Raw genomic sequence first — 94,506 nt, 5'->3', positions numbered from 1 at the left:
CCGCCGCAGGACGCCGGCCTGTCGGATGCCCTCGGGTCCATTGGCGCCGAACCAAAGGGGGGGAGGTCACCGCCGTCCTAACCGTTGCCCGGTGCGCAGCCGGTTCCCGCAAGAGCGATGGGCAGAGTATGGGGGAGGGATGAGAGGGTGGGGATAAGCGAGGTGAAAGATTTTATGGGAAGTGAATGGGAACAAGAGGTTGGACAGTAGCTGAGCGGCATCCAATTCACATTCTGAGGCGCTTTTACACTGCCGCGATGTCACGGAATGGATCCCGGACATTCCTTACTCGCTTCGCTCGAAAGCGAATTCCGGGATGACGAGCGAGCATATGACGCTCGCTCCAACGAGGCGAAACCCGAACACAGCGTCATCCCGGAAGCAAGCCGAACGAAGTGACAGCGATGCTGTCCGGGATCCATTCCGTTACGGAGAGGTAGTGTGCGGGCAGGGCACAAAGTTTCTGCCGCATTTTCAGAAATGGGATGAGTGCCCGTATCCAGCCAGATCGTCTACGTGCTTTACGCCGCGGCCTCGGCCGAATTGGAGCCGATGTAGTTGCGGATCGTTTCGATGATCCGGTCCTGGTCGGATTCGCTGAGATAGGGGTGCATCGGCAGGCACAGGATGCGCTCGGGCAGCGTTTCGGATACGGCAAGGCCGGTCGGCGTCCGCGGATAGTTGCGGTAGGCGACCTGTGCATGCAGCGGCTTCACATAGTAGATGACCGAGGGAATACCCTTTTCCGTCAAATGCGCCTTGAGGCCATCGCGCTTCGGCGTCTCGATGGCATATTGCGCCCAGGCCGAGCGGCTGCCGGACAGGTTTGCCGATGCCTTGACGATGTCGCCCAGACCCTCTGCATAGCGACCGGCAACCTTCTGGCGCGCGACCATCTCGTCTTCGAGGATAGCGAGCTTCTCGATCAGGATTGCCGCCTGCAAGGTGTCGAGGCGCGAATTGATGCCGACATGGACGTTGTCGTATTGCGTCTCGCCCTTGCCGTGGAAGGCGAAGGAACGCAGCTTTTCGGCCAACGCGCCATCATTGGTGAACATGGCGCCGCCGTCGCCGTAGCAACCGAGCGGCTTGGCCGGATAGAAGCTGGTGCCGGCGACATGGCCGAACGCGCCGCACATGCGGCCTTCGCTGGAACCGCCGATCGACTGGGCGGCGTCTTCGATGACCAAAAGGTTTTCGCGCTTGGCGATGGCCATGATCGCCTCGTAGTCGGCGGACAGTCCGAACAGGTCGACCGGGATGATCGCCTTGGGCTTCAACCGGCCCTCGGCCTTGACCATGGCGATTGCCGCCTCGAGGCTGGCGATATCAATGTTGTAGGTGTCGGCGTCGACATCCACGAACACCGGCTCGGCCTTGGCCAGCGCAACCACTTCGGCAGTCGCCGCAAAGGTGAAGCTCGGCACGAAGACCGCATCGCCCGGGCCTACGCCATTGGCATAGAGCGGCAAAAGCAGCGCATCGGTGCCGTTGGCGCAGGCAACGACGTGCTTGGTGCCGACATAGGCGGCGAGCTTGCTTTCAAATTCGGCGACTTCCGGGCCGAGGATGTAGCGGCCCTCGTTCACGACCTTGTCGATTGCCGCCTTCAGCCTGTCACGGATGCGTTCGCGCTGAGCGCCGAGATCGATAAACTGCATGTCTGTTCCAACGGTATGAGCCAGAGATTGGCGTGCTGGTATCAGAGTTGACGGAACCGGAAAAGCGGCAGGCCCGGCCCGCCGTTTGGCCAAGCCTGTCCGATGTTACTTCTATGTGGCGGAATTTGGCTCGCAAACGCCCGCAAATCCAAGGCCGCAGCCTATCGGCCGATAGCTTGCCGGCTCAATGCTGCAGTGCCGAAATATAAAGTGATCAAAGGGTTGCGGCGGAATGTCAGGCGATTTCGTGCCGCCATGGGGGATTGGCACCGGCGCGAGAGACGGTGACGGCTGCGGCCTTTGCGCCGAGGCTCAAGGCCTTGTGGACAGCTTCTTGCGACAGGCTGGCGACTTTAGCCTTTGTCAAAAGGCCCTGCTCATGCAGCGAGGCCAGCACACCGCCATTGAAGGTGTCGCCCGCGCCGACCGTATCGACCACCTTCACCTTGTCGGGAACGACGGTGACGGCACCGGCACTGGTGTAGCCGACGGCACCTTCGCCGCCATGGGTGACAACGATGAGTTTGGGGCCGCGATCAAGCCAGCGATGCACGACCTCTTCACGCGAGCCCGGTTCTCCGAACCAGTCGAGATCCTCGTCGGAGACCTTCACGATGTCGGCCATCGTCATCATGGCGCGAATGCGCTGCTGATGCTTTTCGCGGTCCGGAATGAAGTTCGGGCGGATGTTCGGGTCGAGCATCATCACGCGGCGGCCTTGCTCGCGGCGCATGAATTCCTCGTAGGCCGCTCCGGCCGGTTCGGAGATCAGGCTGATCGCCCCGAACAGCATCGCCTCGACTTCGTCGCCAAGCTTGGGCAAATCCGCCGCCGTCAGCATGCGGCCGGCGGTGTTTTCGTCGTAGAACACATAGGTTGCATGGCCGTCCTTCAGGTGGACGAAGGCGAGCGTCGTTGGGCGAGGGGAGGTGTGGGCGTAGCCGCAATCGACCTTGCTCTCGCCGAGCACCTTCTTCAACTGGATGCCGAAAAGGTCGGACGACAGGCCGGAAAAGAAGCCGGCTGGCGCGCCGAGCCGCCCGAGCGCAATCGCCGTGTTGAACACAGCGCCGCCGGCATAGGGCGCGAAGGCGGGCTCGCCGAGCGTCGTCTCGCGCGGCAACATGTCGATCAGCGCCTCGCCGCAGCAAAGGATCATGCCCTGTCGGTCCCTTGCGGATAGATGACGCCCTTGCGGATGATGATGTTGGCGTAGAGGCGCGGTTCGCTGGTGGCGACCATCGCATGTGCGGCGCGGGCGCGGGCGTAGAATTCGGCACCTTGCATCGCGACAAGCTTGCGGCCAGGCGCGCGCCTGGCGCAGACGGCCGCCATCTCGTCATGCACGGGATCGACCAGCTTGGGGTCGCCCTTGACCGAGGAACGGAACAGCGCGTCGGGTACGAAATCGTCCACCGGCAGGACGGTGAGGATGGCGTCCAGGACCGGTATGAGATCGAGGCCGTCGGCGCGGATCAGCCGGGTCGCTTCCTGTTCGGCCGGATAGTTGCCATCGACGATGGCGATCTCGTCGCCATGGCCCATGGCGCGTAGCACGGCCAGCAACTCCGGCCCGAGCACGGGCGGTATTCCAATCAGCATTATCAGGTTCCCCCGGCAATCATGGTTGGCCGAATGAGAAATCGCTCCGACAGGGGCAGGCTGGCGGCGCCGAGTGCGCGCGCGTGCACGCCGACGGTCCCTTCGTGGACCTTGGGGACGGTGAGGCCCTCCGCGTCGATGCCGCCAATCGTCTTGCGCACGGCATCGACCAGCTTTCCCCGAACGGAGACCGGCATCCAGCCGTCGATGACGGCGGCCTCGAAGTCGATGACGGACGTGGCCGAGATGATGGCATGCGCCAGCGCGTCGGCGGAGCGGATGATCCAGCCGTCAAGCGTCGGGCCGAGTTCGCCCCAGTCTTCCGGCGAGATCCACAGATGTGGGGCCTCGATGCCTTGGGCATTGAGTTCCTTTTCGAGCACCGCGACCGAAGCGATGTCGATGAGCTGCGCCTGTTTGCCGCCGGGGCCGGAAACCAGCATGGAGCCGAGCGCGCCGGCATTGCCGGTGGGGCCGCTGTAGAGGCGTCCGTCCAGCACGACCCCGCCGCCGGCAAAGGCGCCGATGTAGAAATAGACGAAGTCGCGCAGGCCGCTGGACTGGCCGAACACGAGTTCTGCCCCGCAGGCCGAGGTGGCGTCGTTTTGCAGGTAGACGGGAAAGTCGCACAGTGCCTGCACATCGGTGCGCACATCGCGGTGACGCCATTCATCCATGATTTGGCGCGGCGCACCGGCGGTGTCGACCCAGTTCCACAGTTCGAACGGCATGGCGATGCCGAGGCCGGCAATGCGCTTCTCCCGCCCGGCGTCGAGGCTGGCCCGCAGCTTTTCCATGCCGGAAGCGACGAAGGCCACCGTCTCGCGCGGCGTCGGGTAACGGTAGGAAAGCTGCTCGGCCGCGCGCACCTTGCCGAGGAAATCGATCAGCACGAGTTCGGCGCTGCGCCGCCCGATCTTCAGGCCGATGAAGTAAGCGCCGTCAGGATTAAGCGCCATCGGGATTGAGGGCTGGCCGATCTTGCCGCGCTGGGGGGCCTGCCGCAAAAGCAGGCCGTCATCCTCAAGCTCGCGCATGATGACGGAAACCGTCTGCGCCGACAGCCCCGTCATGCGGGCGATATCGGATTTGGCGAGGCTGCCATGCTGGCGCACGAGCGAGAGCACGAGCCGCTCATTGTGGTCTCGCATCCCGCTCTGATTTGTGCCGCGATGAAATCGGCTTTCGGCCGGTTCAGGCGGGCTGTGCTTTGCAGTGCCGGTTTCCACCGAGCTCCTCCGCCAATCCCTCGCGTCCTTTTGCCAGAATGTGTGATGGACGCAACAGAGTCAATAATAAATAAGAGTGATTTAATTATTGACTCTTGTAAAGCCGTGGTGTTTGTTTTGTGCGAGGGCGCTGCCGGGAAGCATTGCATGCGCTCGCGTCAAGGCACCGGTATGAGCTGGCGCCGAATTGTTTTCTGGGAGGTTTCTTATGAGAATGTCTGCGTTCAGGACTGCACTGTTTTGCGCGTCTGCGTTTGGGCTCGTTGCTCTGGCTGCGCCTGCCTCGGCAGCCGATGTCAGCGCTTGCCTGATCACCAAGACCGACACCAACCCCTTCTTCGTCAAGATGAAGGAAGGTGCCGAAGCGAAGGCTAAGGAACTCGGCGTCAACTTGAAGGCCTATGCCGGCAAGATCGACGGCGACAGCGAAAGCCAGGTTGCCGCGATTGAAAGCTGCATCGCCGATGGCGCCAAGGGCATTCTGCTCACCGCGTCCGACACGGCTGGCATCGTGCCTGCGGTGAAGAAGGCGCGCGACGCCGGCATTCTGGTCATCGCACTGGATACGCCGCTTGAGCCGGCGGACGCTGCCGATGCGACATTTGCGACCGACAACCTTCTGGCCGGCGAGCTGATCGGCAAATGGGCCGCCGCCACCTTGGGCGACGCTGCCAAGGACGCCAAGATCGCCTTCCTCGACCTTACGCCTTCGCAGCCGACCGTGGACGTGCTGCGCGATCAGGGCTTCATGAAGGGCTTCGGCATCGACACCAAGGACATCAACAAGATCGGTGACGAGGATGATGCCCGCATCGTTGGCCACGACGTGACCAACGGCAACGAGGAAGGCGGCCGCAAGGCGATGGAAAACCTTCTCCAGAAGGATCCGTCGATCAACGTCGTTCACACGATCAACGAGCCGGCCGCTGCCGGCGCCTATGAGGCGCTCAAGGCCGTCGGCATGGAAAAGAACGTGCTGATCGTCTCGGTCGACGGCGGCTGCCCGGGCGTCAAGAACGTCGAGGCCGGCATCATCGGCGCGACCTCGCAGCAATATCCGCTGCTGATGGCGTCGCTCGGCATCGAGGCGATCAAGAAGTTCGCCGACTCCGGTGAGAAGCCGAAGAACACCGAAGGCAAGGCGTTCGTGGATACCGGCGTGGCGCTGGTTACGGCCAAGCCTGCTGCCGGTGTTGACTCCATCGACGTCGCGAAGGGCACCGAACTCTGCTGGGGTTGATATGACCCCTGCTTAGGCAGAGTATCGACCAGAGAGAGCGGTCTCGGCCGCTCTCTCGCATGTCGGTAGGCAGCAACTCCAGGGAGGAGAGGGCCGGATGACTGACGCTTCGGCGCAGCGCGCGCAGCCACAGGAATTTGAAAAGGTTCTGACCGGTAGCGATACCTCGGTCGCGAAGTTCGATGCGCATGAGCGGTCGGGGATCGAGAAGGTGCAGCACTTCCTGCATTCCAGTCCTGCGGCGGTTCCCCTTATCGTCCTGATAGTTTCGCTGCTGGTTTTCGCTTTTGTCATCGGCGGCAAGTTCTTTTCCGCCTTTTCGATGACGCTGATCCTGCAGCAGGTGGCGATTGTCGGCATCATCGGTGCCGCGCAGACGCTTGTTATCCTCACGGCCGGCATCGACCTGTCGGTCGGCGCGATCATGGTGTTGTCTTCGGTGGTGATGGGACAATTCACCTTCCGCTACGGGCTTCCCGCGCCGATCTCCATTCTTTGCGGCTTTGCCGTGGGCGCGGCTTGCGGCTTCCTCAACGGATGGCTTGTGGCGCGCATGAAGCTGCCGCCGTTCATCGTGACGCTCGGCACCTGGCAGATCATACTGGCGACCAATTTCCTCTATTCGGCGAACGAGACCATCCGCGCGCAGGACATCGAGACGCAGGCGCCGATCCTTCAATTTTTCGGCCAGAATTTGCGGCTGGGCAACGCCGTCTTCACCTATGGCGTCATCGCCATGGTGCTGCTCGTGCTGCTGCTCTGGTACGTACTTAATCACACGGCATGGGGCCGTCACGTCTATGCGGTCGGTGACGACCCGGACGCTGCCGAACTCTCCGGCGTCAACGTCAGCCGCATGCTGATTTCCGTTTATGTGCTTGCCGGGCTGATTTGCGCCCTGGCAGGTTGGGCTTTGATCGGCCGCATTGGCTCTGTGTCGCCGACCTCCGGCCAATTCGCCAATATAGAATCGATTACGGCCGTGGTGATCGGCGGCATCTCGCTGTTCGGAGGGCGCGGGTCGATCCTCGGCATGTTGTTCGGTGCATTGATCGTCGGTGTCTTCTCATTGGGGCTGAGGCTGATCGGCACCGACCCGCAATGGACCTATCTGTTGATCGGCGTGCTTATCATCGTTGCGGTCGCGGTTGACCAGTGGATCAGGAAGGTGGCTGGCTGATGGCACAGGAACCCATTCTAACCGGTCGCGGACTGGTCAAGCGCTACGGACGCGTGACCGCCTTGGACAATGCCGACTTCGATCTCTACCCCGGCGAAATTCTGGCGGTAATCGGCGACAACGGCGCGGGAAAGTCCTCGCTCATCAAGGCGATTTCCGGCGCTGTTACGCCCGATGAGGGTGAAATCAGGCTGGATGGCCAGGTGATTTCGTTCAAGTCGCCGATGGAAGCGCGCAATGCCGGCATAGAGACCGTCTACCAGAACCTGGCTCTTTCGCCGGCACTCTCGATTGCCGACAACATGTTCCTTGGCCGCGAAATCCGCCGCCCCGGTTTCATGGGGCAGTGGCTGAGGATGCTTGACCGGCCGGCGATGGAAAAGCGGGCGCGTGAAAAGCTGACGGAACTTGGCCTGATGACGATCCAGAACATCAGCCAGGCGGTGGAAACGCTGTCCGGTGGCCAGCGTCAGGGCGTGGCGGTGGCACGTGCCGCCGCCTTCGGGTCCAAGGTGGTCATCATGGACGAGCCGACGGCGGCACTTGGCGTCAAGGAATCGCGCCGCGTTTTGGAACTCATCCTCGACGTCAAAAAGCGCGGGCTGCCGATCGTGCTCATCTCGCACAACATGCCGCACGTCTTCGAGGTTGCGGATCGAATCCACATCCACCGGTTGGGCCGGCGGCTGACGGTCATCGATCCGAAGCAATACACCATGTCCGACGCCGTGGCCTTCATGACAGGCGCAAAGGCGCCTCCGGAAACGGCACTTGCGGCCTGATCTGGCAAAAATGCAGTGGAAGGCTTGCGTTTTTGGCAGAACTAAATCGATTGAATAATTGCGCGCGCCGATTAATAGTGGCGATGGAGTAGAGGCCGACAGCACAACCGGTGCTGGCGGAACGAATTCCAGGCGTCGAGAGGTGATATGACGCAAGTTATGACAGCCGAAGTTCCTGCACCGCTGCCGATTGACGCCGACCCCGCCACTCTTGCCGGGGAAGTTCTGAACGCGCTGAAGTATCGCCTGGGCAAGGACACCACCGTTGCCACGCAATACGACTGGCTAACAGCCTCGATCAAGGTCGTGCGGGACCGCATCGTCGATCACTGGATCAGCGGCACCAAGGAAGCCTACGACCAGAAGGAAAAGCGCGTCTATTACCTGTCGCTCGAATTCCTGATCGGGCGTTTGATGCGCGACGCCTTTTCCAATCTCGGTCTGATGGACAATATGCGCGCGGCGCTGTCCTCGCTTGGCGTGGACCTCGACGTCATCGCCGCGCTCGAGCCGGATGCAGCCCTTGGCAATGGCGGCCTCGGCCGTCTTGCGGCCTGCTTCATGGAATCGATGGCCAGCGTCGGCATACCGGCGCACGGCTACGGCATACGCTACGCCAACGGCATGTTCCGGCAGGAAATCCAGGACGGCTGGCAGGTGGAACTGCCCGAGACGTGGCTGGACCACGGGAACCCCTGGGAATTCGAGCGCCGCGAGCGCTCGTTCGAAGTGGGCTTCGGCGGCTCGGTTGAATCGGTGACCTCGCGCGATGGCCGCCTGGAGCGCCATGTCTGGAAGCCGACCGAACATGTCTTGGCCGTTGCCTACGACACGCCTGTGGTGGGCTGGCGGGCAAACCGCGTCAACACGCTGAGGCTGTGGGCCGGCATGCCCGTCGATCCGATCCTGCTCGACCGCTTCAATGCCGGTGACCACATCGGCGCGCTGGCCGAAAGCAACAAGGCAGATGCCCTGTCGCGCGTGCTTTATCCGGCCGATTCCCACAAGGAAGGCCAGGAACTCAGGCTGCGGCAGGAGTATTTCTTTTCCACCGCGTCGTTGCAGGACATCTTGCAGCGGCACCTCAGCCAGTATGGCGACCTGAAGTCGCTGCCCGACAAGGCTGCGATCCACCTCAACGACACCCATCCGGCCATTGCCGTTCCCGAGTTGATGCGCCTGCTGATGGACGTGCATGGCATCGACTTCGATCAGGCGTGGGACATCACCAAGCGCACCTTTGCCTACACCAATCACACGCTGTTGCCGGAAGCGCTGGAAAGCTGGCCGGTGCCGCTGTTCGAGCGGCTTTTGCCGCGCCATATGCAGATCATCTATGCCATCAATGCGCAGGTTCTGCTGGAAGCCCGCGCCAGCAACCGCTTCTCCGGCGAGCAGGTCGCTGCGATCTCGTTGATCCAGGAAAACGGCGAGCGCCGCGTGCGCATGGGCAACCTGGCCTTCGTCGGCTCGCATTCGATCAACGGCGTTTCCGCACTGCATACGGACCTGATGAAGGAAACCGTCTTTGCCGACCTGCATCGGCTCTACCCGGACCGCATCAACAACAAGACCAACGGCATCACGCCCCGGCGCTGGCTGATCCAGTGCAATCCGGACCTGACGGCCCTTGCCCGCGAGGCGATCGGCGACCGGTTCCTAGACGACATCGAATCGATCCGGGATCTAGACGCCTTTGCGCAGGATGCGGCTTTCCGAGAGAAATTCGCCGGCGTGAAGCGCCTGAACAAGGCACGGCTGGCCAATCTGGTTGGTGAACGCCTTGGCATAAGGATCGATCCGTCGGCCCTGTTCGACATCCAGATCAAGCGCATTCATGAATACAAGCGCCAGCTTCTCAATGTGCTCGAGGCCGTCGCGCTCTACGACCAGATCAGGTCGCACCCCGAGCGCGATTGGATGCCAAGGGTCAAGTTCTTCGGCGGCAAGGCCGCGCCCAGTTACCACAACGCCAAGCTGATCATTAAGCTCATCAACGACGTTGCGCGGGTCATAAATCACGATCCGTCGGTGCGCGGGCTGCTCAAGATGGTGTTCGTGCCGAACTACAATGTCAGCACCGCCGAAATCATGATGCCGGCCGCCGACCTGTCAGAGCAGATTTCGACCGCCGGTATGGAAGCGTCGGGCACCGGCAACATGAAGTTCGCGCTGAACGGGGCGCTGACCATCGGCACGCTGGACGGCGCCAATGTCGAGATCAAGGAACAGGTCGGCGACGACAATATCTTTATTTTCGGGCTCAAGGCCAACGAGGTCGCTGAGCGCCGCGCCAGCGGTTATGCGCCGCGTTCGGTGATCGATGCGTCGCCGGAATTGCGGCAGGCGGTGGCGGCCATCGCCTCGGGCGTCTTTTCGCCAGACGATCCGCAGCGCTACCACGCCTTGATGGACGACCTCTACAACACCGACTGGTTCATGGTTGCCGCTGATTTCGATGCTTATGCAGCCACGCAGCGCGAGGTGGACGGCGTCTGGCGCAATGGCCCCGACTGGTACGCCAGAGCGATCCACAATGTTGCGCGTGTCGGCTGGTTCTCGTCCGACCGAACGATCCGCCAATACGCCAAAGACATCTGGAACGTGCCTGCTTGATGTGATTGCATTGACCGGTGGCCAGGGTCACTCCGCGGGCCACCAGGGAGGAACAGTTTGACCAAGGGGCCGCGCGCGACGACAGCGCCAAGCGAGCCGGAAGGGATGGCCGCCGCAAGTGACGTCGCGGCGATTGTCGCCGGAACGCATGGCAACCCGTTCGCGGTGCTTGGCGTCCAGCAGGCGGGAAAGTCTCTCTTTGCCTGCTGTTTCCTGCCCGGTGCGGATGAGGTCACCGCCTATACCTTGGCGGGAAAAAAGGCCGGGGAAATGGCCCGGCGCGATGGCGCAGGCTTCTTCGAAGGCAAGCTTGGCATCCGCAAGCGCCAGCCGCTGCGCTATCATGCACGCAACGCCGGCGGCGACTGGTGGGTGACCGACCCTTATTCGTTCGGCCCGGTGCTTGGCCCGATGGACGACTACTACATCGCCGAGGGCTCGCATCTTCGCCTGTTCGACAAGCTGGGCGCGCACGAGATCGAGCACGAAGGGGCAAGAGGCATTCATTTCGCCGTCTGGGCTCCGAATGCAAGGCGCGTTTCGGTGGTCGGTGACTTCAACGATTGGGACGGCCGCCGGCATTCGATGCGTGACCGTCAGGACACCGGCATCTGGGAAATCTTCGTGCCGGATATCGGTGCCGGCAGGCCGTACAAATACGAAATCATCGACAAGAAGGGCGTGCGGCTGCCGCTGAAGGCCGATCCGTTTGCTTTCAAGTCGGAACTGCGGCCGGCGACCGCATCGGTGACGGCGTCGCCGTTTTCGCACCAATGGGGCGACGAAGCGCATCGTTCGTTCTGGCGAAAGGCCGACCAGCGGCGCGAAGCGATTTCCATCTACGAGGTTCATGCCGGATCCTGGCAGCGGCGCGACGATGGCACCTTCCTGTCGTGGGATGAACTGGCCGACCGCCTGATCCCCTATGCGGTGGACACAGGCTTTACCCATATCGAATTCCTGCCGATTTCCGAGCATCCCTATGATCCGTCATGGGGTTACCAGACGACCGGGCTCTATGCGCCGACGGCGCGCTTCGGCGATCCCGACGGGTTCGCGCGGTTTGTCGATGGCGCGCACAGGGCCGGGGTGGGCGTCATCCTCGACTGGGTTCCCGCGCATTTCCCGGTCGACGAACACGGGTTGGCGAAGTTCGACGGCACCGCGCTCTACGAACACGCCGACCCGCGCAAGGGATTCCATCCGGACTGGAACACGCTGATCTACAATTTCGGCCGCCGCGAAGTGGCGTCGTTCCTGGTCAACAACGCCCTGTTCTGGGCGGAGAAATATCACGTCGACGGACTGCGCGTGGATGCCGTGGCCTCGATGCTCTACCTCGATTATTCGCGCAAGGAAGGCGAGTGGATCCCGAACGAAAAGGGCGGGCGCGAGAACCTTGAGGCGGTAGCCTTCCTGCAGAAGATGAACAAGGAACTCTACGGCCATCATCCCGGCGTCATGACCATTGCCGAGGAATCGACGTCGTGGCCGAAGGTGTCGCAACCCGTTCATGAAGGCGGCCTTGGCTTCGGTTTCAAGTGGAACATGGGCTTCATGCACGACACGCTGGAGTATTTCTCCAAGGAGCCCGTGCACCGCAAGTACCATCACAACGAGCTGACCTTCGGCCTGATGTACGCCTTCAGCGAGAACTTCGTGCTGCCGCTTTCCCACGACGAGGTGGTGCATGGCAAAGGCACGCTGCTTTCCAAGATGGCCGGCGACGACTGGCAGAAGTTTGCGACGCTGCGGGCCTACTACGCCTTCATGTGGGGCTATCCGGGCAAGAAGCTTTTGTTCATGGGGCAGGAATTTGCACAGCGGCGCGAATGGAGCGAGGAGCGCTCGCTGGACTGGGGCCTGCTCGACCATGCGCCGCACAGGGGCGTGCGGCAGGTGGTGCGCGACCTGAACTATCTTTACCGGTCGCGGCCGGCACTCCATGCGCGCGACTGCGAGCCGGAAGGCTTCTCGTGGCTGATCGTCGACGACAGTGAAAACTCGGTCTTTGCCTGGCTGCGCAAGGCGCCCGGCGGAAATCCGATTGCGGTCATCTCCAATTTTACGCCGGTGCCGCGCGAGAACTATCGCGTGCCGCTGCCGCGTGCGGGAACATGGCGCGAAATCATCAACACGGATGCGGCCGATTACGGCGGCACGGGCGTTGGCAACGGCGGCGCGGTGAGGGCGGTTGGCGAGCGCGATGGCGCTTCGGCAACCATGGTCCTTCCCCCGCTGGCAACGATCATGCTTGAGTTCATTTCAGACTGAGTGGTCTTGGGAGGGTGTAAATGGTGGAGACGAAGCGAACCCAACCTTTGGCGCGTGACGCCATGGCCTATGTGTTGGCGGGCGGTCGCGGCAGCCGGCTGAAGGAACTGACGGACCGGCGCGCCAAGCCGGCGGTCTATTTCGGCGGCAAGACGCGCATCATCGACTTCGCGCTGTCCAATGCGCTGAATTCCGGCATTCGCCGCCTTGGCGTCGCGACCCAGTACAAGGCGCACTCGCTGATCCGCCACTTGCAGCGCGGCTGGAACTTCCTGCGCCCCGAACGCAACGAGAGCTTCGATATCCTGCCGGCCAGCCAGCGCGTTTCAGAGACGCAGTGGTATGAAGGCACGGCCGACGCCGTCTACCAGAACATCGACATCATCGAGAGCTATGGGCCTGAGTTCATGGTGATCCTGGCCGGCGACCACATCTACAAGATGGACTACGAACTGATGCTGCGCCAGCACGTCGATGCCGGCGCGGACGTCACGGTCGGTTGCCTGGAAGTGCCGCGCATGGAAGCGACCGGCTTTGGCGTGATGCATGTCGACAAGAAGGACAACATCATTTCCTTCATCGAAAAGCCGTCCGATCCGCCGGGCATTCCCGACAAGCCGGACCATGCGCTGGCCTCGATGGGCATCTATGTCTTCCGCACCAAGTTCCTGATGGATCTGCTGCGCAAGGACGCGGCCGACCCGAATTCCAGCCGCGATTTCGGCAAGGACATCATTCCCCAGATCGTGAAGGACGGTAAGGCGGTGGCCCACCGCTTCGCCAAGTCCTGCGTGCGCTCCAGCATGGAAAGCGAGCCTTATTGGCGCGATGTCGGCACCATCGATGCCTACTGGGAAGCCAATATCGATCTTACCGATGTTACGCCCGAACTTGACCTCTACGACCGCGACTGGCCGATCTGGACCTATGCCGAATTGAAGCCGCCAGCAAAATTCGTGCACGACGAGGACGGCCGGCGCGGCATGGCGGTTTCCTCGCTGGTGTCGGGCGATTGCATCGTCTCGGGCGCTTCGTTGAAGCGCAGCCTGATCTTCACCGGCGCGCGCATCAATTCCTATTCGACGCTCGATCATGTCGTGATGCTGCCGGACTGCGTGGTTGGCCGCAATGCGCGGCTGACCAATGTGGTGATCGATCACGGCGTCCAGATACCTGAAGGGCTGGTCGTGGGCGAAGATCCGGTGCTCGACGCCAAGCGCTTCCGTGTCTCCGAACGCGGCATCTGCCTGATCACGCAGCCGATGATCGACAAGCTGGGACTGTAGGCGCATGCAGGTTCTCTCGGTCACGCCGGAGATTTTCCCGTTGGTCAAGACCGGCGGGCTTGCCGACGTGACCGGGGCATTGCCCATCGCGCTGGCCGGCAAGGGCATTGCCATGCGTTCGCTCGTGCCCGGCTATCCGGCGGTGATGGCCGCGTTCAAGAAGGCGAAGCCCGTCCTTCAATATCCGGACCTTCATGGCGGCAAGGCTGGCGTCTACGCTGCCAAGGTTGGCGAACTTGACCTGTTCGTCATCGACGCGCCGCATCTGTTCGACCGCCCCGGCGGACCCTATGGCGACGCGACCGGCGCGGATTGGCCGGACAACTGGCGGCGGTTCGCAGCACTTGGTCGCATCGGCGGCGACATAGCTGCGGGCGCGATCAAGGGCTATCAGCCCGACATCGTGCACGCCCATGACTGGCAGGCGGCGATGACGCTGGCCTACATGCGCTACGGCAAGGCGGCGGGTATTCCGTCGCTCATCACGGTGCACAACCTTGCCTTTCAGGGTCGGTTCGGTGCCGATATTTTCAGCGGCCTTGGCCTGCCCGCCGAGGCGATGGCAGTCGATGGCGTCGAATACTATGGCGGTGTTGGCTTCCTGAAGGCCGGATTGCAGGCGGCTTGGGCGATCACGACGGTGAGCCCGACCTATGCCCAGGAAATCCGCACGCCGGAATTCGGCATGGGGCTGGACGGACTGATCAACATGCGCGCGGCCGACCTTTACGGCATCGCCAACGGCATCGATATCGATATCTGGGATCCGGCGACCGACAGGCAACTGGCTGCGGCTTATTCGGCCAAGACGCTGAAAGCGCGTAAGGCCAACAAGGTAGCGGTGGAGGAACGGTTCTCGCTTGAAAGCGATGCCGGTCCGATCATTTGCGTGGTCAGCCGTCTCACATGGCAAAAGGGCATCGACACCTTGGCGGCCGCTCTAGACGGCATCGTCGCTAGAGGCGCGAGGCTGGCGATACTCGGTTCCGGCGATGCCGCTTTGGAAGGCGCATTGCTGGCAGCGGCGGCGCGTCATCGCGGACGGGTGGGTGTCGTCGTCGGCTATGACGAGAAGCTTTCCCATCTGATGCAGGGCGGTTGCGACGCCATCGTCATTCCGTCCCGGTTCGAACCGTGCGGACTGACGCAGCTTTACGGCTTGCGCTACGGCTGCGTGCCTCTCGTTGCCCGCACCGGCGGGCTGGCTGACACGATCATCGATGCCAATGATGCCGCGCTTGCAGCGGGCGTTGCGACCGGCTTCCAGTTCGAACCGGATAACGCGGGGTCGTTGTTGTACGCGGTCCATCGGATGGTCGAAGCCTATGGCAATTCGTCGGTATGGACCACGATCCAGCGGCAAGGCATGAAGGCCGACGTGTCGTGGGATCGAAGTGCTGCCAGATACGTTGATCTCTATCGCATGCTCATGTCCAAGAAGGCTGACTGACCGATGATACGCACCGTCGCCACCAAACCTTATGACGACCAGAAGCCGGGCACGTCAGGCCTGCGCAAGAAGGTGCCGGTGTTCCAGCAGGAGCACTATGCGGAGAATTTCATCCAGTCGATCTTTGATGCCCTGGATGGTTTCGAAGGCAAGACGCTGGTGCTCGGCGGCGATGGCCGTTTCTACAATCGCGAGGTCATCCAGAAGGTGATCGGCATTGCTGCCGGCAACGGGTTCGGCAAGGTGATGGTCGGGCAGGGCGGTATCCTGTCGACGCCTGCCGCATCCAACGTGATCCGCAAGTACAAGGCCTTCGGCGGCATCATCCTGTCGGCCAGCCATAATCCGGGCGGCCCGCACGAGGATTTCGGCATCAAGTACAATGCCGAAAATGGCGGGCCGGCTCCTGAAAAAATCACCGACGCGATCTTCGCCAAGTCGAAGGCGATCAGAGAGTACAAGATCGCCGACGTAGGTGAGATCGACATCGACAAGATCGGCGCGGTAAAGGCCGGCGGCATGACCGTGGAGGTCATCGACCCGGTGAAAGACTACGCCGAGCTGATGGAAAGCCTATTCGATTTCAATGCCTTGCGAAAGCTTTTTGAATCAGGTTTCCGGATGCGTTTCGATGCCATGCACGCCGTTACGGGTCCATATGGCAAGGAAATCCTGGAGCGTCGTCTGGGCGCTGCAGACGGCACTTGCCGCAACTTCAAGCCGCTGCCGGACTTCGGCGGTCATCACCCTGACCCGAACCTCGTTCACGCCAAGCATCTCTATGACGAGATGATGAGCGCGGATGCGCCGGACTTCGGCGCGGCTTCGGACGGCGACGGCGACCGCAACCTGATCATCGGCAAGGGCATATTCGTTACGCCCTCGGATTCGGTCGCTATGCTTGCCGCCAACGCCACCGTGGCTCCCGGTTACAGGAAGGGCCTGGCCGGCATCGCACGCTCCATGCCGACCAGCGGCGCCGCCGACCGCGTTGCGGAAAAGCTGGGCGTCGGCATCTACGAAACGCCGACCGGCTGGAAATTCTTCGGCAACCTGCTCGATGCCGGCATGGCGACGATCTGCGGCGAGGAAAGCGCGGGCACCGGCTCCAACCATGTGCGCGAGAAGGACGGGCTTTGGGCGGTGCTGTTGTGGCTTTCCATCATCGCCGCGCGCGGCGAAAGCGTGAAGGAGATTGTGGAGAAGCACTGGGCCACCTATGGCCGCAACTATTATTCGCGTCACGATTACGAGGAGGTCGAGACCGAGCGCGCCAATGCGCTGGTGTCGGAACTGCGCGGCAAGCTGGCCTCGATGCCCGGAACCAAGGTGCGTGGTCTGACCGTCGAGAAGGCCGATGACTTCGCTTATCACGATCCGGTTGACGGCTCGGTCAGCGAGCATCAGGGCATCCGCGTGCTTTTCGAAGGCGGCTCGCGTGTCGTCTTTCGCCTGTCGGGCACCGGCACCAGCGGGGCGACGCTGCGCGTTTACATCGAGCGCTACGAACCCGACCCGTCAAAGCACGGCATGGAGACACAGGCAGCACTTGCCGACCTGATTGCCGCCGCCGATGACATCGCCGGAATCCGCAGCCATACCGGCCGCGACAAGCCGAGTGTCATCACCTGACCAATACGACCTACTCGGATAAATCCCCGCGTTTCGGCAGCCTTGTCCAGCAAGGCGGCGTGCGCTTTGCCGCGTGGTCCGGCGCTGCCGAGCGGATATGGGTTTCGCTCTTCGATCAGCAGGGCAAGCTCGAAACCGACAGGCTGGAACTGACGCCGGAAGGCGATGGCGCGTTCGCGCGGTTTGTGGGCGGCTTGCGGGAAGGTGCGCGCTACGGCCTTCGCGCTGACGGTCCCTATGCCCCCGAAGGCGGGCTCTGGTTCGACCCGGACAAATTGCTGGTCGATCCTTATGCAGTCGAGATCGATCGCCCCTATGCCTACGATACGCGCCTGACGGCGAGCGAGCGTGGCGTCGATACGGCGGTGCTGGTGCCGAAGGCGGTTGTGCGCGAACGCACGTCTGAAATCGCGCCCGCGCCGCCGCTTTTTCGACCGGGCGGCCTCATCTATGAAGTGTCGGTGCGCGCCTTCACCATGCGGCATCCTGATATTCCGGCTCACGATCGCGGCACGCTCCGCGCGCTCGCCCATCCCGCGATAATCGATCACCTTACCCGGCTCGGCGTGTCAGCCGTCGAACTGATGCCGATTACCGCCTGGATTGACGAGCGGCATTTGCCGCCGCTCGGGCTGGCCAATGGCTGGGGCTACAATCCGGTCACCTTCATGGCGCTCGACCCACGTCTTGCGCCGGGTGGATTGGCCGACCTTCGACACGCGGTTGCCGCCCTTCACGGTGCTGGCATCGGTGTCGTTCTCGATGTTGTCTTCAACCACACTGGCGAGAGCGATGCCCTTGGGACGTTGCTGTCGCTGCGTGGGCTCGACAGCCGGGCCTACTTCCGACACGCAGCGGATGGCCAGCTCATCAACGACACCGGCACCGGCAATACGGTCAATTGCCTGCATGCCATCGTGCAGGAACTCGTCCTGGACAGCCTGCGCCATTTCGTGCGCGAAGCGGGCGTCGATGGTTTCCGCTTCGACCTCGCGCCGGTGCTGGGTCGTATCGAAACCGGCTTCGATGCCGATGCTCCGCTGCTGCGGGCAATCCGCTCCGACGCTTTGCTCGGCAGTCGCATCCTGATTGCGGAGCCGTGGGACATTGGTCCGGGCGGCTATCAGCTCGGCAATTTCCGGCCGCCGTTTCTTGAATGGAACGACCGTTATCGCGACGACGTGCGGCGCTTCTGGCGCGGCGATGCCGGCACGTTGGGAGCGCTCGCGACCCGGCTCGCCGGCTCTTCGGACGTGTTTGCCAAAGCGGGTGCGAGTGAAAGCCGGACGGTCAATTTCATCGCGGCGCATGACGGCATGACGCTGGCCGATCTGGTTTCGTATCGACAGAAGCACAATGAGGCGAATGGCGAAGGCAACCGCGACGGCCACGACGACAATCTGTCGTGGAACAATGGCGTGGAAGGGGCAGCGACGGACCCTGAAGTTGCGCTGCGCCGCAAGGCCGATGTCGGCGCGCTTCTGGCGACGTTGTTTGCTTCGCGCGGCACGATCATGCTGACGGCGGGCGACGAGTTCGGGCGCAGCCAGCATGGCAACAACAACGCCTATGCGCAGGACAATGATTTGACGTGGCTCGATTGGTCGAGCCGCGACACGGAGATGGAGCGCTATGTTGCCGCTCTCTCCAGATTGCGGCGATCCGTTCCAGCCTTGAGCGAAACCGGCTTCCTGAGCGGTCATCCGGCAGTTGCTGATGTACCTGACGTCGAATGGCTGACCGAGGCGGGGACACCCATGCAGGAACATGAGTGGCGCGATGGGCGGCGTCTGGCCATGGTTCTGGCGACGGGAAAGCCGGGCGGCGGGCGGTTGGCGGTTGTCGTGAATGGCAACGACCAACCCGCCAAATTCGCGCTACCGGGGCGCGATGGCTTCAGTTGGACGGCTGCGCTCGAAGGCGGTGCGGCTGTGGACTCGCAACCGCTGGCGGGGCGAAGCGTGGCCTTCATGATCGAAAGAAAAGATGCATCCGATGGCGAACAGTGAACCGGCTTCATGGTGGCGTGGCTGCGCCATCTACCAGATTTATCCGCGCTCCTTCCAGGACACCACGGGCGACGGCAGTGGCGATCTGGCGGGCATTGCAGAACGGCTTGGCCATGTTGCCTCGCTCGGGGTCGATGCGATCTGGCTATCCCCGTTCTTCAAGTCGCCGATGGCCGACATGGGCTACGACGTGTCGGATTACTGCGCCGTCGATCCGATGTTCGGCGGCATCGAGGACTTCGACGCCGTTGTCGCGGAGGCCCATCGGCTCGGCCTCAAGGTAATCATCGATCAGGTGCTGGCGCACTCGTCCGACAAGCACCCGTGGTTCGTCGAGAGCCGCGCGAGTTGGGGCAACCCGAAGGCGGACTGGTATGTCTGGGCCGACGCCATGCCTGACGGAACGGCTCCCAACAATTGGCTATCGGTGTTTGGCGGGCCGGCGTGGGAATGGGATTCGACGCGTCGGCAATACTACCTGCACAATTTCCTGGCCTCGCAGCCAGCGCTCAACTTCCACAATCCGGAGGTGCAGGACGCGCTTCTGGACAGCGTGCGCTTCTGGCTCGATCGCGGCGTGGACGGCTTCCGGCTGGATACGGTCAACTACTACTTCCAGGATCGGCGCTTGCGCAGCAATCCGCCTCTCGCGACCAGTCCTGTCGACAAGGATGCCGAGGCGAATCCCTACCTTTATCAATGGCATCTGTTCGACAAGACCCGGCCCGAAAACATCGACTTCCTCAAGCGGTTTCGCGCACTGCTGGATCAGTATGACAACCGCGCCAGCGTTGGCGAAATCGGCGACGAGGACCGTTCGCTGGAAACGCTCGCCGCCTATACGTCGGGCGGCGACAAGCTCCATATGTGCTACACGTTCGATCTGCTCGGTCCCAAATTCTCGGCTGCCCATGTGCGCGAATGCGTGGAGGCTTTCGAACTGGCGGCGCCTGATGGCTGGCCATGCTGGGCCTTTTCCAACCACGATGTCGTGCGCCATGTGACGCGCTGGGCTAAGCCGGGGAGCGATCCGTCCGTTCTCGCCAAGTTTTCGATAGAGATGCTCTGTTGCCTGCGCGGCTCGATTTGCCTCTATCAAGGCGAGGAACTGGGACTGGAGGAAGCCGAACTGGCATTCGAGGATTTGCGCGATCCCTACGGCATCCGCTTCTGGCCGGGCTTCAAGGGACGTGATGGCGCGAGGACTCCCATGGTGTGGCAGCGCGATGAAGACAATGCCGGCTTCACAACGGGCAAGCCGTGGCTCCCGATTCCGGCTGGCCATCGGGTCAAGGCGGTGGATGTCCAGCAAGTCGATACGAACTCGATCCTACAGCACTACCGCGCGGCGCTCGCGCTGCGCAAAAATCACGCCGCGCTGAGGTCGGGCTCTATTCGTTTCCTTGATGCCGGAGACGATGTGCTTGCCTTCATCCGCGAAGGTGACGGCGAAAAGCTTCTCTGCGCGTTCAATTTCAGCGCTTCGGCGGCAAGTTGGACGCTGCCGAAGTTTTTGGGTGCTGTTACGGCGTTGGATTTCGCAGGCGCTAGCGCGACAGTGGACGGGAACAGACTGAAGCTTGCCGGTCTGTCAGCCTTCATCGGCACGATCGGCTGACGGCACGCCTCACTGCACCAGCACGGACCGGCCACAGCTTGCGCCGGTCACGCGGACATCGGCCTGGCCAAGGCTGACGCCGAGAAGGCCGAGAACGGAGTTGAGCAGCGTATCGACCGGTTCGGCGACACCGCTCAGCGTTTTCACCACTGCCGGTTTCACCGTGCCGAGCAGGCTGGTTACGTCGAGGCTGAGCCCGGCTGCGTTTACCGAAAGGGAAAGGTTGGAGACGAGCGATGTCGTAAGCGATTTTGCTGCATCGCGCGTCGAGACGGTCTTGACCTTCTTGCCGTCTATGTCGCTCCGGCTGAAGGTCAGGTTCTGCGGGGCCATGTTTTCAATGGCCACGAATGCCTGTCCCTTGATCTTCAGGAGATCGAGCGAAAGCAGGAGCAGCTTGATGCTGGCTTCCGCGATGGTGGCCTCGTGAAACGACTGCGGCCGCGTGAAGTCGGCAAAGCCGCTGGCATCGCTTTCGGCCAGCCTGAGGGAAGCAATGCCCGGCTGGGCAGCGACTGTTACCTTCATGCTGTCGGGCCGACCGGTTGGGCAACTGATGTCGGCAAGCCTCACCTCGGCATGCGCCACTTCAATGTGAAGCGGAAGCCTGACCGACAACAGCTTGATCCCTCCGCCAAGCGCCGAGGTGCCCGGACTGACGGTGGCGGTCAGCTTGATGCGCGTCTGGGCAGTGCGCACGACCGTGCCTGCTTCGCCGACCGCCAGCCAGGGTGAGAATTGCTCCGGTTCGCCTATGGCAAGGTCCAAGGTGACCGCCGACAGTCCCGGTATGGTCGCGGCAAGATCGACCTCGACCTGATGCGAACCGTTGGCAAGGGCGGCACCAGCGGTCAGCATGCTGAGCGCGTTCGCGGCCACGGTCAGGCCAGCGGGCTTCTGTCCGAGGCCGAGATTGCCGACTGGGCCGAGATCCACCAGATGCTTCAAAGGAACCTTGACCGTGTTGCCCGCGCCTGCCGCGATTGCCTGCAATGCCAGTTTGCTGGGACGATCCAGCCCCGGAACATTGGCCATGGCGCTTGCGATCTGGCCGATGGTGGCTTCGGACGCGAGCACGTCCGAATAGGTGCCTCCGGTCACATGCAACTGGGTGGCCAGTGCGTCGATGAAGGAGAGCACATCGATGTCCGCCGAGACGAGCGCGTTGTAGTCCATGACGTCGAGCTTGATGTTGCCGCCGACAAGCGCGCCCAATATGGCGTTGGCGATACCGCCGTCGAGTTTCAAAAGCCGCGATCCTACTGAAAAGGCAGCTTCAGCCTTGGCGCTGGCAATTGCCGTGGTGCCGAGAACCGGCGGCGCCATGATCGCGGTGCCGAAATAGAGATGGCCGATCTTGCGCATGGAAACTTTGACGGCGTTGTACGGTTGTTTCCCCGCCTCGAACCTTCCCGACGCGGCGACTGCCCCGTTGGCGGCATATCTTCCACGCAAAACTTCGACCACTGCTTGTCCTGACGACGGTTGGGTCGAACCTCCTGAACCAAGAAGGGTGACCGCGCCCATGCCATTGTCTGCGAAGGTGGCGAGCACGGCGGCGTCGGCCTTGTTGATGTTTGCAGCGGCTGTGATCGCAGCCAGGTCAACCAGCGACTGCGCGGCGCGGCGTTCGGTGTAGAGCGCGCCTTCGTCCACCGCAAAGGCGGTCAAGGTGATGGCAACCGGGGCGAAAAGCGCGGTCATCACGGCAAAATTGGCGTGCCTGCTGGATATTAGCTGCCGCCAGGATTCTCGTAGGCTCAACGTGATTTGTCGGTGCATCACAGGCCTCCGATCCTGATGGTGGACGCCCGCTCGATGGTCGTGTCCGGCATGACGAGACCATTGAACAGGCCCCAGATTGGCAGGCTGCTGGCGTCGTAGCTGAGCGAAACGACGAACTGGCTGCCGTCATTGGTGCTGTCATTTGCTTCGACCACCAGCTTGTGGGGATCGACGAAGGGATACTTGCCCGCATTGCGGTCGATGTATTCGGTGACCAGCGCCTCGCGTTCCGATGCCGACAGGCCCGCTATTGCGGTTCGCGCCGCGTCGGCCGCGAGTTGCTGGATGGAATGGCTTGCTCCGAAATAAATTCCATATGCAACCATTCCGAGCAGAACCAGAATGAGGATCGGCGAAAGGATTGCGAATTCAACGGCCGCTGTCGCTGAGCGATCATGCTGGAAATGGGAGATGCGAGCATTTGAAACGGCAGTGCGTAGCATGTTCAGACGCTATGCGGGCAGGTCCGTAAAAATCGCAAAGCAGAAATACAACCTTGAGTAGCATTCAAGTTGTGGCGGCTCCATGCCGCTTATGTCGGAGCGCGAGATTTCCCCCGCATCACGCAGCGTCATGCATGACTTTGTTGAAATAGGATTTGCGCGTGTCTAGTCTCCCCTCCACCAGCGACGGGAATGGGAGCCCGTCGCCTGCTTACGGAAACCGGACAATCCGGTTCCGGGGCACCAGTGTTCGAGAGGCGCTGTTTTATGCGCGCCAAAAGGGAGAGCTTCATGTTCAAGGGAATGCTAAAGGCGACTGTGTTCGCCACAACGATGGCTTTGGCCACTGGCGCGTTCTACACGCCCGCCTTCGCGGAAGTCGTCTACAACCGCGGAAATTCCGCCGACCCGGAATCGCTCGATCCTCACAAGACATCGACGGTTTATGAAGCACACATCCTGCGCGACCTGTTCGAAGGCCTTGTCATGCAGGACAAGGATTCGAACCTGATTCCGGGTGCAGCCGAGAGCTGGACCGTTTCCGACGACGGTACCGTCTACACCTTCAAGCTGCGCAAGGGTGGGGTCTGGTCGGATGGCAGCCCCGTTACCGCCGACGACTTCGTCTATGCGTTCCGCCGTCTTGAAGACCCCACGACCGGTGCCGAATACGCATCAATGCTCTACGTGGTGAAGAATGGCGAAGCGGTCAACACGGGCAAGGCTAAGCCGGAAGAACTCGGCGTCAAGGCCGTGGACCCGGAAACCTTCGAGGTCACGCTCAATGCGCCGACGCCTTATTTCCTTGAGATGCTGACGCACCAGTCGAGCTATCCGGTCAACAAGGCGGCAATCGAAAAGCTTGGCGCCGACTGGATCAAGCCCGGAAACCTGGTGTCGAACGGCGCTTATACGCTGGCCGAATTTGTTCCCAACGATCACATCAAGCTTGTCAAGAATCCCAAGTTCCACGACGCCGACAACGTCAAGATCGATACGGTCAACTATATCCCGACCGAGGACCGCTCCACGGCCATCAAGCGCTTCGAAGCCGGCGAACTGGACTCCAACGACGACATTCCGACCGAACAGATGGCCGAACTGAAGGCAAAATTCGGCGACCAGCTCCGTATCGGGCCATATCTCGGCACCTACTACTATTCGATCAAGACCGACAAAGCCCCGTGGGACAATGTCGAATTGCGCAACGCCATCTCGATGGCCATCGACCGCGATTTCATAGCTGAGAAGGTTTGGCAAAACTCCATGTTGCCGGGCTACTCGATGGTTCCTCCCGGTATCGAAGGCTATACCTCTGCAATGGCCAAGTTCGCCGACATGTCGCAGATCGACCGCGAGGACGAGGCGAAAAAGGTGCTTGAGAAGCTTGGCTACACGCCGGAAAAGCCGCTCAAGATGGAAATCCGCTACAACACCTCGGAAAACCACAAGAACACGGCTGTCGCCATTCAGGAGCAGTTGAAGCCGCTTGGCGTCGAGGTGACCTTGCTCAATACCGACACCAAGACGCACTATTCCTTCCTGGAACAGAAGGGCGATTATGACGTCGCCCGCGCTGGCTGGATTGCGGACTACAAGGATCCGGAAACCTTCCTCGGCATTTCGCGCAAGGCGAGCGGCAACAACTATTCGAACTTCAACAATCCAAAGTTCGAGGAATTGATGGACAAGGCGGCTGCGGCCGGTGGCAATCCAGCGGAACGCATGAAGGACCTGTCGGAAGCCGAGCGCGTGCTGATTGACGATGTCGGCCAGATTCCGATCCTGTATTACTCCTACAAGAACCTCGTTTCGCCGAAGATTCACGGCTTCGACGAAAACGTCATGGACGTTCATCCGACTCGCTTCATCAGCAAGGACTGACGGGACTGGAGCCGCCGTTTCTGAAGAAGCGGCGGCTCATTCCTTGCAAGTGAGGAGGGCCGGTTGTGCTGCTCTATGTATTGAGGCGGTTGCTGACCGCCATACCCACGCTGTTCGTCATCGTGACGCTGGCATTCTTCCTGATCCGCGTGGCTCCGGGAGGGCCGTTCAATCAGGAGAGGGGACTAAGCCCGGAGATCAAGGCCAATCTGGAAGCCCAATTTGGACTGAATGATCCGTTGTGGCTGCAATACGGCAACTACCTCAAAAATCTGCTGCACGGCAATTTCGGTCCTAGTTACAATCTGCCCGACTTCACCGTCGGCGAGTTGTTCGCCAAGGGCTTGCCGATTTCGGTTCAACTCGGCGCGTCCGCATTGATCCTTGCCCTGATATTGGGAACGCTGCTGGGAACCGTTGCGGCGCTGAACCAGAACAAATGGGGCGACTATTCGGTGATTGCGCTGGCAACCGCCGGCAGCACCATTCCGACCTTCGTCATTGCGCCCATAATCCAGCTCGTTTTCGGGTTGAGCTGGAAGCTGCTGCCAATCGGCGGCTGGGGCGACGGCGCGCTGCTCAACAAGATCGGGCCGGTGCTGACGCTCGCGCTGCCGCAGATCGCCATCGTGGCGCGCCTGATGCGCGGCTCGATGATCGAATCGCTGCGTTCTCACCACATCAGGACGGCGCGCGCGCTGGGGCTCTCCGACTGGTCAGTGGTGGTGCGGCATGCTTTGCGCGGGGCGGTTTTGCCGATCATTTCCTTTACCGGTCCGGCGGCGGCAGCATTGTTGACGGGCTCGATCATCGTCGAGACGATCTTCGCCATACCCGGTATCGGCCGCTATTTCGTCGATGCGGCGCTCAATCGCGACTATACGCTGGTGATGGGTACGGTTGTGGTGATTGCCCTGTTCACGATCGTCTTCAACCTGATCGTGGACATCATGTACGCCGTGGTCGATCCGAGGGTCCGCTATGACTGATGCCGTCATGGCCGCGCCGGTAGCCGGACGATCCTTGTGGGGCGACGCGTGGGCGCGGCTCAAGGCCAACCGCGCCGCAATGTTCAGCCTGTACTACCTCATCGCCATGGCGGTGGTCTGCGTTGTCGGGCCCTATTTCGTTCCGCACCAATATACGACCATCTACGCCGACTATGTGCGCACTGCGCCCAGCCTTTCCTCCTATCCGAAAGCCGACATGATCGAAACGGCGCTGGCCGAGGCGGTCAAGCGCATGCGCGTCGATGTGAAGGAATGGCACCAGGAGGGTGAACGCGTATTCGTCACCGTCGCCTCGTCAAAGGCGGTCGATGAGCGCAATGCGCGCTATCTCGACCGGTCCGACACCTTTGACGACGCCAAGGTGGAGGGCAAATCCGCCGATGGCCTGGAAATGACCATGAGCGCGTCGGTCAAGCAGCAGTATTTCTTTTTTGGCACCGACAATACCGGCCGCGACATGCTTTCGCGCACTTTGATGGCGGGCCGCATCTCGCTCGCCATCGGCCTTTTGGCGGGTTTTGTGGCCGTCACCATCGGCGTCGTCTACGGAGCGACTGCCGGCTTCGTCGGCGGCAAGACCGACGAGGTGATGATGCGCATCGTGGACGTGCTCTATTCGCTGCCGTTCATTTTCTTCGTCATCATGCTGGTGGTGTTTTTCGGCCGAAACTTCGTGCTGATGTTCCTGGCCGTGGGAGCCGTGCTGTGGCTGGACATGGCGCGCATCGTGCGCGGCCAGGCGCTGTCGATAAGGCGTCAGGAATATGTGCAGGCGGCAGAAGCGCTCGGCGTGCGCACGCGCGGCATCCTGATGCGCCACGTGATCCCGAACCTGCTTGGTCCGGTCGTCATCTACATGACGTTGCTCGTGCCGCAGGTCATCATCCTTGAGAGCTTCCTGTCGTTCCTTGGACTGGGCGTGCAGGAGCCGATGACGAGTTGGGGCGTGCTGATCTCGGTCGGCGCCAAGAACATCGGCACGGCAAACTGGCTGCTCTTGTTTCCGGCATTCTTCCTTGTTTCAACGCTGTTTGCGCTGAATTTTGTCGGCGACGGCCTGCGCGATGCCCTCGACCCGAAGGAACGTTGACATGGCGAGTGGCGAGAAAATCCTCGAGGTGAAGGACCTGCGGGTGCGGTTTCGCACGCTGGACGGCGTGGTCGAGGCGGTGAAGGGGATAAACATTCACGTCGACGCTGGCGAGACGGTGGCGGTCGTCGGCGAGTCCGGCTCCGGCAAGAGCCAGACCATGATGGCGGCAATGAACCTGCTTGCCTCGAATGGCGAGGCATCCGGCGTCGTGGACTATCGCGGACGCAACCTGCTCACGCTGAGCAAATCGGAGCTGAACAAGGTTCGCGGCCGCAAGATCAGCATGATCTTCCAGGAGCCGATGACGTCGCTTGATCCTCTGTATTCGATCGGCAGCCAGTTGATCGAGCCGATCCGCCATCATAGGGGCTTGAGCGTTCCGGAAGCCCACAAGGAGGCGCTGCGCCTGCTGAAACTGGTGCAGATTCCCGATCCGGAACGGCGCATGAAATCCTATCCGCACGAGATGTCGGGCGGCCAGCGCCAGCGCGTCATGATTGCCATGGCGCTGGCAAACGATCCCGATATTCTCATTGCTGATGAACCCACGACTGCGCTCGACGTAACCATCCAGGCGCAAATCCTGATGCTGCTGGCGGAATTGCAGCGCAAGCTCGGCATGGCGATTGTCTTCATCACGCATGATCTCGGCATTGTCCGGCGGTTCGCCGACCGGGTCTATGTGATGCGCAGCGGCGAGGTGATCGAGGAAGGCGAAGCGGAGGCTCTCTTCGCCAATCCGCAGCACAGCTATACGCAGATGCTGCTGGCGGCCGAGCCCACCGGTTCCAAATCTGCGCCTTTGCCGAACGCACCGGTGCTGCTCGAAGGGCGCAATGTCGAAGTTGCGTTCAGGATCGGCGGCGGCTTTCTTGGTGGGCCGCCTTTGATGCTGCGTGCCGTCGACCATATTTCCGTGCGGCTGAAGGAAAACCAGACCATCGGCATCGTCGGCGAATCGGGTTCGGGCAAATCGACTTTGGGCCGCGCGCTGCTGAGGCTGTTGCCAAGCGACGGCGTCATTCGCTTTGGCGAGCACGATATTTCAAGCGCCGACCGGCAGGCCATGCGGCCGCTGCGCCGCGAACTGCAACTGGTGTTCCAGGACCCGTTCGGCTCGCTGTCGCCGCGCATGACCATCGGGCAGGTCGTGACCGAAGGCCTACTGGTTCACGAACCGGATATCAGCGCCAAGGAGCGCGACCAACGAGCGGTCGCGGCGCTGAAGGAAGTCGGCCTCGATCCGGACACGAGAAACCGCTATCCGCACGAGTTTTCCGGCGGCCAGCGGCAGCGCATCGCCATTGCGCGCGCCATGATCCTCAAGCCGAAGGTGGTGGTGCTGGATGAGCCGACTTCGGCGCTCGACCGGTCAGTGCAAAAGCAGATTGTCGACCTGCTGCGCAAACTGCAGGCGAGCCACAACCTGTCGTATCTCTTCATCAGCCATGATCTTGCGGTGGTGAGGGCCATGGCCGACTACATCATCGTCATGAAGCAGGGAAAGATCGTGGAGGAAGGGCCGACAGAGGAAATTTTCAGCAGCCCGCGCGATATCTACACGCAGACGCTGATGGCTGCTGCGGTTGATTCCACGCGCTTTCGGCTGAGCGCCTGAGGCGATCCGGAAAGCGCAGATTTTTCAGGGAATTGTTCTGGTCGGAGTGGCAGGATTTGAACCTGCGACCCCATCGTCCCGAACGGGGGAGGCGGCCAGCAAAGGCGCTGATTTCCGGCGTTTCCTATTTCGATGAAGTGCCATTGTTCACGTTTGTTTCTGGCTTTTCTGTGGGGTTTCTGTGGGGAGAGGCCGGTTTGTTCCCCGTCCGTTTGGCGGCAAGAGGAACGACGTTTTTCGGAAGTCGCCGCGTGTTGGCCTTCGACGTGATCGCCTCGGCAGCGTCGGCCTGATAATCGGGATGATGGTGGCCGTAAGTCGCTATCAGCACGTCGACTGTCATGCCAAGGAAACCCGCTGCCGACCATACATCCGCGCCCTGCTGCATCAACCAAGTCGCGGCGGTATGCCGGAAGATGTGGGGCGTCACGTCCTCGCCAAGGCCTGCTTCCGTGCGGACGCGGCGGAAGGCCTTCTTGATCGACTGGACTGGCTTGCCGTTCCACTCGACGACGAAGTCATGGGCAATCATGCGGCCGAGGTTTTTGCTCTTGCCGCGGTTCTTCGTCTTGATTTCCAGCGGTGTGCGCGCCCAGCGGCGCAGGTGGGCAACAAGCCGATCCGGCAGCTTGACGGGCGGTTGGCGTTTCTTGGTTTCCCGCACGCCCTGTGCCCGGCGATAGAACACACCGCGATCGAGATCGACATGGCCGCGACCTTCAGTGGGCTTCATGGCCGCGTTGCAGATCGCGGCCGAGCGGGTGCCTGTGTAGAGCGCGACGAGGATGAAGCGGGCAATGTGCCTGCCGGTGCGGCGATCGCTGTCCTGCCCCTTCCATTTCTGCTTCATGCGCCATGCTGACCACAGCAGGCGAGCGGCTTCGTCGCGGGTCAGCCAGCGCTCACGAGCCTCCGGCTTGCCCGGCAGGGTGATAGCCGGCGCCGAGGTGACATAGCCTTCCTTGTGGTAGTAGTTCACTGCCGCGCGCAGGTCTTCCAGTTGGCGCCGCGCGGCCGCTCCATTGCCGCGAGCCTCTGCATAGTCGCGGCAGAGCTTGCCGTTGATATCGCCGAGCGTGCGTTCGCCGAACCACTCGAGGATGGAAACAAGGCGCGCGCCTGTCTCGCTCGGCTTGGCGTGGGTGGGGGCAACGTCCTTCAGGTAGACGTTGACCGCGTCGGCTATCTCAACGGAATCGGGGTCGCGGCCGCGCTCTCTGGCCGGCTGGTATTTTTCGTTGATGTAGGCTGCGAGTGCTTTTTCAGCGCGTTCGCGGTCGCCAGAGCCGCCGCAAGCGCTGATGAAGGTTGCCCCGTCGCGGATGAACCACCCGGCCTTGCTGCGCAGGGAACCGTCCGATTTCCGGCTTTCGTCGCGCCAGACGAGCCTCGCCCCTTTCGCAGTCCTCGGCATAATTCCCTCATTTCGGCAATCGCGGCCAAGGTGACGTATTCCTTGCCGGCAATCAACTCCGTCACCAATCGACCAGCGTCGCGCTCCTTGCGCAAGCCGGGTGCGCCCATCGATCCATCCGGAAACGCGATCTGCGCTGCAATTTCAAGCCGCAGCGGCGTCGCATCGGTGTAGTTGTCCGGCAGTTTCACGGTTTCACCTTCCGGATGGCGTTGCCGCTGGTGACGGTGCGGCGACCCTCCGAGAACTCGATCAGGATGGAATTGAAGTTCTTCGGCGCAGGCTGGCCGAATACGACGATTCTTGCAGGCGAGGGCGGCATGCGCCTGCTGCGCGCGAGGATCCGGCACGGCCAACCTTTGCGGCCGTCCCGATCCCAGCGGTAGATGTAGGGCTGTGTTGTTGCTTCCTCGACCAGTAAAACATTGGTGTTTATCGTGACGTTGGCAACAGAGAAGCCTTGCGGAGGCGTGATCAAAGGATGAGTGTGAGGTTCCGACGCGCCATTGGGGGACGCGTCGGAACACCAATCCCCAAGTGACCAAGACACAAGGAGACTGTTTGAAATGGCAGAGCAGAAGGGCGGAGGGGGCTCCTCGACTGGAAAGTCGTCAAATCGGCCAGGAACGGGTTCGGTCAAGAGTGAGACTGCGAATACAACCCGATCGCATGGCAACCAGCCGCCGCCGAGCAGCGGGGGTAAGAAAGGAAAATAGCAATGACTGAGATGATGCAGGTTGAGGACGCTGATGAACGCGTCTTCAAACTTCGTCATATGGCGCTGCGCAATGCGCTGTACCATTTGGCCAGGAGACGGTTCCTTGATGGGATCAACCGCTTCTTCAACCTGATCATCATCTTGGGTGGTACGGGTGCTGCAGCAGAAATCACACGTGGCAGCGGGATCGCCTCGCTTGTGTTGGGTGGTGTAATTGCGCTGACGGGAGCCTTGCAGTTGGTCTTCGACTACACCGGGCGCGCCAGGATGCACGAAATCCTGCAACGCCGATATTTCAATTTGATGGCGGACATAGAGTGCGCTGTAGAGCCGTCTCCCGAAGAATGCGCGCGCTGGTACAGTGAGTTCTCGCGAGCGGCTGCTGACGAGCCGCCGACCATGCGGGCGCTTGACGCGATTGCAGACAACCAGGCTACTTTCTCGCTTAAGGGTGGCGACAAGCCGCGGCTGCAGGTCACGCTTTGGCAATCTATTACGCGCCAATTTTTGGCTCACAATGGTGGCGCATTCGCACCCTATCCCGTGCCGGCCAAAAGCAGCCCTGGTGACAACTGAGCTATCAGCCATCGATAGCCTCAAGGCTCTTGCCATCGGCCGAGGTGCGGAACGGAATGCCGTTCGACCAGTGGCCCATGGCGACCGTGACCCTGCGGCCTTCAGGCTCGATGTCGCCGGCCATTTCCGCGTAGCGGCGCGCGAACTCGTCCATGCTGTCCATGGTCGTTTCGAAGTCGCTTTCTTCGGCAAACCAGTTCGCGGTTTCGATCGAGGCGGCAGGCGGTGGTGGCGCTGATGCGGTGCCGGTGAACATGTCGATGGTGCCGCCATCGCTCGGGCCGGTCAGCGACCAGGTGCCGTCCGGCATGAGAAGGATATCGACCTCGCCGCGGTCCTCATGCCACATGAACTTGACGACCGTGCCCGCCTCGATCATGCCGGCGACGGTCTTTTCATCGTCGTCATCGGCATAGATAACCGTGACGCCGTTTTCGTTGGGCGCCAGCCATGCGCGCGGGGTCTTGCGCCCGTCTGGCATCGCCTCGTCCAGCAGGAAGTGTGGCCACCATACACGGGTGTGGGAGAAATCAGGCATCGGCTTGCCCTTTGACATGTTCAATGGCCTTGTCGGGATCGGCGGTACGCCAGTCCGGCCACGTGCGCTTTTCGTTGCGCGCCTGTTTTGCAATCCACGCCTCCACGATGGTGGAAGGTTCGTGGCCGGCGCGCAAAGCCCCGTCGAATGCAAGGATGATCACGTCGATCCACTCGCGAAGGTCCGCCGGATCGGCCTCGATCTCGGTCAATTCCTTGCGGATATGGTCGAGCACGCCCTTGGTTCGCGCACCGGGGCCAAATGTCTTGGCTGAAAAAGCCTGCTGACGTGTGAGGTGTGCGACAACGTCGAGATGCTTGCGAAGCGCTTCGCGCGCGTCACGCGCCATCTGCTGGTAAGCGTTGCTCGCCTCGAGCAGATCGGTGACGCGCTGGACGCGCGCCTGCTCGCTTTCGTCGCGGCAGTTCAGCAGGTGCATGATCCATCGGGCCAGATCGTCTTTCGACTTGTTCATGAGCGACCGGTGCGTGACCGTCGAGAGGACTTCGAAGATGGCCATATCAGCGAGCCTCCTGCCGGGCAGGATTGGGCTTCGTGGGTGACCACTTACCGTGGGCTTCCATGTCGCTGTGGGAAAGGCGTTGGCCCACACACTTTGCCGTGCCGACGTATTCCATTCGACCATGCGAATTAAACTGGAAAGCCTCGACGTAGCCCTTATCCACCAGCTCCTGCATGGCGACTTCGGCGCGGTCAGACAGGACGCTTTCAGCGCCGGTGCCGCCGATCTTCACGCTTGTTCGTTCGCCCCACGAAAACCAAGCCGAGATCAAGGCACGGGCGTCCATCGAAAGATCGGAGGGCTCTTTCATCACACCCTCATCGGCATCAGGACGAAATAGGGGCAGTTGTCGCCGGCGTCGGCGGGCACGATGCGCGAAGGCGCTGCGCCATCGCCAAGCTGGAACACGACATTTTCGGCGTTCACGGCTGCCAGCATGTCGAGGCAGTAGCGGCCGTTGAAGCCGATCTCGACCGGTTGGCCTTCCTGCATCACAATGTTCAGCCTGTCCTCACCGCTGCCGGCGTCCGGATTGTTGGTGGACAGCGCCAGTTCGCCGTCGCCGAAGCCGAACTTCACCGCGCTGCCGCGCCCGGCCGAGATGGTGGTGACGCGATCGACGGCGGCGGCAAGCGAGGCCTTGTCGACAAGATACCGGTTCGGATTGGCCTGCGGCACGACGCGCTGATAGTCCGGATAGGTTCCGTCGATCAGCTTCGAGATCAGCACCGTGCCGTCCGCCAGCGTGAACGAGACGCGGGTGGCGCTGACCTCGACGGCGACGTCGCCCTTGTCAGGCAGGATTTTCAAGACGGTGTCGACCATCTTCTTCGGCAGGATGATGGCGGGCAGGTCGGCCACGCCGGCAGGCAGCGCCGCCGTATAGGAGGCCAGGCGATGCCCGTCAGTGGCGACGGCGACGAGAAGATCCTCGCTGCCGCGACGGTGCCAGTGGATGCCGTTGAGGTAATAGCGCGTTTCTTCGCTCGAAATGGCGAACTGGACAGTCTGGAACATGCGCGCAAGCGTCTCGGCCGTCAGGCTGAAGTTTGCCGGCATCTCGGTCCGGTTCATGGCAGGGAAATCGGACGGCGGCAGGCATGGCATGCGGAATTTCGAGCGGCCGGCCGAGATCGCCCAGTTCTGCGCGTCGCCGGTCAGTTGCACCTCGCAGCCTTCCGGCAGCTTGCGCACGATGTCGTGCAGGTGAGCCGCCGGCAGCGTGGTGGAAACGGCCGGCCCGGCAAGCTGGCAGGGACGGCTGGTCTTGATCTCCATGTCCAGATCGGTGGCGGTCAGGGAAAGCGTGCCAGCCTCGGCAGCAAGCAGGACGTTGCCGAGGATGGGAATGGTGTTGCGGCGCTCGACCACGCGCGTGGCGAGCAGCAGGGCGGGAAGCAATGCCTCCCGCCCGATCACGATGGTCGAGGCCTTACTCATGCCGGCATCTCCGGCGCGCCCTCGAAGGTCGGCAGGGTGGTGAGCCGTTCCGCCTCGAACAGCGATCCACGCACGAACTCGGTGATGACCAGGTCGGGCCGATAGATGTCGTAGAACCAGAAGATGTTGCCATCCTTGACGCGGTAGCGCAGCCTGACCGGCACACGCACCTTGTCGCCCATGAAGAACGGCGCGATGTAGAGCATGAACAGGCCGGGCACCTTGAGCGGCTGGCCGGCGGCGTCGGTGTGGGTTTCCTCAAACTGGATCGTGGCTTCGCCGGAATTCAGCGTCTGCGCATTCTTCACCTTGGAATCGACGCGGACGTTGAGGCCGCGCGACAGTTCGATCAGTTGATTGGGTGCCGCGATCCTGGTGCCGAACTGGGTTTCGTAGAGCGCCTTGTCTTCCTCGGTCGGGCTGGAGACCTCGAGGATGCGGTCTTCAAGAAACCAGGCGAAGTCCTGCTGTTTCATCGGCTGGCCGTTCATTTCCATCCACTTCTTCCATTCCTCCGAAAGCGGGAAGGCATAGTGAATGCGATGCTTGCCGTTGTCGGCTTTGCCGCCGTTCTGCAACTCGTGATAATCGACGACCGTGGTGAAGGCTGGCTTGCGCCAGTCCATGTCGGCGAAGATGGCGCTGTTGTCGGTCTTGTGCCGGTTGGTCAGCGTGCAGAAGCTGTCGAAGGTCTGGACGTTGGCCGTGCCGGTCTTGCGGGTGGGAAACTGGCGATAGTCTTCGATCAGGAACTTGATTGACTTGGCGGCGGGGACCTCGCCGCGGTGCAAGGCGACGGGAACCTTTGCCGGGACGCCGGGATCGCCGGTTACGTTATCGATGTTGACGATCTCGACGCCTTTTGCCTGCGTTCCAAGATCGGCCATGATGCCGAGATCAACGGCAAGAGGCGGGAGCATGGGCTCGGCTTGCAGTTCGGTGGTGGCGGCTTTGTCGGCCATGACAGGATCCTTTCATGGGTTGGGAAAAAGGTGGATGGCCGGGCATTCGAAGCGACGTGCTGATCCGCGACTACTGGCCCGGCCGCCGGCTCACGCCGGTTCGGTGCGCCGTGCCTCGCGCGGCCCGGCGAACATGTCGGTTTGCTGGGGATGCTCGGTGGAAAGCGAGCCGTCATCCATGACCCAGTAGAACGAACGCGGGCGGGAAGGCTTCGGGCGCTTCGAGTCGAGGGTGCATTCGATCTCGACCGCACCGTTCTCGACCTTGAGTTCCACCTTCAGGGTGACTGAACCCTTGACTGCGTTCTTCGGCCGGTCACCGGCAAGCTCTTTCAGTTTCGCCAGCGTCTCGGTGATTTCGGTGCCGAGAGACGAGGCAAGCTCGCCGCCTTCCAGCATGCCGATGATGGTCTGTCCGTCGCGGATTTTCTTCATGGTTGGTGTCCTCGCCTAGAAAGGAATCTCGTCGTCCAGGTCGCGATGCCGCGTCTGGCCGGAGTTGTTTGATTGAGAGGGATTGCGCTCGGAACGGCCGGTCTGGCTGCCGTAGTCATCCGGGTCGCGGTTGGGCCGTTCGGCCTTGTCGAGCAGTTGAAGCTCGCCGCGGAATTTCTGCAGCACGACTTCGGTCGAATAGCGCGTCTGGCCGGACGGGTCTTCCCACTTGCGGGTTGCCATCTGGCCCTCGACATAGACCTTCGAGCCCTTCTTCAGATACTGCTCGGCGATCTTGGCGAGACCTTCATTGAACACGACGCAAGTGTGCCACTCGGTGCGTTCCTTGCGTTCGCCGCTGTTCTTGTCGCGCCAGCTCTCGGAGGTGGCGAGCCGGAAGGTGACGACCGGGTCGCCCGCGTTGGTGCGGCGGATTTCCGGGTCGGCGCCAAGGTGGCCGATCAGCATGACCTTGTTGAGACTTCCTGCCATGGTCAGCCCCTCACCACGATGCCGAGATAGCGTTCAAGCCGGTCGACGAAGGCTTCGCGCGCCTTGGCCGCCGGCCACGGCTTCGCGAGGTTGCCGACGATGCGCGGCGCGGGCCTGTTGGCGGCTGGAAGATGCGGCGCGGCCTTGGGACCGAACAGCGCCAGCCCTTCGGCGCGCAGCATGCGATCGTCCATGTCCTTCACCTGGCGGGCATAGATCGGCATCAGGTCGAGTTCCGGCAGGTTGGCGGCCTTCCAGATGGCGAGGTCGAGCGCGTGCTTCTGCGCTTTGACTGCCCTACGGATCGCCTCGCCGATAAAGTGCTTGAGGCCCGCAGTTGCATCGTCCCTGCCGGCGAACTGGACGGCCTGCCAGATGACAGCCTCGACGGATGGGCGCGGCCAGTCGCCGAAGCGGTATTCATGCCCGTCATGCAGGAGGAAATAGCCGGCGAGGATCTTGTCGCCGGTCTCATGGTCGAGCGCGTCGGCCCCTATGACGCTGTGCTGGGCGACCGAATAAGCCGGGCCGGTGCAGATGGCGTTGAAGCGGGCGATTTTGCTCAATGTGTCCGCCATGTCGGCGAAGTCGATATCGGTGGGAACGGGGTTGAGCAGGTCCATGACCGTGCCGTCCGGGTTGAACGACGGAACGACCTTTACCGTCTTCGGCATGCTGACTGCGTTCACTGCATCACCTTCGGAAAGCCCTCGGCCACCTTGGCGACGACGGTGTTCTTGGACGGCGTGAACATGGCCGAACGGTCGAGATAGCGGCGCAGCAGGTCGAGGCAGCGTTCGCGCTGGCTGGCCCATGGGTCGATGGTCAGCGCGGCGCGGGCCTGGCAGTAGAGGCTCCAGCGGATCAGCGTGTCCTGCGTTTCCTCGATGCCACGCGGCAGGGGCGGGCGGTTCGGGATCGCCTCGCGCGCCTTCTGGATCACGTCTTCCAGCGTGTCGGCGCGGGTCGCGACCTGGCGCACGCTGAGTTCAAGCGCCAGATCATGCGCCCGCTGGTAGTGCAGGTTGATTTCCGCCGGCGTGAACTGCGCCGCGACCAGCGCCTTCCAGGTGTTGGCGCCCTCGCGCATGGCTTCGGCCATTTCGAGGCAGCGCGGATGAACGTCTGCGCCGGCTTCCGGATGGATCGCCCGCATCTGGCGGGACGAACGGTGGTAGGGCTCCGAGTGGGTCATTTGGCAAAGGCCTCCATTGCCTTGTCGCAGTCAGAAAGGAGGGATCGAAGGTTGGCGAAGGCCTCGCGCCAGCGCTTGCCGACCGTGCTGTCCACGGTCGGCGCTTCATTCGGGTGCGCTTCGTTGTAGCCGTCGCCGGCAGCGACCGTTTCGCGAATGGCCTCGACCAGTTCGGAGATGTCGGGAAGTTCGGGGGCTTCGTCGGCTGCGATGACGCTGGCAGCCTGTTCAATCCAGCGATTGATGTTCGCGATGGTCCTTCGAAGATCGTCGTCCGAAAACCTGTCGCGCCAATCGCTCCAGTCGCGTTGAACACCTGGCATTGTGTCGTAGCCAAGCGCTTCGAGCTCCGCGATCAATTCCTGCCGTTCGGTCAATGGTTCGCAAGGGCCACCCATCACAGCGCCCCCGTGAACGCGGCGACGGCGAAGAGGGCCGAGACGATTGCGAGCAGGGATAGAAGCGCCTGTGTCAGGCCATAGCTCTCGTCATGGGTGCTGTGGCACTGGCGCTTGCGCTCTCCTTCGAAAGAGCCAAGATGAACCGGCACCATCGGGGGTTGAAAATGAGACGATTTGTTTTGACGGCGGCGCTCGTAGCGGCTTTCGCCGGCGGGAGCCTGGCAAGTGATGCGCGGGATACCGTCGCCCGCAAGTACGGAGAGGCCATGGCTATCGCCGAGCTTTGCCCGACCCTTGCTTTCAACAATGGCCGCGCCACCGTCTATCTCGCTGCGGCGAAGATTTCCTTCGACGACACGTTCAAATCCGTCGCCACAGTCAGCCACAACCGGACGCTGACTGACCTTTACGGGAAAAGCACGGATGACGTTTGTCTCGTTGGCGAGGCGCTCTACGGGCCTGAAGGCACGAATGGGCCGAGGCTGCTGGAAAGAAAGTGACACGGGAAAGCTCCATCGGCTGATGCGATGGTTGCGGAAGGTAAGTTATACCTACCTACTATGTCAAGCGTGATTATGTAGGTAAAACTTACGATAGGTCCGATGCTGCAAAATTTCCGCTCACAAAGTGCGAATCATTTGTGCTTGTTTTGTTCTCGTTAACGAGTCATGGTCTGTCAGGAATTGCAGTGCCTTGGGGGTTTTGATGCTCACCTACTTTGTTGTGCAGTCCTTCGACCGGACACGCCTTGGTTTTCTGTCGCCAGACGCGCCGGTCCAGGCGACTGATAGGGATCATGCGCTTCGCCTGGCTGGTCGCCTCGCCGGTATCAAGACCGGTGTTATGGCATTCAGCCGGACCGGCAATCCTGCGACCGGTGAATATGAGGATGCTGTGGTGATTGCCAGCCACGGCGAGGTGCCGGCGCTTGAAGCGGAACTGTTGATCGCCTGTTAGCGGGCGTTGTACTTGCCTACCACGCGGTGGCAGACCGGCCAATCGATCCGGCTTTCGGAGAACTCCAGCGCCGGCCGGTACTGTTCAAGTTTCCATTGATTGTCGTTTATGCCCGTCAGGCGCTTGATGATGGCCAGTTCCTCGCCGCGTTCCTTGGGCGGGGTGTGATAGAGCACAACGTCGGTGTCGCGAGACGGCGGCAAATGCGGGTTTACAAGGGCTGTGTCGCCTTCCCGGTAGGCCGGCACCATCGAATCTCCCTTGACCAGGATGCCGTAGCCGCCCTTGACGTTTTGAAGGACGGCCGGCCGCTTGACGTGGTCGATGGGATCGAAGTTGACGATCATGTGACCGTCGCCGCCCATGGCTGCCGCATAGACAGGCATGTCCTTCAACCCGACAAGATCCTTTCCCGGTATGATGCGAGGCTTTGCGCCTTCCTGGTAGGACTTCACCTGGACAGCGAGGGGAGGATATCCCTTGCGCTCGATCAGCCAATCCACCGACGTATTGAGCAGGCCGGCCAATTCGCTGACCCTCGTGATGTCGGGCTTGGTGGTGTTGCTTTCCCATTGCGTGACTGACACGCGCGAAATCTCGAAATGCCGTGCGACATCGTTCTGCGTCAGCTTCGCAGCTTCGCGGGCATATTTGATCCGTTCGCCAAGGGTGTCGATGCTGTCAACGGCCATGCCGCCATTGTAATTGCCGCTTACTTTTTTCGCACCTACCTTGGGGCTTGACAATGTAGGTAGGTATAACTTACCAATATCGACCATGATCGACCTCGTTCAAAAAGGTGCGGAGCTTGCGGGCGGCTTGGGAAAGCTGGCCGATGGCTTGGGCATCAAGCATCAGGCCTTCTATTCGTGGAAGAAGGTGCCGGCTGAACGTGTGCTGGATTTCGAGCGGCTGACAGGCGTCTCCCGACACGACATTCGCCCCGATCTGTATCCGCGGGAGGCTGCCGAATGACCAGCCTTCGCGTTCCGTTTCAGCAGGGTGGAGCAGAGGCAGCTCGCTTGGCTCATAACCAAGAGGTCGCGGGTTCGAGTCCCGCTCCTGCAACCAGTTTCGCCAGCAGCCGAAGGCAATTGCTTCATACGCCTGAGGATCAAAAACGAGGGATACGCCTGCTGGCGAATGCAATTCCCCCCGAGAGAGAGGGCGGTCCGGTACGGCTCGCAAGGCCCCCGGTACCCGTTGGGAACGCGGCTTGCCGCGTAGGGCTTCAGGCCGCCGCCCATTGTTTCGGCCTCACGCCAAAGGCTCCGGCCGGGGCGCTTGCCATGGCAAGCGACGCCCGTTCGGGCTTGCGGCGGCAGGCCGGAAATGACCGCAGGGCCGGAAGGGTGCGCCTTTGGGCACCCTTCCGGTGCCAGGGGCCGCCTTGATGATGTGATGTGCGTGCGGGTTTTCATGCCCGCGATCTGACCAGTTCCGAACGCTTCCCGCCACGGGAAAACACGCCGTGATTTCCCGGCGCGGGAAATCTTTTGTCTTGTCGAAAGGGCCTGCGATGCCTGAATTCACCGACCGCTGGTTTTACCGGCTCCGCGCCGCGCAGCGCGACCTAATCGAAGCCTGCGGCACGATCGAACGCGTCACCGAGCTGACCTCGATGTCGAAGAGCCAGGTGGGCCGCTGGCGCAGCCCGACCGACGCCGACCTGATGCAGGTCAACTGCGTGATGATCCTCGAGGAGGATTGCGGCAGGCCGCTGGTCAGCAAGATCATGGCCGATTTCAGCGGTTACACGCTGACCGCACCCGACGAGCGCGAGACTGAGATCGCCTGCCTGTCGACGCAGGTCGCGGATCTTGTCGGGCAGGTGTCCTCGCTCATGGCGCGCACGGCGCAGGCCGGCAGCGACGGCTTTTATTCCGTCAACGAAGTCAACGAGCTGCAGAAAATCAATTCGGTGGTGCGCAGCGTGGCCGACAAGCTCGACGACGTGCTGGCCACGGCCAAGGCTTCGGGTGGCGTCTCGGTACTTCGTTCCGGAAGGGGCGCGGCATGATCAGGGTCTGGACGCCCGAGGAAACGGAGCGGCTGAAGGCGCTTGCCGCCCAAGACCTGTCTGCCACGCAGATCGCCTTCCGGCTCAACGCCGAATTCCGCAGCGCACGCTCCCGCAATTCCATCATCGCCAAGATCGACCGCGGCAAGGGCGGGCTCGGCACGCTTGCCCGGCCTGCGACGCGTAGCGCGTCGGCCAGGTCGAAACCGCTCAACACCAAACCGGCGCGCCCCGCCAAACCCAGCGCCGGCAAGGCCGGAGCCTCTTCGCCGCACACGAATGCTCCGGCCGCCTTTTCTTCTGCCTCACGCGCCGAAGGCGCTCCGGATGGGCGGGCAAACGTGCCCGACGGGCAGTCGCCCTTGCAGGCTTCGCCTGTTGTTGAAAACCTGCCGGCACCGCTCCCGGTCGCTTTCCTCGACGCGCTGTTTGCCGATCGCTGCCTGCACTTCATCGGCGACCCGCTGTCCGAGGATGGCCCGCGCATGCCGGTTTGCGGCGCGGAGCAACCGTTACTGCCACCGCCATTTTCACAGCCAGCATCAGGCGAGGGCGGCATGAGCATCCTCGATTGGCATGTGGGCATGAAGGTGGTGTGCGTAGACGCGGCGGATACCAGCGTGCGCGGTGACGTAGAATTGGTGCTTGACCGCATCTACACGCTTCGCTGGGTCGGATGCAGGTCCGACTGGCTCGGCGACTACCTCGGCGTAAGGCTGGTCGAGGTCGTGCGAAAACCGGCGCTGTTCATTGATGAAGTGCACTTTGCCCTTCATGGCGAAATGCCATTCCGCGCCTCCCGTTTCCGGCCGCTGGTGCAGCGCTCCACCGATATCTCGGTCTTCACCGCCATACTCGATGGCCAGCGCCAGCAGGTGCCGGCATGAACAAGGAAGCCTATTGGCAGTTCCTGGAGGCCAAGGCCGCGCCGACGCCGTCGCTCGGCTTCGAGGTCGATCCGGCCACGGTCAACCCGCTGCTCAAGCCGATGACGCAGGCGATCGTGCCTTGGGCATGCCGCGGCGGCCGGCGCGCGCTGTTCCTGCGCTTCGGCCTGCACAAGACCTCGACCCAGCTCGAAATCCTGCGCCAATGCATGATGCATGCCGGCGGCCACGCGCTGCAGGTGGTGCCGCTCGGCGTGCGCCACGAGTTCTTCCTTGAACAGCAGGAACGGCATCCCGGTCTGGAACTGAAGTTCGTCAACCGGCCGGGACAGATGGAGGAGGCGAACAGGGAAGGTGAGGGCACCAAGCTCATCCACCTGACCAATTACGAGACGTTGCGCGACGGCAAGCTCGACCCTCTTCTGTTCACCGCCGCATCGCTTGACGAGGCCGCCGTGCTGCGCGGCTTCGGCGGCACGAAAACCTTCCGCAACTTCATGGCGACATTCGCCGGCGACGACCGGCAGGGCGGCGTCAAGCACGAGGGCGTGAGATACAGGTTCGTCGCCACCGCCATTCCCGACCCGAACGAATATGTCGAGCTTCTGGCCTATGCCGCATTCCTCGGCGTGATGGACGTGGGCGAGGCGAAGACGCGCTTTTTCAAGCGTGACAGCACCAAGGCCGACAAGCTGACGCTTCACCCGCACAAGGAAGAGGAATTCTGGCTGTGGGTTTCGAGCTGGGCGCTGTTCGTCCAGAAGCCGTCCGACCTCGGCTATTCCGACGATGGCTACGACCTGCCGCCCATCGACGTGCGCTGGCACGAGATCGCTTCCGATCACAGCCAGGCAGGGAGCGAGCGCGACGGGCAGGGCCGCATGTTCGCCAGCGCCGCGCATGGCGTGGTGGAGGCGAGCCGGGAAAAGAAGCGCAGCCTCGATGCCCGCGTCGAAAAGATGATGGAAATCCGCGCCGAGGATCCGGGCGCGCACCGCATCATCTGGCACGATCTCGAAACGGAACGCGCTGCGATCGAAAAGGCGCTGCCGGAAGCCAAGGCCGTCTGGGGCAATCTCGACGACGAGGAGAAGGAAAAGCGCGTCGTCGGCTTCTCGCGGGGCGAGTTCGCCGAGCTTGCCACCAAGCCGGTGATTTCCGGCTCGGGTTGCAATTTCCAGCGCCATTGCCACTGGAACATCTATCTCGGCATCGGCTTCAAGTTCCACGATTTCTTCCAGTCGCTGTTCCGCACCCAGCGCTTCGGCCAGACCGAGCCGGTGCGCGCCGACCTCATCTACACCGAGGCAGAGCGCGAGACGCGGCGCGAGCTTGAGCGCAAATGGCGCGAGTTCGAGGCGCAGGCCGAGAAGATGGCGGCGATCATCCGCCGTTACGGGCTGGCCGAACAGGCGATCGCCGGCGCGTTGAAGCGCTCGCTGGGCGTCGAGCGGCGCGAGGTGCGCGGCGACGGCTTCTTCCTCGTCAACAACGACACCGTGCTGGAAACGGCGGCGCTTGCAGCCGACAGCGTCGACCTGGTCGTCACGTCTCCGCCATTTTCGACGCAGTACGAATACACGCCCTCCTACCACGACATGGGCCATTCGGATAATGACGCGCACTTCTGGGAGCAGATGGATTTCCTGATCCCTGAATTGCTGCGCGTGCTGAAGCCGGGGCGCCGCGCCGTCATCCACGTCAAGGACCGGATCGTGCCGGGTGGCATCAACGGGTTTGGCTTCCAGACCGTATCGGCCTTTTCCGACGAATGCCGCGCGCGCTTCGAGAAACATGGCTTTGCCTTCCTCTCGCGCATCACCATCGGCACCGACGTGGTGCGCGAAAACAACCAGACCTACCGGCTGGGCTGGTCCGAGCAATGCAAGGATGGCACCCGCATGGGCCACGGCATGCCGGAATATTTGCTGGAATTCCGCAAGGCGCAGACGGACCGCAGCCGCGGCTATGCCGACACACCTGTGGTGAAGGAAAAGCCGGATTTCGTCTCCGTCATCGACGGGCGGCCGGTCGCGCCGGGCGACGACGATTTCGATGGAAAGCGCATCCGCCCAGTTGCAGGCACCGGCTATTCGCGCGGCCGCTGGCAACTCGATGCCCACGGAATCTACCGCTCCGACGGCAACCGGCCGCTGTTGCCGGACGAGCTGGCGCGGCTGGTCAGGCTCGACGGCAAGTCGATCTATCGTGGCTGGAAGGAATGGTGCCTGACCCACGTCTACAACCGCGAGACGCATGTTGCGTTCTGCGAGGAACTGGACGAGGCCGGGCGGCTGCCGCCAACCTTCATGATCGCACCGCCGCACATCGAGCACCCGGCGATCCGCACCGACGTGGCGCGCATGCGCACGTTGAACATGCACCAGCAGAAGAAGGGCAAGGAGATGCATCTTTGCCCGCTGCAGTTCGACATCGTGGAAACGGCGATCGAGGATTACACCATGCCGGGCGAAACGGTGTTCGACCCGTTCGGCGGCATCATGACGGTTCCCTATTGTGCGCTGCGCATGGGGCGCAAAGCCGTCGCCTTCGAACTGAGCCCCGACTATTTCGCCGACGGCGTCGCCTATGCCGAGGAAGCCGCGCGCGGCGGCAAGGGGCCGTCGCTGTTCGACCTGCTCGAAGCCGAGATCCTTTCCGACCAGGCCGAGCCTCTGGCGGTGGAGGCGGCGGAATGACGGCCGGTCACTTCAGCCCGGCCGCCTTGCGCAGCGCCTCGTTCATGCGGGTCTGCCAGCCCGCGCCCAGGGCGCGGAAGTGGGCCAGCACTTCGGGATCGAGCCGCACGGACACCTTTTCCTTGTGCGCCTCGGCGAACGGGCGGCCGCGCTTGCGCCGCATCAGGTCGTCGGATGGCTGGGCGTCGGGGTCGGCCAGCGCGGCGGCCGTGATGGCGGCGTCCTCCTCCGGGGTCATATCGGCCTTGTTCTTCAACGCAAGCTTGAGGGCTTCCTCGCGCGTCATCGGCTTGCGGCCGGCGAGCGGGTCGATGGTCAGTCTAACGGTTTTCGACATAGCGGTCGTTCTCCCTGTCGTTGGCCTTGCGCAGCGAAATGACGCGAAGCACGTTGCCGCGCATCGTGTAGGTGAGGTGGTGCAGGCGGCCTTCGATGAAGCCCAAGGCGATCATGCGCACTTCGCCGTAGTTCTTGCGATCATCCTGCCACACCAGAGCGGTTTCGAAAGCGAAGGCGGCGATGGCTTCGAAGGCGACGCGGTGCTTGGCGAGGTTGCCTTCCGCCTTGTCCTGATCCCACTCGAATTCCATGTCCGCCCGTCCCTTTCAATAATTATTGTCTACCCGATAAATACGCGGGACACAAGCATTATTGTCATGACAATAAATAATTGTGCGAGGCCGCTTTGAGCCTCGCCCAGCCTGTCGCCATCGACCCCGCCACAATCGATTTCGAGGCCTTCGCGCTGTTCCTCGAAGCGCGGCGCATCCATCGCCGCAAGTCGGTCAACCGGGTGGCGCGCGAGGCCGAGGTGACGCCGGAAGCGGTCGAGCGCGCCATTCGCGCCCGCAACCCCGGCGAGGCCGAGTTTCTCGCGCTGGCGACGTGGATCGGCGAACAGCCCGACTTCTTCCGCAAGAAGGACTGCCGCTGATGGGCCGGCTTGCGGAATACGACTATCGCGGCCTTGGCAGGCTGTTGCGCGCGCGGCTGGAAAGCGACGGCCGAGGCTGGCGCGTCTGCGCGGCCGAGATCGGCGTCACCGCCGCCGATCTCTCGCGCATCTGCAACGGCCAGCCGGTATCCGCGCCGAAGGTCATCGCCGTCTGCGACTGGATGAAACTGTCGTTCCGAGCCTTCTACGAGGCGCCGGATGTTCATTTTGCCTCACGCGACGAGGTCGCTCCGGCGGGGCGCGCCATCGGGCGCGACGGCCGTTCGGCCTTGCCGCTAGCGGCGGATCAGGCGCGCGAGGCAGAGGAAATGTTTCACGGGAACAGCACTGAAACAGAGGAGGCCACCCATGCCGGGTGAACGGGCAAAACACGTCTATTGGGTTCATCTGGTCAGCCGGCACGGCAACGACAGCGGGGCATTCCGACTGGTGTTCGAATGCGATTGCGCGAGCGTTGAGGCGCTGGGGCAGGAGCTTGCGCAGTATGGCGTGGTGAGCGGCAAGCGCCTGTGGACCACGGATGACGGCCACGGCGGCCGCACCATTCTCGACCGCAAGCCGTTCCTGTTTGGCTCGGCCGGCGTCATCACCATCCAGCCCTATGAGTGGTCGGTGCGGGAGAAGGCGGAATGACGGCCCGAGGCACTGCTTTCCGACCTGGTGGGTTTGGCGTGCCGCTGAAGGGCGTCAATCCCGACCGGTTCCGTACATTGCCGGAAGTCATGCAGGCGGAAGGCATCGCGCTGCTGCGCGAGATGAGGCTGTCGGATAGCCAGGTTCGGCGGCACCTGCATCTGTCGCGGGATGACTTTCAACACCTCACCACGGTCAACTTCGTGCCTTTCCGGCGCGGCGGTGAACTCACGCTGGCGGGTGACCACGAATGAACCTGCTCAACTTCGAACCGAAGCTGGCGCAACTCGACCTGCCGCCGATGATCATCGACAGTTTCGCCGGCGGCGGCGGGGCATCGACCGGCATAGAGATGGCGCTTGGCCGCTCGCCCGATATCGCCATCAACCACAATCCGGCGGCGCTGGCGCTGCATGAGGCCAACCACCCCGAGACGCTGCACATCTCGGAAAACGTCTACAAGGTCGACCCTCTGGATTATCTCGCGGGGCGGCACATCGGGCTGGCGTGGTTTTCGCCCGACTGCAAGCACTTCTCCAAGGCCAAGGGCGGCAAGCCGGTGGAGCGCAACATTCGCGACCTCGCCTGGATCATTCCGGGATGGATCGAGCGTATCCAGAAAAGCGGCGGATCGGTCGACGTGGTCATTCTCGAAAACGTCGAGGAATTCCAGGACTACGGCCCGCTGATCGATACCGAAAAGGGCCTTATGCCCGACCCGGAGAAGAAGGGCGAGACGTTCAAGCGGTGGTGCAAGGCACTGAAACGGCTGGGCGGCAAGCTGGAATGGCGGGAGCTGCGGGCCTGCGACTATGGCGCGCCGACGATCCGCAAGCGGCTGTTCATCGTCATCCGGTTCGACGGCAAGAAGATCGTCTGGCCGAAGCGCACGCACGGCGACCAGAACAAGGCCGAAGATGCGAAGCTGATCGCCAAGGGCAAACTTCTGCCCTACCGCACGGCGGCGGAAATCATCGACTGGGCGCAACCCTGCCCGTCGATCTTCGACACCAAGGAAGAGATTTGGGAGAAATATGGTCTTCGGGCGGTTCGTCCGACTGCCACGGCCACACAAAGCCGGATTGCTCGGGGCGTCGATCGTTATGTGCTTCATGCCAAGCGGCGGCCGTTCCTTGTCGATGTTGCGCATGGCGAGGTCTCGCCATCCGGCGTGAAGCGGTGGGGCAAGGGATTCCGATCCGTTGATGATCCGCTGTCGGTCGTGACCGCCGGCGGCATCAACCATGCTGTGATTTCGCCCTCCATCGTGAAATTCCAGTCCGGGTCGACCGGGCACGCCGTCGATGAGCCGCTGCACACGGTCACAGCCAACAGCTTCAAGAAGAGGCCGGGCGGTGCGGCTCCGCTCGGCGTCGTGGCTCCGGTGCTGTCCTACGCGCAGCAGGGCGGAAACAATCGCAGCGTCGAGGATCCTGTCCACACGATCTGCGCCAGCACGAAGGACCAGAACGTGGTCATCGCGCCGACGCTGATCCAGACTGGCTATGGGGAACGCGAGGGGCAGGCGCCGCGCTCGCTCGACATTGGCGCACCACTCGGCACCGTAGTCGCCGGCGGCGTGAAACACGCGGTAGCTGTCCCGACGCTGGTCGGTTGTGGCGGCAGGGCAGGACAGAGCCGCCCACGCGGCGGCGACGAGCCTGCCGCCACCATCACGGCCAAGGCCGATGTCTGCGTCGCGGCGGCCTTCCTTGCCCAGCACAACAATGACGGAAGACGGGACGGCGGCGTCAATCCTGGCCGGCCTGCCGACGAGCCGCTGTCGACCATTACCGCGACGCCTCAGCAGGGCGTGATCGCGGCCTTCGTCTCGCGCCAGTTCGGCACCTCGACCGGCCACGGCGTGGACGAGCCGACACATACCGCGACGGCCGATGTCAACAAGTCGATGCTGATCGCGCCGCACCTGATGACGATGCGCAATTCCGGCAAGCCGTTCAACGGCGCGGATGAGCCGACGCACACTGTGACGGCGGGCGGCGCTGGCTTGAGCCTCGTCGCGCCGTTCATCAGCAAATACTACGGCGTGGAACAGGAAAGTGGGCTAGACGAACCGCTGCACACGGCGACGTCCAAAGCCAGGTTCGGCCATGTGGAGGGTGAGCTTCAGCCGGAGCCGCTGACGGCCACCCAGATCGCCCGCGCCCACGAGGTCGCCGATTTCATGCGCGCGCATGGCTTCTGGGACGAGCGCGAGTTCGTCGAGGTCGATATCGACGGCGTGACGTTCATCATCGTCGACATCGGCATGCGCATGCTGACCCCGCGCGAGCTGTTCAAGGCGCAGGGCTTTCCGTCCGACTACATTATCGACCTCGACTTCGAGGGCAAGCCGCTGCCGAAGTCGGTGCAGATATCGTGCTGCGGCAATTCCGTGTCACCGCCCGTGGCGGCAGCGATTGTGTTCGCCAACTGCGGTCACCTGGCGCGCTACCAGGAGGCGGCGGAATGAAGATCGTCGCACCACGTTTCACCGCCGAGGATGCCGATCGTGCTTATGAGGAATGGGGCGCGAACTGCGGCCCGGGAGCCATCGCTGCGATCTGCGGCCTGACTCTGGACGAACTTCGTCCGCATATGGGTGACTTCGAGCGCAAGCACTACACCAATCCCACATTGATGTGGGCGGTTCTGGACAGCCTCAAGGCCGACTGGGTGCTGGTCAAGCCGCCGGGACTTTGGCCGGAATATGGTCTTTGCCGGGTGCAATGGCACGGCCCTTGGACAGATCCCTGCGTGCCGCCCCGATGGGCCTATCGCCATACGCATTGGGTTGGCGCGGCGACGCGACCCGATGGCGAGGTCGGCATCTTCGATATCAACGCGATTGGAAACGGCAGCGGGTGGAGCGCGCTTCGCGACTGGCAACGCATCCTGGTCCCGCACATCCTAAAGGAATGCGTTCCGCGCGCCAGCGGCACCTGGCATCTGACCCATGTCGTCGAGGTGCGGCGATGACGTCCATCCTCGACACCTTCATTGAAGAAGCGCGCGGCGTGTCGATCCAGGACGCGGCAGTGCGGCTGGGCCTGAAATTCCGCAAGTCGGGCAAGGAGCATCCGCAGGCATGCCCGGTGTCGGGCGGAACCGATCGCTTTTCCTTCAACACGGACAAGAACAACTGGCACTGCCGCCATTGCAGCGTCGGCGGCAAGGATGCGATCGGCATGGCCGCGCACAATCTCGGCCTCGACTTGAAGGTGCGCTCCGGCTTCCTCGAAGCCTGCTCGGCCGTGTTGGGGCGCGACATACCAGCCGAGGGCGAGCGCGAGAGCGAGGAAGACAAGGTCACGCGCCTGGCGAGGATCGAGGAGCAGCGCCGCAAGAACGCCGAAGCCGAGCAGGAGCGCGCCGCCGCGCAGGCCGATTTTCGCGAGCGGGAACGCAGGAAGGCGCGCGGCATCTATGAGGCTGCGGGACTGCTCACGACGTCCTCCTTGCCGCATGGCAGGGACTATCTGCACAAGCGCGGCGCTGTGGCCCCGCGGTCGCGCTGGCTGCATGTCGCGGCCGATGTGCCTTACTGGCATGGGCAGGACGATCGCGGCGCTCCGCTGGCGCTCTACACCGGCCCGGCGATGATCGCGCCGTTCATCGATCCTGCCGGCGTCATCATCGGCTGTCACATCACATGGATCGACCTTTCCCGCGCGCCAAAATTCCGGCCGTTGCTGTTCGGCCTGACGCAGAAGGGCCTAAAGGAGAAACTGCCCGAGTGGCGCTACGGCGACCCGTCGCCCTGTCGGCAACATATCGAAGCCGAATTCTACGAGGCGCTGCCGACCAAGAAGATGCGCGGCACCAAGAAGGGTGGCGTCACCCCGCTTTGCGGCAGCCCGGCAGCCCGACGCTGGCTTGGCGCGGAAGGCATAGAGAACACGCTCGCCTTCGGGCGTTTCGAAGGTTTCCGCGAGGACACGTTCTATTTCGCCGCCGGCGACCTCGGCAACATGGCAGGCCCCGCCGATCCGAAATCGCGCTTTGCCCATCCCGATCTGACCAAGCCCGACCGGCTCGGCCGCGAGCGGCCGGTGATGGTGGCGGGGCCGGCGCCGCTCTTTCATGACGACAGCGCCGATCCTGACGCGATGGTGGTTCCGGATCATGTCGACGAGCTGGTGCTGCTTGCTGATGGAGATTCCGAGCGGGTGATGACGGCCGCCGCGATGACGCGGGCGCGCGCCCGCCACGCGAGGCCGGGCAGGCTTATACCGGTGGTGTGGCCACGGCAGGGAACGGACTGGGCCGCATTGCTGGCCGGGACAGGGTTTGACGAGGTTGGCGCGTGACGAAGAAGAAATCGGGCGGTGTGCCAGACACGGTCGCCGCCATGCTCGAGGAATCCAACCGGCAGGCCGCGCTCGCCGCTGGCGATGCCCCATCCCCTTTGCCGCAGAAAGACCCGGAGCCGGTTTCCTACCCGGCAGAGGACCTGTCGCCGGAAGAAATTCTCAACGAGTGCGCGCTCGAGCCCGAAACCGACATCGGCAACGGCCGGCGTTTTCTTGCGCGCTACGGAAACCGGGTCATCCACGTCGCCCGCATCGGCTGGCATGGCTATGACGGCCGCCGCTGGAAGGAGGACGAAGACGGTTCGATCGTTCGCCCGCTGGTCCAGAAAACGGCGGAGATGATCTCCGACGAAGCGCGGATGCTGACAGCCACCCAGGATGAGGAGAAGGTGATCGAGGTCGGCCGCGCGGCAAAGATCGAACGCAAGAAGATGGGCCTCCCCAAGAAGGACTGGGACGAGGAGAAACTTGCCCGTTACGTGGCGCTGGAAGAGCAGGTGGAGGATGGCGAGGAAGCCCGCACCATCGTGAACGGGCGCAAATCGGCCCGCCACAAGCATGCCAAGTCGAGTGCCGGAACCTCGAAACTCAACAACGCGATGACCGAGGCGGCTCCCCACGTCGCCAAGATGGTGGGTGACCTCAACAAGGATCTCTATGCCGTAAACTGCCTGACCGGCACCTTGCGCTTCGTGCGCGAGGAAGACGAGGAATCTGATCCAGACGATCCGGTCTATCGCTGGAGCGTCCGCGTCGATCCGCATCGGCCGGCGGACTTCATTTCGAAGCTGGCGCCGTTCGCATGGCTGCCCGACGCCAAGGCGGAAGAGTTCGACAAGTTCCTGAAGCGCGTGCAGCCGGATCATGATATCCGCGCCTTCCTGAAGCGCTTCGTGGGCTACTGCCTGCTCGGCATCACCGTCGAGCAATGTCTCGTGTTCTTCTATGGCGCGGGGCGCAACGGCAAGTCCACCTTCGTCGACCTGTTGTGCGATATCCTCGGCGATTACGCCGTGACGTTGTCCATCGACAGTTTTGCCGGTGACAGCCGCCGCGGCGGCAACGAGGCGACGCCCGACCTTGCCCGCCTGCCTGGTGCGCGTGTCGTCGCGGCTTCCGAGCCGGAGATGGGGGTCAAGCTCAAGGACGCTCTCATCAAGACGCTGACAGGCGGCGAAAAGATACCGGTGCGGCGCCTGCATCAGGATTTCATCGAGGTGCTGCCCCAGTTCAAGATCATCCTCTCGGGCAACCATAAGCCTCGCATCGACGATACGTCGGATGGCATCTGGCGGCGCGTCAACCTGGTGCCGTGGGAAGTCCAGATACCGCGCGAGGAGGTGGATCGCGCCCTGCCGCGCAAGCTGCGCAAGGAAGCCGATGGCGTGTTTGCGTGGATGGTCGAGGGCGCGCTCGACTATCTCAATTATGGCCTTGCTCCTCCCGACAAGGTGCTTCTCGCCACACAGGAATATCGCGAGGAGAGTGATCCGATTGGAGCCTTCATTCGCGGCGCGTGCTCGGTCACAGGGCAGGAGGCGGACAGTTCGACGCCCGGCGATCTCTTCATCGGTTATTCGAACTGGGCAAGCCGCGAAGGCGCAGCCGAGTTCAAGCAGGCGACCTTCGCTCGCAGGTTCCCCGACTACACGCGCATGTCGTGGGAAGGGCCTGACGGCAAGATGCACCAGTTCTGGCGGGCGAAGAGCAGCGTCACCTACTATCGCGGAATTTCGGTGCGTGACGAGTTCATCAAGCCGACCGGCCGCGCTCCCGATCCATCGCCGGAGGATTACGGCCAATGACCCCGACCCTTTTCCAGAAGCATGGCATTGCGCGCCATTGCGCCCCGTCGGGAGGCAACGGCGGGAGGTCAGGGAGGATATTTCCAACGTATTGGCGTTGCCTCCCGCTCAAAGGGTGTGGGAAATCAGATGGTTAGGAGGCTAGGGAGGCTAGGGAGGCTAATTCCCCGGTTCTCATGCGCGCGCGCTTGATAAAGGGGTGTGGGTCTTCGGCAAAGAAAGGGCGATTGAGTTCTCACATATAGGCGCGGCTTTGCCTCCCTTGCCTCCCTCGCCTCCCGTTTTTCCTGTCTTTGTCTTTATTTTCAACGAGTTGGAGGAAATCAAAATGGGAGGATAGGTATTATAAGTGGGAGGCAAGGCTGAAATTTGGGACGATAGGTGGAAAATGAAGACAAAAACGGTTGAAGAGTTGCTGCAATGGGCCTTCGTCCATGAATTGCCGAAGGGCGGTGGTGTGGACGGGCTGGACAATGCCAACTCGGCCTGGCGCATGCTGCAGGCATCGTCATGGGGCAAGATCACGGCCTTTGCCGAACTGATGGCGATGGTGGACGTCGATCGCGGGGGCGGTAATTTTCTGATCGAGCAGGGCGAGCCGCATCCTGATGCGCTGGCCATCGGTCAGGCGGTTTCCGACCTGGCCTTCTGCGACGTGGTCATTCCGCAAGGATGGAACGCGCTGGCCGACTGGCCGGACGATGACGGGCTGGTGATGCCTGCCGTGCAGCGTGCGGTCGAGCGCTACGAGTTGCGGCCGGTCATGCGCCGCCGTGCCGGCATCGTCAGCCTCGTCGTCGGAACGGCCATCCTTGGCCGCGAGCCGATGTGGCTGGCAGAACCGTCGAAGGTGCGCATGATCCAACGAGGGGGAAAGCCTGCGTGGTTCGTCACTAGGCGCATGACGGATGAATTCGGTCGCAAATACGAGATGGAGGTGGATGGCTTCAATGTCCGCTCGCAGCGGCCCGCACGCGGCGCCTATCGCAAATATGAGTTTTCGGACGATCCGACCGGCGATGTACTCTCGCGCCTGGACTGGCAGATATGGGTCGCTGCCCTCGACCTGGTCGGCAGGGCGATTGCGGGCAAGATGGTCGCACACCGCATTGCGCAGTCCGACCGCTCGATGACGCCGTGGCTGCCACAGGATCTTGGTGGGGTCAGCCTCGTTGCGCCAGCACAGGGGCGGGCATCAAAAAAAGTTTCCGAAGCCTGTTGACGTGCGGCAGAAAGTTGACATACACCTTGTCACGGATAAAAAGCTTCCAACCCGCCCGGGCAACCGCGGCGGGTTTTTCATTGGCCGGAAGCCCAACATATCGCGGGGAGGCTGTCATGACTGGCGCTCCTGTAATGGGGGCATTTCGTGTTTGATGCCGACGCCAGCGATTTCGTCCATCTGAGCCGGGCGATTGCCCGCTTGCCGGAGGATATCAAGGTCAAGGCCATGGCTCGGGCCTTGCGGCGTGTGACCGATACGGCCCGGTCGAGGCTGATCAAGCGGCAGGCGCCACGCATCAAGCTGCCGGCCGGCGTCATTCGAAAGCTGACCACCGCGCATTTCAATGCCGGCGGCAACACGCAGGAGATCATCGTCCGATCGGGCTGGCTGCCGCTCTACAAGTTGGGGGCGACGCAGACAGGCAAGGGCGTCAATGTCAGGCTGCGCGGCTCTTATCGCCACGCATTTCTGGCCACCATGTCGAGCGGCCACCGTGGTGTGTTCCTTCGGCAGGGTATGGCGCGCACGCCGATCCGCGAGCTGTTCGGTCCGAACCCTGCTCACGACATCACGAACCACGAGGAGGTCTACCTGCCTCTCGTTGCCGAAGTCGTTCAGGACGTGCTGCTGCCTCGGTTCATCCACGAACTGGAGCGCATCCTCCCCAAATGAGACGGTGCAGGGGCACCCCCCGGTCTAGGGACCGTACAATGGAATTGCCCTCCTGCGGGCCGGGGCGACCCCGGGTTTCCGCTAGTCGCACCGCCGAAAAAGTTGGGTTGTCAGGGTTGTCAGCGGCATAACGGAAGTTGTCAGGATGCCGTCTGAAGAAACCGTGATGGCTACGCCAGCGGAAGTGGCTGCGCGCGACGGGGTTACCAAGCAGGCGGTGACGAAACTCGTGCGGCGTCTGGTCGATGACCATGATTTGCCGGTCGAGCGTGACGCGAGGGATCGCATCATCCGGTTTTCGCTGGCGCATTACGACCACTATCGCGGCGAGTTCGCCAGTTCCGAGAAGGTGGCGGCCGCTCGCAAGGAGGCCCCAGCGGCCCAGCCCGCTAATTCCAGCACCTCGCGAGACGAGGCGCTTCGGCAGGAAGCCTGGCTGAAAGTCGGGCGGGAAAAGATCAGGCGGCAAGAGCAGATCGGCCAGCTGGTGCGGGCCGATCGCATGCGCGACGCGCTTACGGTGTGCGGGCGGGAAATCCAGTCGAGCATCGCCCGCCTGCAGAACAAGGCAGACGACATGGCGCTGGCTGTTTCGCGTGAGGGCTCGCACGGGTTGCGCGTGCTTTTGCGGCAGATCGCGTTCGACCTGAACACGGAAATAGCGGACAGCCTTGGCGCCATCATCGAGAAGGCCGCCGAGCATGATGACGCGCTCGAGGATGAGGATCTTTGAGCATCCATGTCGGACCGGGCCATCCCGGAGCGCTGCGCCTCGCCGCAATGGCCCTTGCCGAGGCGATCAGGCCGCGTCCGCCGGCGCGCTTTCGCGACTGGCTGCCGAAGAACATCGTCCTGGTCGACGGGCTTAAGAAGGGAGAGTTGTGGGCGCTGGAAGATGCGCCCTATCTGGGGGACATAGCCGACTGCCTGAGTGTCGAACACTCCTGCAACCTGGTGACGGTGCGCAAATCGCAGCAGACCGGTGTCTCAATCCTCGCCCTTGCCTGGGCGCTCTACATCGCGGACACCGCGCCGGACAACACGATCTATGGCCTGCCATCGATCGACTTCCTGCAGGACATGAACAGCCAAAAGCTGCAGCCTCTCATCGAGGCATGGCAGACAGAAACCGGCAAGAAGATCATCTTCCCGGCAGTCTCCCGTTCCGGTGCAGGGTCAACGATCTACGAGAAGCGCTTTGCCGGCGGCTCGCTGATGCTGGCGAACGCCAATGTAGCGACTGACCTGTCCGGCAAGACGACGCGGTACGGCGTGAAGGACGAAGTCTCCAAGTGGCAGACCCATGTCAACGGCGACGATCCGGAAACTCTGTTCTTCGGCCGTTTCACGGCATTTCGCAGAACGAAGTCGTTCAAGATATTCGAGCTTTCGACGCCGGAAATCGATACGGGCGACGATCTGGGAGATGCGCCTGGCCACTGCCGCATCGACCGGTCGTTCAAGCGTTCCGACCAGCGCTTCTGGAATATCCAGTGCCCGGAGTGTCACGCGTGGCAAAAGCAGTTCTATGAGAATTTCGTCCTCGACCGGGAGCACCCGCACCGTTCGCGGTACCAGTGCGAGAACTGCAACCACGAAATATCGGAAACCGAGCGGGTAATCGGCGTTCGCAACGGACGCTACATCGCCACGGCGGCCGGCCCGGATCGTCATCCAGGCTTCCATGTCGACGCCTTCGATTCTCTCATGATGAGCTACGAGGCGATCGCCGAGGACGTGCTCAGCCATGTGAAACCGGGCGGCCTTGGCGAAAAGGGCGTTTACAACCTCGTGCTGGGTTTGCCGGCCAAGGTAAAGGGCAACGCGCCCGAATACGAACGGCTGATGGAGCGGCGCGAACCGTTCCCGGAAATGAAGGTTCCGGCCGGCGGCCTGATCCTCGTTGCCGGGGCGGACGTGCAGCATAACGGCATCTGGTCGGTCGTGCTTACCTTTGGCGAGGATCGGCAGAGCTGGGTTCTGGGGGTCCGCTTTTTCGAAGGCGCCACCGACAACATCCTCGAAGGCGCATGGGTCGAACTCGACAGGTTTTTCGCCAAGCCTCTTGAGGATGCGTTCGGAGGCGAACGGCGGATCGAGGCGTTGGCCGTCGACGGCGGTGACGGCGGGCGCACCAACCAGGTGCTCGAATGGTGTCGCCGCCGCCCGAATGCCTACGCCGTCAAGGGCGTTGGCGGCCGCGGCATTCCGGCGATCAGCGTTCCGGCGAAGAAGTCAGTCACCAAGCGGGGCAAGCGCAAGCGCTTCGGCAGCGCCATGCTCTGGCCGGTCGGCAACTGGGGGCTGAAGTCCGAATTGTTCGCCAACCTGCACAAACCGGGGTTGCGTTCCGGTGAACCGGCCGATCCGCCCGGATACGTGCATTTCGGCGAGTTCCTGCCGAAGGAGTATTTCCTTCAGCTCACGGCGGAAGCCTTCGTTGCCGAGGTCGTGCGCGGGAAAATCCATGAAGAATGGAAGGTTCTGCGGCGCGACAATCACTGCCTCGACGCGCATGTCTACGGCATGGCCATGGCCGAACTGCTCGGCCTATCGACGATGAAGGCGGACGACTGGGCAGCGCTACGGGAGCGGTTGGGGTCGAAGCCGGAGCCGGACCTGCTCAACGGCCTGCGTCAGCTTGCAAAGGCACCAGAGGAGGCGCCGAACAAGCCGGTTGAAATCAGCAGCGATGAGGCATCGAAAGCTCGTCGCCAGAAGTGGAAACGTCGGACATGAAGTTGCTGGACCGGATATTCGGGAGGGGCGGTGCGGCAGTGTCACGCCCGTCTCCCAGTGCCGGTTATCTGCGCGACAGCCGTTCGAGGATCCTGTCGACACGTGGCGCGTCGTTGCGCCATCACCGCGAGGATGTTCGCGTCGCCTGGCGCCGGGCGGCCGGGCTTGCGATGGACATCATCCAGAATTCAGGCCGGTTGCGTGGCGCAGTCGACCAGGTGATTGCCGACACCGTCGGCGTCGAGCTGATCCTCAACCCTCTGCCCGACTTGTCGAAGCTTGGTTACGACAAGAAGGAGACTGACGAGTTCGTCAAGCTGCTTAAGGCCGAATGGAAGCACTGGGCTTGGAACCAGCGCGAATGCGATCTACGGGGCAAATTTGTTGTGCCGCAGATGATCGATATCTCGCTGCGCCACGATGTCGTCTACGGCGAAGCGTTGATGCTGATGGACTACATGTCCGCGGGGACGCGCGGGTGCTACGGAATCTCGTCGGCCACCAAGATGTGCCTGACGACGCCGACAAAGCTCGTCCAGGATACGAGCGCTTTCGAAAATCTCTATCAGGGCGTCATCCATGACGAGAATGGCCGACCCGTGGCCTATCGTCTGGCCGAGAAAGAAGACAGCGTCCTCGTCAAACGGGATTATCGCGCCCACGACGCGGCGGGCAGGCAAATGGTCGTCCATGCCTTTGATCCGATCGACAGTGACGATGTTCGCGGCATTTCGAGGCTGGTGGCGGCATTCCGCGAATATCTGCAATGGGAGACGCTGGTCGATGCGACGGTGCAGGCGCAAATCCTGCAGACCGTCTTCGCACAGGTGCTGACCAGCGAGAAATTCTCTGCGGAGGCGTTCGAAGCGCTCGAAGCGCTGGGCGAGGGTCAGGAAAACAAGAAGCTACGCGACGAGTATCGTGACTATTTTCTCAGCACGTTGGACAACGCAGCGGAGAGCGACATTTCAGTCGGCAGCGACCCGAAGATTTCGCACCTGGCGCCGGGCGAAAAGCTTGAATTGATGTCAACCGGCATTCCTGGTCCGCAATTTCTGCCGGTGTCGAACGAACTGCAGCGCGGCATGGCGCGCGCCATCGGTATCAGCCAAGCCAGCTATACGATGAACTACGAGGGCTCGACCTATTCATCGACACGCATGGAAGGGGCATCGCTTCATCCCGTGGTGACACGCCGGCGCGAAAGGATAGCCGCACCACTCTGCCAGCTCGGCTACGAGCATATGGTCGATGAAATGATCGGCACCGGCAGGTTGCCGTTCAAGGGCGGCTACGAGGCGTTTCGGGCCAACCGCGACAAGGTGTTGTGGGCGACATGGCAAGGTCCGGCCAAGGCCACCGCCGACGACCAGAAGAGCGCCAAGGCTGCCAGTGAGCGGCTGCTCAACGGTACATCGACGCTGGACATGGAATGTGCCGAGATCGGCGTGGACGCCGAAGAGGTGTTTGAGCGCCGGCTGTATTGGCACAAGCGCTACACCGACGAAGGCATGCCGTCGCCGTTCGTGCGCAACCCCGGGGCAGGGGCAGAGAAGGATGACGTGATCCCGGCCGACAAGGCGAAAACGAAGGAAAACGCCTGATGGCAAACATGGTGACGATCGACGGCAACTCCGTCGATGCCGAGGATCCATGCGCGCTTTACCAAGCGCTCTATGCGGTCAAGCTGAAACTTCTGGCCGGTGACCGTGTCGAGGAAATTGAAATCCGTTCGCCGGTGAACCAGCGGCGGCTTCGCGTCGCTGCCAGCAACATCGCAGCGTTGGATGACGAACTCATGCGGCTTGCTTCAGCATGTTCGGCGAAGAACGGCCGCCGCGTTCGCTATGCCAAGCGCATCCGGTTTGTCGGTTGCTAGGAACCTGATCATGTACGACCGCATCTGCGCTCACCTGTTTGAGCAGCCATTGCTCTATCATCCGCGCAAGGCCGAGACGTTCGTTCAGGTTTTCGGGCCTCGGTTGACGGGACATGCCGTCACGATCGTCAACGGCGAGGGTGGGGTCGACCATGTCGCGTTTGCAACTGGCCGTCCATCAGCGGGCGTCATTGGCGACCGTCTCGGCCAAGCATACGACAAGGCCGGCGTTTCGCCGCTCTATGTCGTTGACGGCGTGGCGATCATCCCGATCGAAGGAACGCTGGTGCAAAAAGGCGGCTGGATCGGCTCCTATTCCGGAGAGACTTCGTATCAGGGTTTGCAGGTGCAAATTGCCCGGGCAGCTCGTCGCGATGACGTGAAGGGCGTCGCCTTCGAGGTGGACAGCTACGGCGGTCAGGTCAACGGTGGCTTCGAGACCGCGGCAGCGATCCGTCAGCTTTCCAAGGAAAAGCCCACGATCGCGATCCTGACCGATTACGCCTACTCGGCTGGCTATCTCCTCGCCAGTCAGGCTCGCCAAGTGGTGATGCCCGAGTTCGGCGGAACCGGCTCCATCGGCGTGGTGATGATGCATGCCGATTTCAGCGGCGCTCTTGAACAGGAAGGTATCAAGGTCACTCTGATCCATGCCGGCAAGCACAAGGTTGACGGGAATAGATTCCTGCCGTTGCCCGCCGAGTTGCAGGAGCGGTGGCAGGCCGATGTCGAGGCCATGCGGGACCGCTTTGCCGCAGAAGTCGCGGCGGGCCGAAAAGGCAGGCTGACGAAGGCTGGAGCCCTCAAGACCGAGGCCAACGCTTTCGGGGCGTCGGATGCCGAACGGTTGGGCCTGGTCGACGCCATAGGCGACGGAAACGAGGCGTTTGCGACCTTCGTGAAGGAAGTCAACCGGAGACACTGACCATGGCCAAGAGCCTATTGGCTGCCGTCCACGACGCTGTTGTGGGCGCGGCTTCCGAACGTCCCGACCAGGACGAAAACCGCGCCGCGGCGCAATCTCCAACCCAAGAGGAAATGGCAATGTCCAACAGTGACAAGCCAGCCGGTGGCGACAAACCTAATGCCGGCATATCGCAGGCCGAGCATGACGCCGGAGTGAAGGCTGCGGCAGAAGCGGCTCGTGCCGAAGGCGAAGCGGCGGGCGCGAAGGCGGCCACGGATCGGCTCGTCGCAGCGCTTGGCGCCGAAGGCGTCAAGGGCGATGCCGGACGCATGTCGGCCGCGCTCGAACTGGCACAGAAGTCGCCCGGCATGTCCGGCGAGGACGTTGCCGCTTTCGTGGCCGGAAATGTCGCCAGCGCGGGCAAGCAGGAGCCGGCTGCCGACTACGAGCGCCAGAGGCTCGCTGGCATTGCCAAGCCCGGAGCAGTCCAGACCGGTGGCGGCAAAAAGGCGACCATCAACACCAGCGGTATCTACGCCGCTCGTCGCAAGCAGCTTCAGGAGGGCTGATCGATGCTCGATATCAAGACTGAAGGCCCGCGCAACCTGTCTTTCGTGCTGTCGGAAGGCAATGGCCATATCTCGCGCGATGTCGTGACAATCCTTTCCGGGGCCGGAAAGCTCGACCCTGGCACGCTCATTGGCATGGTGACGGCTTCCAAGAAGTATGTCGTGTCGCCGAACGCAGAAGTTGTTGGCAAGGAAGGCGCAGAGGTTGCCAAGGCGGTCCTCGCCTATGGCGTCGATGCGACCAGCGCCGATGTCGAGGCCGTCGTCATCGCGCGCCATGCGGAAGTGAAAAAGCTGATGCTCATCGTCGACGCTTCCGTGAACGACGCGACGAAGCTCGCGGCCAAATACACCCAGCTCGCTGCGGCGGGCATCATCGCCCGCTAAGGAGGGAAAAATGCCTGTAGACATCTGGGATGGTGAAGGCTTCACCATCGAATCTCTGACGGCAGCGATCAACAACGAGCCGTACCGACCGGGGCAGATTTCCGCTTCCGGCATTTTCGAGGAAGAGGGCGTGAACACGACGCGCATCTCGATCGAACAGCGCAACGGCAAACTCTCGCTGGTCGAGCCGAGCAAGCGCGGCGGGCCTGGCGAGACGACCGGCGATGACGATCGCAACCTCGTTCCGTTCGATATCGACCATTTCCAGCGCGACGATTCCGTGCTGGCCGACGAGGTGCAGAACGTCCGCGCCTTCGGGACGGAAGACACACTCGAGGCGCTACAGTCACGCGTCGAGCGCAAGGGCATGCGCCATGCGCAAGACCTGACGATGACGCTGGAGCATCTGCGTGTCGGTGCGATCAAGGGCATCGTCACCTCGAAAAGCGGCAAAACGCTGATCGATCTCTATAATCGCTTCGGCATCGCCGTTCCCACTGCGGTGTCGCTGGAGCTCGATGTCGACACGACCAAGGTCGCGGCACTCTGGCAGGATGTCCTCTATTCGATCGAAGACGATCTGGATGAGCCCTACGATGGGGTCCATGTCTATACAGGACGTGACTTTCACAGGGCGCTGTGGACACACAAGTCAGTGACCGAAACCTTCCTCTATCATGGCGGCGCCACAGTGCTGCGCCAGGACGTGCCCGACACCTTTGAATTTGGCGGTGCGACATGGGAGCGCTATCGGACAGGCGCAAAGGCAACTACCGATCTCGGCGCTCCCTACATCGCAGCCGCCGAGGCTCGCGTCGTCGTGAAAGGGGTGCCGGACCTCTTCATTACGCGCTTCGCGCCGGCTGACTACGAGGAGACGGTCAACACGCTCGGCCTGCCCTTCTACATGAAGCAGGAGCCCAAGCGGTTCGGAAAGGGGCGGGATATCGAGGTTCAGATGAACCCGATCAACCTGTGCACCAAACCCAAGGTGCTGCGCAAGCTGACGCTGACCTGATCGGCGTTCTTCGTTTGCGGCGGGCTTCAATCCGGCCCGCCGCTTTCCATTTCTCCGGTCGAGAGGTTGATTGCCATGAGCAAGTCAGAAACGATGTGGATTGCCTTCCCTAACGGGGGCACCCTGCCGAAAGACATCACCAAGTCCAGCGAGCGGAAAGTTGGTCCGCATGAAGCGGTGCGCGTGCCGCTTGCCTATGGCAAGCACCTGATCGAAGACCGTTTCGCCTACGAGGCCGAAGAGCCGAAGAAGGCCAAGGTTGAACGCGGCGGCGGTTCGAAGATGGATATCGCCAAGCTGGAAAGCGCTGTTTCGCAGGCCGAACTCGACCTGACCAACGCCGTCGACGACGCCGCCCGGCAAACCGCCGAACAGGCGCTCAACGCGGCGAAGGATGAACTCGCCAAAGCGCAGGGCTGACAATGGACTGGGGCGCGGCCGAGGCGAAACTGGAGACAGTTGCCGCCTCGGTCTTCGACAAGGATGAACTGCTTGTCCTGCCGCGCAAGGAAGGCGTCAGCGTCAACCAGCCGCGCGTCGAGGACGGCAGCCGGGCAGCATTCAGCGCGCGCGGCACGTTCGAGACCGGCGTGCCGGCGCTTACAGCTTCCGGCCGCTTTGCCGGCGATCCTTCCGGCAAGGCGCTCCCCGTCAGTTTTGAGGCCGTCGTGACCGCACATGTGGCCTACTGGCCTCATGTTCCCGGCCGTGGCGACCGTATGACGGTCGGCGGCAAAAGCTACGACATCATGAATGTCGACAGGGACGGCACGCAGCGCTCCGTCTTTTACCTCAACAGCAGCCGGTAAGGGTTCATGTTTTCCGCCGAAGCCCTGCGCCTCGCCGCAATCGAGGTGGTGACGCCCTATGCCGCGTTGCTGGCTGGCACCGGCTTTCCGACGCTCGCCGGCAAGCGGGCTTATGACAGCCGCAGCGTCGCGGTCGGCGACCTCGACGAGGCGCTGGCCTATACGCCGGTCCTGTCATTCTACACCGCATCAAGCCGGATCGCGCAGCGCGGCGACGCCGCCGCATTCGACGACGGCGAATGTGAAGCGGTGCTGGAAATCGTCGCAGAACTCGCCGTGGCCGAGAAGGACGAAGAGAACGTTGCCTATGCCGACGCCATGGCGGGCGACGATCCTGAGGCGCGCCTGGTCCTTGCGGCGCTCGTCTCGCAGGTCATCTACCTTTTGACCGAAGCGGACGCGGGCGAACTGTTCCGCAAGTTCCATCTTGGCATTCGTCGCATCGAGGAAGAGCCGTTCGCCGTGCCGAACCTCGGCCTGCGCTGGCAACGCACCACGATCAGGCTCACTTGCGGCATTCCGCAGGACCGTTTCGACCGCGTCAATGGCGGGCTGCCGGAGCCGGTGAAGGGGCTAGCGGCAGCTCTGCCGGAAGGTTCCTACGCGCGCACGAAACTTGCCGCGCTCGCCGCCCATTTCGAGGGACAGGCCCCGACGCCTCTGGCTGGGACAGCCATTTATACCGCGCCCGGTACCGACCCGATCGCCTCCACAGGAGACCTTGATGCCTAAGCGTTATCGCCTTGCCGACCCGGCCTGTATGGTTCCGATGCCGGATCGCGGCGGCCGGCTGTTCACCCAGTCGCCGGACGGCGAAAGCATCGATCCGGAAGATCCTTTCTACATGGCGCTGATCGCCGACCGCAACATTGTCGAGGTGGCAGATGTACCGGTGCCAGCCACCGCCAATCAACCCGCCGCAGAGCCGCGCGGCAAGAGCAAAGGGAAATAGAGATGCCCGTGTTCAACACCATCCCCGGCAACATCGTCGCGCCGATCTTCACCTTCGAGATCAATTCCGGCGGCCAGTTCGAAAACGCGGCGCGTCTTCTGCTGGTTGGCCACAAGATCGCGGCCGGCAGCGCCGCGCTCGACGTCCCGGTCATGTGTTCGTCGACGCTCGAGGCGAGGCAGCTTTTCGGAGCCGGCTCGATGCTGGACGATATGATGCGGCTTGCGCGCCGCAACGCGCCGGCGCAGGAAATCTGGTGCCTGCCGGCAACGGAGACCGGTACCGCCGAAGTGCGCACCATCACGGTCAATTCTGTGCCGGCTGCAGGCGGCTATGGCGTCATTGAGGTTGCCGGCGAGACGATCGGGATAACAATCGCCGCCGGCGATACCGCGGCAATTGCTGCCGCAGCGCTCAATGCCGCGATCAACGGCTACTGGAACCCGCTTACCGAAGCGTCCCTGCCATACACGTCGGCCGTTGCCGGCGCGGTGGTGACCTTGACCGCGCGGCACAAGGGCCTCGCACTCTCGGACATCGATATCGCCGTTCCTGTCCTGACAGGCGCGAATGCGTTCACCGGCAATGTCACATTCGCCACCACCACGGCAGGCGTCGGCAGCCCCGACCTGTCCGCAGGATTGGCAGCTCTCGGCGACGATCCGTTCGACTGGATCGTGTCGCCGTTTGCGGATGTAACCAATGTCGGGCGCTACAAGGCGCTGTTGTCCGACGTGGCCGGACGCTGGGCATGGAACCGGCAGGTCTACGGCCACGTCTTCTACCCGCAGACCGACACCATCGCCAATCTGACCACTGCAGGACTGGCGCAGGACAATCGCCATATCAGCCTGATCCCGCGTCCGTCGGCGGCATCGGTGCCACAGCCTTCCTGGCAATGGGCGGCGGCGATTGTGGCGCGCATCGTGCCGTGGCTTGCGGACGGTTCCACCGGCAATGTCTCGCGCAACCAGACGGGATTGTCGGTCGAGGGCATCGCACCGCCGCGCGACCGGTCGAAATGGTATGGCTATGCCACGCGCGACGCTTTCCTGCGTTCCGGCGTCTCGACCTGGTCCGTCGACCAATCTGGAAGGGTGCTGATCGACAAGATGATCACCATGCAGCGCACGACGCTGGGCGCGCCCGACACGACGTTCCGCGATGTCCAGAAGATCGGGCAACTGGTCTATGCGCTGCGCAAGTTCCGCACCGACCTGATGTTCGAACACGGCCAGAAGGCGATCGCGAACGACAATCCCGGCAATGTGCAGTCCGTTTCGACGACTCGGGATATCGCCGCCACCTTCATGCACTCCTACCAGTCCATGGTGCTGACCGGTGTGCTGGAGAACGCGGACGAAGCCGCCAAGCAGTTGCGGGTCGAGCGCAATGCCGACAATCCGAACCGTGTCGACATCTATGCCCCGATCGACATGGTGAACCCGCTCGACATCGTGGCGGCGAATGCCGTGGTCTATTCGCAATTCCGCCAAGCTGCGTGATTGCACGCGACGGCCGGACGGTCGCCGCAACTTCTAGAACAATCATCGATCAGGAAAGGACAGGATCATGGCCGGACGCGATTTCGGCGGCAGGATCACCGTGACCGGCTCGCCCGGCTACCGGCTCTCGCTGCGCGGCACCGTCAATATTCTCGGCGCGCATCAATCCAACGACGCGGTCACCAATCAGGACGGGAGCGTCGACCGCATCATCACGCCGGATGCGCCGGGCGCGGAGGTGGTTTTTGCCGATGACGGCATCAACTACGACCAGCTTCTCAACGCCGACCGCCACAACATCACCATCGTCGAGGAAAAAACGGGCGTAACGCATATGTTCACGTCAGCCTTCTGGACCGGCAAACCCTCGGCCAACCGCATCAATGGCGAGCTTTCCCAGCTCGGTATCCGTGCAGATTCCTACCGGAAGCTCGGCTGATGTCCGAAAAGGTGGTTCCGCTGTCGCGGAAATACGAAGCACACGGGCAGACCTTCGACAGCGTCACTTTGCGGGCGCCAAAGCTGCGCGACCATATCGCCATCGGCGATCCGGTCGAGGTGCATTCTGGTCCGGACGGGCAGGGCCGTTTCGTGATCGAGCATCTTGATCGCATCGAGGCCTATCTCGACCGGCTGCCCGTCGCCGGCAAGCCCGGGCGGGAATGCCTCGACGATCTCGACCTCGTCGACTCGATTGCCGTGAAGGATGCCGTGACGGGTTTTTTTACGGAAGCGCACAAACGGCGCGCCAAGCTGACGAACTCGTCTTCCGGGCCGGACAGCGGATCGACGTGATCGGCGACCTCGATTTCGATGAAATCGGCCGATGGTTCGACCGGTTTGTGAACTGGGCCGAGCGAACAAGGGTGAAGCGTGGCTAACCGCGAGATCGAGGCAATCCTCAAGATCAGCTCGAAGCTGGGTTCCATGCGAGCCTTGCAGACGCTGCAGAAGGAACTGGGTAAGGTCGACCGGCAGGCAAAGGCCTTCACCCGGTCGCAGACGCTCATGGCGTCGACAAGCAGCCGGGCAATTGCCGCCTCGATGCGCCTGTTGGCGCCGACGGCCATTGCCTATGGGCTCAAGAACAGCGTTACCGCCTATGCGGCGGTCGAGCGGCGGCTGAACCGGATCGCGGTCAACGCGGGCAAGGGTCGTGACGCAGTTGACGGCATGTTGAAGACGATCAACCGGACCAGTCGCGACTACGCGATCAGCCAGGATGAGGTGACATCGGGTCTGGAGACGCTTGTCGCGGCCGGACGCTCGGCTGAGGACGCGATGAGCTTCCTGCCTGCCGTCGCCGCAACAGCCCAAGCGGCTGGGGCCGATATCGCCGATATTGCCACGACGGCGGATGCGGTCGGCAATTCCTTCGATATCGCCGGCGACAGGATGCAACGCGCCTTCGATATCCTGGTGACGGCCGGCAAGCAGGGCAAGTTCGAACTCAAGGACATGGCGCAGTATCTGCCCTCGATGGCGCCGGCCTTTGCCGCCCTTGGGTATCGAGGCGAAAAGGGCCTCGCGAAGCTTGCGGCGATGCTCCAGACGATCCGCCAGCGCACCGGCTCGGCAAGCGAGGCGGCGACCGCGGCACAGAACATCTTCCAGAAAATGGAGAGCGACGAGACAGTCAAGAAATTCGCCAAGTTCGGCATCGATCTCCGGAAGGAACTGGGCCAAGCCCGCAAAGAGGGCCGCGACCTAGTCGATGCGTTCCTCGATCTTGCTCAGAAAGCGACAAAGGGCGATTTGTCGAAGATCCCTCAATTGTTCACCGATGCCCAGTTCCAGGTTGGCATGCGTGCATTGCTGCAGGGTCGAGAGGACATGGAAGGTTTCCAGCAAGCCCTTGCCAATGTCGATGGGGCAACGCTGCAGGACCTCGCCCAGATCCTTGCAGACAATCAGTCCAAGCTCGACCGTATGGCTTCGTCGTGGGATCGGTTCAAGACATCGCTCGGAACCACCGTTTCAAACCCGATCTCGCAGGCGCTGGACGGAGTGAGCAACTTCCTCGATTTTGACGAGGCGATCACACAAGGCTTGACCAAGCGCGGGCTGAACCCCAGCCAGCAAAGCATCTGGCGCGCGCGCAACTGGTTCGATTCAGAAGCGCGGGGGCTGGTTGCTTTCGAGGGCGGGTGGCGTTCCGAAGAGGGTAAGAAAGCAGAGGCCGGCCTAATGGCTGTCTCGCCCGAACTGCCATCGAGGCGGCAGGATGCCGCCGCATCTCACCTTGATGTAAGGAATCTCCCGGCGCTGGTTCCAATACCAACGCCGCGACCGAACCCAAACATGGTGTTGCCGGAGCTGCGTTACGACAGGTTTGTCGCGCCGTCACCCGAAGGCATGCGTCAGCAGGCAGCAGCCGACGAACAGAGCCGGATCGCGGCGCTTGATGCCGCACAGCCCGGTGGCATCCGCGAAGCCATGATGGGTGAAGCCGGCGATGCCCTGAAGGATGGGGGCGATCAGGCTGCCCAGTCGATCAAGCTTGCGGGCACCAGTCTCGGTAACGCGGGCGACCAGGCAGGCAGCGCCATATCGAGCGCGGCCGACGCCATCGTGCGAGCCGGAGAGCAGGCCGCCGCTGCCATCCGAGCGGCTGCGGCCGATCTGATGCGGCCGATCGGCAGCCTTGGTGGCCGCTCGTCGGGGCAGTTGGCCACCGGCAACCCCGGACGCACGATGCCCAATGCGGGCCGCTTGCCTGGCCCCGTTTGATCCGAGAGGAAAGTCATGGCGAGGAACTGGCTTGGCACGCTGCGGCGGGCATCGTTTCGTGGCGTCTCATTCCACGTCGAGGCCGAAGACGGCACTGTCGGCCGCCGCATTGCGGTGCACGACATTTCGGGTGGCGCAGCGCCGGTCACCGAAGACATGGGCGTGCTGGCCCGGGGTTTCTATCTACGGGCCTACGTTGCGGGCGACGCGGCTGACAGAGCGGGTCACGCACTGGAAGCTGCGTGCGCGGCACCGGGGCCGTCGCTTTTGATCCTGCCGATCGATGCTGCTCGCATGATGCATTGCGTCAGTTGCCGACGGCATCGCGAACGCGACCAGGCGGGTTACCTCGCCTACGACCTCGATTTCGTACAGGCGGGCGTAGCGGCAGCCTCGGCGGGAAACGCGCTTGCAGGTCTACGTTCCATTTTCGTAGCCGGGGCGGCGATCGCCGCAGCGGCGTTGGCGGGATTGTAAGTCATGGACGAGACGTTCACCCTGCTTCTCGACCTTGCCGATCGCCTTGTCAGCGATGGTGAGGACCTTGCCCGCGTGTCAGGCTTCGCCGCTGCCGGGACGAATGCCGCGGCGCTTGATCTAGCACGCCTCGTCGGGGAGGCGGCGGAGCCCTCATCGCTTGTCGACGCCGTCAGCAAGCTCGATCCTGATGGCGTGGCGGCACGCTACTGTCTCGCTGTCGCCAGTTGCTTTGCAGCGGTGCGAGCCGACTATCCGTCCCGGCAGGATGCGATTGCGGCGCGTGCGCGGCTGTCGGATGAGGTTGCCGCTATCTATCCTCTCCTTGGGCAGGCTGGTGCGGATGCGGTTGACTTCCTGGTGATGCTCTCTGGGGCCGCCGTGCGCGCCCTGTCGGATATCGCAGCCAGCCGCGCTCCGCTAGTGCGCGTCGAAACCAACGTATCGCTGCCTTCGACCGTGCTGGCGTACGATCTTTACGCGGCACCGGAACGTGCAGCCGAGCTTGTGCAGCGCAACAGAAGCGCCACCCCGCTGATCATGCCCGCGACACTCGAGGCGGTTGCAACCTGATGCTCGAAGACGTCAAGTTCATTGCAGGCGGCAAGGTTCTTCAGCATAGATCGTGTTCGCTGTCGGCATCGGCCGAAGAGGCGGTCCGGAGCGCCAGTTTCGAAGTGGCGTGGACCGGTTCCGGCCTGCCATGCATGCCTGACGATACCTCGACCATCACCGTTTCCGGCGAGCTTTGGGGAACCGGCTACGTCCGCGATGTCAATGGGCAGCACAATGCCACCGACAGGGTCTACCAGATCAGCTTCGTCTCGCGCACCTGCGATGCGACCGAATGCTCCATCGATCACGCGACCATGCTGGCGAGCGATGTCGACCTTGTCGGGGTTGCAGAGACCTTCGATACCCTTGGCATCGGCGTGGAAGGCTCGCCGAAGACCGAGAAGAAGCGCGTTCATAAGGTTGTGCCGGGCGAAAGCCTGTTCGATACGCTCGAGGCTGAAGCGCGCTCGCAAGGCGTCCTGATCCACGACACGCCGCAGGGCAAGCTGAAGCTGGCCGACAAGCCGGAAGGGCGGCACGGTAGCGGTCTGACGCTTGGCGTCAACATCATCGAGGCGTCCGGCCAATTGAGCGGAGCAAAGGCCTTTTCACCGATCAAGGTGCGCGGACAGGCGAGCGAAGGGGTTAATGCGTCGGCTCTGCGCCCCGAAGTCGAGACGCGGGGCTCGGCAAAGCGGAAGCGGCCGCTGATCGTTTTGCAGGAAGGTGAGAGCACATCCTCCCGTTTGAAGCGCCGGGCCGACTGGGAGGCGCGGCGGGCGTCGGGCGACGGCATTTCTGCGACGGTGACGACGCCCGGCTGGCGCGACGGTGCGGGCCGGTTGTGGACGCGGAATTTTCTTGTTCCTGTCGACGATGCTTGGCTGGGGATAGAGCAGGACATGATCATCGCCGCGGTCAACCTGCGACAGGATGGACGAGGCGGCACCGTGGCGGAATTGACGCTTAAGGATCCGCGCTCGCTTGGCGGCGAAAATCCGCGCGGCAAATCCAGCGATGCCTGGGCGGCGCCGGAGACTGCCGAACCAGACTATCGCGAGGACGCCGATGTTTGACGCCAACCTGACCCGGATGGAATTCGACGGCACGGTGGCGCACCGGGATGGCCAGCAGTTCGTCGACGGTCGCGGCTTTGCCGGCGACCGTTTCGAGCGCGCCCACAGGATAGAGCCGCACGGCTTTGCCAGTTGGCCAGTCAAGGGCGGTATCGGCGTTGTGCTGGGCACACGCGGCCGCAGGGACGCAGCCTACATTCTGGGCGGCGAACATCCCGTCTTGCGGCCGCAGATCGCCGAGGGCGGCACTGCAATCTACGATCATGCCGGCAACATCGTGTCGGTGGTGATGGCCGAACTGCGGATCGTGCACTCGACCAAGGTGACGATCGTTGCGCCGGAGATCGTGCTCGATGGCAATGTCAGGCTCGGCGGCGAGGATGCCGACCGGCCGGCCTCAGCACAAGGCACCGTCGACAGCGCAGGCCACATTGAGGCCGACAATTTCGCGGCCAAGGTCTGGGTGAAGTGATGCGCATCGTTCCGATAACAGGGCCGGCGGAACCGCTGCTCGACCCGGAATTGGTGTGGAACGGCCGGATCGGCGACCTTGCGCTGACCGACCTTGCCGATCCGGTCAATCCGGGCGGCTTGCGCAACGGTCATGCGATTACGACCGCCGTTCTGATCTGCCTGATGACCGATCAGCGCGTCGAGCCCATCGAATTGCGCGACGGCGATGCAAACCGGGGCTGGGCAGGGGATGCATTCGACCTTGTAGATGGGGAAACGCCGCTCGGTTCGAAGCTGTGGCTTCTCAGGCGGCGGGCACTGACGGCCGAGATCGAAGTGCTGGCGCGCGACTATGCGCGAGAAGCCTTGCAGACGCTGATCGATCAAGGCGTGTTCGTGCGCGTCGACGTTGAAGCCTTAGCGATCCGTGCCCAGTCAAGGCTGGAAATCACGGTCGCCGGTTATGGCCGTGACGGGGTGCGGACTTACGAGCAGCGCTACGCCGTTTTGTGGGAACACGTTTAAGCTTAGGGAAAACACCATGGGTTATCCGGTTCGCACGCTGGCGACGATCTCGCAAAGCGTGCGCGGCGCCGTGCGCCAATACCTGCCCGGCACGGATGCGAGCCTTAAGCAGAACGTGCTTACCGTTATCGGCAAGGTCCAGTCCTTGCTGGCTTTCGAATACGAGTTGCGGCTGCAATGGCTCTACGACCAGTTGTTCCTGACTTCGGCAACGAGCGAGGCGATCGTTGTGCTTCAGGCAGCCGAGTACGGGGTGCTGCGCAAACCTGCCGCGGCCGCCAAGGGCGTCATTTCCGGCATGGCCGAGCCGAACATCATCTATCCGTCCGGCGTACGCTTCGTTTCCGGGGCGCAGACCTATATTACCACGGAGCCATTCGTGGTGGATGCGCTCGGCAACTATTCGGCCAAGGTTCGCGCCGAAAAGCCGGGCGAGATCACCAATCGCGACAATGGAGCGGTGTTGACCCTTGTCGACCCCTCGCTCTACCCGGATATCGCCACGACAGCCTTTGTCGATGCCGGCGGGCTGGGCGGCGGGGCGGACATCGAGACGGTCGAGGATCTGCGCCAGCGCGCTTTGCGCCGCAAAAGGACGCCGCCGCAGGGCGGGGCGCTGTCGGACTACGAGCGCTTCGCGCTCGACGTGCCTGGCGTGGTTGGTGCATGGGCAAGGAAGTTCGCCAACGGCAACGGCGTGGTCGGCACTTGGGTGCTGTTCAAGGGACGTGAAAACGGCATTCCGACGCAGGCCGACATCAATGCAGTGCAGGCATATATCGACGAACGCCGGCTTGTACGTGTGGATTTCCATGCGGTGGCGCCGCGCGCGATGCCTGTCGACCTGAAGATTGCGCTTTCGCCGGATACGGCAACGACGCGCGCGGCGGTGACTGCGGCGCTGGCGTCATTCTTCGACGCGACTACTCGACTTTCGCGCATTCGGCCAAGCCTGCCTGACGATCCGTTCATCCTGCCGATCGCGTGGATTTCAGAGGTGATCTCGACAACCCCGGGAGAGGCCAGTCATACGGTCATGGAGCCGGCGGCGAACCTGGTGTTCGCACCCGGCGACCTGCCTGTCCTCGGTACGATCGAGTGGTCTTGACGTCATGTCGCGACACTTCGTGAATTCCGCGTGGGTGGACTACTACGCGGCCGATGGCGGACCGGTGAGGATCGTCGACTGCAGCGAGCCCGATGACGGCATCCTGGTCGACACACGCGATGTGCTGTCCGACCCGGAAGTCGAGACGTTGTTGCCTTCGGGACTTGCCCTATGGCCGCGCGGGGCGGCATGGGGAACACCTGACGGTGAAGCGCCTTCGACTTCAACGGTGATCGCCGGGCTGACGCGCGTTCTGCTGGCGCCGTTCGCCGAACTCTATGGAAGGGCGTGGAGGATCAGCGAGGAATCTCGTGCCTCGACAATCGTCGACAGCCTATCTGACTGGGAGGAGGAGTACGGCCTTCCGGATCCTTGCGTCAGCGTCGACCAATCCGAAGAGCTCCGCCGCAAGGTGTTGCGGGCCCGGGTGCGGTCGCTTGCGACAATCACTCCGGCCGATGTCGTCAAGCTGGCGGCTTCGCTCGGCTATGTCGTGGCGCTCGAAGAGCCGATCTCGTTTCTGGCCGGCGAAAGCGGTTGCGGCGAGGGCGAAGTGGCGTCGGCCATGCTTGATCTGCAATGGCTGGTTCACCTTCATGACCTTCCGACGACGGAGTTCGAGACCGGCATTGGTGAGGCCGGCATCACGAGACTGCTCGATTTCGACATAGGCACGATCGAGTGCGCGGTGCGACGCATCGCGCCGGCCTGGACCTATCCGATTTTCAGCCTCGCGCCGTTGCCGATCGGGTTCGTTCTTACGACCGAGGCGGGCATCCGCATCGTTACCGAAAACAACGCGGCGTTGCTTGCCCCGTTCACTCCGGCCGCCTGATCACTAGGAGATACCGATGAAATACAATCAACCGCCGGGCATGGCGGAGGGTGCGCCATATATTGACGGTGACCGCAGTTCAGGCACCAAGGGCTCAATCGTGCCCGCGGCGGCTATCGAACACCCCCAGCGCGAACTGAACCACCTGATCGATTTTGCTGGACTAACACCGGCCATCGACGATCTAGAACAGGTGCGGAAGGCAATCGAAGCTCTGATCGCCGCGGCCACCGGTGGTGGCGACACTTCGCAGTTTCTGCTTGTTTCGCAGGCGAGGGCCAGGCTTCCGATCTTCCCCGAGATTTCGACCGCGGATGGCAGGATCAATGTCAGCAGCCCTGGCGCGGGGACGGTGCTCGTGCCGCCGGCGGTTTCCTTTCAGCATCGGGGCATTTTTCCGGTCAACACGAGCAGCTACGACGAGCCCAGCCGGACATTCGCCACCTTGGCGAACAAGACCTATCACCTGCGCTGGAACCCGGTCGACGGCTTTGGCCTGAAGGATGTTGCAAATCCGGCCTACAATCCGCTTGCCAAGGCAGAGTCGGCGATAGATTTCGACAGCACTTATGACGATATGCTGGTTTCGAGGGTCGTCACCAACGCAGGCAACGTGGCCACGATCACTGGCCTGATGAACAAGAACGTCATGACCGCCAACGGCTATGGTGCGTCTGCGCCACTTGGTGCGGCGGGATACGATCCCGTCAATCCGTCCCTGTTGTGGGAGGTCGGGATCGACCCTAACACAGTGACGCGCTTCGAGACGCAATTCATCAACTGGTCGCGTCGGCCGGAAACATACATCACCGCATTAGGAAGCCTTAGGACTGCGTCGCCGGTGACCGAGCTGACGCTCGGCGTTCGGCCTCTTAGCAGGTATGCCGTGGCGGTTTGGGCCCACGGCGACCACGGGCATTCCACAGCATGGGCAGCGAGGGCTTGATCCGTGGCAGATATCCGCATTGATGAACTGCCCGAGATAGCTGCTCCTGGATTGAACTATGTCGTTCCCGCAATGGGCGAGGGTGCGGCCGGGAAGCTGACGATCCCCCAGATATTAGCGGGTTTCCATCTTTCTGCCGAAGGCCTTGCGCTTGATGACGACGATGAGTTCGGGTACGGCGATAGCAACGCATCTTGGCTACCGAAACGGATAAGTTGGGCCAATCTGAAGGCGGGAATTGCATCCGCTTCAATGACCTTGGCCAGCAAAACGCTGACCGCACCCAAGATCAACGACGCTTCTGCGACCCATCAGTATATTTTAGTGCCGTCCGAGTTGGCCGCCAACCGGAACGTCACGCTTCCGCTGCTGACCGCGAATGACGAGTTCGTGTTCAAGGATTTTGCGCAGACGCTCAACAACAAGACGATCGGCGATGCGCTGCAAGGCACGCTTCTCGCCGGTTCCATTTTCGGCCTCATACTGTCGAACAACGTCGCCGATGCGACGAATGACATCGACGTAGCACCTGGATGGGCAGCCAGCGACAATGCGGTTCCCGCTCTCATGGTGCTAGCGGCGGCCCGTACGAAACGCCTCGATGCGGCATGGGCGGTTGGCAACAACCAAGGCGGCCTCGACACAGGTGCGATTGCCAACACGACCTATCATGTCTGGCTTATCCGTCGCCCGGATACCGGCGTTGTCGATGTGCTTTTTTCCGCCTCGGCAACGGCGCCAACGATGCCTGCGAACTACACGCAAAAGCGCTATCTCGGCCCCATTGTACGGGCCTCTGCTGCCATTCGTGGCTTCAGGCAGTCTGGCAACTTGTTCATGTGGAACACGAAGATTGCAGACCGGAACAGCACTGCGGCGTTTGCCGCGGCGCTGCTGACGCTAAGTGTTCCGACCGGCATCAATGTGAAGCCGATTGTTGAGGACATCGCGTCTGTCAATGTAAGTTCGACCGCGACAATCTCCATCGGTGGCGCTGCCTCCGGCGGCGTAGAAATGCAGATTGCATCCTTGGCTTCCGGCAGCGGGGCTGGCCTCCCTGGAGTGGCAAATCCGCCCCCGGTCTTTGAAACCAACACCAGCGGTCAACTTTACTATCAGGTCGTCGTTTCTAGCGGATCCTTCAGCGTCAACACGTTGAACACATTGGGCTTTATTTTCGAGAGGGGCAGGTAGATGGTCTTTGCAGAACGCAGCACAGGAAACGAGATTGTCGGCCTCTATGCGATGGCCCAGCCGGGATTTGCGGAGGAGGAGCTGGCGGACGACGATCCTGAAGTAGTTGCTTTCAGCAATCCGCCTGTGCCGCCAAGGGTGATAGTTCTCTATCCGGTTGATCTTTGGTCGCGGCTTACGAACACAGAAGCCGAACAGGTAGAGGCGGCGATGATGGGGCAACCGGTCCGGGTGCAGAACATTTTCAGAGCCGCTTCCTCATACAGAAGCGACCATGAGCTATGGGCGCTTCTTCAATCCGTTGCGGTAACGCTGTTCGGAGAAGCTCGCGCCGCTGAAATACTAGCGGCATCGTGAGCCTCGATGATTGCCCGGCGGCGCGATACAAGATGCTTCCCAATCGCCTGGCCGGGGACTTCGACAAACCTATAGAGCACACTGCCCACGATGATGGATGGGGCCAGCGCCATCGAGCCGGCCACGAGCACTTTTGTTTGCCATGCAACATCCCATGCTTGCAGAAAAGGCGTAAGCGGTGATGCAAAAATCAACAGCGGATGAATGAGGTAGACACTGTAGCTCACCAAACCGAGGTAGAGTGTCGTGCGGTTGACCAGAACAACTACAGGCTTCAGGGCTTGGGATAGGACCAGCGCCATAAAGGAAGCTCCCCATATCGCGATGGAAATGGCCTCTGGTGGCGTAAACATCGCCGTTTCCGCGCCGATTTTGGGGTGTATGGCGACCGCGATGGCCACGCCAAACACGCTTAGTGCGAGGCAGGTCTTGGCGACCAAAGCACGACTGTGATCTGGAATTGTCTCGTAGATGCGAAAGGCCAGCATCCCAAAAAGAAAATACGGTGCATTTGTTATTGGGTGCGTCAAATAGAAGTATGGGCGGGGTTCAGTAACGAGTGTCGAAAACCACCGGTAGACGAAAATAGAAAGCAAAGTGATGGCAGCGCATCCTAATATTGACCGCATTCTAACGAGAAAAGGAAACGCTGCATAAAAGAGCATTTCTATCCCGATTGACCAGCCGGCGGGAACAACGCTGTTTTGCGATCCTGGTGTCAGACTGAAGAGAAATGTCGCGCTTAGTAGAATTTTTTCGATGCCTGGCCTCGGTAAATCCCACCACGACAAGTAGACGAGCCACGCCACGATCATTGTGTAAAACAATGGGGCAATGCGTGCGAAGCGACGGATAGCGAATTCGGTCAGACTGCCGCGAGCCGAAAAGCCTGATCTGTAGCGAAACGACATCGAAAATGCACTGATAATGAAGAACAGCGGCACACCCATGGCGAAAAATTTGACAAAGACACCGTGGGGAATGCCGATGTCATGGATGTATGCGGAGTGAAGGACGACAATGGCACATGCCGCAATGCCACGGAGTGCGTCCAAACCTTCAACGCGTTCTAGCTTCATCGACTATTCCCCCCGCGACATCATATGTACAGCCGTTTGGCTGAAATCTTAACTGGTTGGGTCGTCGTCTTAGGTCGAAAACGTATGAACAAGATCAGGGCGCGCAACTGCCTGAAATGCTTCGTGGAATCTCGCCGCGCCAACGTCGGGAAATAGGGGCCCGAGTTTGTCAAATAGGTAATGTTCATCAGTCGTAATGCGGGGAAAATTGACGAAGGTCGCAGGAATATCGTTGCGCACTAGGGCCTCAACAAGCGCGGCAAACTTCTTCGCAAGAACATTTTCCTGATTGTCGCCAACCGTTGTGTCCCAAAGACCCCCTGCAACGGGCTCTCCATCTGTTTGGCCTGTGGTCTCGAGTTGGACCAGTCTTCGGCTGGCTGCCGCGCTTGCAATATCGCGGACAGGAACGATCACATGTTGGAATATAAAACCCGACGCGAGCAAATCATCTATGTGGTCGCACAGGTACGGGCTCTTGACGATAGTTGGGCCATTGCGGTCAAAAATATCCCATTCTAGGCCGGCTCTTGCTTTGGGGAAGTAGGCGATCTCAGTGGACTTGGGTGGGGAATTGGGAAAGCCTGTATCCAGCCCTAGTTCTGTCATGAACTGCATCAGAAAGGTCGTCCCCGCCCGGCCCGTCCCCGTGATATAGACGCGGCCTCTTTCTTTGGATGCGAAAAGTTTGCGCAGCCTCTCAATCATGCCTGGTCCTTCCTTCTTTCGTGGGTGGGACACCATCTGCGCCGCGCGTCAGGCCGGACTGCGCGGTGGTTGTCCCTTCTAGGCAGGCTAGACGAGCTGAACAAGCTCAAAGAACCCTCTTGAGCCCAATCCCACACAACGTCTGGGACCGCCAAAAGGAATGAACGCAGGCCACGATACCGAATGGTGGGCGGGCAGGGTGGCCCCCAACAGCGCCGCCGGTACGCCGGCAACGCCGTCGACGTGGCCGGGATCACGACGCAACGCAAGCACGGATGGCAACTGATGACATGCAACGAGGCCGAAACGGCTCCGATACGGCCCGGCTATGGCTGGGCGATCACGCTGCAGGGGGTAGCCGGGATGTTCCCGGCAGGGGCGACATATCGGGCTGAGTGCCGCAAGAAGCCTTCCGACGCTTCGGCGCTGTTTTCACTGACCACGGCCGACAACGAGCTGTTGCCGCAGGATGACAAGCTGATGCTGTCGATTCCGGGTGAGAAAACCGCGACATGCGCCGCCGGCATTGTAGGTCTCGACATCGTCCGCACCGATGTCGAGCCGGAAGCCTACCAGAACATCGAACTGACCATCCAGGTCGCCTTGCCCTACACGAAGGCGGTGGGGCAATGACCAGCATTGCCGTTCGCCGACCCGCGCAGGGCGTCCTCAAGGTGCGCAGTGCCGACAACGCCGTGAAGGTGGAGATCGGGCTGCCACCCGGCCAGCCTGGCGCGAAGGGTGAGCCGGGGAAGGTCGTAGAGATGACGCAGGCGGAGCTTGCGGCACTTGCCGGCGAGGATGCGCTACCGGACCGGACCATCATCCACGCCACCGACACCGGCATCCTAGCCGTGCCGCTGACCGCGTCGACCTGGCGCGAATACCGACCGATCCATATCGGACCTGATGAACCGGCGGATACAGCCGCCATCTGGCTGCAAACCACTTAAAAGGAGAGAGACGATGACTGTGCAGAACTCAGTGGCCGTGCGCAATGCGCGACTCGATGCCTTCGAAACCACCGTGGGCACGTCGCCCATCCTCAAGATCAGAACGGGTGCGCAGCCGGCAAACTGCGCCGCCGCCGATGCCGGCACGGTGCTTGCGACGCTCACGCTGCCTTCCGACTGGATGGCCAACGCCTCTGGCGGCACCAAGGCCAAATCCGGTACGTGGCAGGACCCAGCAGCGGACGCGACTGGCACGGCGGCCCACTACCGCATCTATGCATCTGATGGCGTTACCTGCCATGAGCAAGGCAGCGTCACTGCCAACGGTGGCGGTGGTGACCTCACCGTCGACAATGTGTCGTTCGCGGCGGGCCAGAACTTCACGATCACGGGTTACAGCCGCGCTGCCGGCAACGCCTGATCGGGGTGATTTGTGCCTGTAGCGCCTGTCCAATCAGCGAAGGGCACATCGACCCTAGCCACGGTCACAGCATCGTTTCCGGTCGCCACGACGGCGGGGAACGTGGTTGTCCTGACCATTGCCGCCGATGATTACAACGACAATCCCGGTGCCGGATGGACCCAATCCGCCGGTATGGAGCAACTGGTCAATCACGGCGGCTACCTGTGGTGGCGGAAATCAACCGGCGAGACGAGCTTTCAGTACACGATAGGGTCCGCCACCAATTCATCGTGGACAATCGCGGAGTATTCAGGGCTAGACGCATCCCCATACGACCGGTCTGCGGGCCAATCTGCCAACGGTTCCGATAAGACTTACACCACGCCGGGCCTGACACCGCCAGCCGGCGATTATTTGATGGTGGCTGCGGTCAATTTCAACCGAAACAGTTCCAGCCAAGCCGGCAACACCGTCACCGGATGGACCAATTCGTTTACCGCCCTGCAGGATATCGGCTCGGGCGGCAGTGGCAGCAATTGCACTACATCCCAAGCTTACCGGACGGTCACGGCAAACGGATCGACAGCCTATTCGACAGGCGCGACATCCAGCATTGATGTGCACAGCGCATCCGGCCTCATCATCGCCTTCAAGGTGGCGAGCGGCGGGAGCGGGATATCGGGTTCCGCGTCGATCACCGAAGATGCCGACACAGCTTCGGGAACCGGCGCACTCGACATTGCCGGCGCGGCGTCGATAACTGAAGCATCTGATACCGCCACTGGCACCGGAACGCTTGATGTTCAGGGTGCGGCTTCGGTCACTGAAGCGGATGACACCGTTGCCGGCGGCGGTGCGCTCGACCTGTCCGGGTCGGCAACCGTCACAGAGAATGACGACGCGGCTACCGGAACAGGCTCGGGCGACGTTTCAGGTGCCGCGACCATTAGCGAGGAAGGTGACGTTGCTTCAGGGTCGGGAACACTCGACCTTACCGGCACATCTGCCATCGTTGAAACAGACGATGCCGCCTCAGCCGCGGCCACGCTAGAAATTTCGGGTGCCGGCGTCGTTCAGGAAGACGATGACAGCGTAGGTTCGACCTCGACGGTTGCGATCATCGGCGCGGCGGACATCACCGAGGATGACGATGTCGTCGCGGCTACGTCCGGCGGCGGGGTCGCCGGGTCTGCGAATGCCGCAGAAGACAATGACGCGGTTGCCAGCACCGGTGTTGTCGCCATTGCGGGCACTGGCAGCGTCCAGGAGGCCGACGATGACGTCACCTCTGGCGCATCGCTTGCGATCACGGGCGGTGCGGATGTTGCCGAGGATGATGACGTTGTTGCAGGTTCCGCGGCCGGTGGCCTGACAGGAGCTGCTGCAGTCACCGAAGACGACGATGTCGTTACCGCCGCCGGCGTGGTTGCCATTGCCGGACATGGGACGGTCGCGAAAGACGATGACAGCGTGGGCGCGGTTGCCGAACTGGCGATTACCGGAAACGCCGCGGTGGACGAAGCTGACGACTTGGTCAGCGGATCTTCTGTCCCGGTCGATGGCGGGGCGAAGATTTGGATCAACGGCGAGTGGGTTTCGCTGCCGCTGAAGGTTCATGCCGGCGGTGCATGGGTGGCTGCCGCTGTGTGTCGGCACGACGGTACTGGCTGGCACTGACATCTACTGACAATCGGAAAGGAACGAACCATGCTCGTCCGCAACTGGCGGGCCGTGCTGCGCTATGCGTGGACGGTACGCCTGGCCATCATCATCGCCCTTTTGAACGCCGTGGCAATCACCGTCTCCATAATCACCGGGGCGCTGGTAATGCCGCCGATCTGGCTTGCCGTCCTCAACGGCGCTCTCGGCTTTGCCGTAGCCATAGCCCGGCTTGTCGACCAAGCGTTGGGAGGCCGCGATGTTGAATAAGCGCCTCACCCCCTCCAAGCGGGCCAAGGCGGCGATTGCGGCTGTCGTCGCGGCCTCAACGTCGATAGGCGGCGTGCAGTATGTCACTCGCCCCGGCGAGCCGCCTATCCCTGCCGCCGTCGAACTGGCATCGAAGGCACTGGTGCAGCCGTGGGAAGGCCGCAAGTTGCGGGCGTATCTCGACCGCATCGCCAAGCCGCCAGTCTGGACCGTCTGTGACGGCGATACCGAGAACGTCACGCCTGGAATGATCGAGACGCCCGCCGGCTGCGACAAGCGGCTCAACAAGCGCCTCACCAAGGATTTCTATCCCGGCCTGCTCAAGTGCGTACCGGGGTTTGCAAAACGCCCGCTCGCTTGGCAGGCGATGATGATTTCCCTCTCCTACAACATCGGGACCGGGGCTGGCTGTCGCTCGACTGCGGCACGGCTCGGCATCGCCGGCCAGTATGTCGCCAGTTGCCAGGCTGCCACCGCCTTCAATCGTGCGGGCGGGCAGATGATCGTCGGCCTCGCCAAGCGCCGCGAGATGGGTGACGCCACTCGCATCGGCGAAGGCGAGCTTTGCGTGTCGGGGCTGGACTGAAGCCCTCCCAATCCCGTGCCGGCCGGGTCTGCCGGTAACAACTGAAGGAGAAGACCGATGACGGTCCGAGCAATGTTCTACGTCAAGCAGATCAACCACCACACCACCGCTGATGAGAAGTCGGTGAATGTCGAGGTGAAGATGGGCGCGGCGTTTGGCGGCTATCTGAAAGGCCTTCCGGAAGGGAATGGCGATTGGTCGAAATGGACACCCTCGGGTGACCTTTCGATCACCATCACCAACCCGGCAGCGATCGAGCAATTTGCCCTTGGTGAGGTTTACGAACTGACCTTCGAGAAGGCCGTCAAGGCTTCTTGATCAATCCTGCGCCCGGCTGTCTCAGCCGGGCGCTTTTCCATGAGGTGCAAGGCAATGATCGATCCTCGCGTATTTACTTCCAGCATGCTTGGAGCGGCTGCGGGAACCGCTGCCGTCATCCTCATCGGCGTCGCGGCCTTCTGGATTTGGCTGGCGATATGACCATCGTGCTCGCCATCTGGAAGGTCATTCGCCCAATTCTGACCTTCGGCATCACGCTTCCCCTGTGGCTGTTCCTCGCCGCCGGCGTGTGGCTCTACGTCGACAGGGCTTCGGCCGTGCGCACTGCCGTCAGTGATGCTGCCACCAAGCTCGTCGCCGGCGCCCAGATAGAGGCTTTGCAAGCGCAACTCCTCGAGGAACGCCGTGTGCGCGCCTGGGAGGATGGCAAGGCCGATGAAGCGCGCCTGGTAGCTGACAAGGAACGTGCCGCCCGAACCGAACTGGCCACGCAGTTGGCAATCACCGAAGACGAAAAGAAAGGGTTGGCCGATGACCTTCAGGCCGTGCGCGAGCGCGAGAGCGACAATGATTGCGTTGTCGATCAGTTTCTCTTTGACCGGCTGCGCAACAAATAGGTTTCAGAAGTCCCTCAACGAAGCCCACGCCGATCGCGCACGCGCCCACGCTGCGCAGGTGGCTTTGCAGGCCGCCGACAAGGCGATCGAGGAGGCGAGGCGCATGCCGGAATATCCGCAGGAGTGCCGCACCGAGTGGCGCAGCGGGACGCTTTTGACCGACAAGCAGTCGGTTTCCAACATCAAGTATGACCAGGCGCTTGGCGGCGCCAACAGCCAGATCAGGAAATGCGCCGGCTGGTACGACCAGACACGCGCGGCACGGGAGCCGAAATGAACGACATCATCCTTTGGGCTTTGCTGGCGATGCTCGGCCTGATCTTCGCGGCCGTGCTTGTCCGGTCACTCTGAAATAGCAGTGCATAGGCGGCGGGGAAATGGCGGCTAGCGTCAATGATATCTACAAGCTCGTGTACGAACTCAACGGGTCGGTGAAGTCCTTAAGCGGGGAAATGAAGGCTCTCAACCAGAAGGTAGACGACCTGAAGGCAGACATGTCGGCGTCGGAAGAGGCTAGCGCAACAAGCCGGGCCAACGTGCACAAGCGCCTCGATGACATCGTCACCCGCACCGGTCATCTTGAAACCGACGTTACCGTGATGAAGGAAACCCTAGATAAGGTCGAGGGCGTGTCCGATGGCGTGGTTGCCATGAGACAACAGGCGACAGGAGCCGGCACGCTTGGAAGGTGGCTGATCAGCCTGGGCCTCGGCATCGTCTGGCTGGCGAGCGTTCTTGCAGGAGCCTATACCTACCTGACCGGCCGGCCGCCGCCCTAAACTCTATTCCACACTACCGACAATATCGCCCGCTCGGCTCCGGCCGGGCGGGCTTTTTGCGTTTCAAGTTACCAGCCAGCCGAATGCTGCCAGAAGGCCGACAGCGACGATCGTTGCCAGTGCCAGCTTGCCGATCAGGCCGATCTCCGGTTCGTGCTCGCGCTCGGGCATCATGTCGCTCGCTTCGGATTTACGACCGTATCGAGGTGGGCAATCACCTCTTTCAGGATGGCGCATGATTCGTCGTTGATGGCGAAGGTGTAAGACCCGTCTGTCGTGTCGATGGTGAGTGAAGCCACTGGCGGGTTTTCGTCAGGGAAAACGCCAGTACTAAACCCTGTCGGCATCAGTGGCTTTATCTGCTTTCCTTCGCCTGCGGCCATCTTCGTATCCTTTATTCAGGGTTCAGGGGTCCAATCATTCCAGCATGGTCGCCGCCGCCTCGCGTGACGTTCACCTCACGACCTACTCGATAAAATTGCAGGGCATCGTCCAGATTGTGTGCAAGCGCACCCGGCAACAGGTCCTGTGGCGTCGCGGGGTCCAGCCATGCATCATAAAAGGCGGGATCGAGGATCACGGGCTGGCGAGTGTGAAGCTGCGCCATGGTCGCACCGGCAGGGGCGGTCAGGATGGTGCAACTGGTGATGTCGAGGATCGGATTGTAGGCCCATAGGCCTGCGAACGAGAACGGTGCGTGGCCGGGTTGATAGATGTGCCAAGGATCCTTGCCGCCGTCTTCGCCCACGGTCCATTCGTAGAACCCGTCTGCCGGGATCAGGCAGCGCTTGCTTTTGAAGCTATCGCGGAACGAAGGCTTGGTGGCCGCTTCCTCCGACTTGGCGTTGAACATCGTGTATTTCGGCACTTCCTTCGCCCAATGAGGAATAAGCCACCAGCGGCCTTCCCGGACCTTCTGGAAGCCGTTATCGCCTGCCGTGATGAAGATGACGTCCTGTGTGGGCGCGATGTTGTAGCGCGCCTCCGTGTTGCGCCCACGCTCGCCGTCGAGCAGGCGATACATGGCATGGATTTCCGCCCAGGTGTGATATCGGGTGAAGCGTCCACACATTTCCCGCCTTACTCCATGTCAGGCACATCGCCAGCCGTGTACAAAGTCGTTGGTGCGCCATATTCCCCAAGATTGGGATTGGCGTCACGGCTCCATGCAATCACACCGGCATGCTTGTCGGCAAGTGAGCGCGCCAGCGTTACGGCGCGTTCCTCTGAGCGCTGATCGGCTGGACCGAAGGCGGTGAACAGGTTGCCGTCATCGTCCTTGTCGAACGCCATGACGACGATCAGCTTCGGCATCTTGCTTTGTGGCAATACGTGATCGGACATGTCGAGCCCTTATAGGATGGCCGGCGCGGCTTTGCGCCTTCAGGTGGGAGGGAGTGCCCGCGCCGGCCAAGCGGTCCTTTTCAGGTCCGCCGCTTGAAATAGATGGAGCGGCGGCGCTGTTCGTCAAACTGCAACCCGCGCTCAATCGCCTAGGAGTTAGCTGCGCTTGACTTCCTGCACAGTGTGTTCTTATTTCGTTCTCATGGCAAGAAGCAAGCGAACGGACAAGCTCGGGTTCGAAAATCTGACCCGGGTAGAATGGCAGGCGCGGTTGTTACAAGGCGAAATTGGCGCTGCGCAGGCTCGGTTGACGCCGTTCAAAGAGCATTACGAGGCACTCAGCGAGTTGCAGGACACCATCGTCCAAGTGCTGAATGTCTTGAACGGCAGGCCGCGAGATTGGAGGGAGTTAAGGCGCTGATGTGTGGTTACACAAAGTTCATCACAATTAGGGCTGCAACACTGCCGAGCACCGTTACGGTGTAAAACGACCAAAATATCTGGTTCATCATGGTGGGAACCCTCCAGATGGAAAACGCCGAAAGAGGGTATTTGTTCCGTGGCCGGGTTCGAGAGCGTGCGGCCCGCCAGTCAGTTGCACCACGGTTGGCGCTTGCCAGCCCAGGGCCGGGCAATGCCTTCGGCGATCATGATCTCCCCGATATCCTTGCCGTCAACGGTGATGGTGGCAAGCGTGCGCCCATGCCGGTCCTTCTTCCGACCGTCCTTCGGGTCGCCGACATGGATTTCGATCGCGCCCGAGGTCAGCAGCTCGCCGATGCGGCGCTTGGCAACGTTTCCCAACCGGCGTTCAGCGTCGCATTTCGCATTCCGGGTTTCGGGCGCGTCAATGTTGGCGATCCGGATATGCGTCCGGTCGATCACGATCGTGTCGCCGTCGATGATGTGCGGTTGCGCGAAAGCGACGCACGTTGCGGCCAGAATTGCTGAAACTGTGGGGATAACTGTGGGGTAGATGCTACGCAGTTTTTCTAACCCATTGAATTTGCTGGTCGGAGTGGCAGGATTTGAACCTGCGACCCCATCGTCCCGAACGATGTGCGCTACCAGACTGCGCTACACTCCGCGACCAGACGCCGGGCTTATAACCCCCGGAATTTGTTCCTGCAAGCGGCACGGCCGCACAAATTGACGCGTTATTGCGAATGTCTGCAAAGCGGCAATTGAGGCATCGAAATAACCCGACCTTAAAGGCTTCCATGCTACGCCGCAGGCAGTTGCGCGGTTCATGGGCCGCATACATCCAAGCGGCGTGGAGCCCTACTGTTGACCCTGACCATAACTGGCGAAGCACTGCCCAACACGTTTGCGTTTGAAACGACCGCGCTCATCAAGGCGTCGGGATTTCGCGAATATGATGCGCGCTGGTGGTTCGGGCATCCGGGGTCCGACAAGGCGCCGGAACTCAACCTGATCGGGGTGCAGGCCCTCGGCATGGGATTGGCAACGCTGATCCGCCGGATGGGCGTCGGGCCCGAAATCGTCACCGGCCACGATTTTCGCTCCTACTCACTTGGCATCAAGCTGGCGCTCGTTTCCGGCCTGATGGCTGCGGGGGCCAAGGTCAAGGATATCGGGCTTGCCCTGTCGCCGATGGCATACTTCGCCCAGTTTGCGCTGGATGCGCCGTCAGTCGCGATGGTGACTGCCTCGCACAACGAGAACGGCTGGACGGGTGTGAAGATGGGTGCAGAGCGCCCGCTGACGTTCGGTCCCGATGAAATGGCGGCGCTGAAAAAGATCGTGCTTGCAGGCGATTTCGATCTCGTTGGCGGCGGATCATATGAATTCGTCAGCGGCTTTCGCGATGTCTATCTGGCCGAAGTTGCGGGCCAAACGAAAATCGGCCGCAAGCTCAAGGTGGTGGCCGCTTGCGGCAACGGCACGGCGGGAGCCTTTGCCCCGGAAGCGCTGGCCCGCATCGGCTGCGAAGTGATCCCGCTCGATGTCGAGCTTGACCATAGCTTCCCGCGCTACAACCCGAACCCCGAAGACATGCAGATGCTGCACGCCATCCGCGACAAGGTGCTGGAGACGGGAGCCGATGTTGGCCTGGGCTTCGACGGCGACGGCGACCGCTGCGGCGTGGTAGATAACGAAGGCAACGAAATCTTTGCCGACAAGATTGGCGTCATGCTCGCCCGTGATATTTCGCGCGACCATCCGGGATCGACCTTCGTGGTTGATGTGAAATCGACCGGACTGTTCAAGACCGATCCCGGCCTGAAGGCCAATGGAGCGGTCACCGATTACTGGAAGACCGGGCACTCTTACATCAAGCGGCGCGTGGCCGAGCTCGGCGCAATTGCCGGTTTCGAGAAATCCGGCCACTTCTTCTTCAACCCGCCGATCGGAAGGGGTTACGACGACGGGCTGGTGACGGCGCTTGCCGTTTGCCGGATGCTCGACCGCAACCCGGCCAAGAGCATGGCGGACCTCTATCACGATCTGCCTTTGACCTATGGCACGCCAACCATGTCGCCGCACTGCGATGACGATGTGAAATACGGTGTTGTCGAACGCTTTACCGCTGAAATGAACCGGATCAGGGCGGAGGGAAGGGCGTTCGCCGGCCAGCAGATCGTCGAGCTGATAACCGTCAATGGCGTGCGCATCGTGGCCGAGGACGGCACCTGGGGGCTGGTCAGGGCATCGTCGAACAAGCCTGAACTCGTCGTGGTGGTGGAAAGCCCTGTTTCATCCGACCGCCGCAGGGTGATGTTTGAAGCGGTGGATGAGGTCCTGCGCCGTAGTCCGCAAGTCGGCCCTTACAATCAGACCTTCTGATGACGAGGGTCGGTGAAGTGGAAATGCAATGAGTGAGCGCATCGTCAGTTTCATCATGAGCGGCGGCGTCGGCTCGCGCCTGTGGCCGTTGTCACGCGAAGACAATCCCAAGCAGTTCCATGATCTCGCCGGCGACGGCTCGATGCTGGTCAAGACCGTGCAGCGGCTGAAATCCCGCCCGGCGGGCGAAACGCCTGTTTTCCTGATCGCCTCCGAGCGGCACGCGTCGCGAATCCATGCGGATCTGGGCGGAGTGGATTGGGCTGGCGGCGGCGTACTGTTCGAACCGGCTGGCCGCAACACGGCGGCAGCCGTTGCACTGGCGACGCTGCGCACGCTGGCGCAATTCGGCGACAGCCTCGTTCTGGTGGTGCCCTCCGACCATGAGATTTCGACGACGAAGGAATTCTGGGCAAGCGTCGAGAAGGGTGCGACGGCGGCCCGAAGCGGCCGTATCGTGGTGTTCGGCATCAAGCCGGATCATCCCGAAACCGGCTACGGCTACATCGAGGCCGGCGAGGCGAAGGACGGCGTTCTCGATGTTTCGCGCTTTGTCGAGAAGCCGGATATCGAAACGGCGAAAAGCTATGTCGCGTCAGGGCGCTTTTACTGGAACGCCGGCATCTTCCTGTTTCGCGCCAGCGCGATGCGCGATGCCTTCCTGGCATTCCAGCCCGACATATGGGAAGCGACGGAGAGGGCCTTTGCGGCTTCGACCAGCGACCTTTCCGGGCTCTATATGCCGGACGACCTCTACGGGGCCATTCCTTCGATCTCGATCGACTATGCGGTGATGGAACGGGCTAGGCACATCGCCATGGTTCCGGCTAGTTTCCGCTGGAGCGATTTGGGTTCGTGGCAGTCGCTGCTCGATGTCGGGCCGGCGGACGAAAACGGCAATGTCATCATTGGCGACGTGGTGGCGATCGACTGCGAGAACTCATACATCCGAAGCCAGGGTCGGCTTTTGTCGGCCGTCGGCCTCAAGGACACGGCAATTGTCGCCACCTCCGATGCGACCTTCGTCGCGCCGGTCAGCCACAGCCAGAATGTGCGCAAGGTCGTTGAACAGCTTGAGAAAAGCGGCCGGCTGGAGACGCGCTTTACGCCTGCTCACGATAGGGTTGTCGATAGCGGCGCATGGCGCAACCGGGTGCGGCACTGGCTGTTCGAAGAGGCTTTGCCGTTGTGGTCCACGACGGGCGTGGACGAGGTGCATGGCGGCTTCCATGAAGCTTTGGGCCTGGACGCCTCGCCACTCGCCAAGCCGAAGCGCATGCGCACCATGGCGCGGCAGGTCTACGGCTTCGCCGTTGCCAAGGCGCGGGGCTGGGAAGGCCCTGCCGACCGCCTCATCGCCCACGGCCTTGCCTTCATGGCCAAGGGTCGAACCGAGCGAGGCGGCTGGATACGCACCTTCAACGTGGACGGTTCGGTGGCCGATGCGGCAGAGGATGCCTACGATCATTCCTGCGTGCTTCTGGCGCTGGCGCACGCGCACATGTGCGGCAATCCGGATGCGCTTCGGCTGGGGCAGGAGACTTTTGCCTTCCTTGATGGCCATCTGGAGGACGACAGCCTGGCGGGCTTTCTTGAAACGCCGAACGGTCACGGCCTGCGCCGTTCCAACCCGCACATGCATCTGCTCGAGGCGTTCCTTGCCTGGCATGCCGCGACCGGCGACCGGACGTATTTGCGCCGCGCGGCACGGATCATCGATCTGTTTCGCAGCCACTTCTTCGACGCCGATAGCTGGACGATCGGCGAGTATTTCGACGATGGCTGGCACCGGGCCGGCGACGGCAAGGGCGACTGGACGGAACCGGGGCACCACTTCGAGTGGGCCTCGTTGCTGGTCGATTTTTCCGCGCGCAGCGGGCAGGCGAACCTGACCGCATACGCCCGCAAGCTTTACGCATCCGCGGTAGCAAACGGCCTCAATCGTTCGACGGGTCTCGCCTATGGTGCGGTTTCACGCCAAGGCATGCCGCTCGATCTGGTGTCGCGAAGCTGGCCGCAGAGCGAGGCGATCAAGGCCTCGATTGCGCTTGACGGAACCGGTGGACCGGACCTTAAGCCGGAGATCGAGGCGCGTGTCGGGCGGCTGTTCCGCTGGCACATCGATCCAGCGCCGCTCGGACTGTGGATCGACCGCATCGACGAACGCGGCCGCTCGCTGGCGACCGAAGTGCCGGCCTCGATCTTCTACCACCTGGTCTGCGCGCTGACGCAGTACCTGGATGCTACGTCAGATCACGCTCAGTAGGGGCTGGCGACGTCGCCCGTCTCGACATAGACCGACTTGATCTGCGAGTAGAGTGCAAGGGCGGCAAGCGAGTTCTCGCGGCCGATGCCGGACTGCTTGAAGCCACCGAACGGCATTTCGACAGGGGTCAGGTTATAGGCGTTGATCCAGCAGGTGCCGGCTTGCAGGTCGCCGATGACGCGATGCGCGCGCGGCAAATCCTTGGTGAAGACGCCGGCGGCGAGGCCGAATTCCGTGTCGTTGGCGCGCGCGATGACTTCGTCCTCATGGTCGAAGGAAAGCACGCTCATCACCGGCCCGAATATTTCCTCGCGCGCGATGCGCATGGTGTCCTTGACGCCGGTGAACACGGTCGGCTCGATGAAGCAGCCGCCATCGAAGCCCTGCAGCGCGGGGATGCTGCCGCCGCAGGCAAGCGTCGCCCCTTCGTTGCGGCCTATCGAGATGTACTCGACGACCTTGTCGCGCTGCGCCTTGTTGACGAGCGGGCCCATCTGGGTTTCCGGGTCGAGCGGATCGCCGATGCGGATTTTCTTGGTGCGTTCGACAAGGCGTTCGACGAAGCGGTCGTGGATGCCCTTCTGCACGAACACGCGGGTGCTGTTGGAGCAGACCTGCCCTGTCGAATAGAAGTTGCCGAGCATGGCCCCGCCGATGGCGTTTTCGAGATCGGCGTCGTCAAAGACGATCAGCGGCGACTTGCCGCCGAGTTCCATGGTGGCGTGCTTCATCCTGGAGCCGGCAAGCGACAGCACCTTCTTGCCTGTGGGGACCGAGCCCGTCACCGAAACTTTGGCGACGGCATCATGGCCGACCAGTGCGGCACCAACATCGCCATAGCCCTGCACGACGTTGAACAGGCCATCCGGCAGGCCGGCTTCGGAATAGATTTCGGCCAGCGCCAATGCGGAAAGCGGCGTGTTTTCCGATGGCTTGAACACCATGGCATTGCCCATGGCGAGCGCGGGTGCCGACTTCCAGCCGGCGATCTGGATCGGGTAGTTCCATGCACCGATGCCGACGCAGACGCCGAGCGGTTCGCGGCGCGTATAGGCGAACGGGCCGCCGAGGTCGATGAACTCGCCGTTGAAGGTGGCGACGGCGCCCGCAAAGAACTCGAGGCAATCCGCCGCCGAAGGGGCATCGGCGACCAGCGTTTCCTGGATGGCCTTGCCGGTATCGAGCGTTTCGAGGCGGGCTAGGACGCTGTTGCGCTCACGCAAAATGTCGGCGGCACGGCGCAGGATGCGGCCCCGCTCCACCGGCTTCATGCGCGCCCACGCGCCTTGCGCCTCGCGGGCTGCTTCGACGGCCAGTTCGACGATGTTGGGCGTCGCAGAATGCAGCGTGGCAATCGTCTCGCCTGTCGCCGGATAGATTACGGGCAACTCGGCTCCGCGCTCGTCATCGACGTAGCGCCCGTTGATGTAGTGCGAGGCCGTGGGTTGGGCGCGCATACTCTCTCCATTCGTCCGTTGTGGCCGGGCGTGTAAAAGCGCCGGCAATCATGGCCTATCTGTCCGAGACCTGCCAGCGTCGATTGATCCACGGTTCCTGGTTTGAGGGGGCGAGCGGCTGGCGGCCCAGTATATGATCGGAGGCCTTTTCGCCGGTCATGATCGAGGGTCCGTTGAGGTTGCCGTTGGTGACGCGCGGGAAGATCGAGGAATCCGCGACGCGCAACCCTTCGACGCCGATGACGCGGCATTCGGGATCGACGACAGCCATCGGATCATCGGCCCGCCCCATGCGGCAGGACCCGCAAGGGTGATAGGCGCTTTCCACATGCTGGCGGATGAAATCGTCGAGCTGTTCGTCCGACTGGACATTCGCCCCGGGCGAGATTTCCTTGCCGCGGAAAGGATCGAACGCGGATTGCGCGAATATGTTCCGTGTCAGCCGGATGCAGTGGCGGAAGTCCGACCAGTCGTCGGCGTGCGACATGTAGTTGAACCGGATAACCGGCTTGTCCTTGGGGTCGGGCGAACGCAGCGAGATCGAGCCCCGCGACTTGGAACGCATCGGCCCGACATGGGCCTGGAAGCCATGCGACTTGGCCGCCGCCTTGCCGTCATAGCGCACGGCGGCGGGGATGAAATGGTACTGGATGTCGGGGTAGTCGACGCCCGGCGCCGAGCGCAGGAAAGCCGCCGCCTCGAAGTGGTTTGTCGCGCCAAGCCCGCTCTTGAAGAACAGCCAGCGCGCGCCGATGAGCGCCTTCGAAAATGGATTGAGGACGGAGTGCAGCGTGATCGGCTTGATCGATTCCTGCTGGATGTAGAGTTCGAGATGGTCCTGCAAATTCTGGCCAACGCCCGGCCGGTCGGCCACCACTGCGATGCCGTTTTCCTTGAGATGCGCGGCAGGGCCGATGCCGGACTGCAGCAGGATCTTGGGCGAATTGATGGACGATGCGGCGAGGATGACTTCACGCCTTGCCTTAACGACCTGAATCTTTCCGTGAGCTTCGATTTCAACGCCGGTTGCGCGTTGATTCTCTATTGTGATGCGCCGGGCGAAGCCTTTGACCAGACTCACGTTTTGCCGCTTCAGCGCCGGTCGCAAATAGGCATTTGCGGCGGACCAGCGCCGACCCTTGTAGATGGTCTGCTCCATCGGGCCGAAGCCTTCCTGCTTGGAGCCGTTGTAGTCGTCGGTCAGTTCGAAGCCGGCCTGATTGCCTGCCTTGATGAACGCGTTATAGAGCGGATTGGTGCGCGTGCCACGCTGGACATGCAGCGGCCCGTTGCTTCCGCGCCAGCCGTCCTCGCCGCCGTCGCTTGCTTCCATGCGCTTGAAGTAGGGCAGGACGTCCGCATAGGCCCAGCCCGACGCGCCTTGGTCCGCCCAATGGTCGAAGTCGCGGGCATGGCCGCGCACATAGACCATGCCGTTGATCGACGACGATCCGCCGATGACCTTGCCGCGCGGCGTCGCCAGCACGCGCCCGCCAAGATGCGGTTCCGGCTCGCTCGAAAAACCCCAGTCATAAAGCGGCAGGTTCATGGGGATCGACAAGGCCGACGGCATCTGGATCAACGGCCCGGCATCGGTGACGCCATACTCGATGACGATGACCGAATGCTTGCCGCCTTCCGAAAGGCGGTAGGCCATTGCCGAGCCGGCCGACCCGGAGCCGACGATTACGAAATCTGCTTCAAGCATGGTTCATATGCGCCATGAAATCGGCAAGGGAGACGTTGCCGCCGGTGGCCATGACCAAGACGGTCTTGCCTTTCACATCGACCTTGCCGTCGAGCAGTGCCGCAAGCGGCGCGGCACCCGAAGGTTCAAGCACCAGTTTCAGCCTTTCGAAAGCGATCTTCATCGCTTGGCGGACAGAAGCATCGCCAACCGTGACGCCTTGCACGCCAGCGGCCTTCACCGCGGCAAACGGGGCCTTGCCGGGTGCTCTTGCCATCAAGCCATCGCAGATCGACTTCGGTCCGATCGGCATGGTTTCGATAGAGCCGTGAGACAGGGACGAACCCATGCCGTTGAAACCTTCCGGCTCGACGCCGATGGTCTGCGTCTTGGGCGAGAGATAGTGGAAGGCGAGCGAAACGCCGCCGATCAGGCCGCCGCCGCCGACCGAGCAGAACAGAAGATCGACATTGGCATTCTTCGCACCGAGTTGATCCAGCGCTTCGAGGCCGGCACCGGCCTGGCCGGCGACGATCTGCGGGTCGTCGAAGGGGTGCAGGAGTGTCAGTCCTTCGGTTTCGGAAATCTCGCGCGCCTTGGCAGCCGCCACCTCTTCACGCGCACGCTCGCCATGGTCGGTAAGCACCACGCGCGCGCCGTAGCCTGCCGTCGCGTCGCGCTTGGCCGCGGGCGCGTCGATGGGCATGACGATGGTGACCGGGATGCCGAGCGACTGGCCGGCGGCAGCAAGGCCCTGGGCAAAGTTGCCGGACGAGTAGGCAACGACGCCTTTGCTGGCTTCGACAGGCGAAAGCTGCTTCAACCGCCAGTAAGCGCCGCGCGCCTTGAAGGAGCCGGCCCATTGCAGCGATTCCGGCTTGACGAAGACGCGGGCCGCACCCGTTTCGCGCGCAAGTGCCGTCGATTCCAAAAGGGGCGTGAGCTGCGTCGCCTGCGAGGTGACGGTGTAGGCTTTCCTGAGATCGTCCAGTGAAGGCACATAAGGGTCAGTCATCATTCACCTCGCGGAAAACGCTTCTGTTCTTCGAGTATGTTGAGATCCATGTGATTGCGCATGTAGCGCTCCGACGCCTTTTGCAGCGGCTGGAAATCCCATGGATAGTAGGAGCCGTTGCGCAGCGCCGGATAAACGACCCAGCGCCGAGCCTGGCTTTCGCGCACTGCGGCGTCGAAAGCGGCCATGTTCCAGCGGGCGCGCACCTTCTGCATGAAGGCGGCGACGCGATCGGCATGGGCGGGATCGGCGGCAAGGTTCTGGCGTTCGAGTGGATCGGCATCGAGATCGAACAGTTGCGGCGGATCGATTTCGCAATGAACGAACTTGTAACGCCCTTCGCGCAGGGCGACCATCGGGGCATAGGAACCTTCGGCGGCGTATTCCATCGCAACGGGTGCGGTGCGCTCGGTTCCGCTTGTCAAAGGCAGCAGCGACTGCCCGTCCGTCCAAGGAATGATTGCGCCCATGTTCACGCCGGCGATATCGCAAAGCGTCGGGCAGATATCGAGATTGGACACAGGAGCGGCGATAAGGCCCGTAGCAACGCCGGGACCTGCGATCATCAGCGGCACCCGCGCCGAGCCTTCGAAGAAGCTCATCTTGAACCAGAGGCCGCGCTCGCCCAGCATTTCGCCGTGGTCGGAACAGAACACGATGACGGTATCATCGGCCATGCGGGTGCGCCGCAGCGTGTCGAGTAGTTCGCCCACCTTGTCATCGACATAGGAGATGTTGGCGAAGTAGCCGCGCCGGGAGCGGCGGACCTGCTCGCGCGTGATGTCGAAACTGGCGTAGTCGCTGGCGATGTAAAGCCGCTTCGAGTGGGCGTCTTGCCGGTCGAATGGCGTGAAAGCCGTTTCCGGGTCGAGCGCCTGGCAGTTTTCGTAGAGGTCCCAATATTGCCTACGGGCGACGAACGGATCGTGCGGATGGGACAGCGATACGGTCAGGCACCATGGCCGCCGGTTTTCGTCATCGCTTTCGCGCGACAATTGGTAGAGCTTCTGGTTGGCGAGGAAGGAAACCTCGTCGTCGTACTCCATCTGGTTGCTGGTTTCGGCCACGCCCGCGCCGGTAACGGAGCCGAGGTTGTGATACCACCAGTCGATGCGTTCGCCGGGCTTGCGATAGTCGGGCGTCCAGCCGAAATCGGCGGGATATATGTCTGTGGTGAGCCGTTCTTCAAAACCGTGCAACTGGTCCGGCCCGACGAAATGCATCTTGCCGGACAGGCAGGTGTAGTAGCCGGCGGCGCGCAGATGGTGGGCGAAAGTGGGGATCGAGGAAATGAACTCGGCTGCGTTGTCGTATACGCCGGTGCGCGACGGCAACTGCCCGCTCATGAACGAGGCGCGGCCCGGCGCGCAAAGCGGCGAGGCGGTGTAGTTGTTGCGGAAGCGGGCGGAGCGGCCAGCCAGCGCCTTGAGGTGCGGCGCATGAAGGAAATCGGCGGGGCCATCCGGGAACAGCGTTCCCGTAAGCTGGTCCACCATGATGATCAGGATATTGGGGCTTTTGGTCATCGGGCGCCCGCACGCTGTGCCAGCTTGGCATCGACATAGTCTTCGACCAGACCACTGGCGCTGGCCGGATTGGGCAAGCCGTCGCGCAATGCCCTGCGGATGTAGAGGCCGTCGATCATGGCGGCGATGGCTTCGGCCATCTGCCCCGCCTCCGCGCGAGGCATGATAGGCGCCAGACCGCTCATCAGGTTGGAATGCAGGCGGCGGGCGTAGACGCCGAGCAACCGCCGCAAAGGCAGCGAGTTCTGCGCCTCGACGTAGAAGGCCAGCCACGCATGAACCGTTTCCTCGCGGAACTGTCCGGCGTTGAAGTTCACGGCGATGATCGCGGAAATGCGTTCACGCGGCGTCGTCGCCTTGCGCAGTGCGGCAACGCTGTCATGGCCCAAATCCGCAAGCAATTGTCGCATCGTGGCCTGCAGAAGCTCTTCCTTTGGCCCGAAATAGTGATGCGCGAGTGCCGAGGAGACGCCGGCGCGTCCGGCGATTTCCGACACGGTGACATTGAGCGAGCCGCGCTCGCCGATCGCCGAGATCGTTGCATCGATCAACGCCCTGCGCCGCAGGGGTTCCATTCCGATTTTTGGCATTTGTTTCGCTCCCACGGGCAGCTTATTTTTAATTGACTCATCAATCAACAAAAATCCGATGCCGAGCGAAGCGAAGTCGGATGGGGCTGAGCGCAAACGCTGACGCCTTCCTCTCCCCGTTTACGGGGGTGGGCAGCCGGTTCGCGAAGCGAATTCATCATGCCGGTGGCATGATGAAAGGCCAGCG

Annotated in this window: 101 protein-coding genes and 2 tRNA genes; 69 read left to right on the top strand and 34 right to left on the bottom strand. The window is 62.1% G+C overall.

The window, feature by feature from the left end:
- Nucleotides 1-521: 521 nt before the first annotated feature.
- The 4 genes from ACODTY_RS16330 to ACODTY_RS16315 form a co-directional block, all read right to left on the bottom strand.
- Nucleotides 522-1,661: a DegT/DnrJ/EryC1/StrS family aminotransferase gene (locus ACODTY_RS16330; RefSeq protein ID WP_488995268.1), complete on the bottom strand. Its 1,140-nt coding sequence runs from the start codon at nt 1,659-1,661 to the stop codon at nt 522-524.
- 235 nt (nt 1,662-1,896) lie between these two features.
- Nucleotides 1,897-2,820 carry a carbohydrate kinase family protein gene (locus ACODTY_RS16325; RefSeq protein ID WP_488995267.1) on the bottom strand — a complete coding sequence of 308 codons (924 nt, stop codon included), beginning with the start codon at nt 2,818-2,820 and terminating at the stop codon, nt 1,897-1,899.
- A complete protein-coding gene (locus tag ACODTY_RS16320) occupies nt 2,817-3,263 on the bottom strand; it encodes an RbsD/FucU family protein (RefSeq protein ID WP_488995266.1) in 447 nt (148 codons plus the stop codon). The genes ACODTY_RS16325 and ACODTY_RS16320 overlap by 4 nt, the downstream gene beginning before the upstream one ends.
- Nucleotides 3,264-3,265: 2 nt before the next feature.
- A complete protein-coding gene (locus ACODTY_RS16315; RefSeq protein ID WP_488995265.1) occupies nt 3,266-4,492 on the bottom strand; it encodes an ROK family transcriptional regulator in 1,227 nt (408 codons plus the stop codon).
- Nucleotides 4,493-4,706: 214 nt separating this feature from the next.
- On the opposite strand from ACODTY_RS16315, the gene ACODTY_RS16310 reads away from it, so the two are divergent.
- The 10 genes from ACODTY_RS16310 (at nt 4,707) to bglA (ending at nt 20,579) form a co-directional block, all read left to right on the top strand.
- Complete coding sequence (locus tag ACODTY_RS16310) at nt 4,707-5,732, top strand: sugar ABC transporter substrate-binding protein (protein WP_488995271.1); 1,026 nt, start codon at nt 4,707-4,709, stop codon at nt 5,730-5,732.
- A gap of 97 nt (nt 5,733-5,829) precedes the next feature.
- A complete protein-coding gene (locus ACODTY_RS16305) occupies nt 5,830-6,912 on the top strand; it encodes an ABC transporter permease (protein WP_488995264.1) in 1,083 nt (360 codons plus the stop codon).
- Nucleotides 6,912-7,694, top strand: a complete 783-nt coding sequence (locus tag ACODTY_RS16300; RefSeq protein ID WP_488995263.1) for an ATP-binding cassette domain-containing protein — start codon at nt 6,912-6,914, stop codon at nt 7,692-7,694. The genes ACODTY_RS16305 and ACODTY_RS16300 overlap by 1 nt, the downstream gene beginning before the upstream one ends.
- A 147-nt stretch (nt 7,695-7,841) precedes the next feature.
- Nucleotides 7,842-10,310 (top strand): glycogen/starch/alpha-glucan phosphorylase, encoded by a 2,469-nt coding sequence (locus ACODTY_RS16295; protein ID WP_488995262.1) that lies wholly within the window; start codon nt 7,842-7,844, stop codon nt 10,308-10,310.
- A gap of 105 nt (nt 10,311-10,415) precedes the next feature.
- Entirely contained in the window at nt 10,416-12,584 is a 2,169-nt protein-coding gene (gene glgB, locus ACODTY_RS16290) for a 1,4-alpha-glucan branching protein GlgB (protein WP_488995270.1), read from the top strand.
- Nucleotides 12,585-12,604: 20 nt separating this feature from the next.
- The gene (gene glgC, locus ACODTY_RS16285) at nt 12,605-13,870 is read left to right on the top strand and encodes a glucose-1-phosphate adenylyltransferase (protein WP_488995261.1); all 1,266 of its coding nucleotides are present in this window, start codon (nt 12,605-12,607) and stop codon (nt 13,868-13,870) included.
- A gap of 4 nt (nt 13,871-13,874) precedes the next feature.
- On the top strand, nt 13,875-15,320 hold the full coding sequence (glgA, locus tag ACODTY_RS16280; protein WP_488995260.1) for a glycogen synthase GlgA: 1,446 nt from the start codon (nt 13,875-13,877) through the stop codon (nt 15,318-15,320).
- A gap of 3 nt (nt 15,321-15,323) precedes the next feature.
- Nucleotides 15,324-16,952, top strand: a complete 1,629-nt coding sequence (locus ACODTY_RS16275) for an alpha-D-glucose phosphate-specific phosphoglucomutase (RefSeq protein ID WP_488995259.1) — start codon at nt 15,324-15,326, stop codon at nt 16,950-16,952.
- A complete protein-coding gene (gene glgX, locus ACODTY_RS16270; RefSeq protein WP_488995269.1) occupies nt 16,949-18,961 on the top strand; it encodes a glycogen debranching protein GlgX in 2,013 nt (670 codons plus the stop codon). The genes ACODTY_RS16275 and glgX overlap by 4 nt, the downstream gene beginning before the upstream one ends.
- Nucleotides 18,948-20,579: a beta-galactosidase BglA gene (gene bglA, locus ACODTY_RS16265; protein ID WP_488995258.1), complete on the top strand. Its 1,632-nt coding sequence runs from the start codon at nt 18,948-18,950 to the stop codon at nt 20,577-20,579. Before glgX ends, bglA begins: the two co-directional genes overlap by 14 nt.
- 9 nt (nt 20,580-20,588) lie before the next feature.
- Here bglA and ACODTY_RS16260 read toward each other — a convergent pair whose 3' ends face one another.
- Together ACODTY_RS16260 and ACODTY_RS16255 are read right to left on the bottom strand one after the other, a co-directional pair.
- A complete protein-coding gene (locus ACODTY_RS16260; protein ID WP_488995257.1) occupies nt 20,589-22,283 on the bottom strand; it encodes a TadG family pilus assembly protein in 1,695 nt (564 codons plus the stop codon).
- Nucleotides 22,284-22,360: 77 nt separating this feature from the next.
- Nucleotides 22,361-22,807: a TadE/TadG family type IV pilus assembly protein gene (locus ACODTY_RS16255; protein WP_488995256.1), complete on the bottom strand. Its 447-nt coding sequence runs from the start codon at nt 22,805-22,807 to the stop codon at nt 22,361-22,363.
- Between the two features lie 291 nt (nt 22,808-23,098).
- On the opposite strand from ACODTY_RS16255, the gene ACODTY_RS16250 reads away from it, so the two are divergent.
- The 4 genes from ACODTY_RS16250 (at nt 23,099) to ACODTY_RS16235 (ending at nt 28,412) form a co-directional block, all read left to right on the top strand.
- Nucleotides 23,099-24,691: a peptide ABC transporter substrate-binding protein gene (locus ACODTY_RS16250; protein ID WP_488995255.1), complete on the top strand. Its 1,593-nt coding sequence runs from the start codon at nt 23,099-23,101 to the stop codon at nt 24,689-24,691.
- 65 nt (nt 24,692-24,756) lie between these two features.
- Nucleotides 24,757-25,680 (top strand): ABC transporter permease subunit, encoded by a 924-nt coding sequence (locus ACODTY_RS16245; protein WP_488995254.1) that lies wholly within the window; start codon nt 24,757-24,759, stop codon nt 25,678-25,680.
- Entirely contained in the window at nt 25,673-26,791 is a 1,119-nt protein-coding gene (locus ACODTY_RS16240) for an ABC transporter permease (protein ID WP_488995253.1), read from the top strand. The genes ACODTY_RS16245 and ACODTY_RS16240 overlap by 8 nt, the downstream gene beginning before the upstream one ends.
- A gap of 1 nt (nt 26,792) precedes the next feature.
- Complete coding sequence (locus ACODTY_RS16235; RefSeq protein ID WP_488995252.1) at nt 26,793-28,412, top strand: ABC transporter ATP-binding protein; 1,620 nt, start codon at nt 26,793-26,795, stop codon at nt 28,410-28,412.
- Nucleotides 28,413-28,536: 124 nt separating this feature from the next.
- Here ACODTY_RS16235 and ACODTY_RS16230 read toward each other — a convergent pair whose 3' ends face one another.
- A complete protein-coding gene (locus ACODTY_RS16230; protein ID WP_488995251.1) occupies nt 28,537-29,826 on the bottom strand; it encodes a tyrosine-type recombinase/integrase in 1,290 nt (429 codons plus the stop codon).
- A gap of 187 nt (nt 29,827-30,013) precedes the next feature.
- Nucleotides 30,014-30,304, bottom strand: a complete 291-nt coding sequence (locus ACODTY_RS16225; protein WP_488995250.1) for a hypothetical protein — start codon at nt 30,302-30,304, stop codon at nt 30,014-30,016.
- 240 nt (nt 30,305-30,544) lie between these two features.
- On the opposite strand from ACODTY_RS16225, the gene ACODTY_RS16220 reads away from it, so the two are divergent.
- A complete protein-coding gene (locus tag ACODTY_RS16220) occupies nt 30,545-31,120 on the top strand; it encodes a hypothetical protein (protein WP_488995249.1) in 576 nt (191 codons plus the stop codon).
- A gap of 4 nt (nt 31,121-31,124) precedes the next feature.
- Here ACODTY_RS16220 and ACODTY_RS16215 read toward each other — a convergent pair whose 3' ends face one another.
- The 11 genes from ACODTY_RS16215 to ACODTY_RS16165 all read right to left on the bottom strand — a co-directional run bounded on the left by ACODTY_RS16215 (nt 31,125) and on the right by ACODTY_RS16165 (nt 37,258).
- Complete coding sequence (locus ACODTY_RS16215; RefSeq protein WP_488995248.1) at nt 31,125-31,676, bottom strand: hypothetical protein; 552 nt, start codon at nt 31,674-31,676, stop codon at nt 31,125-31,127.
- Complete coding sequence (locus tag ACODTY_RS16210) at nt 31,651-32,178, bottom strand: dATP/dGTP pyrophosphohydrolase domain-containing protein (RefSeq protein ID WP_488995247.1); 528 nt, start codon at nt 32,176-32,178, stop codon at nt 31,651-31,653. Before ACODTY_RS16210 ends, ACODTY_RS16215 begins: the two co-directional genes overlap by 26 nt.
- Nucleotide 32,179: 1 nt before the next feature.
- Complete coding sequence (locus ACODTY_RS16205) at nt 32,180-32,491, bottom strand: hypothetical protein (protein WP_488995246.1); 312 nt, start codon at nt 32,489-32,491, stop codon at nt 32,180-32,182.
- Complete coding sequence (gene dnaN, locus ACODTY_RS16200) at nt 32,491-33,621, bottom strand: DNA polymerase III subunit beta (RefSeq protein ID WP_488995245.1); 1,131 nt, start codon at nt 33,619-33,621, stop codon at nt 32,491-32,493. Before dnaN ends, ACODTY_RS16205 begins: the two co-directional genes overlap by 1 nt.
- Nucleotides 33,618-34,583: a DUF2303 family protein gene (locus ACODTY_RS16195; protein ID WP_488995244.1), complete on the bottom strand. Its 966-nt coding sequence runs from the start codon at nt 34,581-34,583 to the stop codon at nt 33,618-33,620. The genes dnaN and ACODTY_RS16195 overlap by 4 nt, the downstream gene beginning before the upstream one ends.
- A 90-nt stretch (nt 34,584-34,673) precedes the next feature.
- Nucleotides 34,674-35,018, bottom strand: a complete 345-nt coding sequence (locus ACODTY_RS16190) for a hypothetical protein (protein WP_488995243.1) — start codon at nt 35,016-35,018, stop codon at nt 34,674-34,676.
- 15 nt (nt 35,019-35,033) lie between these two features.
- The gene (gene ssb, locus ACODTY_RS16185; protein WP_488995242.1) at nt 35,034-35,510 is read right to left on the bottom strand and encodes a single-stranded DNA-binding protein; all 477 of its coding nucleotides are present in this window, start codon (nt 35,508-35,510) and stop codon (nt 35,034-35,036) included.
- A 2-nt stretch (nt 35,511-35,512) separates the two neighbouring features.
- The gene (locus ACODTY_RS16180; protein WP_488995241.1) at nt 35,513-36,199 is read right to left on the bottom strand and encodes a hypothetical protein; all 687 of its coding nucleotides are present in this window, start codon (nt 36,197-36,199) and stop codon (nt 35,513-35,515) included.
- Nucleotides 36,196-36,705, bottom strand: coding sequence for a hypothetical protein (locus ACODTY_RS16175; RefSeq protein WP_488995240.1), 510 nt, complete (start codon nt 36,703-36,705; stop codon nt 36,196-36,198). The genes ACODTY_RS16180 and ACODTY_RS16175 overlap by 4 nt, the downstream gene beginning before the upstream one ends.
- Nucleotides 36,702-37,103, bottom strand: coding sequence for a hypothetical protein (locus ACODTY_RS16170; protein ID WP_488995239.1), 402 nt, complete (start codon nt 37,101-37,103; stop codon nt 36,702-36,704). The genes ACODTY_RS16175 and ACODTY_RS16170 overlap by 4 nt, the downstream gene beginning before the upstream one ends.
- Nucleotides 37,103-37,258, bottom strand: coding sequence for a hypothetical protein (locus tag ACODTY_RS16165; RefSeq protein WP_488995238.1), 156 nt, complete (start codon nt 37,256-37,258; stop codon nt 37,103-37,105). Before ACODTY_RS16165 ends, ACODTY_RS16170 begins: the two co-directional genes overlap by 1 nt.
- Before the next feature lie 12 nt (nt 37,259-37,270).
- Between ACODTY_RS16165 and ACODTY_RS16160 the strand changes: the two genes are divergently transcribed.
- Nucleotides 37,271-37,606 (top strand): hypothetical protein, encoded by a 336-nt coding sequence (locus ACODTY_RS16160; protein ID WP_488995237.1) that lies wholly within the window; start codon nt 37,271-37,273, stop codon nt 37,604-37,606.
- 205 nt (nt 37,607-37,811) lie between these two features.
- Entirely contained in the window at nt 37,812-38,063 is a 252-nt protein-coding gene (locus ACODTY_RS16155) for a hypothetical protein (protein ID WP_488995236.1), read from the top strand.
- Here ACODTY_RS16155 and ACODTY_RS16150 read toward each other — a convergent pair.
- A complete protein-coding gene (locus ACODTY_RS16150) occupies nt 38,060-38,755 on the bottom strand; it encodes an XRE family transcriptional regulator (RefSeq protein ID WP_488995235.1) in 696 nt (231 codons plus the stop codon). The genes ACODTY_RS16155 and ACODTY_RS16150 overlap by 4 nt on opposite strands.
- A gap of 85 nt (nt 38,756-38,840) precedes the next feature.
- On the opposite strand from ACODTY_RS16150, the gene ACODTY_RS16145 reads away from it, so the two are divergent.
- The 5 genes from ACODTY_RS16145 (at nt 38,841) to ACODTY_RS16125 (ending at nt 43,669) form a co-directional block, all read left to right on the top strand.
- Nucleotides 38,841-39,038 (top strand): transcriptional regulator, encoded by a 198-nt coding sequence (locus tag ACODTY_RS16145; RefSeq protein WP_488995234.1) that lies wholly within the window; start codon nt 38,841-38,843, stop codon nt 39,036-39,038.
- Nucleotides 39,039-39,059: 21 nt separating this feature from the next.
- A tRNA-Met gene (locus ACODTY_RS16140) sits at nt 39,060-39,134 on the top strand.
- Nucleotides 39,135-39,582: 448 nt separating this feature from the next.
- Entirely contained in the window at nt 39,583-40,083 is a 501-nt protein-coding gene (locus ACODTY_RS16135) for a hypothetical protein (RefSeq protein ID WP_488995233.1), read from the top strand.
- Nucleotides 40,080-40,970: a GcrA family cell cycle regulator gene (locus ACODTY_RS16130; RefSeq protein WP_488995232.1), complete on the top strand. Its 891-nt coding sequence runs from the start codon at nt 40,080-40,082 to the stop codon at nt 40,968-40,970. Before ACODTY_RS16135 ends, ACODTY_RS16130 begins: the two co-directional genes overlap by 4 nt.
- Nucleotides 40,967-43,669 (top strand): DNA methyltransferase, encoded by a 2,703-nt coding sequence (locus tag ACODTY_RS16125; protein WP_488995231.1) that lies wholly within the window; start codon nt 40,967-40,969, stop codon nt 43,667-43,669. The genes ACODTY_RS16130 and ACODTY_RS16125 overlap by 4 nt, the downstream gene beginning before the upstream one ends.
- Nucleotides 43,670-43,676: 7 nt before the next feature.
- Here ACODTY_RS16125 and ACODTY_RS16120 read toward each other — a convergent pair whose 3' ends face one another.
- Together ACODTY_RS16120 and ACODTY_RS16115 are read right to left on the bottom strand one after the other, a co-directional pair.
- Nucleotides 43,677-44,006 carry a BrnA antitoxin family protein gene (locus ACODTY_RS16120; protein ID WP_488995230.1) on the bottom strand — a complete coding sequence of 110 codons (330 nt, stop codon included), beginning with the start codon at nt 44,004-44,006 and terminating at the stop codon, nt 43,677-43,679.
- Nucleotides 43,990-44,259 carry a BrnT family toxin gene (locus ACODTY_RS16115; RefSeq protein WP_488995229.1) on the bottom strand — a complete coding sequence of 90 codons (270 nt, stop codon included), beginning with the start codon at nt 44,257-44,259 and terminating at the stop codon, nt 43,990-43,992. Before ACODTY_RS16115 ends, ACODTY_RS16120 begins: the two co-directional genes overlap by 17 nt.
- Nucleotides 44,260-44,354: 95 nt before the next feature.
- Here ACODTY_RS16115 and ACODTY_RS16110 point away from each other — a divergent pair, with 95 nt between their 5' ends.
- From ACODTY_RS16110 to ACODTY_RS15940, 35 genes are all read left to right on the top strand, one after another.
- Complete coding sequence (locus ACODTY_RS16110; RefSeq protein WP_488995228.1) at nt 44,355-44,603, top strand: hypothetical protein; 249 nt, start codon at nt 44,355-44,357, stop codon at nt 44,601-44,603.
- Nucleotides 44,603-44,983 (top strand): hypothetical protein, encoded by a 381-nt coding sequence (locus ACODTY_RS16105; protein WP_488995227.1) that lies wholly within the window; start codon nt 44,603-44,605, stop codon nt 44,981-44,983. Before ACODTY_RS16110 ends, ACODTY_RS16105 begins: the two co-directional genes overlap by 1 nt.
- Nucleotides 44,973-45,257, top strand: coding sequence for a hypothetical protein (locus tag ACODTY_RS16100; RefSeq protein WP_488995226.1), 285 nt, complete (start codon nt 44,973-44,975; stop codon nt 45,255-45,257). Before ACODTY_RS16105 ends, ACODTY_RS16100 begins: the two co-directional genes overlap by 11 nt.
- Before the next feature lie 38 nt (nt 45,258-45,295).
- Nucleotides 45,296-45,511: a hypothetical protein gene (locus tag ACODTY_RS16095; protein ID WP_488995225.1), complete on the top strand. Its 216-nt coding sequence runs from the start codon at nt 45,296-45,298 to the stop codon at nt 45,509-45,511.
- On the top strand, nt 45,508-47,730 hold the full coding sequence (locus tag ACODTY_RS16090; protein ID WP_488995224.1) for a DNA cytosine methyltransferase: 2,223 nt from the start codon (nt 45,508-45,510) through the stop codon (nt 47,728-47,730). The genes ACODTY_RS16095 and ACODTY_RS16090 overlap by 4 nt, the downstream gene beginning before the upstream one ends.
- On the top strand, nt 47,727-48,236 hold the full coding sequence (locus ACODTY_RS16085) for a hypothetical protein (RefSeq protein WP_488995223.1): 510 nt from the start codon (nt 47,727-47,729) through the stop codon (nt 48,234-48,236). The genes ACODTY_RS16090 and ACODTY_RS16085 overlap by 4 nt, the downstream gene beginning before the upstream one ends.
- Complete coding sequence (locus tag ACODTY_RS16080; protein WP_488995222.1) at nt 48,233-49,567, top strand: DUF7146 domain-containing protein; 1,335 nt, start codon at nt 48,233-48,235, stop codon at nt 49,565-49,567. The genes ACODTY_RS16085 and ACODTY_RS16080 overlap by 4 nt, the downstream gene beginning before the upstream one ends.
- Nucleotides 49,564-51,375 (top strand): DNA primase family protein, encoded by a 1,812-nt coding sequence (locus ACODTY_RS16075; protein WP_488995221.1) that lies wholly within the window; start codon nt 49,564-49,566, stop codon nt 51,373-51,375. The genes ACODTY_RS16080 and ACODTY_RS16075 overlap by 4 nt, the downstream gene beginning before the upstream one ends.
- Nucleotides 51,376-51,763: 388 nt before the next feature.
- Nucleotides 51,764-52,597 (top strand): hypothetical protein, encoded by an 834-nt coding sequence (locus ACODTY_RS16070; protein ID WP_488995220.1) that lies wholly within the window; start codon nt 51,764-51,766, stop codon nt 52,595-52,597.
- A 147-nt stretch (nt 52,598-52,744) separates the two neighbouring features.
- Nucleotides 52,745-53,272 carry a hypothetical protein gene (locus ACODTY_RS16065; protein ID WP_488995219.1) on the top strand — a complete coding sequence of 176 codons (528 nt, stop codon included), beginning with the start codon at nt 52,745-52,747 and terminating at the stop codon, nt 53,270-53,272.
- A 166-nt stretch (nt 53,273-53,438) separates the two neighbouring features.
- A complete protein-coding gene (locus tag ACODTY_RS16060) occupies nt 53,439-54,005 on the top strand; it encodes a hypothetical protein (RefSeq protein WP_488995218.1) in 567 nt (188 codons plus the stop codon).
- On the top strand, nt 54,002-56,011 hold the full coding sequence (locus tag ACODTY_RS16055) for a terminase gpA endonuclease subunit (RefSeq protein ID WP_488995217.1): 2,010 nt from the start codon (nt 54,002-54,004) through the stop codon (nt 56,009-56,011). Before ACODTY_RS16060 ends, ACODTY_RS16055 begins: the two co-directional genes overlap by 4 nt.
- The gene (locus ACODTY_RS16050) at nt 56,008-57,615 is read left to right on the top strand and encodes a phage portal protein (protein WP_488995216.1); all 1,608 of its coding nucleotides are present in this window, start codon (nt 56,008-56,010) and stop codon (nt 57,613-57,615) included. The genes ACODTY_RS16055 and ACODTY_RS16050 overlap by 4 nt, the downstream gene beginning before the upstream one ends.
- Nucleotides 57,615-57,890: a hypothetical protein gene (locus tag ACODTY_RS16045; RefSeq protein WP_488995215.1), complete on the top strand. Its 276-nt coding sequence runs from the start codon at nt 57,615-57,617 to the stop codon at nt 57,888-57,890. Before ACODTY_RS16050 ends, ACODTY_RS16045 begins: the two co-directional genes overlap by 1 nt.
- A 10-nt stretch (nt 57,891-57,900) precedes the next feature.
- Entirely contained in the window at nt 57,901-58,815 is a 915-nt protein-coding gene (locus ACODTY_RS16040) for a S49 family peptidase (RefSeq protein WP_488995214.1), read from the top strand.
- 2 nt (nt 58,816-58,817) lie between these two features.
- On the top strand, nt 58,818-59,366 hold the full coding sequence (locus ACODTY_RS16035) for a hypothetical protein (protein WP_488995213.1): 549 nt from the start codon (nt 58,818-58,820) through the stop codon (nt 59,364-59,366).
- A gap of 3 nt (nt 59,367-59,369) precedes the next feature.
- Nucleotides 59,370-59,753, top strand: coding sequence for a head decoration protein (locus ACODTY_RS16030; RefSeq protein WP_488995212.1), 384 nt, complete (start codon nt 59,370-59,372; stop codon nt 59,751-59,753).
- 10 nt (nt 59,754-59,763) lie between these two features.
- A complete protein-coding gene (locus ACODTY_RS16025; protein WP_488995211.1) occupies nt 59,764-60,771 on the top strand; it encodes a major capsid protein in 1,008 nt (335 codons plus the stop codon).
- 75 nt (nt 60,772-60,846) lie between these two features.
- Nucleotides 60,847-61,191: a hypothetical protein gene (locus ACODTY_RS16020; protein ID WP_488995210.1), complete on the top strand. Its 345-nt coding sequence runs from the start codon at nt 60,847-60,849 to the stop codon at nt 61,189-61,191.
- A 2-nt stretch (nt 61,192-61,193) separates the two neighbouring features.
- Nucleotides 61,194-61,580 (top strand): hypothetical protein, encoded by a 387-nt coding sequence (locus ACODTY_RS16015; protein ID WP_488995209.1) that lies wholly within the window; start codon nt 61,194-61,196, stop codon nt 61,578-61,580.
- 6 nt (nt 61,581-61,586) lie between these two features.
- Complete coding sequence (locus ACODTY_RS16010; protein ID WP_488995208.1) at nt 61,587-62,312, top strand: hypothetical protein; 726 nt, start codon at nt 61,587-61,589, stop codon at nt 62,310-62,312.
- The gene (locus ACODTY_RS16005) at nt 62,305-62,532 is read left to right on the top strand and encodes a hypothetical protein (protein ID WP_488995207.1); all 228 of its coding nucleotides are present in this window, start codon (nt 62,305-62,307) and stop codon (nt 62,530-62,532) included. The genes ACODTY_RS16010 and ACODTY_RS16005 overlap by 8 nt, the downstream gene beginning before the upstream one ends.
- Nucleotides 62,533-62,534: 2 nt before the next feature.
- The gene (locus ACODTY_RS16000; RefSeq protein ID WP_488995206.1) at nt 62,535-64,037 is read left to right on the top strand and encodes a phage tail sheath subtilisin-like domain-containing protein; all 1,503 of its coding nucleotides are present in this window, start codon (nt 62,535-62,537) and stop codon (nt 64,035-64,037) included.
- 67 nt (nt 64,038-64,104) lie between these two features.
- Nucleotides 64,105-64,476 carry a phage tail tube protein gene (locus ACODTY_RS15995; protein WP_488995205.1) on the top strand — a complete coding sequence of 124 codons (372 nt, stop codon included), beginning with the start codon at nt 64,105-64,107 and terminating at the stop codon, nt 64,474-64,476.
- Nucleotides 64,476-64,832, top strand: a complete 357-nt coding sequence (locus ACODTY_RS15990) for a phage tail assembly protein (protein WP_488995204.1) — start codon at nt 64,476-64,478, stop codon at nt 64,830-64,832. Before ACODTY_RS15995 ends, ACODTY_RS15990 begins: the two co-directional genes overlap by 1 nt.
- A gap of 78 nt (nt 64,833-64,910) precedes the next feature.
- A complete protein-coding gene (locus ACODTY_RS15985) occupies nt 64,911-66,767 on the top strand; it encodes a phage tail tape measure protein (protein WP_488995203.1) in 1,857 nt (618 codons plus the stop codon).
- 15 nt (nt 66,768-66,782) lie between these two features.
- On the top strand, nt 66,783-67,244 hold the full coding sequence (locus ACODTY_RS15980; protein ID WP_488995202.1) for a DNA circularization N-terminal domain-containing protein: 462 nt from the start codon (nt 66,783-66,785) through the stop codon (nt 67,242-67,244).
- 3 nt (nt 67,245-67,247) lie between these two features.
- On the top strand, nt 67,248-67,817 hold the full coding sequence (locus ACODTY_RS15975; RefSeq protein WP_488995201.1) for a hypothetical protein: 570 nt from the start codon (nt 67,248-67,250) through the stop codon (nt 67,815-67,817).
- Nucleotides 67,817-68,875 (top strand): phage baseplate assembly protein, encoded by a 1,059-nt coding sequence (locus tag ACODTY_RS15970; protein ID WP_488995200.1) that lies wholly within the window; start codon nt 67,817-67,819, stop codon nt 68,873-68,875. The genes ACODTY_RS15975 and ACODTY_RS15970 overlap by 1 nt, the downstream gene beginning before the upstream one ends.
- The gene (locus ACODTY_RS15965; protein ID WP_488995199.1) at nt 68,868-69,347 is read left to right on the top strand and encodes a phage baseplate assembly protein domain-containing protein; all 480 of its coding nucleotides are present in this window, start codon (nt 68,868-68,870) and stop codon (nt 69,345-69,347) included. The genes ACODTY_RS15970 and ACODTY_RS15965 overlap by 8 nt, the downstream gene beginning before the upstream one ends.
- Entirely contained in the window at nt 69,347-69,853 is a 507-nt protein-coding gene (locus ACODTY_RS15960) for a phage GP46 family protein (RefSeq protein ID WP_488995198.1), read from the top strand. The genes ACODTY_RS15965 and ACODTY_RS15960 overlap by 1 nt, the downstream gene beginning before the upstream one ends.
- Before the next feature lie 16 nt (nt 69,854-69,869).
- The gene (locus tag ACODTY_RS15955) at nt 69,870-70,961 is read left to right on the top strand and encodes a baseplate J/gp47 family protein (protein ID WP_488995197.1); all 1,092 of its coding nucleotides are present in this window, start codon (nt 69,870-69,872) and stop codon (nt 70,959-70,961) included.
- 4 nt (nt 70,962-70,965) lie between these two features.
- Nucleotides 70,966-71,796: a putative phage tail protein gene (locus ACODTY_RS15950; protein ID WP_488995196.1), complete on the top strand. Its 831-nt coding sequence runs from the start codon at nt 70,966-70,968 to the stop codon at nt 71,794-71,796.
- A 16-nt stretch (nt 71,797-71,812) separates the two neighbouring features.
- Nucleotides 71,813-72,742 (top strand): hypothetical protein, encoded by a 930-nt coding sequence (locus tag ACODTY_RS15945; RefSeq protein WP_488995195.1) that lies wholly within the window; start codon nt 71,813-71,815, stop codon nt 72,740-72,742.
- Between the two features lie 3 nt (nt 72,743-72,745).
- Nucleotides 72,746-73,936: a hypothetical protein gene (locus tag ACODTY_RS15940; RefSeq protein WP_488995194.1), complete on the top strand. Its 1,191-nt coding sequence runs from the start codon at nt 72,746-72,748 to the stop codon at nt 73,934-73,936.
- A 293-nt stretch (nt 73,937-74,229) separates the two neighbouring features.
- Here the strand turns inward: ACODTY_RS15940 and ACODTY_RS15935 are convergent, their stop codons facing one another.
- Both ACODTY_RS15935 and ACODTY_RS15930 read right to left on the bottom strand, forming a co-directional pair.
- Nucleotides 74,230-75,372 (bottom strand): acyltransferase family protein, encoded by a 1,143-nt coding sequence (locus ACODTY_RS15935; RefSeq protein ID WP_488995193.1) that lies wholly within the window; start codon nt 75,370-75,372, stop codon nt 74,230-74,232.
- A gap of 69 nt (nt 75,373-75,441) precedes the next feature.
- Complete coding sequence (locus ACODTY_RS15930; RefSeq protein ID WP_488995192.1) at nt 75,442-76,080, bottom strand: hypothetical protein; 639 nt, start codon at nt 76,078-76,080, stop codon at nt 75,442-75,444.
- Between the two features lie 285 nt (nt 76,081-76,365).
- On the opposite strand from ACODTY_RS15930, the gene ACODTY_RS15925 reads away from it, so the two are divergent.
- The 10 genes from ACODTY_RS15925 to ACODTY_RS15880 all read left to right on the top strand — a co-directional run bounded on the left by ACODTY_RS15925 (nt 76,366) and on the right by ACODTY_RS15880 (nt 81,626).
- Complete coding sequence (locus ACODTY_RS15925; protein WP_488995191.1) at nt 76,366-76,713, top strand: hypothetical protein; 348 nt, start codon at nt 76,366-76,368, stop codon at nt 76,711-76,713.
- Nucleotides 76,710-77,033 (top strand): hypothetical protein, encoded by a 324-nt coding sequence (locus ACODTY_RS15920; protein ID WP_488995190.1) that lies wholly within the window; start codon nt 76,710-76,712, stop codon nt 77,031-77,033. Before ACODTY_RS15925 ends, ACODTY_RS15920 begins: the two co-directional genes overlap by 4 nt.
- A 13-nt stretch (nt 77,034-77,046) precedes the next feature.
- Complete coding sequence (locus ACODTY_RS15915) at nt 77,047-77,454, top strand: hypothetical protein (RefSeq protein ID WP_488995189.1); 408 nt, start codon at nt 77,047-77,049, stop codon at nt 77,452-77,454.
- Nucleotides 77,455-77,556: 102 nt separating this feature from the next.
- On the top strand, nt 77,557-79,113 hold the full coding sequence (locus ACODTY_RS15910; RefSeq protein WP_488995188.1) for a hypothetical protein: 1,557 nt from the start codon (nt 77,557-77,559) through the stop codon (nt 79,111-79,113).
- A gap of 30 nt (nt 79,114-79,143) precedes the next feature.
- Complete coding sequence (locus tag ACODTY_RS15905) at nt 79,144-79,365, top strand: DUF7940 domain-containing protein (RefSeq protein ID WP_488995187.1); 222 nt, start codon at nt 79,144-79,146, stop codon at nt 79,363-79,365.
- A complete protein-coding gene (locus ACODTY_RS15900; protein WP_488995186.1) occupies nt 79,355-79,951 on the top strand; it encodes a lysozyme in 597 nt (198 codons plus the stop codon). Before ACODTY_RS15905 ends, ACODTY_RS15900 begins: the two co-directional genes overlap by 11 nt.
- Nucleotides 79,952-80,008: 57 nt before the next feature.
- Nucleotides 80,009-80,269, top strand: a complete 261-nt coding sequence (locus ACODTY_RS15895; RefSeq protein WP_488995185.1) for a hypothetical protein — start codon at nt 80,009-80,011, stop codon at nt 80,267-80,269.
- 158 nt (nt 80,270-80,427) lie between these two features.
- Nucleotides 80,428-80,847, top strand: a complete 420-nt coding sequence (locus ACODTY_RS15890) for a hypothetical protein (RefSeq protein ID WP_488995184.1) — start codon at nt 80,428-80,430, stop codon at nt 80,845-80,847.
- Between the two features lie 58 nt (nt 80,848-80,905).
- Entirely contained in the window at nt 80,906-81,124 is a 219-nt protein-coding gene (locus ACODTY_RS15885) for a hypothetical protein (protein ID WP_488995183.1), read from the top strand.
- Nucleotides 81,125-81,224: 100 nt separating this feature from the next.
- The gene (locus tag ACODTY_RS15880) at nt 81,225-81,626 is read left to right on the top strand and encodes a DUF1515 family protein (protein WP_488995182.1); all 402 of its coding nucleotides are present in this window, start codon (nt 81,225-81,227) and stop codon (nt 81,624-81,626) included.
- Nucleotides 81,627-81,796: 170 nt separating this feature from the next.
- Here the strand turns inward: ACODTY_RS15880 and ACODTY_RS15875 are convergent, their stop codons facing one another.
- From ACODTY_RS15875 to ACODTY_RS15855, 5 genes are all read right to left on the bottom strand, one after another.
- Entirely contained in the window at nt 81,797-82,009 is a 213-nt protein-coding gene (locus tag ACODTY_RS15875; RefSeq protein ID WP_488995181.1) for a hypothetical protein, read from the bottom strand.
- Between the two features lie 11 nt (nt 82,010-82,020).
- Nucleotides 82,021-82,698: an SOS response-associated peptidase gene (locus ACODTY_RS15870; protein ID WP_488995180.1), complete on the bottom strand. Its 678-nt coding sequence runs from the start codon at nt 82,696-82,698 to the stop codon at nt 82,021-82,023.
- Between the two features lie 8 nt (nt 82,699-82,706).
- Nucleotides 82,707-82,970: a hypothetical protein gene (locus tag ACODTY_RS15865; protein ID WP_488995179.1), complete on the bottom strand. Its 264-nt coding sequence runs from the start codon at nt 82,968-82,970 to the stop codon at nt 82,707-82,709.
- Nucleotides 82,971-83,561: 591 nt separating this feature from the next.
- Nucleotides 83,562-83,855 carry a thermonuclease family protein gene (locus ACODTY_RS15860; protein WP_488995178.1) on the bottom strand — a complete coding sequence of 98 codons (294 nt, stop codon included), beginning with the start codon at nt 83,853-83,855 and terminating at the stop codon, nt 83,562-83,564.
- Nucleotides 83,856-83,980: 125 nt separating this feature from the next.
- Nucleotides 83,981-84,057: transfer RNA gene (locus tag ACODTY_RS15855), tRNA-Pro, on the bottom strand.
- Between the two features lie 200 nt (nt 84,058-84,257).
- On the opposite strand from ACODTY_RS15855, the gene ACODTY_RS15850 reads away from it, so the two are divergent.
- Together ACODTY_RS15850 and ACODTY_RS15845 are read left to right on the top strand one after the other, a co-directional pair.
- Nucleotides 84,258-85,778, top strand: coding sequence for a phosphomannomutase/phosphoglucomutase (locus tag ACODTY_RS15850; protein WP_488995177.1), 1,521 nt, complete (start codon nt 84,258-84,260; stop codon nt 85,776-85,778).
- 28 nt (nt 85,779-85,806) lie between these two features.
- Nucleotides 85,807-88,044: a mannose-1-phosphate guanylyltransferase/mannose-6-phosphate isomerase gene (locus ACODTY_RS15845; RefSeq protein WP_488995176.1), complete on the top strand. Its 2,238-nt coding sequence runs from the start codon at nt 85,807-85,809 to the stop codon at nt 88,042-88,044.
- Here ACODTY_RS15845 and betB read toward each other — a convergent pair.
- Genes betB through betI form a run of 5 tightly spaced genes read right to left on the bottom strand, consistent with a single transcriptional unit; the run spans nt 88,038 to nt 94,319 of the window.
- The gene (betB, locus tag ACODTY_RS15840) at nt 88,038-89,501 is read right to left on the bottom strand and encodes a betaine-aldehyde dehydrogenase (RefSeq protein ID WP_488995175.1); all 1,464 of its coding nucleotides are present in this window, start codon (nt 89,499-89,501) and stop codon (nt 88,038-88,040) included. The genes ACODTY_RS15845 and betB overlap by 7 nt on opposite strands.
- A gap of 55 nt (nt 89,502-89,556) precedes the next feature.
- The gene (gene betA, locus ACODTY_RS15835) at nt 89,557-91,209 is read right to left on the bottom strand and encodes a choline dehydrogenase (RefSeq protein ID WP_488995174.1); all 1,653 of its coding nucleotides are present in this window, start codon (nt 91,207-91,209) and stop codon (nt 89,557-89,559) included.
- A complete protein-coding gene (locus tag ACODTY_RS15830; RefSeq protein WP_488995173.1) occupies nt 91,202-92,203 on the bottom strand; it encodes a threonine/serine dehydratase family protein in 1,002 nt (333 codons plus the stop codon). Before ACODTY_RS15830 ends, betA begins: the two co-directional genes overlap by 8 nt.
- Nucleotides 92,203-93,729 (bottom strand): choline-sulfatase, encoded by a 1,527-nt coding sequence (betC, locus tag ACODTY_RS15825; protein ID WP_488995172.1) that lies wholly within the window; start codon nt 93,727-93,729, stop codon nt 92,203-92,205. Before betC ends, ACODTY_RS15830 begins: the two co-directional genes overlap by 1 nt.
- Nucleotides 93,726-94,319: a transcriptional regulator BetI gene (gene betI / locus ACODTY_RS15820; protein WP_488995171.1), complete on the bottom strand. Its 594-nt coding sequence runs from the start codon at nt 94,317-94,319 to the stop codon at nt 93,726-93,728. The genes betC and betI overlap by 4 nt, the downstream gene beginning before the upstream one ends.
- Nucleotides 94,320-94,506 lie beyond the last annotated feature (187 nt).

The organism is Mesorhizobium sp. FG116, from assembly GCF_057809835.1.
Note: the sequence above shows the minus strand (reverse complement) of the source record. Positions and strands in the feature narration are given on the sequence as shown.

Excerpts from the sequence above, each read along its gene's own strand:
- betC (WP_488995172.1), bottom strand. The coding sequence starts at position 93,729 with ATGACCAAAAGCCCCAATATCCTGATCATCATGGTGGACCAGCTTACG.
- ACODTY_RS16010 (WP_488995208.1), top strand. The coding sequence starts at position 61,587 with ATGTTTTCCGCCGAAGCCCTGCGCCTCGCCGCAATCGAGGTGGTGACG.
- ACODTY_RS16040 (WP_488995214.1), top strand. The coding sequence starts at position 57,901 with ATGTACGACCGCATCTGCGCTCACCTGTTTGAGCAGCCATTGCTCTAT.
- ACODTY_RS16060 (WP_488995218.1), top strand. The coding sequence starts at position 53,439 with ATGGCTACGCCAGCGGAAGTGGCTGCGCGCGACGGGGTTACCAAGCAG.
- betI (WP_488995171.1), bottom strand. The coding sequence starts at position 94,319 with ATGCCAAAAATCGGAATGGAACCCCTGCGGCGCAGGGCGTTGATCGAT.
- ACODTY_RS16320 (WP_488995266.1), bottom strand. The coding sequence starts at position 3,263 with ATGCTGATTGGAATACCGCCCGTGCTCGGGCCGGAGTTGCTGGCCGTG.
- ACODTY_RS15960 (WP_488995198.1), top strand. The coding sequence starts at position 69,347 with ATGCGCATCGTTCCGATAACAGGGCCGGCGGAACCGCTGCTCGACCCG.
- ACODTY_RS16150 (WP_488995235.1), bottom strand. The coding sequence starts at position 38,755 with ATGGCCGTTGACAGCATCGACACCCTTGGCGAACGGATCAAATATGCC.
- ACODTY_RS16145 (WP_488995234.1), top strand. The coding sequence starts at position 38,841 with ATGATCGACCTCGTTCAAAAAGGTGCGGAGCTTGCGGGCGGCTTGGGA.
- ACODTY_RS16090 (WP_488995224.1), top strand. The coding sequence starts at position 45,508 with ATGAACCTGCTCAACTTCGAACCGAAGCTGGCGCAACTCGACCTGCCG.
- ACODTY_RS15955 (WP_488995197.1), top strand. The coding sequence starts at position 69,870 with ATGGGTTATCCGGTTCGCACGCTGGCGACGATCTCGCAAAGCGTGCGC.
- ACODTY_RS16085 (WP_488995223.1), top strand. The coding sequence starts at position 47,727 with ATGAAGATCGTCGCACCACGTTTCACCGCCGAGGATGCCGATCGTGCT.
- ACODTY_RS15900 (WP_488995186.1), top strand. The coding sequence starts at position 79,355 with ATGTTGAATAAGCGCCTCACCCCCTCCAAGCGGGCCAAGGCGGCGATT.
- ACODTY_RS15895 (WP_488995185.1), top strand. The coding sequence starts at position 80,009 with ATGACGGTCCGAGCAATGTTCTACGTCAAGCAGATCAACCACCACACC.
- ACODTY_RS15845 (WP_488995176.1), top strand. The coding sequence starts at position 85,807 with ATGAGTGAGCGCATCGTCAGTTTCATCATGAGCGGCGGCGTCGGCTCG.
- ACODTY_RS15830 (WP_488995173.1), bottom strand. The coding sequence starts at position 92,203 with ATGACTGACCCTTATGTGCCTTCACTGGACGATCTCAGGAAAGCCTAC.
- ACODTY_RS16295 (WP_488995262.1), top strand. The coding sequence starts at position 7,842 with ATGACGCAAGTTATGACAGCCGAAGTTCCTGCACCGCTGCCGATTGAC.
- ACODTY_RS16025 (WP_488995211.1), top strand. The coding sequence starts at position 59,764 with ATGCCTGTAGACATCTGGGATGGTGAAGGCTTCACCATCGAATCTCTG.
- ACODTY_RS15990 (WP_488995204.1), top strand. The coding sequence starts at position 64,476 with ATGTCCGAAAAGGTGGTTCCGCTGTCGCGGAAATACGAAGCACACGGG.
- ACODTY_RS15935 (WP_488995193.1), bottom strand. The coding sequence starts at position 75,372 with ATGAAGCTAGAACGCGTTGAAGGTTTGGACGCACTCCGTGGCATTGCG.
- bglA (WP_488995258.1), top strand. The coding sequence starts at position 18,948 with ATGGCGAACAGTGAACCGGCTTCATGGTGGCGTGGCTGCGCCATCTAC.
- ACODTY_RS15950 (WP_488995196.1), top strand. The coding sequence starts at position 70,966 with ATGTCGCGACACTTCGTGAATTCCGCGTGGGTGGACTACTACGCGGCC.
- ACODTY_RS16325 (WP_488995267.1), bottom strand. The coding sequence starts at position 2,820 with ATGATCCTTTGCTGCGGCGAGGCGCTGATCGACATGTTGCCGCGCGAG.
- ACODTY_RS16165 (WP_488995238.1), bottom strand. The coding sequence starts at position 37,258 with ATGGTGCCGGTTCATCTTGGCTCTTTCGAAGGAGAGCGCAAGCGCCAG.
- ACODTY_RS16210 (WP_488995247.1), bottom strand. The coding sequence starts at position 32,178 with ATGGCCATCTTCGAAGTCCTCTCGACGGTCACGCACCGGTCGCTCATG.
- ACODTY_RS15890 (WP_488995184.1), top strand. The coding sequence starts at position 80,428 with ATGACCATCGTGCTCGCCATCTGGAAGGTCATTCGCCCAATTCTGACC.
- ACODTY_RS15870 (WP_488995180.1), bottom strand. The coding sequence starts at position 82,698 with ATGTGTGGACGCTTCACCCGATATCACACCTGGGCGGAAATCCATGCC.
- ACODTY_RS16195 (WP_488995244.1), bottom strand. The coding sequence starts at position 34,583 with ATGGCCGACAAAGCCGCCACCACCGAACTGCAAGCCGAGCCCATGCTC.
- ACODTY_RS16160 (WP_488995237.1), top strand. The coding sequence starts at position 37,271 with ATGAGACGATTTGTTTTGACGGCGGCGCTCGTAGCGGCTTTCGCCGGC.
- ACODTY_RS16230 (WP_488995251.1), bottom strand. The coding sequence starts at position 29,826 with ATGCCGAGGACTGCGAAAGGGGCGAGGCTCGTCTGGCGCGACGAAAGC.
- ACODTY_RS15965 (WP_488995199.1), top strand. The coding sequence starts at position 68,868 with ATGTTTGACGCCAACCTGACCCGGATGGAATTCGACGGCACGGTGGCG.
- ACODTY_RS16070 (WP_488995220.1), top strand. The coding sequence starts at position 51,764 with ATGAAGACAAAAACGGTTGAAGAGTTGCTGCAATGGGCCTTCGTCCAT.
- betB (WP_488995175.1), bottom strand. The coding sequence starts at position 89,501 with ATGCGCGCCCAACCCACGGCCTCGCACTACATCAACGGGCGCTACGTC.
- ACODTY_RS15915 (WP_488995189.1), top strand. The coding sequence starts at position 77,047 with ATGACTGTGCAGAACTCAGTGGCCGTGCGCAATGCGCGACTCGATGCC.
- ACODTY_RS16175 (WP_488995240.1), bottom strand. The coding sequence starts at position 36,705 with ATGACCCACTCGGAGCCCTACCACCGTTCGTCCCGCCAGATGCGGGCG.
- ACODTY_RS16045 (WP_488995215.1), top strand. The coding sequence starts at position 57,615 with ATGGCAAACATGGTGACGATCGACGGCAACTCCGTCGATGCCGAGGAT.
- ACODTY_RS15875 (WP_488995181.1), bottom strand. The coding sequence starts at position 82,009 with ATGGCCGCAGGCGAAGGAAAGCAGATAAAGCCACTGATGCCGACAGGG.
- ACODTY_RS16255 (WP_488995256.1), bottom strand. The coding sequence starts at position 22,807 with ATGCTACGCACTGCCGTTTCAAATGCTCGCATCTCCCATTTCCAGCAT.
- ACODTY_RS16205 (WP_488995246.1), bottom strand. The coding sequence starts at position 32,491 with ATGAAAGAGCCCTCCGATCTTTCGATGGACGCCCGTGCCTTGATCTCG.
- ACODTY_RS16105 (WP_488995227.1), top strand. The coding sequence starts at position 44,603 with ATGGGCCGGCTTGCGGAATACGACTATCGCGGCCTTGGCAGGCTGTTG.
- ACODTY_RS15970 (WP_488995200.1), top strand. The coding sequence starts at position 67,817 with ATGCTCGAAGACGTCAAGTTCATTGCAGGCGGCAAGGTTCTTCAGCAT.
- ssb (WP_488995242.1), bottom strand. The coding sequence starts at position 35,510 with ATGGCAGGAAGTCTCAACAAGGTCATGCTGATCGGCCACCTTGGCGCC.
- ACODTY_RS15945 (WP_488995195.1), top strand. The coding sequence starts at position 71,813 with ATGAAATACAATCAACCGCCGGGCATGGCGGAGGGTGCGCCATATATT.
- ACODTY_RS16000 (WP_488995206.1), top strand. The coding sequence starts at position 62,535 with ATGCCCGTGTTCAACACCATCCCCGGCAACATCGTCGCGCCGATCTTC.
- ACODTY_RS16115 (WP_488995229.1), bottom strand. The coding sequence starts at position 44,259 with ATGGAATTCGAGTGGGATCAGGACAAGGCGGAAGGCAACCTCGCCAAG.
- ACODTY_RS16050 (WP_488995216.1), top strand. The coding sequence starts at position 56,008 with ATGAAGTTGCTGGACCGGATATTCGGGAGGGGCGGTGCGGCAGTGTCA.
- glgB (WP_488995270.1), top strand. The coding sequence starts at position 10,416 with ATGGCCGCCGCAAGTGACGTCGCGGCGATTGTCGCCGGAACGCATGGC.
- ACODTY_RS16155 (WP_488995236.1), top strand. The coding sequence starts at position 37,812 with ATGCTCACCTACTTTGTTGTGCAGTCCTTCGACCGGACACGCCTTGGT.
- ACODTY_RS16005 (WP_488995207.1), top strand. The coding sequence starts at position 62,305 with ATGCCTAAGCGTTATCGCCTTGCCGACCCGGCCTGTATGGTTCCGATG.
- ACODTY_RS15930 (WP_488995192.1), bottom strand. The coding sequence starts at position 76,080 with ATGATTGAGAGGCTGCGCAAACTTTTCGCATCCAAAGAAAGAGGCCGC.
- ACODTY_RS15925 (WP_488995191.1), top strand. The coding sequence starts at position 76,366 with ATGACATGCAACGAGGCCGAAACGGCTCCGATACGGCCCGGCTATGGC.
- ACODTY_RS16135 (WP_488995233.1), top strand. The coding sequence starts at position 39,583 with ATGCCTGAATTCACCGACCGCTGGTTTTACCGGCTCCGCGCCGCGCAG.
- ACODTY_RS16310 (WP_488995271.1), top strand. The coding sequence starts at position 4,707 with ATGTCTGCGTTCAGGACTGCACTGTTTTGCGCGTCTGCGTTTGGGCTC.
- ACODTY_RS16220 (WP_488995249.1), top strand. The coding sequence starts at position 30,545 with ATGACTGAGATGATGCAGGTTGAGGACGCTGATGAACGCGTCTTCAAA.
- ACODTY_RS16170 (WP_488995239.1), bottom strand. The coding sequence starts at position 37,103 with ATGGGTGGCCCTTGCGAACCATTGACCGAACGGCAGGAATTGATCGCG.
- ACODTY_RS16030 (WP_488995212.1), top strand. The coding sequence starts at position 59,370 with ATGCTCGATATCAAGACTGAAGGCCCGCGCAACCTGTCTTTCGTGCTG.
- glgC (WP_488995261.1), top strand. The coding sequence starts at position 12,605 with ATGGTGGAGACGAAGCGAACCCAACCTTTGGCGCGTGACGCCATGGCC.
- ACODTY_RS15975 (WP_488995201.1), top strand. The coding sequence starts at position 67,248 with ATGGACGAGACGTTCACCCTGCTTCTCGACCTTGCCGATCGCCTTGTC.
- ACODTY_RS16305 (WP_488995264.1), top strand. The coding sequence starts at position 5,830 with ATGACTGACGCTTCGGCGCAGCGCGCGCAGCCACAGGAATTTGAAAAG.
- ACODTY_RS16120 (WP_488995230.1), bottom strand. The coding sequence starts at position 44,006 with ATGTCGAAAACCGTTAGACTGACCATCGACCCGCTCGCCGGCCGCAAG.
- ACODTY_RS16130 (WP_488995232.1), top strand. The coding sequence starts at position 40,080 with ATGATCAGGGTCTGGACGCCCGAGGAAACGGAGCGGCTGAAGGCGCTT.
- ACODTY_RS16250 (WP_488995255.1), top strand. The coding sequence starts at position 23,099 with ATGTTCAAGGGAATGCTAAAGGCGACTGTGTTCGCCACAACGATGGCT.
- ACODTY_RS16020 (WP_488995210.1), top strand. The coding sequence starts at position 60,847 with ATGAGCAAGTCAGAAACGATGTGGATTGCCTTCCCTAACGGGGGCACC.
- ACODTY_RS16275 (WP_488995259.1), top strand. The coding sequence starts at position 15,324 with ATGATACGCACCGTCGCCACCAAACCTTATGACGACCAGAAGCCGGGC.
- ACODTY_RS15865 (WP_488995179.1), bottom strand. The coding sequence starts at position 82,970 with ATGTCCGATCACGTATTGCCACAAAGCAAGATGCCGAAGCTGATCGTC.
- dnaN (WP_488995245.1), bottom strand. The coding sequence starts at position 33,621 with ATGAGTAAGGCCTCGACCATCGTGATCGGGCGGGAGGCATTGCTTCCC.
- ACODTY_RS15980 (WP_488995202.1), top strand. The coding sequence starts at position 66,783 with ATGGCGAGGAACTGGCTTGGCACGCTGCGGCGGGCATCGTTTCGTGGC.
- ACODTY_RS15995 (WP_488995205.1), top strand. The coding sequence starts at position 64,105 with ATGGCCGGACGCGATTTCGGCGGCAGGATCACCGTGACCGGCTCGCCC.
- ACODTY_RS16300 (WP_488995263.1), top strand. The coding sequence starts at position 6,912 with ATGGCACAGGAACCCATTCTAACCGGTCGCGGACTGGTCAAGCGCTAC.
- ACODTY_RS16080 (WP_488995222.1), top strand. The coding sequence starts at position 48,233 with ATGACGTCCATCCTCGACACCTTCATTGAAGAAGCGCGCGGCGTGTCG.
- ACODTY_RS16015 (WP_488995209.1), top strand. The coding sequence starts at position 61,194 with ATGGACTGGGGCGCGGCCGAGGCGAAACTGGAGACAGTTGCCGCCTCG.
- glgA (WP_488995260.1), top strand. The coding sequence starts at position 13,875 with ATGCAGGTTCTCTCGGTCACGCCGGAGATTTTCCCGTTGGTCAAGACC.
- ACODTY_RS16235 (WP_488995252.1), top strand. The coding sequence starts at position 26,793 with ATGGCGAGTGGCGAGAAAATCCTCGAGGTGAAGGACCTGCGGGTGCGG.
- ACODTY_RS16215 (WP_488995248.1), bottom strand. The coding sequence starts at position 31,676 with ATGTCAAAGGGCAAGCCGATGCCTGATTTCTCCCACACCCGTGTATGG.
- betA (WP_488995174.1), bottom strand. The coding sequence starts at position 91,209 with ATGCTTGAAGCAGATTTCGTAATCGTCGGCTCCGGGTCGGCCGGCTCG.
- ACODTY_RS16240 (WP_488995253.1), top strand. The coding sequence starts at position 25,673 with ATGACTGATGCCGTCATGGCCGCGCCGGTAGCCGGACGATCCTTGTGG.
- ACODTY_RS15880 (WP_488995182.1), top strand. The coding sequence starts at position 81,225 with ATGGCGGCTAGCGTCAATGATATCTACAAGCTCGTGTACGAACTCAAC.
- ACODTY_RS16100 (WP_488995226.1), top strand. The coding sequence starts at position 44,973 with ATGCCGGGTGAACGGGCAAAACACGTCTATTGGGTTCATCTGGTCAGC.
- ACODTY_RS15905 (WP_488995187.1), top strand. The coding sequence starts at position 79,144 with ATGCTCGTCCGCAACTGGCGGGCCGTGCTGCGCTATGCGTGGACGGTA.
- ACODTY_RS16330 (WP_488995268.1), bottom strand. The coding sequence starts at position 1,661 with ATGCAGTTTATCGATCTCGGCGCTCAGCGCGAACGCATCCGTGACAGG.
- ACODTY_RS16260 (WP_488995257.1), bottom strand. The coding sequence starts at position 22,283 with ATGACCGCGCTTTTCGCCCCGGTTGCCATCACCTTGACCGCCTTTGCG.
- ACODTY_RS16125 (WP_488995231.1), top strand. The coding sequence starts at position 40,967 with ATGAACAAGGAAGCCTATTGGCAGTTCCTGGAGGCCAAGGCCGCGCCG.
- ACODTY_RS16190 (WP_488995243.1), bottom strand. The coding sequence starts at position 35,018 with ATGAAGAAAATCCGCGACGGACAGACCATCATCGGCATGCTGGAAGGC.
- ACODTY_RS15920 (WP_488995190.1), top strand. The coding sequence starts at position 76,710 with ATGACCAGCATTGCCGTTCGCCGACCCGCGCAGGGCGTCCTCAAGGTG.
- ACODTY_RS16035 (WP_488995213.1), top strand. The coding sequence starts at position 58,818 with ATGGCCAAGAGCCTATTGGCTGCCGTCCACGACGCTGTTGTGGGCGCG.